This window comes from Citrobacter sp. Cu096, from assembly GCF_030332285.1.
In the GTDB taxonomy this organism is placed as follows: Bacteria; Pseudomonadota; Gammaproteobacteria; order Enterobacterales; family Enterobacteriaceae; genus Citrobacter; species Citrobacter meridianamericanus.
Window position 1 is genome coordinate 1438984 of sequence record NZ_JAOWID010000030.1, and the last position, 115343, is coordinate 1554326.

A 115343-nucleotide genomic window follows, 5' to 3' on the forward strand; every position below is an offset into this window, starting at 1 on the left:
TAGACCATACGGATCTTTTTCGAACCCATTGTGCGACGGACGATAGCCGGACGATTAGCCGCCAGCGTCGGTTTGTGCACGTAGAATTCATCCGGGTTAACGGCGCCCTGCACGACCATCTCGCCCAGGCCCCATGCAGACGTGATAAACACCACCTGATCGAAACCGGATTCGGTATCGATGGAGAACATGACGCCGGAAGACGCGAGGTCTGAGCGCACCATCCGCTGCACACCCGCAGAGAGCGCTACGCCACGATGGTCATAACCCTGGTGGACACGATAAGAGATCGCTCGGTCGTTAAACAGCGAGGCAAATACGTGTTTGATAGCAACCAGTACAGCATCAAATCCCTGGACGTTGAGGAAGGTTTCCTGCTGCCCGGCAAATGACGCATCTGGCATATCTTCTGCGGTGGCGGAAGAACGCACGGCAAAAGATGCATGGGCATCGTCCGCTGACAGCTGCGCGTAGGCATCGCGGACGGCATTTTCCAGCTCCGGCTGGAAAGGAGTGTCGATAATCCACTGGCGGATCTGCGCGCCGGCTTTTGCAAGCTCGGTGACATCGTCAATATCCGTTTTATCCAGCAGCTCATAAATGCGCTGGTTTACACCGCTTTGGTCCAGAAACTGGTTAAACGCATCGGCGGTCGTTGCAAAACCATTCGGTACGGAAACACCCATACCTGAAAGGTTAGTAATCATTTCACCCAGGGAGGCATTTTTGCCCCCAACTCTGTCTACATCATTCATGCCGAGTTGGTTATACCAAAGCACCAGCGGTGACGAGCCATTGTTGGACATCGAACAATCCTTATATTTGAACGAGGTTAGAAAACTCAATTTTGCGTAATTATCTTTGCATATTTACTCCAGCGAAAAAAACGGTGAATCGTTCAAGCAACTTTATTTTTTATTTTTTCAGATTGTTTCCGCATTTGCGCAAACCCGCGAGCCACAGGGGATCTCCACAAAAACTACCGGTATAAACATTTGTTCCGAAAAATGAAATGTACTTTTCATTAAATATAAAAATACCGTTTCATTTTATAAAAAAGATGCAGCAATATTCGCTTCTGGCGAATTTTAATTTATGCTTTCAGAGAATTATGTCTGCCCAGGATGAGCAAAATGGATAATGCTGTTGATCGTCATGTATTTTATATTTCTGATGGTACGGCCATCACCGCCGAGGTATTGGGCCACGCGGTAATGTCGCAATTTCCGGTCACGATCAGCAGCATTACGCTGCCGTTTGTGGAAAATGAGAGCCGTGCGCGGGCGGTAAAAGACCAGATTGACGCGATCTACCAACAAACTGGCGTGCGTCCTCTGGTGTTCTACTCCATCGTCCTGCCAGAAATACGCTCAATCATTTTGCAAAGCGAGGGTTTTTGTCAGGATATCGTGCAGGCGTTGGTTGCTCCGCTGCAGCACGAGATGAAGCTCGATCCCACGCCAATCGCCCATCGCACCCACGGTCTGAATCCCGGTAATCTCAACAAATACGACGCGCGCATTGCCGCTATTGATTACACCCTTGCCCATGATGATGGTATTTCGTTGCGCAACCTCGATCAGGCGCAGGTGATCCTGCTTGGCGTTTCCCGTTGCGGCAAAACACCGACCAGTTTGTACTTGGCGATGCAGTTTGGTATTCGCGCCGCCAACTACCCCTTTATTGCCGATGATATGGATAATCTGGTACTGCCAGCGTCCCTGAAGCCGTTGCAGCATAAATTGTTCGGCCTGACCATCGACCCAGAGCGCCTGGCGGCAATCCGCGAAGAACGCCGGGAGAACAGTCGGTACGCTTCGCTGCGCCAGTGCCGGATGGAAGTTGCTGAGGTAGAAGCGCTATACCGGAAAAATCAAATCCCATGGCTGAACAGTACCAATTATTCGGTAGAAGAGATTGCTACCAAGATCCTCGACATTATGGGGCTGAATCGGCGCATGTACTAGAACGCTAGTTCATTGGTTCGATTTTTTGTTATGATGCTCGCCACCAGGCAGGATGAGTGTGATATTGTGATGTACATCACTTCCCGGTAGTCCTGCCGTTGAAGCAACAAATTTCTGAGACAAATAATGAACAGAACCGATGAACTCCGTACTGCGCGTATTGACAACCTGGTCACTCCAGCAGAGCTTGCGCAACGGTATCCTGTTTCGTCCTCCGTCGCCCGTCATGTCACGGAATCCCGACGCCGGATAGAAAAAATTTTAAATGGTGAAGACCCGCGTTTGCTGGTGATCGTGGGTCCCTGCTCGATTCACGATCTTGATGCCGCCATGGAATACGCGACGCGTTTGCAGGCCCTGCGCGAGAAACATCAGGCGCGTCTGGAAATCGTAATGCGCACCTATTTTGAAAAACCGCGCACCGTCGTGGGTTGGAAAGGTTTAATTTCCGATCCGGATTTAAACGGCAGCTACCGCGTAAATCACGGCATTGAACTGGCGCGTAAACTGCTGTTGCAGGTTAATGAATTAAGCGTACCGACGGCAACAGAATTCCTCGACATGGTGACCGGTCAGTTTATTGCCGATTTAATCAGTTGGGGAGCCATTGGCGCGCGCACCACCGAAAGCCAAATCCACCGCGAGATGGCATCCGCGCTCTCCTGCCCGGTCGGTTTTAAGAACGGTACAGATGGCAATACGCGTATCGCCGTCGATGCAATTCGTGCCTCTCGCGCCAGTCACATGTTCCTCTCACCGGATAAAACCGGCCAGATGACCATTTACCAGACCAGCGGTAATCCTTACGGGCATATCATCATGCGCGGCGGTAAAAAACCGAATTATTATGCGGAAGATATTGCCGCCGCCTGCGATACGCTGCACGAATTTTCGCTGCCTGAGCATCTGGTGGTCGATTTTAGTCACGGCAATTGCCAGAAGCAGCATCGTCGTCAGCTGGAAGTATGCGATGACGTCTGTCTGCAAATTCGTAATGGTTCGACGGCGATTGCCGGGATTATGGCCGAGAGTTTCCTGCGTGAAGGTACGCAAAAAATCGTTAGCGGCCAGCCGCTGGTGTACGGTCAGTCCATTACTGACCCGTGCCTGAACTGGGAGGATACCGAACTGCTGGTTGAAAAACTCGCCTCTGCGGTTGATAGCCGTTTTTAATGCTGTTCGCCGGGTAACACTACGTTGCCCGGTGCTAATCCTGTGTTTTCCCCCTCTTTGCTGTACAAAATCCGTTCTCGTCACAATTATTTCACAAAAATGCTTGCCGCAAATTTGCTGTTTGATGATAATGATTATCATTGTTACATTGATTGTTATTTTTAAACACTATGTCACGTATGGATAACTCAACAACAACGTCTGCAAAAGAAAATGCACCGCCTTCTGCCGCGCCAAATGAGCGTCAAATTGACAGCAAAAGCCTGCTGGGTAAAGAAGGACGCGTGATCATAGAACATGATGGTCAGCACTACTTGCTGCGCCAGACCCAAACCGGAAAACTCATTCTGACCAAATAAACAATACTGTTCGCCAGCCACCCAGGTCATACCCAGGCAGCCAGCGCTTTTCGATTTCCTAATGGAGAGTTGCTATGCCATACCTGCACACCGCATCCCTACGTCCTTCGCTGTTGGCGCTGGCGATTGTCAGTAGCCTGCCCGCCATCGCGTATGCAGCGGTCGAAGATATGACCGTCACCGCCACCGGCAACGCCCGTAGCGTCTTTGAAGCGCCAATGATGGTCAGCGTGATAGATGCCACCGCCCCGGAAAACCAGACCGCCAGTTCGGCTGCTGACCTGCTACGCAAGGTTCCAGGGCTGACCCTCGATGGCACGGGGCGCACCAACGGTCAGGACGTGAATCTGCGCGGCTACGATCGACGCGGCGTTCTGGTGCTGGTTGACGGCGTTCGCCAGGGAACTGATACCGGGCACCTGAACAGTACCTTCCTCGACCCGGCGCTTATCAAACGCATCGAAGTCGTACGCGGTCCCTCTGCACTGCTGTACGGCAGCGGCGCACTTGGCGGCGTGATCGCGTATGACACTGCGGATGCCAAGGATCTGCTGGAAGCCGGAAAAAACAGCGGTTACCGCGTATTTGGTACTGCGGCAACCGGCGATCACAGCCTCGGTATGGGCGCCAGCGCGTTTGGGCGCACCGATACGCTGGACGGACTGCTTGCATGGTCGAGTCGCGATCGCGGTGATTTGCGCCAGAGCGACGGTACTACGGCGCCAAACGACGAAGCGATCAACAATATGCTGGCGAAAGGCAGTTGGAAAATTGACGGCGCCCAGACGCTGGCAGGCTCGTTACGCTACTACAACAATGAGGCCCGTGAACCTAAGAACCCACAAACCAGCGCGACGGATGCCACCAGCAACCCGATGACTGACCGTTCAACCATCCAGCGCGATGCGCAACTGACCTACTCGCTCGCTCCGGCAGACAATGACTGGCTGAACGCGGATGCCCGTATTTACTGGTCCGAAGCGCGCATTAATGCACAAAACATGGATAACACCAGCGAATTTCGCAAACAGACCACCAAAGGCGGTAAAATCGACAATCGCAGCCGCCTGTTTACCGACTCTTTTGCCTCTCACCTGCTGACCTATGGCGGCGAATATTATCGTCAGGAACAACAGCCTGGCGGCACAACCACCGGTTTCCCGGAGGCAAAGATCGATTTCAGCTCCGGCTGGCTACAGGATGAAATCACCCTGCGCGACCTGCCGGTTACGCTGCTCGGTGGGACCCGTTATGACTCGTATCGCGGTAGCAGCGATGGTTACGCGGATGTTGATGCCGACAAATGGTCGTCCCGCGCCGGACTCACCGTTACGCCAGCCGACTGGCTGATGCTGTTCGGTTCATACGCTCAGGCCTTCCGTGCGCCGACCATGGGCGAGATGTATAACGATGCTAAACATTTCTCTATTGGTCGTTTCTACACTAACTACTGGGTACCCAACCCTAACCTGCGTCCGGAAACCAACGAAACGCAGGAATACGGATTTGGCCTGCGCTTTGACGATCTGCTGATGGCGAGCGATGCGCTCGAATTTAAAGCCAGCTATTTCGACACCAAAGCGAAAGATTACATTTCCACCAGCGTCGACTTTGCTGCCGCAACAACGATGTCCTATAACGTCCCCAACGCCAAAATTTGGGGTTGGGACGTCATGGCGAAATATACCGCCGACTTATTCAGCCTCGACATGGCCTATAACCGTACGCGCGGCAAAGATACTGACACGGGTGAATACATTTCCAGCATTAACCCGGACACCGTCACCAGCAAACTGAATGTGCCGGTTGCGCACAGCGGATTCTCCGTGGGCTGGATAGGGACATTTGCCGACCGCTCCACGCATATCAGCAGCAGCTACGCTAAACAGCCCGGCTATGCGGTAAACGATTTCTACGTGAGCTATCAGGGTCAACAAGCGCTGAAAGGCATGACCACCACGCTGGTGCTGGGCAACGCCTTCGACAAAGAGTACTGGTCGCCGCAAGGCATTCCGCAGGATGGTCGCAATGGCAAAATTTTCGTGAGTTATCAGTGGTAATCACTTTTCCCCGGTTCGCCGGGGTAGCAATCTGGAAGGAAGAGACAATGAATCATTACACACGCTGGCTGGAACTGAAGAAAGAAAATCCCGGTAAATACGCACGCGATATTGCAGGGTTGATGAATATTAGTGAAGCCGAGCTGACCTTTGCGCGCGTCGGCCATGACGCCTGGCGCTTACGTGGCAAAGTCCGCGAAATCCTCGGCGCACTGGAAGCCGTAGGCGAAACCAAATGCATTTGCCGCAACGAATATGCGGTGCATGAACAGGTTGGCGCTTTTACCAATCAGCACCTGAACGGTCATGCCGGACTGGTTCTTAATCCGCGCGCCCTCGACCTGCGTCTGTTCCTTAATCAGTGGGCAAGCGCCTTCCATATCAGTGAGACCACGGCCCACGGCGAGCGTCAGAGCATTCAGTTCTTTAACCATCAGGGGGATGCGCTGCTGAAAGTCTATGCCACACAGAATACTCTCGTTGAGGAATGGGCTGCGTTGCTGACCCGTTTCATCTTCGCTGAAAACCCGCCACTGGTACTGCAACCTGCTAACACGTCTGCACCAGCCGCCATCACGGTCGATGCGCATACGGTTGATCAAGAGTGGCGAGCCATGACCGATGTACATCAGTTCTTCAGTCTGCTGAAACGCCACGAGCTCACCCGTCAACAGGCATTTAATCTCGTTGGTGACGATCTGGCCTGCAAAGTTTCTAATCGTGCACTGGCGCAGTTACTTGATGCCGCACGCCAGGATGGCAATGAAATTATGGTCTTCGTAGGTAATCGCGGGTGCGTACAGATTTTTACCGGCGTAATAGAAAAACTGGTGTCGATGAAAGGCTGGCTGAATATATTCAACCCGGCATTTACCTTACATCTGCTGGAAGAGAGCGTGGCAGAAACGTGGGTAACGCGCAAACCGACCGCCGATGGCCACGTCACCAGTCTGGAACTGTTTGCTGCCGATGGCACGCAAATCGCCCAGTTGTATGGTCAACGTACGGAAGGCGAACCTGAGCAGACGCAATGGCGCGCACAGATTGACGCGCTCACGCCGAAAGGACTTGCCGCATGAAAAAACTGCTGGTCCTGATTGCTCTGCTGCCCATCGCAGCGCTGGCTGCGCCCGTGGAACGAGTTGTTGCGCTCGGTGGGGATGTCACGGAGATTGTCTACGCGTTGGGCGCACAGTCATCTCTTGTGGCGCTCGACAGCACCAGCCAGTGGCCGGAAGCGGCAACCGCATTGCCGGATGTGGGCTATTTGCGCCAACTCAACGCCGAAGGGATCCTTGCCACCCGCCCTACGCTGGTCCTTGCCAGCGCACAGGCGCAGCCCTCTCTGGCGCTAAAACAGGTTGAGCAGAGCAATGTCAGGGTTGTCACGATCCCGGCAAGCAACGATCTCAACGTGATTGATGAAAAAATCCGCGTCATCGCCGAAGCAACCCACCGGGAGGATGAGGGCGAAACGCTGCGCACCCGCTTACGTCAGGAACTGGCGGCATTGCCGTCATCCGGACTTAACAAACGCGTACTGTTTATTCTCAATCATGGCGGAATGACCGCGATGGCAGCAGGCCAACAAACCGGAGCCGATGCGGCGATTCGTGCCGCCGGTTTGCGCAACGCCATGCAGGGCGTTACCCGCTATCAGCCGATGTCACAAGAAGGCGTCATTGCCAGCCAGCCCGATCTGGTAGTGATTTCACAAGATGGCGTTAAGGCTATGGGTGGCGAAGCGAACCTGTGGGCGCTGTCGGGTCTTGCGCAGACGCCAGCTGGACGGAATAAACAGGTATTGCAGATTGACGATATGGCGCTGCTCGGCTTTAGCATACGCACGCCACAGGCGATATTGCAGCTTCGCGCCAAAGCAGAGCAATTGCCCTGATGTCCCGACGAATCAGTTGTTCTTTATGGGCACTCGCCTTCATGTTGGTCGTGGCAACCATCCTGGCTACCGGTTTTGGCGCGTTGCGCCTGCCGGTAAGTCTGCTTTGGCGCGATGGCGATGAAGCGCTGCGTCAAATTTGGCTCACAATTCGTCTGCCGCGCGTCCTGCTGGCGTTAATCATTGGTGGCGCTCTCGCGCTCGCAGGCTGCGTGATGCAGGGACTGTTTCGCAACCCGCTTGCCGATCCGGGATTGCTGGGCATAAGCAGCGGTGCCGCCTGCGCCGTCGCTTTATGGGTCGTGCTACCTGTCTCTTTACCCGCATTGTTGATGCTGTACGCCCCAATGCTGGCCGCTTTTATTGGCGCCCTGGCGGCAACGGTAGTGATTTTTATCCTCAGCCAACAGCGCGGCGGTTCACTCTCACGTCTGTTACTGGTCGGTATTGCAATTAACGCGCTCTGCGGAGCGGCGGTTGGCGTTTTGTCATGGGTCAGTAATGATGCGCAATTGCGCCAGTTGTCGTTATGGGGGATGGGAAGTCTGGGGGCCGCGCAGTGGTCAACGCTGCTGGCTGTCACGTCACTAACTATCCCGACGGTACTGACCATCTGGCGTCTGGCACCGGCGCTGAACCTGCTGCAGCTGGGTGAAGAAGACGCGCATTATCTCGGTGTAGATGTGCGTAGCGTTCAACGTATTTTGCTACTGTGTAGCGCATTGCTGGTTGCCTCAGCCGTAGCGGTAACCGGTGTCATTGGCTTCATCGGGTTGGTTATCCCACATTTAATGCGTATGTGGCTCGGTTCAGACCATCGGGCCGTTATCCCCGGCTCCGTGCTGGCGGGCGCGTTTTTATTGCTGGTTGCCGACACGCTGGCCCGTACGGCGGTTGCGCCTGCGGAGATGCCAGTCGGTCTGTTAACCAGTCTCCTTGGCGCTCCGTGGTTTTTATGGCTTATTTTTCGTCAGCGAGGACCGCATGGCTGAACATTTCATCGCTGAAGGGCTTCATTATCGTGTGGCTGGCAGATCGGTGATTAACGACGTATCCCTCTCCCTCGCAAAAGGTGAACTGGTGGCGCTCATTGGCCCAAACGGCGCGGGGAAATCCACCCTGCTGCGCCTGATGACCGGTTTTCTGCAACCGGCGAGCGGATGCTGCATGCTGGCGGACAAACCGCTGGATGAATGGCCTCCCCAGACGCTGTCACGACATCGGGCAGTGATGCGCCAGCAAACACGGCTGGGATTTGACTGGCCGGTAGAGGCCGTTATCGCGATGGGACGCGCGCCCTGGACGCCGCGGCCGGAGCCACGACTCATCGCTCAGGTGATGGAAATGACCGGATGCACACCGTTGGCGGGCCGGCAATACGCCGCGCTTTCCGGCGGCGAACAACAGCGCGTACAGTTGGCCCGTGCGCTGGCGCAACTTTGGTGCGACGGTGCGCCTCGTGGCTGGTTATTCCTTGATGAGCCTACTTCGGCGCTGGATCTTTATCACCAGCAGCATTTGTTGCGCCTGCTGAAGACGCTCACCGCGTCACAAGAGCTACATGTGTGTATTGTGCTTCACGATCTGAACCTCGCCGCATTGTGGGCAGACAAAATAGTGCTGCTGCACAACGGCAGGCTGGTGTCGCAGGGAACGCCGGCGGCTGTGTTACAGGCCGATGATCTGCAGCACTGGTACGGTGCTCAGATACACGTTGGTCAGCATCCGGCCACCGTGTCCCCGCAGGTGTTTCTGGCACCTTAGCTCGAACAGCTCACCTCCAGCCGTTTACCCCAGTCAGGAGGACGGCTGACATAGTCATCATCACGATCGACAAACGGAGTACGCAACGCTGAATGCAACCGATGCAGTTCGGCGTAATCCCCCTGCTCCGCCTGACTAATCGCCCGCTGCGCCAGCCAGTTACGTAACACCATTGCCGGATTTGCCGCTTTCATCTGCGTTTGTCTGACCGCATCGGCGATGCCGTCTTGCTGCAGGCGCGCGCGATACCGAGCGAACCAGTCGTCAAACGTCGCGCGGTCGATAAACTCATCGCGCAGCGGGGATTGCGCACTGTGTTGTTCCGTTTGGCAGAGCATGCGAAACGTTCGCGTATAATCGCTTCTTTCTCGCGCCATCAGACTAAACAGTTCGCTAAGCAGATCGTTATCGTTTTTTTGCTCGCTAAAGAAGCCGAGTTTTTGCCGCATCCGCTGACCGTAGCGAGTCAACAGTGCCAGTTGGTAACTGTCCAGCGCATCATTGAGCGCCTCGACCGGGATAAATGGCGACAGGGTTTGCGCCAGACGTTGCAGATTCCACAGCGCCGCGGCTGGTTGATTATCGAAACTGTATCGCCCCTGATTGTCTGAGTGGTTGCAGATAAAATCGGGCACGTAGTCATCAAGAAAACCGAATGGACCGTAATCCATCGTCAGCCCCAGAATCGACATGTTGTCCGTGTTCATCACACCATGCGCGAATCCTATCGCCTGCCAGTCAGCGACTAGTGTTGCAGTACGCGTGACAACATCATTAAACCACAACAGATACTTATCGGCTTCTTCCTGCCATTGCGGCCAGTAATGCCGAATCGCAAAGTCAGCCAGTTGGCGCACTTTTTCCGGCTCGCGACGATAGTAAAAGTGTTCAAAATGGCCAAAGCGCATATGGCTTTGCGCCACACGAATGAGCATCGCTCCTGCTTCTACCGTTTCGCGATACACCGGCGTGTCGCTGGTCACAATCGACAATGCCCGCGTGGTCGGTATGCCCAGATAATGCATCGCTTCGCTGGCCAGGCTCTCGCGAATTGTCGAGCGCAGCACGGCGCGCCCATCTCCCATGCGGGAATAAGGCGTAAGCCCGGCCCCTTTCAGGTGCCAGTCAAGCGTTGAGCCATCCGCAAGTTGTTGTTCGCCTAGTAGGATCCCGCGGCCATCGCCAAGCTGGCCTGCCCAAACACCGAACTGATGCCCGCTATAAACTTGCGCTACAGGCGACATCCCGGGCAGCAGCGATTCGCCTCCCCAAACACCTACACCGGTTGGAATATCAAATAGCGACTCCGGTATCGCTAATTGCTCCACCAGCGCATCGTTATGCCAGATCAGGCGCGCATTTTTCAGGGGAGTAGGCAAAAGAGCTGTATAGGTTGCTGGTAACTCATCACGCCAGCGGGTGGTAAAAGACAGGGTCATAGGGCCTCCTGCCTCTAGTGTAGACTGTTAATAGTCTGTTAAACACCAGCAAATAATAGGGTCATTTCTTAGCGAGCGAAATTATCTGCGCAGGAGGCACGGCAGGCCATAATCCTCCCTGCATGGCACTGAATCCCAGAGGTAATACACGTGCTAACATCTCTGGTGTATCAATACCGCTAATGATGACGGACTCACTACAGGGAGATATCTGCGCCAGGATAGCCCGCATAAATGGCTCAAATGAAATATGTGCAATCCTTTGTTGAACAAAGTTTTTATCCAACACGACGCGTTTGAACAGCCCATCAAAAATTGCCCGGGTAGATATCCCGCCAGCACCATAGTTTGTCAGTACTAATGGAAATCGCGCCGCCAATGCAGCCAGCGTTGGATTCTCTCTTCCATTATTTAACTCTGGAAAGTTTTCATTAATTGCCATTTCCAGAAACGAAAATCGTTCAACTTGTGAAGCAAATTTATCATCTGATAATAAAGTATTAGCAATTGCCGGCGTTAAATTAATCCAGGCAGAAACTTTTCGTTGAATAAAAAAATGTTGGCACGTTTCGATTAAATCAAGCTTTTCGGTAAATAAGCGACATTGCTCATCGTCCGACATCCGAGGCAGTACCAGCTCGGTGGGTATACGCACGCCCCCCTGCTCACTGGCAAAACTGGTGATGATATCAACGTATTCAAGATCGCCTTTTTCGCTTCTCGCAGGAAGAAAAGAAAACTCTGAATGGTATAGCGTATCCAGTGAAACAATCATCGTGCCAGCCCCTCTGCATAGGTGTTATCCGGCATCCTGTAGCAAAGGATGGAGAAATACGTTATTGCTGATGCAAGTAGAGGCTCTTTCATTTTTCCCTTTTTAGCCAGTAAATCGAATCCTTTTTTTTAGCTTATCCTGATTATAAGCGAATATCCAGCTTTGCACTTTTTAATATCTCGGAATAAATCATATTTTTAGCAAAATACGCTCTTAATGCTCAGGGTTATTGTTCGGCTGGCGGCAGAAATAAAAGTTAACTTTCAAATGGTGATGTCGAGGCTGCGCAGTCGTTGGCAGCCTTGTGTCTTATGAGGATTAAATACGTCGCGCCTGCCAAAAGTTTTTACGCCAGTAAACGTTATCCAGTGACGAGCGCATAACTCCGCGACTGGTTGAGGCATGAATAAATTGATTGTTGGTATCGTAAATTCCGACATGCAGACCGCTTTCCCCTGATCCGGTTTTAAAGAAAACCAGATCGCCTGGCAGCAAATCATCTTTATCAATTTCGGTACCAATCTTTGATTGTGTGCGTGTGTCACGCGGGAGTTGCAGATCGAATTTGTCGCGCATTGTCATCAAAACAAATCCAGAACAGTCTACCCCGCTACGACTCATGCCACCGTAACGATAGGGTGTTCCGTGCCAGGTTTGTAGCTGGTCATTCAGACCGGCGATAACGGCGATAGAATCCGACAAGCGAGCATTTGGCGCAGGAGCACGATGGCTGCTGCAGCCCGCCAAAAACAATGCTGTGATGAAAATAAGCCAAAAGCGCATTCAGGAAGAATCCTCTGAATTATATTTTTATACCAATTTAGCGTGGAAATTATATGATTTTCAAGAACCCATTTAACTTAAGTGGTTGATATGAGCATTCTGTGGCCTTCAATGTCCAAACGACGGAAGTTTACGCCATAAGCCGCAGTCAAATTAGCTGGCGTCAGCACTGCATCCCGTGGGCCGCTGGCAAGCAACTTCCCGCGTTTAAGGAGCCAGGCCTTATGCGCATGGCGTAAGGTGTGATTAAGGTCATGGCTGCTCATAACAATCGCGATGCCCTGCAAACACAGCTGACTCAACAACCGATCCAGTGCATTTTGTTGCGCCACGTCCAGGCTGTTCATCGGCTCATCCAGCAGTAAAAGCTGGCCAAAGGGATTCGCTTGCGGGCAAATCTGCAGGATAACCGCTGCCAGGCGCACGCGCTGCCATTCTCCGCCGGAGAGCTGATTCACACTACGTGGCAGCTTATCTCCAAGCCCAAGCGTATCGGCGACGTCCTGTAGCTGATCGGTACGTGCTTTATCTGGTTGATGCAGCGTCAGAAAATGCCAGACCGGCATCGCAAACGGCGGGTTTTGCTGTTGCGCAAGATAGGCACGATATTGCGCCAGCTTTGCCGCTGGCCATTCGTCCAACAACATATCACCAAAGGTGATACTGCCTTCTCCGGTCGTCAGACCCGCCATCCGCGCCAACAGCGTGCTCTTTCCGGCGCCGTTAGGGCCCACTAAATGCAGGATCTCCCCCGCTTTTATCTCACCGGAAAGCGGGCCGAGCCGGGTTGATTCCGCTACGTCCTGTAGCTGCATCAATCGAGACATTAGTTTACCAGCGCCTTCTTGATAGACTGCACCAGGATGGGATCCTCAGGCGTCATATCGGGTGAGAATCGTTGCAATACCTGACCATCTCGCCCCACTAAAAACTTCTCGAAATTCCACAAAATATCGTCCGGGTAGAGCGGCGCCCGACCTTTACTCGCCATGCGCTCATAGAATCCGCTCTCCACAGGCGTAGTGGCTGTTGGCGCGGCATCAATCAGTTTCTGATACAGTGGATGGCGTCCCTCGCCGTTAACGTCAATCTTGCTGAACATCGGGAAGGTAACCCCCCAGGTAGTACTGCAGTACGTTTTGATTTCCTCTTCGCTGCCCGGCTCCTGGCCCAGAAACTGGTTGCAAGGGAATCCAAGTACGGTGAAACCCTGCTGATGCCAGGTTTTCTGTAGGTTCTCCAGTTGCTCATATTGCGGCGTCAACCCACATTTTGACGCCACGTTGACAATTAACAGCACATTTCCGGAATACGGCTGCAGTGAGGTAACCTCACCGTCGATGGTGATCACTTCTGTATCGAGGATAGTGTTTTGCATAGCATCTCCAGAACAACAAGTGGATTTTCAGTTTTTAATCATAGACCGAACCAACACGTTCTAGCGCGCGGCTTTTAGCAATAGCCAGATAAATACCGGTGCGCCCATGGTGGCCGTCACCACGCCGATAGGCAGCTCAGCCGAGGCCAACACCAGACGCGCGACAACATCAGCTAACAGTAATACGATAGCGCCAGCCAACGCACAGCCCGGCAGTAACACGCGATGATCGGTTAAACCGCACAGCCGCAGAATATGTGGGATCACAAGCCCAATAAAGCCAATCGCCCCCGCCAGCGCCACGCTGACGCCAACCATCCAGCCCGTAGCGACAACCAGCAGATTACGCCAGAACCACAATGGCAGCCCCAGCTGGCGTGCAGAAGTCTCCCCCAGCGCCAGCATATTCATCGGCTGCGACTGACAGCAGATCCACACCAGTACTGGGATCAGCGCCACCATTAGCCAGGCCTGATGCCAGTCGACGCCGCCGAAACCTCCCATCATCCAGTACATCAGCTGTCGCAAATCGAAAGACGTGGAAAAATAGATGGCCCATGTCATTAGCGCGCTACAGATAATTCCCAGCGCCACCCCCGCCAACAGCAGGCGGCTGGTAGACAAATGGCGACGGGCGAAACGGAGCAAAATAAGCGTGATAATCAGCGCCCCGGCGATGGCGCATAAACCCAACGCCCAGCCTGGAAGCTGGCCCTGTCCCAGCAGCACTGCCGCGATGAGTCCTACCCCTGCACCGTTAGACACGCCCAATAACCCAGGCTCCGCCAGCGGGTTTTCAAACAGAGCTTGCATCACTGCGCCAGATAAGGCCAACGCAGCGCCTACCAGCAAAACGGCCAGGGTTCGGGGAAGTCGGATTTGCCAGACGAACAGATCGCCGCGGGCACTGAACCAGTCGCCAGGGGCGATCCACTGTTCTCCTGCGCACAAACTTAGAATCGTTGCCAGCAGCATCAGTACTGACAGTGACAATATCCAGCGCACATTTCGTCGCTGCTGTAGATGGGCGAAAGTCAGCATGTTTTCCATTCTGCTGAAAAGAGATGAAGGTGATTCTACGGTGCTGATTCGGTAGTGAAAAGGAAAAAGGCCGCAGAGCGGCCTTTTTAGTTATATATCATGGTTTGCGCTGCCGCTTTGATGGCAGAGCAAGTGACTTAGCTGATCGTTAAATCACTCTTCTTTGGGCGTTGCGTTTTCGACTCGGCTTTTTAACTTCTGTCCGGGTCTGAAGGTCACCACGCGCCGTGCTGTAATGGGAATATCTTCGCCCGTTTTCGGGTTACGTCCCGGACGTTGATTCTTATCACGCAGATCGAAGTTACCAAAACCAGAGAGTTTTACCTGCTCACCATTTTCCAGAGCACGACGGATCTCTTCGAAAAACAGCTCGACCAGTTCTTTGGCATCCCGCTTGCTAAGCCCAAGCTTATCAAACAGATATTCTGACATTTCAGCTTTTGTAAGCGCCATAGGTTCAATCCCTCAATGATGCCTGGAATCGCTCTTTTAATGCCCCTACACATTTGGCGACGGTAGCGGCAATCTCCTCTTCTTCAAGTGTACGGCTGGTATCCTGAAGGATCAGGCTGATAGCGAGGCTCTTATAACCCTCCGCAACACCCTTACCGCGGTACACGTCAAATAAGTTTACGCCAACTACCTGATTTACGCCAACTTTCTTACACTCGGATAAAATATCCGCAGCGGGAACGTTTTCTGCCACAACAACTGCGATGTCGCGACGGTTCGCCGGGAAGCGAGAAACTTCACGCGCCTGAGGCACCACGCGGTCTGCGAGCTTATTCCACTCCAGTTCAAACACCAGAGTGCGACCGTTCAGATCCAGTTTACGTTCCAGTTCAGGATGAACAACCCCAATGAAACCAATGCGTTCACCTTTCAGATAAATCGCCGCAGATTGACCTGGATGCAGGGCTGGATTTGCTTCAGCTTTGAACTGAATGTCCGCCAGTTTGCCGGTCAGGTCGAGCACCGCCTCCAGATCGCCTTTCAGATCATAGAAATCAACGGTCTCTTTTGCCAGATTCCAGTGTTCATCATGACGGTTACCGCAGATCACACCCGCCAGCATCAGATCCTGACGGATCCCGAGGTTGGCCTGCGTATCCGGTACAAAACGTAAACCCGTTTCGAAAATACGCACGCGGTTCTGCTGACGGTTCTGGTTATACACTACTGTAGACAGCAGGCCTGTCCACAGGGACAAACGCATTGCCGACATATCAATAGAGATTGGACTTGGCAGCAGCAGCGCTTCTTCTCCTGGATGCAGCAGCGCCTGAACTTTCGGGTCGACAAAGCTGTAGGTAATAACTTCCTGATAGCCTTTATCATTCAGCATGGTTTTCACACGTTTCAGCGATAAATCCGCTTCACGATGCGTACCCATGATAAGTCCCGCCTGAATTGGCGTATTCGGGATATTGTCATAACCGTACACGCGGGCGACTTCTTCGACCAGGTCCTCTTCGATCTCCATGTCGAAACGCCAGCTTGGGGCTACCGCTTTCCACTCATCTTGCCCTTCCGTAACGTCACAACCCAGACGACGCAGAATATCGCTCACCTGCTCATCCGCAATATGGTGCCCAATCAGACGATCAAGTTTGCTACGACGAAGCGTAATAGTTGCGCGTTTTGGCAGCGTGGCTTCGTTCGTCACGTCAATAATTGGACCCGCTTCACCACCGCAGATATCAATCAGCAGGCGCGTAGCGCGTTCCATGGCTTTATGTTGCAGCGCAGGATCGACACCGCGCTCATAGCGGTGAGACGCATCGGTGTGCAGGCCGTGACGACGTGCGCGACCGGTAATAGACAGCGGGCTGAAGAATGCGCATTCCAGCAGGACGTTTTGCGTTTCATCATTCACACCGGAGTGTTCGCCGCCAAAGATACCGCCCATCGCCAGCGCTTTGTTATGGTCTGCAATCACCAGCGTATCCGCGTTCAGCTTCGCTTCGCTGCCGTCCAGCAATACCAAGGTTTCCCCCTCTTTTGCCATACGGACAACAATCCCACCTTCAATGCGATCTTTGTCGAAAGCATGCATTGGCTGACCCAGTTCGAGCAGCACATAGTTCGTTACGTCAACCACGGCATCAATAGAGCGGATCCCGCAACGACGCAGTTTTTCTTTCATCCACAGCGGGGTTGGCGCTTTAACGTTGATGCCCTTCACCACACGGCCCAGATAGCGTGGGCAGGCTTCCACAGCTTCGACCTGAATCGGCAGGACGTCGCTAATGGTTGCGGCTACTGGTGCCATTTCCGGCTCAACCAGCGGAGCTTTGTTCAGCACAGCAACATCACGTGCGACACCGATAATCCCTAAGCAGTCGGCACGGTTCGGGGTGACGCTAATTTCGATAGTATTATCGTCAAGCTTCAGATATTCACGGATATCCGTACCAATTGGCGCATCGGCTGGCAGTTCGATAATACCGTTATGATCGTCGGAAATGCCCAGCTCGGAAAACGAACACAGCATACCTTCAGACGGCTCACCGCGCAGTTTCGCGGCTTTGATTTTAAAATCGCCCGGCAGAACGGCACCAACGGTTGCCACGGCCACTTTCAGCCCCTGACGGCAGTTTGGCGCGCCGCAGACGATATCCAGCAGGCGCTCGCCGCCTACATTCACTTTGGTGACGCGCAGTTTATCAGCGTTCGGGTGCTGAGCGCACTCAACCACTTCGCCCACTACAACGCCGTTGAACGCGCCGGAAACAGGATCCACACCGTCAACTTCCAGACCCGCCATCGTGATTTGGTTTGACAGCGCATCGCTATCAATCGCCGGGTTTACCCATTCGCGTAACCACAGTTCACTGAATTTCATTGTTTTATCCTGCCCTTATTTAAACTGTTTGAGGAAACGCAGATCGTTTTCGAAGAAAGAGCGCAGATCGGTCACGCCGTAACGCAGCATGGTCAGACGCTCCATACCCATGCCGAATGCAAAGCCAGAGTATATTTCCGGATCGATGCCGACATTACGCAGCACGTTCGGGTGAACCATTCCGCAACCCAGCACTTCCAGCCATTTACCGTTTTTGCCCATCACGTCCACTTCCGCAGAAGGTTCGGTGAACGGGAAGTAGGAAGGACGGAAACGAACCTGCAGGTCTTCTTCAAAGAAGTTGCGCAGGAAATCGTGCAGCGTACCTTTCAGATTGGTGAAGTTGATGTTGGTATCAACAATCAGCCCTTCCATCTGATGGAACATCGGGGTGTGCGTCTGATCGTAGTCGTTACGATATACGCGACCCGGGGCGATAATACGAATCGGTGGCTGTTTTTCCTTCATGGTGCGGATCTGCACGCCGGAAGTCTGTGTGCGCAGCAGACGCGTCGCATCAAACCAGAAAGTGTCGTGGTCAGCGCGCGCCGGGTGATGGCCAGGAATATTCAGTGCATCGAAGTTGTGATAGTCATCTTCGATTTCCGGACCGGTCGCCACGGTAAAGCCCAGCTCACCGAAGAAACTTTCAATACGGTCGATAGTACGTGTTACCGGATGCAAACCGCCGTTTTCGATGCGACGCCCTGGCAGGGAGATATCGATCGTTTCTTCAGCCAGACGTGCATTCAGCGCAGCACTTTCTAATTCGGCTTTACGCGCGTTGAGCGCTTGCTGAACCTGCTCTTTGGCTTCGTTTATCACCGCACCTGCAGCCGGACGCTCTTCCGCCGGCAGTTCGCGCAGGGTAGTCATCTGAAGGGTCAGATGCCCTTTCTTGCCCAAATATTCGACGCGGACATTGTCTAACGCGGCAACATCTGAAGCCTGGTTAATGGCGGCCGTTGCACTGGCAACCAGCTCTGCGAGATGTGACATGGTTTTCCTCGTTATGTTGCGATATTCACTAGTCGCTCGTAAATACGCAAAATCATTCAAGTTGTGTCACGGCGGCAAAAGAGCAAACCCTCAGGAACGAACATCAGTACGTGACTGGGGTAAGCGAATGCAGCCAACACAGAGACAACTTGAAGGATGACGCGTATAAAAAAAGCCTCCACCAGGGAGGCTTTTAGGCGCTGTTTTCCGTTTCTTCTTTCACGCGCAAGCCTCCTGAGTTCAGGTGCTAAAGTAAAAGAAGAAGCGGAAAATAGCAGCATTCATGCTTGCGTTACCTTGTGTGGTAAAAACCGGACAACCTTTATTGAAAAGGCTTACGAATAAATTGTCAACCAATTGATTGCACTACAAATAAAAGAGAGGGAGCCAGGCTCCCTCTTTTCACCGGCTTATGCCAGAGCTGCTTTCGCTTTTTCGACCAGAGCGGTGAACGCTACTTTGTCGAATACTGCGATGTCAGCCAGGATCTTACGGTCGATTTCAACAGAGGCTTTTTTCAGGCCGTTGATGAATTTGCTGTAAGAAATACCGTTCTGACGTGCTGCTGCGTTGATACGCGCAATCCACAGTTGACGGAACTGACGCTTTTTCTGACGACGGTCACGATAAGCGTACTGACCAGCTTTGATAACAGCCTGGAAGGCAACGCGGTATACGCGAGAACGCGCACCGTAGTAGCCTTTAGCTTGTTTCAAAATTTTCTTGTGACGTGCACGGGCAACTACACCACGTTTTACGCGAGCCATATGTGCTCTCCTGTATCTATATTCTTAGTAAAAAAATTAATTAAACGTTAACGGCTTATGCGTACGGCAGGCACGCGATAACCAGACCCAGATCGCCTTTAGACACGAGGCCTTTTGGACGCAGGTGACGTTTACGCTTAGTAGATTTTTTGGTCAGAATATGACGCAGGTTTGCGTGCTTACGCTTAAATCCACCACCACCGGTTTTTTTGAAGCGCTTAGCAGCACCGCGTACGGTCTTAATTTTTGGCATTTTAATAACTTCCACTTCGCATTGTTAATAAACGAAACGTAGGCGAACAACGGCTGTGGAACCCGCAGGCTCCACAGACATTGCTACTTGAAGGCCTTACTGTTTCTTCTTAGGAGCGAGCACCATGATCATCTGGCGGCCTTCGATCTTCGTTGGGAAGGATTCGACTACTGCCAGTTCACTCAGATCGTCACGGACGCGGTTAAGCACTTCCATACCGATCTGTTGGTGGGCCATTTCACGACCGCGAAAACGCAGCGTGATCTTAGCCTTATCGCCATCTTCCAGAAAGCGTACCAGGCTGCGGAGTTTTACCTGGTAATCGCCATCGTCGGTACCAGGACGGAATTTAATTTCCTTAACCTGGATAACTTTTTGCTTTTTCTTCTGTTCCTTAGAAGACTTACTCTTTTCATAAAGGAACTTGCCGTAGTCCATAATACGACAAACTGGCGGTTCGGCGTTAGGGCTGATTTCAACTAAATCTACTCCAGCTTCTTCAGCTTTTTCGATCGCTTCTCTCAGACTCACAATACCCAAAGCTTCGCCTTCCAGACCTGTTAAGCGAACTTCCAGGGCGCGAATCTCGCCATTGATACGATTCGGACGTGCCGTTTGAACTCGTTTTCCGCCTTTAATACCTTATTCCTCCAGTTGTTGAAGACTGCGGCTGCGAATCTCTTGTTGCAGCTTCTCAATCACTTCATTTACGTCCAGGCTGCCCAAGTCTTTGCCACGACGGGTGCGCACGGCAACTTTGCCTGCTTCTACCTCTTTGTCGCCACAGACCAACATGTAAGGGACACGACGTAAAGTGTGCTCGCGGATTTTAAAGCCAATCTTCTCATTTCTCAAGTCTGCTTTTACACGAATACCCGCATTTTGTAGTTTCTGCGTTAATTCGTTAACGTATTCAGACTGAGAATCGGTGATGTTCATGACCACAACCTGAACTGGCGCAAGCCAGGTCGGGAAGAAGCCAGCGAACTCTTCGGTCAGGATACCGATGAAACGTTCCATCGACCCAAGAATTGCGCGGTGAATCATAACCGGCACCTGACGCTCGTTGTTTTCGCCAACATAAGAGGCGCTTAAACGGGACGGCAGAGAGAAGTCCAGCTGTACAGTACCGCACTGCCATGCACGATCGAGGCAGTCATACAGGGTAAATTCAATTTTCGGACCGTAGAATGCGCCCTCACCCAGTTGGAACTCAAACGGGATGTTGTTTTCTTCCAGCGCAACGGCCAGGTCAGCTTCAGCACGGTCCCACATTTCATCGCTACCGATACGTTTTTCGGGGCGAGTGGACAGTTTGACGACGATCTTCTCGAAGCCAAAGGTGCTGTACATATCGTAGACCATACGAATACAGGCGTTAACTTCATCACGGATCTGCTCTTCTGTACAGAAGATATGCGCATCATCCTGAGTGAAGCCACGAACACGCATCAGGCCATGCAGCGCGCCTGACGGCTCATTACGGTGGCAGCTACCAAACTCGGCCATACGCAGCGGCAGATCGCGATAGGACTTCAGACCCTGATTAAAGATCTGCACGTGACCCGGGCAGTTCATGGGCTTAATGCAGTACTCACGGTTCTCAGAGGAGGTCGTGAACATCGCATCTTTGTAGTTATCCCAGTGACCTGTTTTTTCCCACAGCACACGGTCCATCATGAACGGACCTTTCACTTCCTGATACTGGTATTCTTTCAGTTTTGAACGAACGAAGACTTCCAGTTCACGGAAGATAGTCCAGCCATCATTGTGCCAGAACACCATACCCGGCGCCTCTTCCTGCATATGATACAGGTCAAGTTGCTTACCGATTTTACGGTGGTCGCGTTTGGCCGCTTCTTCCAGACGTTGCAGGTAGGCATTCAGGGCTTTTTTATCTGCCCATGCAGTACCATAAATACGCTGCAGCATCTTGTTATTGCTGTCGCCACGCCAGTATGCCCCTGCGGTCTTCATCAGTTTGAAGTGATGGCAGAAACGCATGTTCGGCACGTGCGGGCCACGGCACATATCGACATATTCTTCATGATGGTACAAGCCAGGCTTGTCATCATGGGCAATGTTTTCATCAAGAATGGAGACTTTATAGGTCTCGCCACGCTTCACGAAGGTTTCACGCGCTTCGTACCAGCTAACTTTCTTCTTAATGACATCGTAGTTTTTCTCAGCGAGCTCGTGCATCCGCTTCTCGAGCGCGTCGACGTCTTCCTGGGTTAACGTACGGTCAAGATCGATATCGTAGTAAAAACCGTTATCAACAACCGGTCCGATCGCCATTTTGGTGTGCGGCCAGAGTTGTTTGATCGCGTGCCCTAACAGGTGCGCACAGGAGTGACGAATGATCTCCAGACCTTCTTCATCCTTCGCGGTGATGATGGAGAGCTTCGCATCATGCTCAATCAGATCGGAAGCATCTACCAGCTCACCGTCAACACGGCCAGCAATAGTGGCTTTCGCCAGACCTGGACCGATGTCCAGCGCAACATCCATGGGGCTTACAGCGTGGTCGTAATGGCGTTGGCTGCCATCAGGAAGAGTAATAACAGGCATGTTATATCCTTATTTGCAGTGGTGACCCACACGTAAGATCACATACAAAGAGAAAATTTATTTGTTTACAGTAAGTTGTGCAACCATCTAACCAACAATCGCTAAATTGGTACACAATCTGGCACACAAATGAAAAACTGACATCCTCAGTCCCTCACTCGGTAAACCGATGGTAACACTAAAAAAGTGGTGATTGCACCACTCTGTTTCACATTGCTTCAAATTGTCTTGCAACGATAACTATGATCGACTAAGAGAAGAGTAAGCAAAGCCTTGCAAGCCGGTGCAAAGCTCTGTGTGTGCAGCATTTGTCTGAAAGATTTGTGGAGACGATGCTCTTCTTGGAGGGGCGCTTGATGTGAATGTAGATTAGGCAATCTTATCAATGATTTTATTATCAAGATAACTCATTAATTATTAGACATATAATTATGGTCCATGATAAAATTCCGAAGTTTATCTTAACGCATTAAGAGTACACGCATGTTATTGTCCTTACAGTATTTGAGAGGAATTGCCTCGCTATTAGTGGTTCTTTACCATGCAAGAGGCGAAATAAGTAATGTATATGCCCAAAGCAATTTAGGTGAATTGCTTTTTGGGAATGGTTATATTGGCGTTGACTTATTTTTCATGATAAGCGGGTTTGTTATTATGTTATCTACTGAAAAGGATAAGTCAGCTTTCTCATTCATAATAAAAAGATTATTTAGAATTTACCCTGTTTATTTAGTCTGCTTGTTCGTTTTAGTTTTTATTCAAGACAGGCCAATAGACATCAACGTAATAAAATCTTTATTTTTTGTAAATCTTGATTTGTTTTCAGAAGCTCCGTGGTTTGGGTATACAATTATATTCACAGCATGGACATTGATGTTTGAGATCATCTTCTACATACTTTTCTATATTTCATTGGCTTTATCATGGAAATATAGAGGATATATTTCCATGTTGTTAATTTCTTCTATCGTATTAGGAACGAATTTCTATTTTAATGGCAGTGTTAATTTTAGTGGATATTCCAGCATAATTATTAGCCCCAATCAAGAGCATAGTGTTATGTTAGGAATAGCTAGAGTTTTTTCATCTCCTATGTTTTTTGAGTTTGTTATTGGGATAATTATTTATAAAATATACAACTCAGCTAAAATAAACATAAGTAATGATTACATACGAATTATTACAATTGTATCTATAGCTTTATTTTCATACTTTTATGTTACAGGGTACAATGGAGGCCATGGACCTTTGAACTGCGGAGTCTATGCAGCACTTCTGTTATTAGCATTAGTTCTCTTTGAGAAGACGTGTAAAGTGAAAAATTCAGCAACACTAAGCTATTTTGGGAATATTTCATATTCATTGTATCTGACTCACGCTCTCGTCATGAACATATTACCAACCGGTATAATTGCTGGTTCGCTGTACTCTCAAGCTCATGGATTCTCAAATTTATACCTGATACTATTATCTTCCATTTTTATTTCAACCATTCTTTACTATACGATAGAATTATATTTTGTGAAGTTTGCCAGATTAATACTTAATACCACTGCGACAAAAAAAATACATCAAATTTAATTTGTGAGGTTATAGGTGCATGGGTTCATAAATATGTTTCCATAAAGATATTAGACACCAATAAGCATACTGGCTTTATGAGAATGGAGATTACCCCATCCTCTCATAAAGCCATGCAACAGATTCAATATTTATGCTCGATATGCAATTATCGCAAGAAGCTTTTCACTCATCCCCGGCATCTGGATGCTTTTTTACAACAAAATCTGTAGAACCAACATTAATAATGTTGTACAGTGGCTGAGTTCACACCCGATGCAACCTGAACAATAATACCTATGTATAAATGGCCCATCTCCACATGACTGCACTACAACTTTTTATTCCAGGAACTGCAACGGACGTTGCGAATGTTCCACAGTTATAAACAATTGTAGTGACAATAGTCGCACTTCCTTAAACCTTGGTGAGAATACCAACTAGTGAATCGCAACGGATTTCACAAACACCTCAGAATCATCAAAAAGGTATGGGCTGATTCCCGCTTCACTCTGCGAAATATGTCACTGGTTTCCTGAATGGCTACACTGGACCTACACCCGCTTTTTGATAACACCGTTTGACAGTGTACACGGCATTAGGATGCGATCAAAGCAACAATCAACGTGCACTCTATGATGTAAATCAATTCACTGACACCCTGACGTCTTTGTTACACTTACAGAAAGTCATTTAACCAGAGCAGGAAAAAACAATGCCAAAAAACCGCTTTGCGAAGAAACACTGGAAGATGGTGGTGATCCTGCTGGTTATTTGTGCAGCAATGCTGATACTGCGTTGGGCAGCGATGATCTGGGGTTAAAATACTGGTCGCTGTTCTGGTTCCATTGTATTTATCAACTAAATCGAATTCGTCTAAAAAATAGCGCGTTATTGATAAGTATTAAAAATAAAACACAGATTAACTATTAAATTAACTTAACGTTAATAGATAAAAGCCGGGCCAATTATTTGACCCGGTTTGTCATTACATACGATAGCCGAGTGAAACAGTAGTACGGCGATCGGTATGTTCCGGCGCTGTTGCCGGTGGTTCAGAGTTCCAGGTGACGTTGTAAGCCACTTTCAACCCAAAGTGTTCGTTGATAGCAACGTTCAACGCCGTTTCAGAGTTGAGTGTTGTATCATCAGCACCAAATACCGACACACCTTGTGTAAACTTAGTATTGTCAGTCATCTGCCACGCATAAGCTCCTGACGCATAACCCAGCGGCTGCGTTTCAGTGGTGCCATCCGTATGCTCGTCATAGCGCACGCCAGGACCGAATTCAAAACGGAAACTGTGTACTGGTCCGTTGAGGAACTGACGACCATAACCTGCGGTCAGCACATCGCGCTCACGATAGCCGTTGTAACGGTCGGTCAACCAGCTTGCCTGCCCAAAGAGATAGTCATAGTCGGTCATGTTGTAGCGACTACGGCCACCTACGGCATATTTCTCCGAGGAACGCTCATCATTCGAAGAGGTATTACTGGCATTTCCCCACAAAGACCACGCCGTGGATTCACCATACCAGGTCATGGTGGTGTCTGCCGTTAAGGAGGAACTTTTTGTGTTGCCTGACTGGGCGAGATATCCCGCGTTCAGGTTACCTTCAAAGGGTTTTTTCGCGCTGGAAGGGTCATCCATGACAGTAAAAACGGAATCATCGGCAACAGCATGCATTGACGCAAGCAGGCCCCCCGTCAGCAGTAATGCTGCGGGCACTGTCTTCAAAAGCTTCATTTATTAAGAGTCCGTACAACAAAAAAAGAGACCATTACGGTCTCGGAAACTTTCATATGGATCAATGACAAGAGACCCTTGAAAGGTAACAAATTATAAAAAGACTCGAATAACATAGCAATAAATTCTTATTTCATTTTTTGAATAAGAGCCTTCCTAAACCGTTTTTTTATTTATATATCTTTAACGCAAATGTTTTAAATAAAGACACGAAAAATCATGTTGTTAATTACTTCACTTTCGAAAGGTTAAGTGCCAGACTGAGGAAAGCCTAACAGGAGGTAAAGATGGTACGTATCTATACGTTAACACTTGCGCCCTCTCTCGATAGCGCAACAATAACCCCACAAATCTACCCGGAAGGTAAGCTTCGCTGTACCTCGCCGGTTTTTGAGCCCGGTGGTGGCGGCATCAATGTCGCTCGCGCAATTGCCCATCTTGGAGGAACCGCCACGGCCATCTTCCCCGCGGGGGGCGCCACTGGAGAGCATCTCGTCGCATTGCTTGCCGACGAAAATGTTCCCGTATCCACCGTCGAGGCCAAAGACTGGACCCGACAAAATCTCCATGTCCATGTTGAGTCCAGCGGCGAACAGTATCGCTTTGTCATGCCCGGCGCTGCGTTGACCGATGCTGAGTTCTGTCAGCTTCAGGATCAGGTGCTGGAAATTGAGTCTGGCGCGCTGCTGGTTATTAGCGGCAGTTTGCCGCCAGGGGTACAGCTTGAGAAGCTGACCCGGCTCATTAGCACGGCGCAAAAACAGGGAATTCGCTGCATCGTCGATAGTTCTGGCGAAGCGCTTGCAGCAGCGTTGGCTATCGGCAATATCGAACTGGTCAAACCCAACCTCAAAGAGCTGAGCGCGCTGGTAAACCGCGAGCTTACCCAGCCCGATGATGTGCGTAAAGCCGCACAGGAAATCGTGCAAAGCGGTAAAGCACATCGCGTTGTGGTCTCGCTTGGCCCACAGGGGGCGCTGGGCGTTGATCGTGAAACCTGCGTCCAGGTGGTTCCGCCGCCGGTGAAAAGCCAAAGTACTGTGGGCGCAGGCGACAGTATGGTCGGGGCCATGACGCTTAAACTGGCTGAAAACGCACCTTTTGAAGATATTGTTCGCTATGGTGTCGCAGCCGGTAGCGCCGCAACCCTGAACCAGGGGACGCGCCTGTGTGCTTTAGACGATACGAAGAAAATATACGCATACCTTGCTCAGCAATGAGACCTTCCCTTGTGTTAGGTTAAAGGAAGATTTTCCCGTAAAACTGTCGGCGCTAGTGTTATACGTCTATGATAAAAAGTCACGTGATTACAAAGCAGTGAATCACGAGCAACCGGACGTCTTCACAGCAATGCGAGGTGAGGAAGAACGACAAACATTAAGTGCCTTTCCAGCGATGACGCGTCCGTGGTGTGCGTCAGTTCGTGTTTTTTAACCGCATTCTTGCGCTAACCTTATGATCTGGCAGACAACATGGGGAGAGACATCATGTGGCAGGCTATCAGTCGTCTTTTAAGCGAGCAATTAGGTGAAGGCGAAATCGAACTGCGTAACGAACTGCCCGGCGGAGAGATCCACGCCGCATGGCATTTACGCTATGCGGGGCGCGATTTTTTCGTCAAATGCGATGAAAGAGAGCTGTTAACCGGCTTTACGGCGGAAGCCGATCAGCTGGAGCTACTTTCACGCAGTCAAACCGTATCTGTGCCGAAAGTTTGGGCGGTAGGTGCAGACAGAGATTACAGCTTTCTGGTGATGGATTTCCTCCCTCCCCGCCCGCTTGATGCGCACAACGCCTTTATCCTCGGTCAACAGCTTGCGCATTTGCATGAATGGAGCGATCAGCCTCAGTTCGGGCTCGACTTCGATAATGCGCTCTCAACCACGCCGCAACCTAATACCTGGCAACGTCGCTGGTCGACCTTTTTTGCCGAGCAGCGTATTGGCTGGCAACTGGAGCTCGCCGCGGAAAAAGGCATTGCGTTTGGCAATATCGACGCCATTGTCGAGCATGTTCAGCAGCGTCTGTCTTCACATCAGCCGCAGCCGTCTCTCCTGCACGGTGATTTGTGGTCAGGAAACTGTGCCCTCGGCCCGAACGGTCCCTATATCTTCGACCCTGCCTGCTACTGGGGAGACCGGGAGTGCGATCTGGCAATGCTACCGTTACACACCGATCAGCCGCCGCAAATTTATGACGGTTATCAGTCTGTGTCGCCGTTACCATTAGATTTTCTCGACAGACAACCTGTCTATCAGCTCTATACGCTGTTGAATCGGGCAATTCTGTTTGGGGGGCAGCATCTGGTTGTGGCGCAGAAGGCACTGGACAGATTACTGGCAGCTTAGCACGCTTATCAGGCCTGGCGGTTCAAAATGCGACAGGCCTGAACGTGCAGCACTTACAGAAAGCCCAACAATGAAAAGAAGAAGTAGCCGATCACGATAACGATCACCGGCAAAATATACAGCGGGAAAATTTGTAAAAAGATCGTATGGTGCGGAACCACAATACGCGACTCAAGCTGCTCTCGCGTTAACCCTTCACTGCCTTTTGCCTGTTCCAGAATCAGTTGATCCTGAACGCCCTCGCGTAAAAAACGCGCCTGACGGCTCATCCTGGCGCCTGAATCCTGCAACGCCAGACCGATAAAAATCAGGATGAAAATCAGCCAAAAGACGAGATTCAGTCCACTTTGAAAATCGGGCGTCGGCGAGTTATACCAAAACACGTTAAGAAAAGGGGTATTAACCCGCATCATATCGATCATTACATGGGCAAAATCGAGCATGACCGCGTTAATTCCCTCCTGCTTTTCGCTGTGCGCATACATAAACTTCAGTACTGAAACCAGTGTTGAAATCAGCGCGGGAATGAAAATTACCCACCCCACCAGCCTTTTCAAGACAGCAATGCGTCCAGCTTGTTGATACGTCATGAGTTCCCCTTGATAAAGACGTGTCATTTTGGCCTAAGTTTACCCGTTGATAACCATTTTCGCCTGATCTTTAAAGGCAGTATACTGTTGAATTAGCCATAATAAACGCCCAAAGCCTGTCCAGACGGGCTCTTAATCCCTTTTATTACCGTAAAGGAGAGGTTGTAATGTCAACCCCGCGTCAAATTCTTGCTGCAATTTTCGATATGGATGGATTACTGGTCGATTCTGAACCGCTCTGGGATCAGGCCGAACTGGATGTGATAGCAAGTTTAGGCGTTGATATCTCCCGCCGCCATGAACTTCCCGATACCCTGGGCTTACGCATCGACATGGTGGTTGATTTGTGGTTTACGCAGCAACCGTGGAACGGACCTTCACGCCAGGAAGTCACCGAGCGCATCATATCCCGCGCAATTGCGCTGGTTGAAGAAACGAAGCCGCTGCTGCCAGGGGTGCGCGAAGCCGTGGCGTTATGCAAATCACAGGGAATCAAAGTAGGTCTGGCATCCGCTTCGCCGCTGCATATGCTGGAAAAAGTGTTGACCATGTTTGATCTGCGCAACAGCTTCGACGCACTGGCTTCTGCGGAAAAACTGCCCTACAGCAAACCACACCCGCAGGTTTATCTCGATTGCGCCACAAAACTGGGCATTGACCCTTTAAACTGCGTCGCGCTGGAAGACTCGGTGAACGGTATGATTGCTTCGAAAGCCGCCCGCATGCGTTCCATCGTAGTACCTGCGCATGAAAATCAGCACGATCCCCGCTTCGTTCTTGCCGACGTTAAGCTGACCTCGCTCACCGAACTGACTGTCGCAGATCTGCGCGGCTAATCCTGCCAGGGGCAATGATCGCATTGCCCACTTTTTTTAAAACACCATTTCATTTTTATTGTATTTCTGTTTAACCTCTCCTATTCTTCCCCTATCGTTAGCGTTGATGACATAAATAGTTGAGGTGGACATAATGCAGAATGCTTTTCGTCTCGAGGGCAAAGTCGCCATCATCACCGGGTGTGATACCGGCCTTGGGCAGGGTATGGCTGTAGCGCTGGCCGAAGCAGGCTGCGATGTGGTCGGCGTGAATCGCAAAATACCGCATGAAACTGCAGAGAAGATTAACGCGATCGGTCGACGTTTTATGGCAATTCAGGCCGACCTCAGTCAACAGGAAACGATCACCAGCATCGTCACGCAAACAGTGTCGGCGTTTGGCCGAGTCGATATTCTGGTCAACAATGCGGGAACCATACGTCGTCAGGATGCGCTGGACTTCAGCGAAAAGGATTGGGATGACGTATTGAACCTGAACCTTAAATCCGTTTTCTTTTTGTCACAGGCCACGGCGCGCCAGTTTCAGGCTCAGGGCAACGGCGGAAAAATCATTAACATTGCCTCAATGCTCTCTTTTCAGGGTGGTATCCGCGTGCCTTCCTATACCGCATCCAAAAGCGGCGTTCTGGGTATCACCCGCCAGCTGGCTAACGAATGGGCGGCTCTGGGAATTAATGTCAACGCCATCGCGCCCGGCTATATGGCGACTAATAACACCCAGCAACTACGCGAAGACAGCGAGCGTAATCAGGAGATTGTCAATCGTATCCCCGCCGAACGCTGGGGCACGCCTGATGACCTGAAAGGCCCGGTCGTTTTCCTCGCTAGCTCTGCCTCTGACTATATTCACGGCCATACGCTGGCCGTAGATGGCGGGTGGTTGGCGCGGTAAAGACACACTTGTGACAAAGGGTTACAACGTCACCTCTTCCGCCTACTGTATAAAACCCCTATACTGTATGAATCGACAGTTTATTGGGTTTTATCATGACGGCGGAAGGTCACCTTCTTTTTTCTATTGCCTGTGCGGTATTTGCCAAGAATGCCGAGCTAACGCCCGTTCTTGCGCAGGGTGACTGGTGGCATATTGTTCCTTCAGCCATTTTAACGTGCCTGCTGCCGGATATTGATCATCCCAAATCCCTGCTGGGACAGCGTCTGAAGTGGATATCTAAACCCATTGCCAGGGCATTTGGTCATCGCGGATTTACGCATAGCCTGCTGGCGGTTTTTGCCCTACTGACCACGTTTTACCTGAAAGTCCCTGATACCTGGATAATCCCGGCAGATGCCTTACAAGGTATGGTTCTCGGTTATCTCAGTCACATTCTGGCTGACATGCTGACTCCAGCTGGCGTTCCCCTGCTTTGGCCCTGCCGCTGGCGTTTTCGTCTGCCCATCCTCGTGCCACAAAAAGGCAACCAACTGGAACGGTTTCTGTGCATGGCGCTGTTCGCGTGGGCAATCTGGATGCCGCAGACCGTACAGGAGAACAGCGCGATACGCTGGTCATCACAGATGATTAATACACTACAAATGCAGTTTAATCGCTTTATAACGCACCAGGTTGACTAATAAACCAGCCAAAATGTCATTTTTGGTATAAACAATTCCATTTGAATATAAGAGGCATGTCACAGTTCTGCTAATCTTGCGCCAACAGAATCACCTTCACACGGTGATACGCATAATAAGATCAGGAGAACGGGGATGAACTTTCCTTTAATCGCGAACATTATCGTGTTCATAGTGCTGCTGTTCGTGCTGGCGCAAGCCCGGCACAAACAGTGGAGTCTGGCCAAAAAAGTACTGGTCGGTCTGGTCATGGGTGTGGTGTTTGGCCTCGCCCTGCATACCATTTATGGCTCCGACAGCCAGGTTCTTAAAGATTCCGTACAGTGGTTCAACATTGTAGGCAACGGTTATGTCCAGTTGCTGCAAATGATTGTTATGCCGCTGGTATTTGCGTCCATTCTCAGCGCCGTTGCACGTCTGCACAACGCCTCTCAGTTAGGTAAAATCAGCTTCCTCACCATCGGCACGCTGCTGTTTACTACGCTGATTGCCGCACTGGTCGGGGTTCTGGTGACCAACCTGTTCGGCCTGACCGCCGAAGGACTGGTACAAGGTGGTGCCGAAACTGCACGTCTGAACGCTATTGAAACCAATTATGTTGGCAAAGTGGCTGATCTCAGCGTTCCGCAGCTGGTGCTGTCGTTTATCCCGAAAAACCCGTTTGCCGATCTGACCGGTGCTAACCCGACGTCGATTATCAGCGTGGTCATCTTCGCAGCATTCCTCGGTGTTGCCGCGCTGAAGCTGTTGAAAGATGATGCGCCAAAAGGCGAGCGCGTCCTGATCGCTATCGATACCCTGCAAAGCTGGGTGATGAAGCTGGTTCGTCTGGTGATGCAGTTGACGCCGTACGGTGTTCTGGCGCTGATGACCAAAGTGGTGGCCGGTTCCAACCTGCAGGACATCATTAAGCTGGGTAGCTTCGTCGTGGCCTCTTATCTCGGTCTGGGAATTATGTTCGTAGTTCACGGGATCCTGCTGGGTATTAACGGCGTTAGTCCGCTGAAATACTTTCGCAAGGTGTGGCCGGTGCTGACATTCGCCTTCACCAGCCGTTCCAGCGCAGCCTCAATTCCGCTGAACGTTGAAGCGCAAACCCGTCGTCTGGGCGTGCCTGAATCTATCGCCAGCTTTGCCGCCTCTTTTGGTGCCACGATTGGTCAGAACGGTTGTGCGGGTCTGTACCCGGCTATGCTGGCAGTAATGGTCGCACCGACCGTCGGGATCAACCCACTGGACCCAATGTGGATTGCCACACTGGTAGGTATTGTGACGGTCAGTTCTGCAGGGGTTGCGGGTGTAGGAGGCGGTGCAACGTTTGCTGCGCTGATCGTCCTGCCTGCAATGGGTCTGCCGGTCACGCTGGTTGCCCTGCTGATCTCTGTTGAGCCACTGATCGATATGGGTCGTACCGCCCTGAACGTAAGCGGTTCCATGACTGCCGGTACGCTGACCAGCCAATGGCTGAAGCAAACCGATAAAACGATTCTGGACAGCGACGATAACGCTGAACTGGCGCATCGCTAAGCCTGATAGCTGAAAACAAAAAACCGCCGGAGTGTCATGCTCCGGCGGTTTTTTTTATATCCATTACTCGCTTAGTTCATTTTCCTGGCGAATTTGATTAGCCCAACGTTGCGCTGATTCCGGGACCGTAAATGCAGGCGAACGTTGAAATGCCTCCCCCATTAAGACAAAAGCGACATATTTTCCGCGCAGTATCCATACGTCACGAAACGCATCCATTTTAACCGCATGCTCTGGCGGCGCGGGCTCCACGCGCGGAACATAGCTGATAACTGGACGATTTTGTTGGCGAAGAGGTTTCATAATCAATTGCTTCACTAAAGACAAATTCTAAAAATCAGAAAACTGCTATCTTAGCCGATTTCGCCCCCTTGCGTCCTGCCTTGCGTGCGCGGTTTGTCTGTTTCATCGCGCTTTACGCCATCGGCCCGCACCTGCGCCATTGAGTGAGTGGTCTATAGTTAAAGCTTTTGACAGCAGCAACGACCCTTTCAGCAATGAAAACAGGAGACGAGTTTAATGTCACAGAATGATAAGCACCCACTCCATCACTCAGCGCCGGTTCATGATGCCAGCGAATCCCAGCCAGGACTTGACTCACTGGCGCCAGCTGACGGTTCACACCGGTCAACACCAGAACCCACTCCACCGGGCGCGCAGCCAACCACGTCCGGCAGTTTAAAAGCGCCAGACATCAGAAGTGACAAACTCAATGCGCTGGAAAGTTTTCGTAAAGGAAGCGAAGATTTTGCTCTGACCACCAATCAGGGGGTGCGTATCGCGGACGATCAAAACTCTCTGCGCGCCGGAAACCGAGGGCCAACCCTGCTTGAGGACTTTATCCTGCGGGAAAAAATCACCCATTTTGATCATGAACGCATCCCGGAGCGGATCGTACATGCCCGCGGTTCTGCCGCGCATGGTTACTTTCAGCCTTATGCCAGCTTGAGCGCGACGACGAAAGCAGACTTCCTCAGCGACGAGAATAAAATTACACCGGTTTTTGTGCGCTTCTCTACGGTTCAGGGCGGCGCAGGCTCGGCGGATACGGTCAGAGATATACGGGGATTTGCGACCAAATTTTATACTGAAGAGGGTATTTTTGATCTGGTGGGAAACAATACGCCCATTTTCTTTATTCAGGATGCCCATAAATTTCCGGACTTTGTCCATGCGGTAAAACCGGAGCCGCATTGGGCTATCCCGCAAGGCCAAAGCGCCCATGACACCTTCTGGGATTATGTCTCATTACAGCCTGAAACGTTGCACAACGTTATATGGGCGATGTCTGACCGGGGTATCCCACGTAGCTATCGCACGATGGAAGGTTTTGGCATTCATACGTTTCGGTTGATTAATGATCAAGGGAAAGCCACCTTTGTCCGTTTCCACTGGAAACCGCTGGCAGGCAAGGCCTCGCTGGTATGGGATGAAGCACAAAAACTTACCGGTCGGGATCCCGACTTTCATCGCCGCGAACTTTGGGAAGCGATTGAAGCGGGCGATTACCCGGAATATGAACTGGGGCTACAACTCCTTCCCGAAGAGGACGAATTCAAGTTCGATTTTGACCTGCTAGACCCGACCAAGCTGATCCCGGAAGAGCTGGTTCCGGTCCAACTCGTCGGTAAAATGGTGCTAAACCGCAATCCGGACAATTTTTTTACCGAAAATGAGCAAGTGGCTTTTCATCCCGGGCACATCGTCCCTGGCATCGATTTTACCAATGACCCCCTATTGCAAGGCCGCCTGTTCTCCTATACCGATACCCAGATCAGCCGCCTGGGTGGTCCCAATTTCCATGAAATCCCAATTAATCGCCCAACCTGTCCGTACCATAATTTCCAGCGTGATGGCATGCATCGCATGGACATCGATACCAATCCAGCCAACTATGAACCGAATTCCATCAATGATAACTGGCCGCGTGAAACACCGCCGGGGCCAAAACGTGGTGGATTTGAGTCGTATCAGGAACGGATTGAAGGAAACAAAATCCGCGAACGCAGCCCCTCTTTTGGCGAATACTATGCGCAGCCTCGCCTGTTCTGGCTAAGTCAGACGCCAATTGAGCAGCAGCATATTATCGGCGGATTCAGTTTCGAACTCAGTAAAGTTACGCGCCCCTATATCAGAGAAAGAGTGGTCGAACAGTTAGCCCATATTGACACTGCTCTCGCTGTGGCGGTTGCCGGGAATCTCGGTTTTGAACTCACTGAGGAACAGACCCAAATTGTGCCGCCGCCCAACGTCAACGGTTTGGAAAATGCGCCGTCACTCAGTTTATATGCGGGGGCGAAAGGTGAGATTAAGGGCCGCGTAGTCGCCATTTTACTTAATGACCAGGTAAAGTCGGGCGACCTGCTCGCCATCATGCAAGCCCTACAGGCCAAAGGTGTTCACGCCAAACTGCTCTATTCCCGAATGGGTAATGTGGTAGCCGACGATGGCTCCGTCCTGACTATCGCCGGTACCTTTGCGGGTTCGCCATCACTGACGGTCGATGCGGTCATTGTTCCATGTGGGAATATTGCGGATATCGCAATGAACGGAGATGCCCGATATTACTTACTCGAAGCGTATAAACACTTAAAACCTATCGCCCTGGCTGGTGATGCTCGTCAGTTTAAAGCAACGTTGAATATCAAAAATGAAGGAGAAGAAGGCGTGGTGGAAGCGGACTGTGCAGACGTACAGTTTATGGATGCTCTGCTGACACTGATGACCGCGCACCGCGTCTGGTCACGCGCGGGAAAAGTTGACACAATCCCTGCCTAAAAAATGCGGCGCATTAAGCGCCGCAAACTCAGGAATTACACGTTCAGAAAACTGCCAAGACGATAACCGCGCTCCGCAATAGCATATTTCAGTGACGAAGACGTCAGCACGTCGAGCTCAGTTAAGCGGGGGTAACAGTAGGCACTTTGACGAATAATCTCATCGATAAAGGCCGGATGACACATCACTTCCAGCGAAGACTCTCCCCGGTCTGCTGACGCATCAAGCATCTGCAAGAACAACGCTTCGGAAATCGCTTCGCCATAAAACTCGCTGCTGAATCCCTGGGAAGTCCGTAACGTTTGCGGAAAGTCAGACGCCTGAAATACCGTCTGACGATCAATCCGTAACGCAATCCCCTTTTGGGCAGCAAACCCGGCCACTATAGGGAAAATCTGCGGGAACATATGCACATGGTGATGGCTATCCAGATGCGTTGGCTCCCGTCCGAACAGGTCAATAAAACGCTGATACTGCGCGGCCAGTTCCTGTGAAATTTCATCCAGTGGCAGAGTGTCTTCCTCTGCCATCTGCCAGATCCATTTCCCGAGTACCCCTTCACGAGTAAGGACTGGCATTGCCGTCAACGGCCTGCCCAGCGTCAGAACAAAGTGCATTCCGACGGCAAGTTCAGGTATGTCGCGACTCAGCTGTACCGCATGGTCAATTGCCGCACCGTTAACCAGCGCCGTTGTCGAGGTGACAACACCATTACGACAGGCTTCAACAATGCCATAGTTTTGTCCTTTACTCAGGCCAAAATCATCCGCATTAACAATCAGTACGCGTTCCATAACCGACCTCAGTTAGTGTTGTTCGCTTTTGAGTTTCTCGATGCACCCGGCGAAGTTTGGCAGCCATTTTTCATGCGCCAGAATCAGCTCACGCGCCAGAATTTCGGCATCGCTGTCAGAGTGAACCAGCGGGCTAAGATTCAACGCAAGCAGCACATCATTCAGCTCACCGCTCAGCGCCGCATTGCTCGCCGCAACTTCAAAGCCTTTAATGGTATAGATAAGGCCGAGTACTTTCTCATCAAAATGGGTAATACGTGGATGTGGCGTAGCACCGTTGCGTCCCAGCGTACAGGTCATCTCCACCGCCCAGTCGGCAGGAATATTATCAACATGCCCATGATGAGGAACGTTGACATAGTGCTCGGTCTGTTTGTCGTTGTAGATGGCATTGATCACTTCACAGGCCGCATCGGAGTAATAGGCCCCGCCGCGCTGCTCCAGCTCTTTTGGCTTCACGTTCAGATCAGGGTTTTTGTAGAGCTCAAACAGTTGCTTCTCAACTTGTTGTACCACCTGAGCGCGCGCGCCGCCCTTATAGTATTCGCCCATTTCAATCGCCAGCATCTCTTTTGGCTTGAAGTAGTACAACAAATACGAGCACGGCAGCAGTTTCAGCGAGCGAATCAACCCTTCACTGAACGGCAGGTCGAAAATATTCTTCACGCCAGAGGCTTTCAACTGACCCGACGCAACGCCGTCCAGCAGTTCATCAAAGCGTGAAACACCGTTGACCAGAACATCCTTAATAAAGACCATATGATTCAGACCGAACAGATCGATGGATAAGTCATCGCTCTCTTTCAGCGCCAGCACGTCGCTGATGAACATTTTCATGCCGATCGGAATATTACATACCCCGATGAATTTCTTGAAATTCGTATGACGATAAACCGCCTCAGTTACCATCCCTGCTGGGTTAGTGAAGTTGATCACCCACGCATTCGGGCACAATTCTTCCACATCTTTCACAATATCAAAGATAACCGGAATGGTTCGCAGCCCCTTGAACAGCCCACCAGCGCCGTTGGTTTCCTGCCCCAGATACCCGTGGCTCAGGGGAATGCGTTCATCCTTTTCACGGGCTTGCAGTTGCCCAACCCGCAACTGGGTGGTAACGAAATCAGCATCTTTCAGCGCTTCCCGGCGATCCAGTGTTTTAAACAACTTCATTGGGATGCCCGCTTTGTCGATCATACGCTGACAAAGGTCAAAAATAATGTCCAGCTTCTCTTTTCCACCGTCGACATCAACCAGCCACAATTCAGAAACCGGTAATTCATGATAGCGCTTAATAAAGCCTTCAAGTAATTCAGGGGTGTAGCTGCTCCCGCCACCAATCGTGACGACTTTTAATTTCTGGCTCATATTTTCTCCCTTCAGTGTCAACACACTGACGTGTATTATGCTCAACCCGTTTGTCAGGTATAGCGTGGCTGTCCCGACGCTATTTTGGGCAAGCTATAAAAAATGGTTTATTGGTAAATAATATTTACTGATTAAATTCAGTTAATTTCTTACGATAGCTATTAGGTGTAAATGACGTCAGCTTTTTAAACGTTTTAATAAACAGACTTGGACTACTGTAACCTGCCTCGTAGGCAATATCCGTTACTGAATAGTTCGTCATTTCAAGCTGCTTTTTAGCAAAATTAATGCGAATTTCATTAATAATCTGCATTGGCGTTTTGCTGTAATAACGCTGGGTTGCACGGGTCAGGTACTCCTGGGATTTCGCGGACAGGTGTACCATATTTTCCAGCGCATTCTCGCTAAACTGTCGTTTGTCGTGCATGGTCTCGACGGTGATTTTAAGCCACTGCGGAATATCATCTAACACCTGCTCTTCACGATGATGGCGTAACCGATTAATAATGTAGAAGGTGACCACTTCGACAAATTCATCCAGTCCGCTCTCACGAAAGTTCAGTGATGCAATAACCGTTTCAATGTAGGTAAGAAACGAATTATTCGCCCGATAGACCTGCGATGCAACAAAACAAAATGGCAGCAGCGGGTGGTAATGCTGTTCAAAAAAACGTTTGCTGATACCGACGTTAAGGATCCTTGTCGCGCCAAAATCATAGAAACTCTGATGGTGCGATCCCAACGGGATAAAAACAAAATCCCCACGCTCAAGCAATACGCGTTTGCCGTTGATTTCCTGATAATAGCGCCCGGTTAAAACCAGGGTGAATTCATAGTAGTCATGCTGATGCAGCCCACTGATACTCTCAGTTTTGTTATAGATGAACACATGGAAATTTTTGCCGTTAAACAGTTGTTGCTCAAAGACGGTTTTGATTTCCGGTGCGTTAATCTGTAGCTGCATTATGCACTCCTCGTTATTTCAGTTTTTCATGAAGCTCAATCAGTTCAGTTACCAGCTCACGCGCCAGCATAGATGTCATTAGGTGGTCCTGCGCGTGGACCAGCACCAGGCTGACTTTCATTTTACCTTCGCCCTGATCGCCTTCAATCAGTTTCGTTTGCACGAGGTGCGCTTCGTTCAGCGCCAGGCGAGACTGGTCCATCATGGCCTTTGCTGACTCGAAATCGCCTTGCTTGGCCATTTTGAGCGCGCCGTACGCCAGGCTACGCGCCTGACCGGAGTTGATGATGAGGCCCATCACCACTTCTTCTAGTTCTTCTGCTTCTGACTGCGTGTCGACGATGTTCTCGATATCCAACATACTTTTTTCCTCTGGTTCAGTCCGGCATGACCGTGAAGCCATGCCGGATTAAATTTAGAATTTCAATGCGTTAGCGATATCTTCTTCGCTTTCTTCATGATCAATAACATTCTGTGCTTTGTTAGCTACCACCACGAACGGCAGGTAAACCAGCGTGGCGATGCCGAGGTTGAACAGCGCGACCAGCAGAGCAGCGACACTACCGTTGGTGTTAAAGAACGCCCCCAAACCGGTTGGCATTGTCCACGGCGCAATATTGGTAATCGGTGGAATAATACCTGAGTAGTAAGCTGCCAGCGTAATCGCCGCCAGAATCGGCTGCACCAGAATGAACGGGATAAACATGACCGGGTTCATGATGATCGGCAGACCGAACAGAATGGGTTCGTTAATCTGGAACAGCCCTGATGGCAGCGCCAGTTTAGCCACCTGACGATAATCCGGACGACGCGATGCCAGGAAGATAGCGATGATCAGACCCAGCGTAGCCCCGCTACCCCCAAGGAAAATATAGGAGTCGAGCATCGGCTTCGCCCAGACGTGGAACGTCTTACCGGCTTCCAGCGCGGCGTCTACGGAACCAAACTGTTGGTAGATAGAGATATTTTCCAGCGCCCATGGCGTCATGATGCCGCTGTCCAGCGCGGTCAGCGCCAGCGAGCCGTGAATACCGAAGAACCACAGCAAGGGAACAAAAATCACATACGCCCAACCCACCACACTGCCCAGCGATGCCAGCGGCGTTGAGATGGAGTCCATGATGATCTGGTGGAAGTTTGTACCCCAGGTGTTCAATGCCCAGGCGATAATCCCCATAATGGAGAGAATAATGAAACCTGGGATCAGCGCAGAGAAGGAGCGCGAAACAGAAGCCGGTACGCTATCAGGTAATTTGATCACCCAATTGCGACGGACCACAAAGGTAAACATTTCCGCGACCACGAGGCCGATAATAATACCGGAAATAATATTGGCACCGCCGAGCCAGTTTGCGCCAACGGCATAGGCTTCACCTACGCTATATGGCGTTACGGTCATAAACGCGGCGACGGATAACAGACCGGCAGCCAGCGCATCGACTTTGCGTTCTTCCGCCAGCGCCATGCCGATAAAGAACGGCGCCATCAATGACATGATACCCAGCGTACCGTTATAGACGTTTCCACCAATGCCTTTCAAACTATTAAGCGTTTCAATAGTTGAAGCATCAAGTCGAATGCCCATTGAATAAAAAAACGACCCCTCCCCAAAGCTCAGGAAAACGTTATTGATTAATACAAACATGGCCCCTGCGAGGGTCAACGGCATCAAACGAATAAAACCGTTTTTGATTGCATTAACGTGTGGCTGCTTTCCAATTTTTACAGCAAAAGGAAGGAGTACCTTTTCAAGTGAAGCAATAGCGTTACTCATAGAAAAATACCCTTAAATACCGCAATTAATAATTGCGGTGAATGTTAATGAAATAACTCTTTGACGGGAAAATTAAAATAAAATAATTAATTTGCTGCGGCTTTTTTAATTGCTGCCACAGCAGCCTTAAGCACGCCTAAACCATCGACTTTGCCATACAGCAGCGAGTCAATCACTTCCACAGGCTTGTTTGGTAACAAGCGCTGAATTTCGGGCAACATATAAGCAATTTGTGGACCTAATAACACGACATCAGCCGCTTGTCCTTTTTCTCCGGCCAGCGTTTCAGGAAACGCTTCAATAATAACCGGCACTTCATATTTTTCGGCCTGAGCACGCATCTTCGAAACCAACAATGAAGTCGACATGCCCGCAGAACAAAACAGATAAATGTGTTTCTTTTCCATTAAAACGATCCTCATATGCGATTATCTGTCAACCAGACACTCCGCAAGCCATAACCTGCATCCATGCTCTGGGTAACTTGCGTCAGCTAAATTACTTTTTTAGGTGGCTGAAATGAGTATACGGGATTGCACCGGTGGATGGTATTTCCTTGACCACCTAAATTATCTCTCCTTGACCTGTGGTTATGACCCCCCTCACATTTCGGGCAAATAATTCGCGGCAATAAATAAGATCGTGGGGCACAAAAAAACCGGCTCGATGGCCGGTTCTTCTGAGTGCTCAGGCAATAAACAGTTGTTACTTCTTCGCCGCCTGCGGGTCGGTATCGTACTCTGCGCAGGTTTGATAACCAGAGTTAATCACGTGCCCGGTATCATCTAAAGCAACAAAATAGGTTTCAGCTTTACCATCTCGTTGACCCAGGATGTAGGTCTGACACGTCCCACGCGCATGGATCATACTGACTTCAGAAGAAGGTTTACCGGCAATCTGCGCCACTTGCGCCCGGCTCATTCCTTTCTTCACATCTTTCACCACGGGCTGAACAAATTGGTCTTTCGTGCGATCGTAGGCCGTACACCCTGCCAGCATAGTCAAAACAGCCGCTGCGCTCAGAATTCCTGTTAGATTCTTGTTCATATTCCGTCCTCTTTTATTTCAGCGTGTTATATAAGCCTGGAGCACAACAACGCATTTTTCAAGCAATCAGATGATACTTAGGCGGTTTCGGAAAATTCTATTAAAACAAAATGCTGCGATATCAGGCTCGCATCCCTTGTCGTTTGGGCCACAACGCGATAGCTTTAACACATCATTTTTTTGATCATTTTATTTTTCACAGGGGGTTAAATGACTCTGCAGCAAGAGATAATCCAGGCGCTTGGCGCTAAACCGCACATTAATGCAGAAGAAGAAATTCGCCGTAGCGTGGATTTTCTGAAATCTTACCTGCAGGCCTACCCCTTTCTGAAATCGCTGGTATTAGGGATTAGCGGCGGACAGGATTCAACGCTCGCGGGCAAACTATGCCAGATGGCGATCTCCGAGCTTCGCAACGAAACGGGCAATGACGCACTGCAGTTTATTGCTGTACGCCTACCGTATGGCATTCAGGCTGATGAACAGGACTGCCAGGACGCCATCGCTTTTATTCAACCGGACCGCGTACTCACCGTCAACATTAAGGGTGCGGTCCTGGCCAGTGAACATGCCCTGCGTGAAGCTGGTATTGAACTGAGCGATTTTGTGCGCGGCAATGAAAAAGCCCGTGAACGTATGAAGGCACAATACAGTATCGCCGGCATGACCAGCGGCGTTGTCGTGGGGACAGATCATGCAGCAGAAGCCATCACCGGATTTTTCACCAAATACGGCGATGGCGGTACAGACATTAACCCACTCTTCCGTCTGAACAAGCGTCAGGGTAAACAGCTGCTTGCCGCGCTGGGTTGCCCGGAGCACTTATATAAGAAAGCGCCAACCGCTGACCTTGAGGATGATCGACCTTCTCTGCCGGATGAAGCCGCATTAGGCGTCACTTACGACAACATTGACGATTATCTGGAGGGAAAAACGCTGGATGCCAGCATCGCGAAGAAAATCGAAGCCTGGTATGTGAAAACCGAGCACAAACGTCGCACGCCGATCACCGTGTTTGATGATTTCTGGAAAAAAGCCTGATTCTTTTCTTTCATAAGGGCAGAGTGCCTCAGGATTGCCGCTCACTGCCCTTAGCCTGCTACTTCATGCCGCTTTTTTAATCGCCGCCAGGCTGCTATACTGGATGAATAACCAGCATCCGGAGTGAACTGTGGTACGGCGTCAATCAGCCCCTCGTCTGACCTTTGAGGCAGCGGCAATCTATGAATATCCTGAGCATCTGCGCCCATTTTTGAGTGCGCTTCCCACTACGCCCGGCGTGTATCTGTTTCACAGTGATAGCGACACCATGCCGCTTTATATTGGCAAAAGCATCAATATTCGCAGCCGTGTGCTGGCGCACCTGCGTACTGCTGATGAAGCAAGTATGCTGCGTCAGGCCAGGCGCATTAGCTGGATTTGCACCGCGGGAGAACTTGGCGCTCTTCTGCTGGAGGCGCGGTTGATCAAAGAGCAGCAGCCACTGTTTAACAAAAGGCTGCGGCGTAATCGTCAGCTTTGCGCCTTGCAGCTTACCGAGCGGACTGTTCAGGTTGTCTACGCACGGGATATTGACTTCTCTCATGCCACCAATCTGTTTGGCCTGTTTGCTAATCGCCGAGCCGCACTACAGACGCTGCAGAGCCTCGCCGATGAACAACAGCTATGCTATGGCCTGTTGGGGCTGGAACCCCTGAGTCGCGGGCGCGCCTGTTTTCGCTCCGCGCTTAAGCGCTGCGCCGGAGCCTGCTGCGGGAAAGAAAGCCCTGAAGCGCATCATTTGCGCCTGCTGGAAGCCCTGGAAAGAGTGCGCGTAATCTGCTGGCCGTGGAACAACGCCATTGCGCTGCAGGAAACCCGTGCGGAAATGACCCAGTACCACATCATCAATAACTGGCTGTGGCTGGGAGCCGTTTCAACACTTGATGAGGCGGTAACACTGGCACGTATGCCGGCCGGTTTTGACCATGATGGCTACAAAATTCTTTGCAGGCCAGTTCTGTCTGGTCAATATGACATTATTGAACTGAGTCCGGAGAATGGCCCGGCATCCAGTTAATTTCGCTGAACAGCAGTTTTCCCTCGCGCTCCAGCAGTCGTACGGTGTGTTTACCGTCGTGCCAGCTTGCCCCCTGATCGGCGGTCAGTAGCTTATCACCCAATTGCCAGGCACCGCTGATAACAAATACCACGCCACCGCGCGAACCAAAGGTCGTAAACGTGCGGTCGGCAACTCTGACTTTCGCCTGGCAGACATCCCGTCGGGTCATGATATTGAAATCCATCGACATCTTTCCTTCTGTCAGCTTCGCTTTTACCACCTTGTCACCGGCAAAGGTAAAAGGCTGATGCTGTTTCAGGGTATGTGTGAAGGTGTTCGACTCTTCCAGGGTCACTTCACCGCCCTCCAGCAGGGTAATCACGCGTTCTACGCCGGGAAAAAGAGAAAACTCTCCGTTGGCTGCAATGGAGGCGATACTCGCCCGCCAGTGAAAATCTCGTGTTGCTGGCGGAAAACAGCAAATCTCACGGGTTTCTCCCGCACCATTTCGCCACAGATTGACCGGCATTTTGCGGATATCGAAGTATTCCATCATCCCTCCAGAAAGGCGCAGTACGGCAGCCCACCGTAAACTGGCAGCCATAAATCATCATTGTTATGTTAACCCTGCAGATTATTGTTATCGGCAGCAGAGTTGATTTGCCTTAGCGATGAACCCGGTGTTTTGCAAAAAAGACTGACGCGTCGTCCCGGTGGAATTTTCGCGGGCTTCAGGAGAATAACGTGTCACAAGCGCGGTGCAAGAGGCGGTAAAGAAAAAACCGCCGATCCTGCCCACCACGTTAAACGTATTGTGGACAAGAGCGGCGGTCTTGAGTTTGGTTTCACACTGTGCGGCAATCAGGACACACAGCATGAATGATTTAGTGTAAACGCTGAACGATTACTCGGCAGCTTGTGGCATTTTACCCTTCTGCGCCGCACGTTCTGTCAGACGCTTCTCAAAATTGGCATTAAACTGCTTTTTCTGTTCCGGGGTTAAAATGTTGTAAATCTTGTTCTGGGTTTCCATATGCGCCAGCATGTTGGCTTTGCGCTGTTCTTCCATCTTCGCAATCTGCGCTTCGGCCTTCGCTTTATCGAAGCTATCGCTGGCAATAATGTCGTGCATCGCGCGACGCTCCTCCAGCGGCGGACGTTTCATCTGGTCACGCTGACCTTTCATGATCTCGCGAATCTGCTGTTTCTGCGCATCGGTCAGGTTCAGGTCTTTGAACATCATGTCGTGATGCGGGGCGAATTTACCGTTGTGGTGCATCATCGGTTTGGCATCAGCTGGCGCAGCTGTTGTCGTGTCAGCGGCGTGGGCCAGGTTGGCAGCGCCCAGGGCCAGAGTAGAGGCAACAAACAGAGCAGTCAGTTTACGCATAATTTCTATCCTTTCTTTCAGTTATTTTTACGACACTCATGCGACTCTTATGCAATGTGATGTCGTGTTGACGAGATTAACTTTACCGGCTTAAGCGTCAATTAATCAGAGTAACGGTAAAACAGTGAAAGTATAAAAAACAAATTTTCATCAATTATGAAGAAAAAAAGAATAAATTGCGCAGAGTTGCAATAAAAAATCACAACAGGATGATTTTGAAAGGATTATGAAGAACTATACCTGAACCCTGATTATTAAGAAAGCAATTCACCAGGAATAATCCGTAATAAATAAAAACAGCACGCAAAAATAAGCCCTTAGGAATAAACCATCAGGGCATATATATTTATCACATTTTTTGGAGCATCAACCCGGCACGTAAACCACAGGCCACACTGGGATTCGGAAAGAGAACGTATTCAACATCATGGGTGACAATAAAACGTTCATCACCGTCCTGCGCCAGCAAAGTTCCCTCTTTAAAAGGGGTAAAGTTGAGCGTCTGGTTATCCATATGAAGAATGAAATCGTCGCTACGTCGCGTGATTTGCGATACCACGCGGTAACGCAGCGGAGATGTTTTTCCTGCAGGCATTCGCTCGCCTTGCAGCAGCCTCGCCAGCGCATCCGCCGTCTGCGCAAACTGGGACAGATCGTTTTGCCCAAACGGCAGCGCTTTACCCAGTTCCAGTGTACAGGCCAGCGCGCCAAAATGTTCAGCGCTAAAATGGGTGAACGTACCGCCAGGCGTCTGATGGAACACCAGCGCCTCAAGTCCTGCATCTCCCAACCACCCCAGAAAATCTTCGTCCCAGGCAATATTTCGTTGTGGCAGCACGCCAAAACGCAGATGCTGTGAGCCGCGAATCGCGGTATGCAGATCCAGATGCCAGCGTACTGACTCTTGCGCGCGCGTATAAAAATCTTCCAGACACAGCTCAAGCTCATGGGCACGTTGCGTTTCATCACTCGCGGCGAGAACCTGCCAACGGCCGCCAAACATTCGGTTCAGGTCGCTATGGCAATACCGTTTTCCCGCCGCCAGCGCCAGTGGGTTGCCCAGAATCACCAGCAGCCGCCATGTCAGCGTCAACTCACCGCGAAACAGACTGGACAGCAATGAATCCAGGATCTCTACCGGGGCCGTTTCATTGCCGTGGATCCCCGCTGACAGCACCAGAGAATGTTCGACCGGTGCGTCCGGCGTCAGCTCCAGAATCCCGTAGCCGAGCCACTGCCATGAAAAACCGCGAGCGGTGCCCTTGGTTTGCTCGGGGGTTATCCCTGCAAGCGTTTGGGTCAGAAAATCATTCATGGTTCGACCTCTCCAGTTGGAAAGGATAAACCGAGCCGAGACTAAGCAATTGTGTCAATGTATCCAGAGCTTCACGTCCCTCGCGCAGCAGTTGCGGGTCAGCAAGGTCGGCGGCGGTAAGACGATCGCGATAGTATCGATCAACCCAGTTATTCAGCGTGTTAAACAGCGTATCGTTCATGAAAACCGCCGGATTCACGGCCTGCTGCTCCTGAGGGGTAAGCACCACTCTCAGGCGCAAACACGCCGGACCGCCGCCGTTGGACATGCTTTCACGCAGATCAAATACCCGCAGCTCATCGATCGGATTGTCTTCCTCAAGCAGACGGTTCAGATACCGCCACACGCCCGCATGCTCCCGACACTCTTGTGGCAGAACCAGCATCATCGAGCCATCATCACGACTCAATAACTGGCTGTTAAACAAATAGGTCGTCACCGCATCCTGCACCGACACTTCAGCAGCCGGGACTTCCAGCGGCGTAAAACCTGCCACTTGGCTGTGCAACTGCGTCAACAATGCCTGCTGTCTGACAAACGCCTGCTGATGACAAAACAGCACCTGGCGATTCGACACCGCAATCACATCGTTATGAAACACGCCAAGATCGATGACATCCGGATTTTGCTGGGCAAAAATACACTGATGCGGGTTGACCTGATTCAGTCGCGCGACTGCCTCACTGGCCTCACGAGATTGCCTCGCCGGATAGCGCGTCGGCTGGGACGCATTCCCTTCTTCACGACCATAAATAAATAGCTGTACGCCGGGGCCGCCGTACTCCCCGCCAAGGCGGTTATGGTTGGCCGCACCTTCATCACCGAAAAGCGCCACCTGGGGTAATGCACCATGGACCGCAAAGCGATGCTCATCACGAAAGATAGCCCTTAACAACGCTTCAGTGGTTGGCGCTTCCAGCGAACGGTGGAACTTGTTATTCAGATTCGCCACCGTCAGATGCAGTTTCCCGTCCAGCGCATCTGTTGAAGGGCAGACCGTTGCCGCATTCGCCACCCACATCGGCGATGCGGAGCTGGCACTGGAAAGCCAGTGCGGTGCCTGACGCGCCACTTTCCCCAGCACCTGTTCGTCGCTGCCGCTAAATCCCAACTGCCGTAGCACCGGAATATAAGGCCGCTCATGGGGCGGGATCACCGCCTGGGGAAATCCCGCATCCGCCAGCGCTTTCATCTTTAGCAGACCCTGTTTCGCCGCCAGACGTGGGTTCGACACCTGAAAACGGTGTTTGGTTGAGGCCTCATTACCAAATGACAATCCAGCATAGTGGTGAGTAAGCCCCACCAAACCATCAAAATTTATCTCACGGGCTTTCATCGCTTATCCTCACGAGAAAAATCCAGGCCAGGGCTTAACGCTGTTGGCAGCGTTAAGGCTGGTGATTCCAGACTTGCCATCGGCCAGGCGCAATAATCTGCGGCATACCACGCGCTGGCACGATGGTTTCCGGAAGCACCTACACCACCAAACGGCGCTGTACTCGCCGCGCCAGTTAACGGTTTGTTCCAGTTGACGATCCCTGCCCGCGCCTCCAGCAGTAGTTGATCAAACTGGCTGCGATCGGGTGAAACTAACCCACAAGACAGTCCAAAACGGGTGTTGTTCGCCATGCGAATCGCGTCATCAAAGCTGTCATAGCGCCAGACGCCAAGCAGAGGGCCAAAAACCTCTTCATCCGGTACGTTCGCCGCTCCGGTCAGTTCGATGATACCGGGAGCCAGCAGTGATGTTCCGCCTTTCACCAGACGTGGGGCTAACAGCGTACGTCCACCCAACGACTCCAGACGCTGCCAGGCATCATAAACGTGCTGCGCGGCCTGTTCGGAAATCAGCCCGCCAATAAATGGCTGCGGTTCTGCGTCCCAGTTACCGGGCATTAAACGCTGGCTGACTTCCACCAGACGTGCGAGGAACGCATCACCCTGCGCGCCTTTTTTAACTAACAGGCGACGAGCGCAGGTACAACGCTGTCCGGCGGTAACAAACGCAGATTGAATGGTCAGATGCACAGCAGCATCAATATCTTCCGGGTTCTCAATAATCAGCGGGTTGTTCCCTCCCATTTCGAGGGCGAGGATTTTTTCCGGCTGACCAGATAACTGTCGATGCAGGTGATAACCAGTATTGGCACTGCCGGTAAACAGCAGACCATCGAGGTCTTCCAGCGCGCTCAGCGCCTGCCCCGTTTCACGCCCGCCCTGTAACAGGTTCAGCACGCCCGGCGGTAATCCCGCTTGCGCCCACAGCTTTGCCACGGCTTCACCGGTCCACGGCGTCAGCTCGCTGGGTTTGAAAATCAATGTATTGCCTGCCAGCAGTGCCGGAACAATATGTCCATTAGGTAAATGACCTGGGAAGTTATATGGGCCAAAAACTGCCAGCACGCCGTGTGGGCGATGGCGCAACGTTGCCGCGCCATCCGGTAATTCGCTGCGCTGCTCTCCGGTGCGGGCATGGTAAGCTTTCACGGAGATAGCAATTTTATTGATCATCGCCGTCAGTTCCGTGGCGGCTTCCCAACGAGGTTTTCCGGTTTCCTGGGCGATAATCTGTGTTAGCCCGGCTTTATTGCTTTCCAGCAGAGCAGCAAATTTCTCCACAATCGCCTGACGCGCGGCAAAAGTCTGCCTTGCCCAGCTAGGAAAAGCCGTACGCGCTGCGTGGCACGCCTGCGCCACCTGAGTTGCATCGGCATCATTACCCTGCCACAGCACATCTCCACTGACAGGATTGGTTTTCACCCGACGCTCGCCGAGCCCTGTTACCCAGTCGCCGTTTATCCATAATGTCATGCTGTTTTCTCCTCTGCACAAAGACGCACAAAACGTACATGGTCGCCCGCGTGGCATTTCAGGGCATCCAGTTGTGCCGCCGTCAGCACCAGACGTTGAGTATTCGGGTCGGCACGAACCAGCATGACGCGAAAGTTTTGATAGTTTTCATTGGCAACCAGACAAGCCGGATAATCCCCCTGTGCAGGCTGCCCTTCAGCCACCTCAACCAGTCTGCTTTTACGAATCGCCCGCACCCGGTCAATATCGCATTCCAGGGTCGGCCCGCCGTCAAAAATATCGACATAGTTGCGATAGCGAAATCCCTCTTTCTCCAGCACCGCCCGCGCGGGTGCCGTTTGCGGATGTACCTGACCAATCACGCTTTGTGCTTCATCAGACAGGAAATCGGTATAAATAGGATGCTTGGGCATTAATTCAGCAATAAACGCTTTTTGCCCTGTTCCGCAGAGAAAATCCGCCCGGCTGAATTCCATTGAGAAAAAACGTTTGCCGAGGCTTTGCCAAAACGGAGAGTAGCCGTGCTCATCAATCACGCCGCGCATCTCGGCAACGACCTTCTCGTTAAACTTGTCACGAAAGGCGGCCATAAACATAAAGCGCGACTTCGACAACAAATAGCCGTTGCCTTCTTTTCGCCAGTCAGGGTCGAGAAACAGCGTACAGAGCTCGCTGCTACCCGTGTGATCGTTACTCAGGAACAACGTCGGTAGCGCGTTATACACGTTCAATTCTTTCGAGGCGTGCACCAGAGTACCGACCCGATAGTTGTACCAGGGATCGTTAAGCCCGACTGCCACCTCGATGGCGCAAATCCCCGCCACGGTTCCGCTGGTGCTGTCTTCCAGCACAAACACATATCCCTGCTCACTTTTGGGCAACTCACCGCGCCAGGTTTGTAGCGAACGTTCGATACGTGCCATTAGCGTCGCTTCATTCGCCGGTAGCGAGGTCAATCCGCCGCCGGTCTTACTGGCAAGCTGCATCAACGCGGTGATATCAGCACGTTCAATGGGACGAATCACCATCATGATGAACCTCCTGCTTTAATGCGTTCGCAGGCCAGCGCAAAGCGATCCAGGCCGGTAGCAACTTCTTCCTGGCTGACGTTTAACGCTGGCGCAAAACGCACCACATTCGCACCAGCAATCAGTACCATCACCCCGGCGACAGCCGCTTCTTGTGAGATAAGTTTCGCTTTCCCTGCATATTCCGCATTCAGCACGCAGCCGATCAGCAGTCCAAGTCCACGAATTTCACTAAACAGTTCAAAACGCTCGTTAATGGCGCTAATACGCTCCACAAACCAGTCATGTCGCTGTTTGACTCCGTTCAACACTTCCGGCGTGTTAACAATTTCCAGCAGTTTACCCGCCACCGCAGTGGCCAGTGGGTTTCCGCCGTACGTTGTACCGTGCGTACCTACCGTCATCACACTGGCGCAATGCTCTGTCGCCAGCAGTGCGCCAATAGGGAAACCGCCGCCCAGCGCCTTTGCGGTAGTCAGCAGGTCCGGCGTAACGCCGTAATGCATATAGGCATACAGCTCGCCAGTACGGCCAACCCCGGTCTGAACTTCATCAAAAATCAGCAGCGCATTATGGCGATCGCATAATTCACGCAGCCCTTGCAGAAACGCGTTTGTTGCCGGCACCACGCCGCCTTCGCCCTGCACAGGCTCGACGATGACCGCACAGGTGCTGTCATCAATCAGTTGGCTGGCAGAATCGAGATCGTTATACACGGCATGGCGGATATCCGGCGGCAGCGGCGCGAAATCCTGTGAATAAGCAGGCTGACCACCAGCACTGACGGTAAATAGCGTGCGGCCGTGAAAAGCATTTTTAAACGCCACAATGCCGCTCTTCTGGCTACCAAAACGATCATGAGCATATTTACGTGCCAGTTTTAACGCCGCTTCGTTGGCTTCTGCCCCTGAGTTACAGAAGAAAATGCGCTCGGCAAAGGTGGCGTCAATCAGCTTTTTCGCCAGACGCAATACCGGCTCGTTGGTGTAACCATTTCCCGTATGCCAGAATTTGCTCGCCTGGTCGTTTAATGCCTCACGCAATGCTGGATGTGCGTGGCCCAGCGCATTAACCGCAATGCCTCCCGCGAAATCGATATACTCTTTACCCTGTTGATCCCACAGACGTGAACCTTCACCCCGTACCGGAATAAAAGGGGCCGGAGCGTATACGGGCATCATCCATTCATCAAAATTTTCACGCGTAATTGACAGAGACATAGCGACCTCAACGGTAAATAAAAGGTTATGTATATGTTAATAAATATAGTGTTTGCGGTGTAAATGTAGATTGCAGGGTTCGTGCCAGCCAGCGAAAAAAGTGCATAAACGGAGGTCCAGGACGGAATATCAACAAGTTACAACGTGACGATATTCACTATATGTGCATATAAAGTGAATATGTTTGCGCATCAGGCGACTAAACAGAGGAAAAAACGCAGTTTTATTCAGTCGCCAAATATAATTCTGGAATTGTGATCGTATACGAAATTTTTCGGAAATTATTGCCCCATTCCGACGCGCTTCGCGCCAAAACGGTGCAGTTTTTGCTCCATCGTTAACACCATTAGCAATCATTGTTGGAATCACGTGACAAGAAGCAGTCAGTCTGCAGAAATTCTGCTACCATCCTTGCACTATTCATCTTGCAAAGTGGCAGTGACTATGAAATTTGTCTCTTTTAATATCAACGGCCTGCGGGCCCGTCCCCATCAACTGGCAGCCATTGTCGAAAAACACCAACCGGATGTGATTGGCTTACAGGAGACAAAAGTCCACGACGATATGTTCCCTCTCGAAGAGGTGGCAAAACTCGGTTATAACGTCTTTTATCATGGCCAGAAAGGTCATTACGGCGTCGCGTTGTTAACAAAAGAAACACCAATTGCGGTGCGTCGTGGCTTCCCAGGCGATGGCGAAGAGGCGCAGCGTCGTATCATCATGGCGGAAATTCCGTCTCCTCTGGGCAGCATCACGGTGATCAACGGTTATTTCCCGCAGGGCGAAAGCCGTGACCATGAAACCAAATTCCCGGCCAAAGCCGCGTTTTATCAGAACCTGCAAAACTATCTTGAGACAGAGCTGAAGCGCGACAATCCGGTATTGATCATGGGCGATATGAATATTAGCCCAACCGATCTCGATATCGGCATTGGCGAAGAGAACCGTAAACGCTGGCTGCGTACCGGAAAATGCTCCTTCCTGCCGGAAGAGCGCGAGTGGATGGAGCGTCTGCTGGGCTGGGGTCTGGTGGATACCTACCGTCACGCCTATCCTGAAAAGAACGACCAGTTCTCGTGGTTTGATTACCGCTCAAAAGGCTTTGACGATAACCGTGGCCTGCGTATTGATCTGCTGCTGGCGAGCAACCCGCTGGCGGAGCGCTGCGAAGAAACCGGCATCGATTATGAAATTCGCAGCATGGAAAAGCCGTCCGATCATGCGCCGGTATGGGCTAAATTCCGCGTCTAATCTTTTGCGTTTTTGCACTCTCCGGGCCAGGCCTGGAGAGTGTGTTTATTTGGTGCAAAATCAATAAAGCAACGGTAATTCATTGTTGTAGTCGGAATTTTACTATATCTTCGCGCGCACTTTTCGCTGATGAAAATGCTGCATTGCACTCAGTTTTACAGGAGAACCCCCATGAAAAAGAAGCTCGCATAAAGCAGAATACCGGCTGCTGATTGTCGGGGCCCTGTTCTGCGTTCTGGCGGGAGTTTTCCATCATTACGGTCTGACCGACCTGATAACTAATTTCCATCATTTACAAGACGTCATCCGCCAGAGCGGCATGTTCGGCTATACGCTTTTTATCCTGCTGTTCATTCTCGCGGCGTTGTGTCTCATCCCAGGCAGCATCCTGGTGATCGTTGGCGGTGTGCTGTTTGGCCCCGTGACCGGGACGGTTATCTCATTAGTGGCGGCAACTGTGGCTTCATCGCTGTCTTTTTTGCTGGCGCGATGGCTGGGCCGGGAACTGCTGCAAAAATACGTTGGGCATACGGCAATGTTTCAGGCTATCGAAAAAGGCATTGCCCATAGCGGAGTTGACTTTCTTATCCTCACCCGCCTCGTGCCGCTGTTCCCTTATAACATTCAAAACTACGCCTATGGGCTGACGGCCATTCCGTTCTGGTCATTTACCGTGATATCTGCTGTAACCACCTTACCAGGCATCTTTATCTATACGCTGATGTCGCACGAACTGGCCAGCGAAGGAATTAGTTGGACATTTATCGGTGAGCTCAGCGTTGCGGGGCTGGCGCTTTTTGTCCTCGTACAGGCTGCCAAAGCCTGGGCTCGTTATAAGCATGTCGATCCATCAGCTCCTCACGAGTGCGCAGATAAATGATAAAAGGACGCATCCATTTCTACCGGGCAGGAGTGATTATCCTGTTGCTGCTCGCGCTGATGGCGTGGGCGTGGATACCTGGTGTGAGCGATTTTCTCCGCGCCAGCCTGGCGGCATTTGCCACGCTCGATCAGCATGCCATTGAGAATTTCATTCGTTCTTACGGAACTCAGGCGGCGGTTGTTTCTTTCTTCCTGATGCTCTTACAGGCCATCGTCGCCCCCCTTCCGGCCTTTGTGATCACCTTTGCCAACGCCTCGCTGTTTGGCGCATTTTGGGGCGGCGTACTGTCCTGGTGCAGCGCGATGACCGGCGCGGCGCTGTGCTTTTTTATTGCTCGCGTTTTAGGCCGTGGCGCGGTGGAGAAACTGACCGGAAAAACGGTGTTGAACAACATGGACGCTTTTTTCGAGCGCTATGGCAAGCACACCATTCTTGTCTGTCGCCTGTTACCTTTTGTACCGTTCGATCCGGTAAGCTACGCAGCAGGCCTGACCTCGATTCGGTTTCGCCATTTTTTCATTGCCACCGGCATCGGCCAGTTACCCGCCACTATCGTCTATTCATGGGCGGGTAGCCTGTTAACCGGCGGTACATTTTGGTTTGTAACCGGCCTGTTCATCCTGTTCGCCCTGAGCGTGATGATTTCAGTGGCGAGAAGCCTGTATCTTGAACATCAACGAAAAAAAACCTGAGAATTCCCCCATTTTTAGCAATGGAGATACTATGCGTTACTGCTTATTGTGCCTGAGTTTATTGCTCTGTCCGCTGGCGACGTTTGCCCAGGATGCCGACTGGCAGCAAATCAAAAATGACGCCCGCGGTCAGACGGTGTGGTTCAATGCCTGGGGTGGCGACAACGCAGTTAACCAGTATCTCGACTGGGTTAGCGGCGAGATGAAAACACACTATGCCATAAACCTGAAAATCGTACGTCTCGCAGATGCCGCCGACGCGGTAAAACGCATTCAGACTGAAGCTGCATCCGGGCGAAAAACCGGGGGGTCTGTCGATTTACTGTGGGTAAACGGCGAAAATTTTCGTACGCTGAAAGAAGCCGGGCTGCTGCAAACCCAGTGGGCGCAAACGTTGCCTAACTGGCGCTATGTTGATACCCAAAAACCGGTGAGCGAAGATTTCTCCGTTCCAACCGAGGGGGCTGAATCCCCCTGGGGTGGCGCACAGCTAACCTTCATCGCGAGGCGCGATCTCACCGCGCAGCCACCGCAATCCCCACAGGCGCTGCTGGAATTTGCCCAGGCGCATCCTGGCACGGTGACCTATCCGCGTCCACCAGACTTTACCGGCACGGCGTTTCTGGAGCAGTTGTTAATTTCGCTCACCACGCAACCACAAGCGCTTAAAATCGTACCAGATACAGCCACATTCGCCGACGTTACCGCGCCATTGTGGCATTATCTTGATACACTGCACCCTGTACTGTGGCGTGAAGGTAAAGACTTTCCGCCCTCGCCTGCACGAATGGATGCGCTACTCAATTCTGGAACCCTGCGTTTATCATTGACCTTTAACCCTGCCCACGCGCAGCAAAAAGTAGCCAGCGGCGAATTGCCTAAAAGCAGCTACAGTTTTGGTTTCTCACAGGGCATGCTCGGCAACGTGCACTTTGTTGCCATTCCGGCGAATGCCCGCGCCAGTGCAGGAGCAAAAGTCGTGGCAAACTTCCTGCTTTCGCCCGAAGCACAACTGCGTAAAGCCGACTCAACTGTCTGGGGAGATCCTTCGGTGCTTGATCCACAAAAATTGCCCGTCGAACAACGTGATGCACTGCTGGCACGGATCCCGCAAGGACTTCCCGCCGTGCTGCCAGAACCGCATGCCGCCTGGGTAAACGCTCTGGAACAAGAATGGCTACGCCGCTACGGTACGCATTAATTTTGCTACTCTGGGCCATCATGGTGGCAGTTTATCTGCCGCTGGCGCCAGCGGTTTTCTCTCTGATAGTGCCAGCCCTTAGTCTGACCCATTGGCTGGCGCTCTTTGCCGACCCTCAACTTGCGCAGGCATTACTGGCGACGCTTGTTTCCACAGGACTCGCTGCCGGCGGCGCACTGATCATTGCACTACTGGCAATCCTCGCCTTATGGCCCGGCGCTGGCTGGGCGCGTCTGTGCTCGCGCCTTCCGTGGCTGCTGGCGATTCCGCACGTTGCCTTCGCCACCAGCGCGCTGTTGATTTTTGCTGAAGGCGGTAAAATCTGGCAATGGCTCCCGTTCCTCAGCCCACAGCCAGACCGTTACGGCATTGGACTTGGCGTGACGCTGGCGGTGAAAGAAAGCGCCTTTTTGTTATGGATCCTCTCAGCCCAACTGAGCGAAAAACACCTTTCGCAGCAGGTTATCGTTCTGGATTCGCTGGGCTACAGCCGACTGCAATGCCTGAACTGGCTAATCCTGCCTTCAATCGCCCCAGCCTCAGGTAAAGCGATGCTGGCGATTGTCGCCTGGTCACTCTCCGTTGTGGATGTGGCAATCGTTCTTGGCCCCGGAAATCCGCCAACGCTTGCCGTTTTGAGCTGGCAATGGCTCAGTCAGGGCGATTCCGGGCAGCAGTCGAAAGGCGCGCTCGCCAGCCTGTTGCTGGTGCTGTTGCTCCTCATCATCGCGCTGGCAGGGTATCTGTTGTGGCGCGCCTGGCGACGCACCATTCCCGCAGTAACCGGTGAACGCCTGCGTTTTCCATCCTGTACAACCGAACGTTCGTTAGTACAACTTTTACCCCTTAGCGGTATGGTATCCGCGCTGGTTCTGGCGCTGCTCGCCAGCTATTCATCGCTAAATAGCGAGGCGCTCAGCAATAGTCTGCAACTGGGACTTGTCTCCAGCCTGCTGGCACTGCTAATACTTTTTGCCTGGCTGGAATGGGGGCCGCAAACCGGACACCGTTGGGTCTGGCTACCGCTGATTTTGCCCGCACTACCGCTGGTAACCGGACAATATCTGCTGGCGTTATATGCCGGACAGGATGGACTGATGATGACCATTATCTGGGGCCACCTGCTGTGGGTGATGCCCTGGATGCTATTTGTGCTTAAACCGGCCTGGCAGCGCATTGACCCGCGATTGATTTTGATTGCGCAAACGCTGGGCTGGACACGGATCCGCATATTCTGGCAGGTAAAATGTCCCCTACTGGCTCGCCCGGCGCTGATTGCCTTCGCGGTAGGATTCTCTGTCAGTATCGCCCAGTATATGCCGACGCAGTGGTTAGGTGCCGGGCGCTTTCCCACGTTAACCACCGAAGCGGTCGCATTAAGCAGCGGCGGTAGCACTGCTATTCTGGCAACCCAGGCGCTATGGCAACTTCTGTTGCCACTCACTATTTTCGCCCTGGTCGCATTTCTCGCTGCATGGATTGGCCGCTTTCGACAAGGACTCCGCTAATGCTCATTGTGCAAAACGTTTCGTTGTACCAGGGTGCGACTGCGCTGCTGAAGAACGTTACCTTTCAGGTTGATAAAAGTGACATTGTCACAATTATGGGTTCTTCCGGTAGCGGAAAGTCTTCGTTATTTTCGTGGATGGTCGGGGCGTTGTCGCCGCAGTTTCAGGCATCAGGCGAGCTGTGGCTCAACGAACGACGCGTTGACGCGCTGCCTACGGCGCAGCGCCAGATTGGCATTCTGTTCCAGGATGCGTTGTTGTTTGACCATTTCAGCGTTGGGCAGAATTTACTGCTGGCTCTGCCCGCCAGTCTGCAAGGACCAGCCAGACGACACGCGGTGGAAAGCGCTCTCGCACGTGCGGACCTGGCCGGTTTTTATTCGCGCGATCCGGCGTCGCTCTCCGGCGGACAACGCTCGCGTGTCGCCCTGCTCCGCGCGCTACTGGCTCAGCCCCAGGCACTGTTACTTGATGAACCCTTTAGTCGGCTGGACGCGTCGCTGCGTGATACCTTTCGTCAGTGGGTCTTTACCGAGGTACGTAAGCAGGGTATTCCAGTGGTGCAGGTTACCCATGACGCGCAGGATGTCCCGCCAGCAGGTCGTGTATTACAGATGGAAAACTGGGCGTGAATGTGGCGATATGCTGCGTTAACGCAAGGTTTTTACTTAACCGGCGGCACAGAATGTCGTCCTCTTTTTTCAACGTCGGGCTATTCGATGAAACGTGTTTCTCAAATGACCGCGCTGGCACTTGCTTTAGGGCTCGCTTGCGCTTCCTCCTGGGCTGCTGAAACAGCACAGACGCTCACCCTCGACCAGTTACACCAAAAGCAAGGCGCGGCGATCGATACCCGTCAGAGCGCTTTTTACAACGGCTGGCCGCAGTCGCTTAATGGCCCTTCAGGACACGAACCTTCCGCTCTGAACCTGTCTGCTGCCTGGCTCGACAAGATGAATGATGAACAACTCAGCGCCTGGGTTAAGTCACATCAACTCAGCACCGATGCGCCGGTGGCGCTGTATGGCAGCGATAACGACATGCAGGCTGTCAAATCCCGCCTGCAAAAAGTTGGCTTTAACCATATCTCTACCCTCAGCGATGCGCTTACGGACCCTGCCCGCCTGCAACGTCTGCCGCACTTCGAACAGTTGGTGTACCCGCAGTGGCTTCACGACCTGCAGCAGGGTAAAAACGTAACCGCTAAACCAGCGGGTGACTGGAAAGTGATTGAGGCCGCCTGGGGCGCACCGAAGTTGTATCTGCTGAGCCATATCCCCGGTGCGGGCTACATTGATACCAACGAAGTCGAAAGCGAACCGCTGTGGAACAAAGTGTCAGACGACCAGCTCAAAGCGATGCTGGCGAAGCACGGCATCCGCCATGACACCACGGTGATTTTATACGGCCGTGATGTCTATGCCGCCGCGCGCGTGGCGCAAATTATGCTGTATGCAGGCGTAAAAGATGTTCGTCTGCTCGACGGCGGCTGGCAAACCTGGTCCGACGCAGGTTTACCGGTTGAACGCGGCACTGCGCCATCGGTGAAACCAGAACCTGATTTCGGCGTGACCATTCCCGCCCAGCCGCAGTTGATGCTGGATATGGAACAGGCTCGCGGCCTGCTGCATCGCCAGGATGCGTCTTTGGTGAGCATTCGTTCATGGCCGGAATTTGTCGGTACCACCAGCGGCTATAGCTACATTAAGCCAAAAGGTGAGATCGCAGGCGCACGTTGGGGCCACGCGGGCAGTGATTCCACCCACATGGAGGATTTCCATAACCCGGATGGCACCATGCGCAGTGCGGATGACATCGCCGCCATGTGGAAGCAATGGAATATCCTGCCACAGCAGCAGGTCTCGTTCTATTGCGGTACCGGCTGGCGTGCTTCGGAAACATTTATGTACGCCCGCGCGATGGGTTGGAAAAACGTCTCAGTCTACGACGGCGGCTGGTATGAGTGGAGCAGCAATCCCAAAAATCCGGTTGCCAGCGGTGAACGGGGTCCTGAAACCAGCAAGTAAGGCTGTCATTATTGCCGGATAAGCGCATCCGGCAACGCAATACGCTACGCCTGACGCTGGACCGCTTTCAGTGTCAGGTATCCGCTCCAGATCCGGGTAAACGTCGTCATCCAGCACAGTGCGCCAAAGACCCACGCCATCATGGCAAAATATTCCGGGAACAGACACCCCAACACAAACAGCATAATCGTCTCGGTACCTTCGGTCAGCCCCCCCAAATAATAAAACGATTTATGCGCGTACCCCGGGTTATCAATTTGATGTTTCGCCGCCAGCGCGGCAAAGGCCAGAAAGCTGCTGCCGGTTCCCATAAAGGCGAACAGTAGCCAGCCACCAGCCAGCGAGTTAGCCGCCGGATCGGCGAGCATAAAACCGAATGGTACCAGGGCGTAAAACAGAAAATCGAGCGAGATATCAAGAAATCCTCCCGCGTCGGTTAGCCCTCTGCGCCGCGCCAGCGCCCCATCCAGCCCATCAAAAAGCCGATTAAGCACAATCGCCGCCAACGCTGCCAGATACCAGCCTAACGCCAGAAATGGCAAGGCCAACACGCCAATAGCAAAACCGACCAGCGTAAGTCCGTCCGGCGTAATCGCAGGCTTATCAATAATGCCCACGCAGCGATGCAAAAGCGGTTTTAATAGCGGATGAAGATGACGATCAAGCATGCGGGCGTCCTTTAAGGCTGTCGCACAGCCCCTGGGAAGGGATATCGAGAGCGGCATTAAAACGCGCCGAGAGATTTTGAAACGCAATCAACGCGGTCATTTCAGTAATGGCGTCCTCGGTAAAATGCTGCTTCATCTGCGCTTTAAGCGCAGCGTCAACCTGTGGAGGCGTAGCGGTGACCGCATCAGCATAGGCCAGCGCTACGCGCTCTTCTGTGTTAAATAGCGTCGATTCTTGCCAGTTGGCAACCTGTAAGACTTTATCCAACGCGCCACAGCGTTCAGCCAACCGTAAACTGTTGGCATCAACGCAGAAAGCGCAGTGGCACACCTGAGAAACGCGGGTCATCAACAGCGCGCGCATCACCGGCGTTAAACGTGCTTTTTTACGCTCCAGAAATCCGACAAACAGCGCCACCAGCCAGAACAGAAACGGCATCCGCCCCCACCAGCGAGTAGGATGCAATACATCGCCATAATGCTTTTTCTGCGTAGCAACGAGCGGTTTTAAACTGGAAGGGATGCGCGTTAACGGTTTTACCCACGACTGAGGATCATTCAACGGTTGCTCCTGAATACTTTAGATAAAACAAAGATAACGATAATATGTCATTTTCTGTCATTAGATCTTGATGAATATAATGAAAACCCTCGACGTGGTCGCCGCTATTATTGAACGTGATGGCAAAATTTTACTGGCTCAACGTCCGCAGCATACGGATCAGTCAGGGATGTGGGAGTTTGCGGGCGGCAAGGTTGAATCGGGCGAAAATCAACCCGAGGCGCTGATCCGTGAATTGCGTGAAGAGTTGGGCATTGAGGCGGTCGTGGGTCGCTACATTGCCAGCCATCAACGCGAAGTTTCGGGCCGACTGATTCACTTACATGCCTGGCATGTACCGTCATATCAGGGGGAACTGAAAGCGTATGAACATCAGGATATCGTCTGGTGTTCACCCGAAGAGGCGCTGCGTTATCCGCTGGCACCTGCTGACATCCCACTACTGGAAGCGTTTATTCTTTTACGCGACGCCAGACCAGCGGATTTGTGCTGATCGTTTTTTCATCGCGTTGGCACTGAAGCAAAACGCCGTCCGCTTTAATCACTGCCCCTTCTGAGTAGTTTTGATCCTGATAAATACAGCACTGACTACAGGGTTGCGCCCGCTGACCGCTGGAGCTAAACACTTCCGGCGGTACATTCACCTGCACGTCCGGGCGATAAAGCTGATTTGCCAGCGTCGCGCTGGACACCAGGGCCAACACGCCTGCCACGATTAAACGGCGCATATTCTTTCCTTTTTAACTGACAATTATGCTCAGTATAACGGTATAAATCGGCAGAAACTTTAGCCTCTTCGATCATCGCTTTTAGTTATGACCCACGACGCAATATTAATTTACTTAGCGGGGTTAATTTTTTCTTGCGTCGCGTCACAGTGCTGATGGTATAGTCAAAAACTGCACAACACTTAACACAAAAATCAAAAATATAACCATATCAATACATAAGAGGTTCTTATATCTATGGATCAGACATGTTCTCTGGAGTCATTCCTTAACCATGTGCAAAAGCGCGACCCGAATCAGACCGAGTTCGCGCAAGCCGTTCGTGAGGTGATGACCACGCTGTGGCCTTTCCTTGAACAAAACCCGCGTTACCGCCAGATGTCATTGCTGGAGCGTCTGGTTGAACCGGAGCGCGTAATCCAGTTCCGTGTAGTCTGGCTGGACGACCGCAATCAGGTGCAGGTCAACCGCGCATGGCGCGTGCAGTTTAGCTCTGCCATTGGCCCATACAAAGGCGGTATGCGTTTCCACCCTTCCGTGAACCTGTCGATCCTGAAATTTCTTGGCTTCGAGCAGACGTTTAAGAATGCCCTCACCACGCTACCAATGGGCGGAGGTAAAGGCGGGAGCGATTTCGATCCAAAAGGGAAAAGTGAAGGCGAAATCATGCGTTTCTGCCAGGCGCTGATGACCGAACTGTTCCGCCATTTAGGTCCCGATACAGATGTTCCGGCGGGCGATATCGGTGTGGGCGGCCGTGAAGTCGGCTTTATGGCCGGGATGATGAAAAAACTCTCCAACAACAGCGCCTGCGTCTTTACCGGTAAAGGTCTCTCTTTCGGCGGCAGTCTGATCCGCCCGGAAGCGACCGGCTACGGTCTGGTGTATTTCACCGAAGCGATGCTCAAACGCCATGGTCTGGGCTTTGAAGGTATGCGCGTAGCGGTTTCTGGCTCCGGTAACGTAGCGCAATTCGCCATTGAGAAAGCCATGGAGTTTGGCGCGCGGGTGGTTACCGCTTCCGATTCCAGCGGTACTGTGGTCGATGAAAGCGGATTTACCAAAGAAAAACTGGCGCGGCTGTGCGCAATCAAAGACAGCCGCGACGGTCGCGTAGCAGATTATGCCCGTGAGTTTGGCCTGACCTACCTGGAAGGCAAACAACCGTGGTCAGTTCCGGTCGACATCGCCCTACCGTGTGCCACGCAGAACGAACTCGATGTGGAAGCCGCGCAAATGCTTATCGCCAACGGCGTCAAGGCCGTGGCTGAAGGCGCGAACATGCCGACCACCATCGAAGCCACCGACCAGTTCCTCGAAGCGGGCGTACTGTTTGCGCCGGGTAAAGCCGCCAATGCCGGTGGCGTCGCCACATCCGGTCTGGAAATGGCGCAGAACGCCGCACGTCTGGGCTGGAAAGCGGAGAAAGTGGATGCGCGCCTGCACCACATCATGCTGGATATTCACCATGCCTGCGTTGAGTACGGCGGCGAAAGCAAGCAAACCAACTACGTACGTGGCGCCAACATCGCGGGCTTCGTGAAAGTTGCCGACGCGATGCTGGGCCAGGGAGTGATCTAATTCATTCCGTACGCCGGATGCGGCACACGTGCCTTATCCGACCTGGAAACTACACGCCCGCCTCTTCAGATGGCGGGCTTTTTTTCGCCGGGCGTTTACGCGGCGCACTCTTTTTCTTATCGCCACCACCACCGTCCGGTGCAGCAATTCCACGAAAGCGTCGTACCGGTGTGCTGCGCGCCTGATCGATAAGCTGATACAGCGTTCCCACCAACGGTTGCATAAAGTCCTGATAACGACACTGCTTTTCACTGATTTGGGTCAGGATAGATTCCCAGTGCGCGGTCATATCCGGACGCGTCGCCATTTCAGGTAGTGAGTGAAATAGCGCTTTTCCGGCATCGGTGGAATGGATATAACGCCCTTTCTTCACCAGAAAACCACGTTTAAACAGCAGCTCGATAATCCCGGCGCGTGTGGCTTCCGTTCCCAGGCCATCCGTTGCACGCAGGATCTTTTTCAGATCTTTGTCTTGCACAAAGCGCGCAATCCCGGTCATTGCTGACAGTAGCGTGGCATCGGTAAAGTGTCGTGGCGGTTGAGTCTGGCGTTCAACCACTTCGCCTTTTTCACACAGCAACTCGTCGTCTTTTGCCACCACCGGCAACGGCGTCCCGTCGTTATCTTCGTCGCGCTCTTTGTTGCCAAGCAGCGTGCGCCATCCGGCTTCCGCCAGAAAACGTGCTTTGGCGACAAACTTGCCTTTGGCGATATCCAGCTCAATAACGCACTTCCTGAATACCGCATCCGCGCAAAATTGCATCAGATACTGACGGGCAATCAGGTTGTAGATTTTCGCTTCGTTGTCATTCAGGTTGATGGACGAAGTGCGTGCGGTAGGAATGATGGCGTGGTGCGCATCCACTTTTTTATCGTCCCAACAGCGGTTTCGCGTATCTGGATTGACCGCCGGTTGTGGGAGCAGATCCGGCGCATGAACGCTAATCGCGTTCAACACCGCGTGACGTCCGGCAAAGTGTTCTTCCGGCAGATAGCGGCTATCCGAACGCGGATAGGTAATCAGCTTATGGGTTTCATACAGCTTCTGACAGATATCCAGAACGTTTTGGGCGCTTAAGCCAAAGCGTTTCGCCGCTTCAATCTGCAATGCCGACAGCGAGAACGGCAGCGGCGCAGATTCTGATTCCCGTTTATCGTTATAGCTGGTGACTATCGCTGGCTGACCGTTAATGCGGTTTACCACGTGTTCAGCCAGCGTGCGATTCAGCAAGCGCCCTTCTTCATCCTGATACGGCTCACACGCTTCGCTCGGCTGCCAGATAGCGGTAAACCGCTCATCAGCAGGCGTCACGATATGCGCCTTTACCTCAAAGAAGTCTTTGGCGACAAAGTTTTCAATCTCTTCATCGCGACGCACCACCAGGCCGAGCACTGGCGTCTGTACGCGTCCGACCGAAAGTACGCCCTGATAACCCGCATTACGCCCAAGAATGGTGTAAGCGCGCGTCATATTGATGCCGTACAGCCAGTCGGCACGCGCACGCGCCAGCGCCGAGACGCACAGCGGAATAAACTCACTGTTGGCGCGCAGACGCTCAATAGCCCGCTCCACAGCCTGCGGGTTAAGGTCGTTAATCAGGCAACGTTGCACCTGCTGGCGCTTTTCAGGCGCCAGTTGCAGGTAATCCAGCACTTCATCCACCAGCAGTTGCCCCTCACGATCGGGGTCACCTGCGTGAATGACTTCACTGGCCTCATGCAATAAACGCTTAATGACGTTAAGTTGCTTGGTCACTGAGGGACGCGGCTGCAGTTGCCACTTTTCCGGGACAATCGGCAGATCGACCAGACTCCAGCGAGCATAGCGACTGTCGTAGGCGTCTGGCTGCGCCTGTTCAAGCAGGTGACCGATGCACCAGGTCACCACTTGTCCGTTTCCGCATTCAATAAAGCCGTCACCTTTGCGATGTGGCTTTGGCAACACATCGGCGATAGCGCGCGCCAGACTCGGTTTTTCGGCAATAAACAACCGCATCGAGTTAACGGATCTCAACCATGGCGCGACCGCCACGAGCTTCCACTAACTCACCAATCGCGGTGAGGTCGATGCCAAACTGCGCCGCTGCCGCTTTAACTTCAGCCTCAGCTTCCGGCGTTACCGCCAATAGCAAACCGCCGGAGGTTTGCGGATCGCAGAGCAGATCGCGTACCGACTGCGGCATTTCACCCATCAGGTGGCCGTAGCTGGCAAAGTTACGCTGGGTGCCACCCGGCACTGCGCCCAGTGCAATGTACTCTTCAACACCGGGAAGCTTAGGAATATCCTGGTAGACGATCTGCGCCTGAATGCCGGCCCCCTGACACATCTCACTCAGATGTCCCAGCAGACCAAAACCAGTAACGTCGGTCATGGCTTTCACGCCGTCAATGTCGGCGAATGCCGCACCAGCAATGTTCATCTGGCACATCACTTCCGTCGCCAGTCCTTTGTGTTCGTCCTTCAGCAGTGATTTTTTTTCTGCGGTAGTCAGGACGCCAATCCCCAGCGGCTTAGTCAGGAACAGTTTGCACCCTGCCTCGGCGGTGCTGTTTTTCTTCACACGTTCGGTCGGGACAATACCGGTTACCGCAAGACCAAAGATAGGCTCAGGGGCATCAATAGAGTGACCGCCCGCCAGCGCGATACCCGCCTGACGGCAGGCAAAGCGCCCACCTTCGGTGACTTCGCGGGCGATTTCCGGCGCCAGCTTATCAAGCGGCCAGCCAAGAATAGCAATTGCCATAATCGGTTTGCCGCCCATGGCGAAAATATCGCTGATGGCGTTAGTGGCGGCAATACGCCCAAAATCAAACGGATTATCGACAATCGGCATAAAAAAATCGGTGGTACTGATTACGCTGGTGCCGTTCCCCAGATCGTATACCGCCGCGTCATCGCGTGTTTCATTACCCACCAGTAAGTTCGGATCAACAAACTTCGCCTGCTCACTGTGCAGGATGGTTTCCAGTACTTTGGGGGAAATTTTACAACCGCAACCGGCTCCGTGGCTGTATTGCGTTAAACGAATAGCTTGCTCGCTCATGGACATCTCCTGTCAGTGCAATCCGGATATGGTAGCGCTCATTCCATGATGTGGTAAGAGTGACTGTCTGAATTCGGGTCTCTTTGCTCATAATCCAGACAGTTTTGCCGTTGTTATCAGAAATAACGGACGAATGCGCTCGGATCGGCCAGGTTAATCGTCGTGGAGGCTTTGAGCTGCGGTGTGCCCAGATAGAGGAAACCGACGATTTTATCCTGTGGACGACAGTCGAATGCTTCGCGAACAACCGCACTTTCGGTTAATGCACCGCTGCGCCAGATACCGCCAAAGCCCTGGGCAACTGCCGCCATCTGCATGGCCATTACTGCACAACCGGCAGACATTTCCTGTTCCCACAGCGGAACCTTGTCGTTTTCTTCACATTTCGCCACCACGGTAATAATCAGCGGCGCGCGAAACGGTGCGCTGCGCGCTTTTTCCTGAGCTTTTTCATCGCTACCTGCGGCAATCGCGCCTTTCTCAAGTACGGCGCTAAAGCGTTCACGCCCTTCTCCCTCAATGACATAGAATTGCCACGGTTGCAGCGTTTTGTGGTCCGGGGCGCGCATTCCCGCCCGCAGAATATTTTGCAGTTGCTCTCCTGTCGGGGCTGGCTCGACGAGACGAGAAGCGCTACGACGGGTGATAAGTAATTCGAGTGCATCCATTTGCTTAACTCCAACAATGAAATTTGTTCACAAAATTAACACGTGAGCGGATTTTGTTACAGCACAGGCGGCGATTCCTGCTGACAAGTGCCTGTCGGGTCATTACGATAGCCTCATCTTAACGCCTTTCTCCGGAATTTCGGGTGGCGTGTTGTTAATCGGTAGGGAGAATACATGCGAACCCTGTGGCGATTTATTGCCGGATTTTTTAAATGGACATGGCGATTACTCAATTTCGTCCGTGAATTTGTGCTTAACCTGTTCTTCATCTTTTTGGTGCTGGTTGGTGTGGGCATCTGGATGCAGGTCAGTAGCAGCAACACCAGCGAACATGCTGAGCGAGGCGCACTGCTGCTGGATATCTCGGGCGTGATTGTTGATAAGCCCTCGAGTACCAGTCGCTTAAGCGTTATTGGCCGTCAGTTGTTTGGCGCCAGTTCCGATCGTCTGCAGGAAAACTCCCTGTTCGATATCGTGAATACCATTCGCCAGGCGAAAGATGACCGCAACATCACCGGTATCGTGATGGACCTGAAAAACTTTGCCGGGGCCGATCAGCCGTCCATGCAGTATATCGGCAAAGCGCTACGGGAATTCCGCGATAGCGGTAAACCGGTCTTTGCCGTGGGCGATAACTTCAGCCAGGGGCAGTATTATCTCGCCAGTTTTGCCAACAAAATTTACCTCTCTCCACAAGGTTCCGTTGATCTGCACGGCTTTGCCACCAACGGCCTGTACTACAAATCCTTGCTCGACAAGCTGAAAGTTTCCACACACGTGTTCCGCGTCGGAACCTATAAGTCTGCCGTCGAGCCATTTATCCGCGATGATATGTCTCCTGCCGCGCGTGAAGCAGACAGCCGCTGGATCGGCGAGCTGTGGCAGAACTATCTCGACACGGTCGCCGCCAACCGCCAAATCCCTGCGCAACAGGTGTTCCCCGGCGCGCAGGCCATGCTGGACGGTTTGACGAAAGTCGATGGTGATACCGCGAAATATGCGCTCGACAACAAACTGGTGGATGCACTCGCCTCCAGCGCTGAAGTCGAAAAAATGCTGACCAAACAGTTTGGCTGGAGCAAAGCGGATAAAAACTACCGCGCCATCAGCTATTACGATTACACGCTGAAAACCCCGGCCGACACTGGCGACAGTATTGGCGTTATCTTCGCCAATGGCGCGATTATGGACGGTGAAGAAACGCCTGGGAATGTGGGCGGTGACACCACTGCCGCACAAATCCGTGAAGCGCGTCTTGATCCGAAAGTGAAAGCCATTGTTCTGCGCGTAAACAGCCCTGGTGGCAGCGTGAGCGCCTCTGAAGTGATCCGTGCTGAGCTGGCTGCGGCAAAAGCGGCGGGTAAACCGGTTGTGGTGTCCATGGGCGGCATGGCAGCCTCCGGTGGGTACTGGATCTCCACGCCAGCCAACTACATTGTGGCGAACCCCAGCACTCTGACCGGTTCAATCGGCATCTTTGGTGTGATCAATACCGTTGAAAATAGCCTGGACTCTATCGGCGTACATACTGACGGCGTAGCGACCTCCCCGCTGGCGGATATCTCCGTCACCAAAGCATTACCGCCGGAAGTGCAGCAGATGATGCAACTGAGCATTGAGAACGGCTACAAGCGCTTTATCACGCTGGTCGCAGATGCGCGTAAGACAACGCCTGAGCAGATTGACAAAATCGCCCAGGGCCACGTCTGGACCGGTCAGGATGCGAAGGCCAACGGTCTGGTAGATAGCCTCGGTGATTTTGACGACGCCATCGCGAAAGCGGCTGAGCTTGGCAAACTGAAACAGTGGCACATTGAGTATTATCAGGACGAACCAACATTCGTTGATATGGTGATGAACAGCATGTCAGGCTCCGTTCGTGCCATGTTACCTGACGCCATACAGGCTATGCTCCCGCCACCGCTGGCCTCTGCGGCCAGTGCAGTAAAAGCCGAAAGCGATAAGCTGGCCGCATTCAACGATCCGCAAAACCGCTATGCGTTTTGCCTGACCTGCGCCAACGTTCGCTAACTATTGACCCCTCTTCGGGATGAAGAGGGGTTTTCTTTGAGACAGAAGAAAAGTCATGCAGAAAAAATCAATTTACGTTGCCTATACCGGCGGTACCATTGGTATGCAGCGCTCAGAACAGGGTTATATTCCCGTTTCCGGTCACCTGCAGCGCCAGCTGGCATTGATGCCTGAATTCCACCGTCCGGAGATGCCAGACTTCACCATCCACGAATACGCCCCGCTGATGGATTCCTCCGATATGACACCGGAAGACTGGCAGCATATTGCGGAAGACATTAAAGCGCACTACGACGATTATGATGGCTTTGTTATTCTGCACGGCACCGACACCATGGCGTTTACGGCTTCGGCGCTCTCTTTTATGCTGGAAAATCTGGGTAAGCCCGTAATTGTGACAGGGTCACAAATACCGTTAGCCGAGCTACGCTCAGACGGGCAAATCAACCTGCTCAATGCGCTGTACGTTGCGGCAAATTATCCGATTAATGAAGTGACTCTGTTTTTCAACAATCGACTATTTCGTGGCAACCGTACCACTAAAGCGCACGCCGATGGTTTTGACGCCTTTGCCTCACCCAACCTTGCACCGCTGCTGGAGGCAGGGATCCACATTCGTCGCCTGGGGACACCGCCTGCACCACATGGCACCGGCGAACTGATTGTGCACCCTATTACGCCACAACCGATTGGCGTGGTCACCATTTACCCCGGTATCTCCGCTGATGTGGTGCGAAACTTCCTGCGCCAGCCGGTAAAAGCGTTAATTCTGCGTTCTTACGGCGTGGGCAATGCGCCGCAAAATAAAGAGTTTCTGCAAGAACTTGAAGATGCGAGCTCACGTGGCATTGTGGTGGTTAACCTGACCCAGTGCATGTCCGGCAAGGTAAATATGGGGGGCTATGCGACGGGGAATGCCCTGGCACATGCGGGTGTGATTGGCGGCGCGGATATGACGGTCGAAGCCACGCTCACCAAATTGCACTATTTACTGAGTCAGGGACTGGATACGCAGACCATTCGTGAAGCAATGACGCAAAATCTGCGCGGTGAGCTTACCCCGGACGAATAAAGGAGTTTATGCCCATGACCCGAGCCTTACTGTTGGTCGATTTACAAAATGACTTTTGTGCCGGTGGTGCGCTCGCCGTTCCGCAAGGCGACAGCACAATTGATATTGCCAACCGTCTGATTGACTGGTGTGCCATACGCGGTGACACCGTCGTTGCCAGCCTGGACTGGCACCCGGCTCATCACGGCAGCTTTGCCAGTCAGCATCAGGTTGCCCCCTACAGTCAGGGACAACTCGATGGCCTCGCGCAAACCTTCTGGCCTGACCATTGCGTACAGCACAGCGAAGGTGCAACCCTGCATCCACTGCTGAACCAGCGGGCAATAACTCAAACCTTTACCAAGGGCGAGAACCCGCTGGTCGACAGTTACAGTGCGTTTTTTGATAACGGTCGTCGCCAGGCTACAGCACTGAATGCGTGGCTACAGCAACATCATATTACCGACCTCATCATCATGGGGCTGGCAACTGATTATTGCGTCAAATTTACCGTTCTCGATGCGCTCGACTTGGGTTATACCGTCAGCGTTATTACCGACGGTTGCCGTGGCGTTAATATTCAACCCCAGGACAGTGCAAACGCCTTTATAGATATGGCGGCGGCGGGCGCAACGCTGTATACACTTGATGACTGGCTGGAAACCCAGCACAAATAATTTTAAACGCCTCCTCCAGCCTACAGATTTGCGCATTTCTGCAAATCTGTAGGCCAAAAAAGAGACTCGCAGCCCCATTTGGTGGCGTAATTTCCAACCAATAACACCTGCCCAAACAGCTTGTCGCTTCACCAACATGCAGTGGGTGCGAATGCGGAAAGTCCGAAAAGCTGGGTAGATGTGAAAGCCATTGCGCCATCGCTCGATTACATCAACCTGATGACCTATGACATGGCTTACGGCACCCAGTATTTTAACTCGAACCTGTATAATTCGACGCAATGGCCGACGGTCGCGGCGGCGGATAAGTACAGCGCCGATTTTGTGGTCAGTAACTATCTCGCAGCCGGTCTGAAACCGAGCCAAATGAATCTGGGCATTGGCTTTTATGGACGCGTACCAAAACGCGCCATTGAGCCAGGTATTGACTGGAGCAAACCTGACGCGCAGAAAAACCCGGCTACCCAGCCCTATTTCGGGCCAGCGCAAATTGAGTTGTTCAAATCACTGGGCGTCGATCTGAGCAAAGATACCTATGTGAAGTACAACGATATTGTGGCGAAGTTGATCAACGATCCGCAAAAACGCTTTAGCCAACATTGGGATGATGAAGCGAAAGTGCCGTGGCTGTCGGTGCAGTCTGCGGATGGAAAAACACTCTTTGCCCTCTCCTATGAAAATCCGCGTTCGGTGGCGATAAAAGCCGACTACATCAAAAGCAAAGGGTTGGGAGGCGCCATGTTCTGGGAGTACGGCGCAGATGCAATAATCAATTGGCGAGGCAGTTAGCCGATTCGCTAGGCATCAAACACTGATCCCAACGCCTGACACAATAGGTTATGATTAGCCCATTCTGCTGCGCCAGCTTTTGGCGCAGCTCTTCATTATCTACTGGAGGCATGCGCTTTTATGGCTTTTATCCCTAAAAATTACGCCCGTCTGGAAGTCGGATACCGGGAAAAGGCGCTAAAACTCTTCCCCTGGGTTTGCGGACGTTGTTCACGTGAGTTCGTGTATTCCAATCTGCGCGAGCTGACGGTACATCACATCGATCACGATCACTCCAATAACCCGGAAGATGGTAGCAACTGGGAGATGCTATGCCTGTATTGCCACGATCATGAGCATTCGAAATATACTGAGGTGGATCAGTATGGTTCTACTGTAGTGGCGGGGGAAGATGCGCAGAAAGACGTCGGCGAGGCGAAATATAATCCGTTTGCCGATCTGAAGGCGATGATGAATAAGAAATAACATCAACTGCGGGCCCGACACCGATGTTTGTCGGGCCTGGATAATCAGGATTTAAACGTCGCAATCGGTTCGGGCATAATACCAAATTCCACTTTCAGCTGTTGCTTACTCTTCATCACCATCTCACCATTGGTATCAATCGTCATATGCTGCGCGTCAATATTGTTTCGCGCCTGCCATAACATCACCAGCTGTAAACTGTTCTCTTTTTGTTCTGCCGTTAGCGCGACGCCATCCGGCCATTTTCCGAGTTCAACGGCTGTAGATAAGCGCTGATAAACTTCCGGCGTCATGCTGTTGATCATCTCATCAAGATTCATGTTAAATCCACTCTTCGTAGAATAATTTGCTGAATCGTTTCCTCAACCCTTGGTTTGCTCACCGTTTTCACCATCGGTGAAGTTCAAAGACGCTGAGTTAACGCAGTAACGTTCACCGGTAGGTTTAGGGCCATCCGGAAAGACGTGTCCGAGGTGCGCATCACAGTTACCACAGCGAATTTCAATGCGCTGCATGCCATGTGACGTATCTTTTATGTAACGGATAGCTTCTTCACTGACGGGCTCGTAAAAGCTGGGCCAGCCGCAACCAGAGTCATATTTTGTCTCGGAACGAAATAGCGGTTTATCGCAGATCAGACAATGGTAGATGCCGTCACGCTTGTTATGCAGCAAACGCCCGGTAAATGGCGGTTCTGTCCCGTGATTCTGCGTCACGTAGAACTGCATTTCGGTTAAATTTTTTTTCAGTTCTTCTGGAGAAGGTTGATTAGCCATTTGCTCACATCTCACTTTATCTAAACTCACATTGCGAGACAGATTCTAACAAAACATTAACACCGGAGTGCGAACTTTTGTTCTAAACTTGATCCTTGCGAAATGGCAGCCTGTAATTCGTGATCAGACTCACGTTTTTATCTTAATTGCCCTTTAAAATTCGGGCCGCCGACCCCATGTGGTTCCAAGCCCAAAGGAAGAGTGAGGCGAGTCAGTTGCGCAAAGCTTAGGCAGCAGATTGATTTGTCGCAATGATTGACACGATTCCGCTTGACGCTGCGTAAGGTTTTTGTAATTTTACAGGCAACCTTTTATTCACTAACAAATAGCTGGTGGAATATATGACTATCAAAGTAGGTATCAACGGTTTTGGCCGTATCGGTCGCATTGTTTTCCGTGCTGCTCAAGAACGCTCTGACATCGAGATCGTTGCAATCAACGACCTGTTAGACGCTGACTACATGGCTTACATGCTGAAATATGACTCCACTCACGGCCGTTTCAACGGTACCGTTGAAGTGAAAGACGGTCATCTGATCGTAAACGGTAAAAAAATCCGTGTTACCGCTGAACGTGATCCGGCTAACCTGAAATGGGACGAAGTTGGTGTTGACGTAGTTGCTGAAGCTACTGGCCTGTTCCTGACAGACGAAACCGCTCGTAAGCACATCACTGCTGGCGCGAAAAAAGTGGTTCTGACTGGTCCGTCCAAAGATAACACTCCGATGTTTGTTAAAGGCGCTAACTTTGACAAATACGAAGGTCAGGATATCGTTTCTAACGCTTCCTGCACCACTAACTGCCTGGCTCCGCTGGCTAAAGTTATCAACGACAACTTCGGCATCATCGAAGGTCTGATGACAACTGTTCACGCGACCACCGCTACTCAGAAAACCGTTGATGGCCCGTCTCACAAAGACTGGCGCGGCGGCCGTGGCGCATCCCAGAATATCATCCCGTCCTCTACCGGTGCTGCTAAAGCTGTAGGTAAAGTTCTGCCAGAACTGAACGGCAAACTGACTGGTATGGCGTTCCGCGTTCCTACCCCGAACGTATCCGTTGTTGACCTGACCGTTCGTCTGGAAAAAGCTGCTTCTTACGAAGAAATTAAGAAAGCAATCAAAGCTGCTTCCGAAGGCCCGATGAAAGGCGTTCTGGGTTACACCGAAGACGACGTAGTATCTACCGATTTCAACGGTGAAGTTTGCACTTCCGTGTTCGATGCTAAAGCAGGTATCGCACTGAACGACAACTTCGTGAAACTGGTATCCTGGTACGACAACGAAACCGGCTACTCTAACAAAGTTCTGGATCTGATTGCTCACATCTCCAAATAAGTTGAGATGAAACAGTAATCTGTAAGAGCGACTCTGGTCGCTCTTTTTTTTGCCTGAAGATACCCGTCATACTTCAAGTTGCAGGTGTGTTGGCTACGCTCTCTCACTCGAATCGCTTACTACAGTAAGCTCATCGAGGTGAATCAGGGACATCCATGTCCCTGACCGAAGGCAACCTTCGGTTGTTCAAATTCGTTCCTGACGAATTTGTCGTTCACTTGCCGCCGTCCTGCAACCCGAATTATTCAAGGTTAAAAAGGATTGCGTAATGATTAATAAAATTTTTGCACTTCCGGTAATCGAACAAATTACCCCTGTCCTATCCCGCCGTCAGCTTGATGAGCTTGAGGTTCTTGTTGTCGATCACCCACAGGTTAAAGCTTCTTTCGCGCTGCAGGGCGCACATCTTCTATCCTGGAAACCAAACGGCGAAGAGGAAGTCCTGTGGCTAAGTAACAATACCCCGTTCAAAACCGGCGTAGCGCTGCGTGGCGGCGTCCCCATTTGCTGGCCGTGGTTTGGCCCGGCGACTCAACAAGGTTTGCCTTCTCATGGTTTTGCTCGTAACTTGCCATGGACGCTGAAAGCGCACAATGAAGACGACAATGGCGTGGTCCTGACATTTGAGCTGCAAAGTAGCGCTGAAACGCGTCAGCTGTGGCCACACGAATTCTGCTTGCTAGCCCGCTTCAAAGTAGGCGCCACCTGCGAGATGGAACTGGAAGCTCACGGTGAGTTTGAAACCACCTCCGCGCTGCATACCTATTTCAACGTCGGTGATATTGCGGCAGTGAAAGTCAGTGGTCTTGGCGATCGCCTGATCGATAAAGTGAATGATGCTAAAGAAGATGTACTGGCTGACGGCATTCAGACTTTCCCAGACCGCACCGATCGTGTTTATCTGAATCCGCAAGCGTGCAGCGTCATTCATGATGATGCGCTGAATCGCAATATTAACGTGATCCATCACCACCATCTGAACGTTGTCGGCTGGAACCCGGGCCCGGCGCTATCCATTAGCATGGGTGACATGCCGGATGATGGCTACAAAACGTTTGTTTGCGTCGAAACGGCTTACGCGACCGAACCGCAGAAAACTACCGCCGAGAAACCGTCTCGCCTGGCGCAAACCATTCAGGTTGCTAAACGCTAAGATTGTATCCATTGCCTGAAACAGCTCAGAGCACCATGCCGGATGCGGCTAACGCCTTATCCGGCCTACAAACAACACGTAGCCGGAGACCTGAGCATCGTCATTTGACAAATCAGACCATATCCAGCGCCGTTTTACCTTTTGGGGCCGGATATGCCTCATCCAACAGCTTTAGTTCATCAACCGAGAGCATGATTTCCAACGCGGCAGCATTTTGTTCGACATGCGCTACGCTTGCCGCTTTTGGGATCGCCATCACGCCCGAAAGACGAATCACCCACGCCAGTAAAATCTGCGCGACGCTAACATGGTGTGTGTGTGCGATGTCGTTGACCACAGGGTTAGAAAGCAAGCCACTGCGCAATCGCCCCGCCTGAGCCAGCGGACTGTAAGCCATGACCGGCATCTGCTGCTGCTGGCACCACGGCAGTAAATCATATTCAATACCGCGCGATGCCAGATGATAGAGCACCTGGTTAGTTGCACATTCCCGCCCACCAGCGACCTGCCATAACGCCTGCATATCATCGTAATCGAGATTAGACACCCCCCAACGGCGAATTTTGCCCTGTGCGATAAGCACTTCCATGACGTCAACGGTCTCCGCAAATGAAAAATCTCCCGTCCAGTGCAACAAGTAGAGATCCAGATAATCGGTTTTCAGTCGGCGAAGACTCGCTTCACAAGCAGCAATGGCCTTCTGCCCACCCGCATTCCATGGGTAAACTTTCGAGACTAAAAAAGCGCTATCACGGCACCCCGTCAATGCTTCACCAACCACCTCTTCCGCTGCACCATCAGCATACATTTCGGCGGTATCGATCAGCCGCAGGCCGAGATCCAAACCAGCCCGCAGCGCAGATACTTCATCCCGGCGTCGGCCAGCATCCTCGCCCATATACCATGTACCCTGCCCAATAGCAGGAAGTGATACCTGTTTTGTAAACATCACCTGTTTCACGGTCATCGCACCCTCCTGTGTTGATGCACCACAGTAAAGCAAAACTACTGGCATATGTCCTGTTAAGGTGCACAAATTGCACCATCATGATCTGGGAGTTATCTTAATTTTAATGACGTAAAAAAGCCCGCATCTCAGCGGGCTAGTATTTGACACGCAGTGATATCAGAACTTGTAGGTCACACCCACCGAGAAGATGCCAGACCAGGATTTATCAACCATCGGGCTATCCTTCACTTCATCACTCAAACGCACATAACGGCCTGTGCCGTATACGTCCCAGTTGCCAAGGAAGTTATAGCTCGCAGTCAGCTCCAGGAACGGATCCCATCCATCGTCAGCGTTGTAGCTTTTCAGGCCACTGCGGCGAGACTCTTTATTGGAAACGCCATAATAATAGTCGTTGTAGTTTTCGCTGCTGTACTGCACACCGATACCCGGCGTCAGAGTCAGCGCACCATTGGTGTAACGGTAGAGCCAGGCCAGATCCCAGATAAAGCCGTTGCTGTTATCCAGGGTATCACCCGCCAGTGCGGTGCGCAGGAAACCATACTGGGTGTTATGTACATACGAGAGGCCAGCCATCAAGCTGCCTTTGCGCTTGTCGAGTTGGCGCAGAGCATGGCTATCGCTATCACCCGGCTTGAAGTGCGTCGGATCATAGTACGCCATGATGGAGAGCTTATCTGCCGTGTCATTCCACAGATAGTAGCCACCACCCAGACCGCGGAACCAGACGTTATCGCCTTCATAGGTAACAACCGGAACGGGATAAACATCGCGGTCATACTGTTTGTACGGGCTGTTAATCACGCCGACACCAGCACCAACAGTCCACTGACTTTCCGCCTGTGCGGTGCTAACTGCGGTTGCGGCAAGGACGCCCAATGCCAGAAGTTTGAGTTTGGTCACAGTCCATAATTCCTTATTCAAATGTGTAGCGGTCAAAGTGTAACCGCCAATACGCTTCAACCCAACTATTTTACGTATTCCCCCCAGAATGTAACCCCCTAATTTCTCAGCGAGTGATGACAATTTGCTTGCAGGAAGGTGAACACCGCATGAATCCTGCCCCATATCTTTACATTAGATGTGCTTTTTTTGCCGATGAGTTATTGATATGCCATTGAAATTCATTTGCGCGCACAGGCAAGTTTTGCAAATGCCATCTACGCTTAATTTTAGAAGGTGTATCACCGAATACGTTGATCTCCTGACCACCACAATGGCATGAGAGTTGCTTATTTCTTCGGCAACGACGTCGTTCAGTTTACCTCTTCAGGGGCCTCTACTATTCATATGAACGGCTCTTAACATGTGCTAAAAAACGAAAGGACGGCATACCATGAATATATTCGATCACTATCGCCAGCGTTATGAAGCTGCCAAGGACGAAGAGTTCACACTGCAGGAGTTTCTTACCACTTGTCGGCAAGATCGCAGTGCTTATGCCAATGCGGCTGAGCGGCTATTAATGGCTATTGGTGAGCCTCTCATGGTCGACACTGCCCACGAACCTCGACTTTCTCGACTCTTTTCGAATCGGGTGATTGCACGGTATCCCGCATTTGAAGAGTTTTACGGCATGGAAGATGCCATTGAGCAGATTGTTTCTTATTTGAAGCATGCGGCTCAAGGTCTGGAAGAGAAGAAGCAGATTTTGTATCTGCTGGGGCCTGTGGGAGGGGGGAAATCATCTCTTGCTGAACGGCTGAAGTCGCTGATGCAGCGAGTACCGATTTATGTCCTGAGTGCCAACGGCGAACGTAGCCCGGTAAACGATCATCCATTATGCCTGTTTAATCCGCAGGAAGACGCGCAAATTCTGGAAAAAGAGTATGGGATCCCGCGTCGCTATCTCGGGACGATCATGTCGCCCTGGGCTGCGAAACGTCTGCATGATTTTGGCGGGGACATTACAAAATTCCGCGTTGTCAAAGTCTGGCCGTCTATTCTGGAGCAGATCGCTATCGCTAAAACAGAGCCTGGTGATGAAAACAACCAGGATATCTCTGCGCTGGTCGGGAAAGTGGATATTCGTAAGCTCGAACACCACGCCCAAAACGATCCTGATGCCTACGGTTATTCGGGCGCACTGTGCCGTTCAAACCAGGGGATTATGGAGTTCGTTGAGATGTTTAAAGCACCGATTAAAGTGCTGCATCCTCTGCTGACCGCAACCCAGGAAGGAAACTACAACGGGACAGAAGGTATCTCTGCCCTGCCGTTTAACGGGATTATTCTTGCCCACTCGAACGAGTCCGAATGGGTGACGTTCCGTAATAACAAAAACAATGAGGCGTTCCTTGACCGTGTTTACATTGTCAAAGTGCCTTATTGCCTGCGGATCTCCGAAGAGATCAAAATTTACGAAAAACTGCTTAATCATAGCGAGCTGACCCATGCACCTTGCGCTCCGGGGACGCTGGAAACGCTCTCTCGCTTTACCATTCTTTCTCGCCTGAAAGAGCCGGAGAACTCGAGCATTTACTCGAAGATGCGCGTTTATGATGGTGAAAGCCTGAAAGATACCGATCCTAAAGCGAAATCCTATCAGGAGTATCGGGATTACGCCGGGGTCGATGAGGGAATGAATGGTCTGTCAACGCGTTTCGCGTTTAAGATCCTCTCACGCGTCTTTAACTTTGACCATGCCGAAGTGGCAGCTAACCCTGTGCATCTGTTTTACGTACTGGAGCAACAAATCGAGCGTGAACAATTCCCGCAGGAGTTAGCTGAACGTTATCTTGAATTCCTGAAAGGCTACCTGATCCCGAAATATGCTGAATTCATCGGTAAAGAGATCCAGACGGCTTATCTCGAATCTTATTCCGAATACGGACAGAACATTTTCGACCGTTATGTCACCTATGCGGATTTCTGGATTCAGGATCAAGAGTATCGCGACCCGGATACCGGTCAACTGTTTGACCGTGAGTCGCTGAACTCAGAACTGGAGAAAATTGAGAAACCGGCTGGTATCAGTAACCCGAAAGATTTCCGTAACGAGATAGTCAATTTTGTTCTGCGTGCCAGAGCGAATAACAGCGGTCGTAATCCAAACTGGACCAGTTACGAAAAACTGCGCACGGTTATTGAGAAGAAAATGTTCTCCAATACCGAAGAACTGCTGCCGGTCATTTCGTTCAATGCGAAAACCTCGACTGACGAGCAGAAAAAGCACGACGATTTTGTCGACCGTATGATGGAAAAAGGCTACACACGTAAACAGGTGCGTTTACTGTGCGAATGGTATTTGCGCGTACGTAAATCATCTTAACAACATAAACGGCCCGGAAAATTTTATCCATTTACCGGGCCAACAGTTCTTCTGTACGCGAAATCATTCAAGAGGTATCAGGGCGGCAAATGAGTGAATCCCCAGGAGCGTACATAAGTACGTGACTGGAGTGAGCCAACGCAGAGACAACTTGAAGGATGAAGCGTAAGTTGGCAAATGCAGTACGGGGGGCTTATGACCTGGTTTATTGACCGGCGTCTTAACGGCAAGAACAAGAGCACGGTAAACCGCCAGCGCTTTTTACGCCGTTATAAATCGCAAATTAAACAGTCGATCTCCGAGGCCATTAACAAGCGTTCGGTGACTGATGTGGATAGCGGCGAATCTGTCTCTATTCCTACCGATGATATTAGCGAACCGATGTTTCATCAGGGGCGTGGTGGACTGCGCCATCGTGTGCATCCGGGTAACGACCATTTTGTACAGAACGACCGTATTGAACGCCCGCAGGGCGGAGGCGGCGGTTCAGGCAGCGGGCAAGGCCAGGCCAGCCAGGACGGCGAAGGACAGGATGAGTTCGTCTTCCAGATCTCTAAAGATGAATATCTCGATCTGTTGTTCGAAGATTTAGCACTGCCTAACCTGAAGCAGAATCAGCAGCGCCAGTTAACGGAGTATAAAACGCACCGGGCAGGTTTTACCTCTAACGGTGTGCCGGCCAACATCAGCGTGGTGCGCTCACTGCAAAACTCACTGGCACGCCGTACGGCCATGACCGCAGGTAAGCGTCGCGAGCTGCACGCGCTTGAAGCGGATTTGGAAACCATTGCCAAAAGTGAACCCGCGCAGTTGCTGGAAGAGGAACGGTTACGCAAAGAGATTGCCGAATTACGGGCAAAAATCGAACGCGTACCGTTTATCGACACCTTTGATTTACGCTACAAAAATTATGAAAAACGGCCCGATCCTTCCAGCCAGGCGGTGATGTTCTGTCTGATGGACGTTTCCGGCTCAATGGATCAATCGACCAAAGATATGGCTAAGCGTTTTTATATCCTGCTGTACCTGTTCCTGAGCCGGACCTACAAAAACGTGGAAGTGGTTTATATTCGCCACCATACCCAGGCGAAAGAGGTGGATGAGCATGAGTTCTTCTACTCTCAGGAAACCGGGGGAACCATTGTTTCCAGCGCGTTGAAGCTAATGGATGAAGTGGTAAAAGAGCGCTACAACCCGGCGCAGTGGAACATCTATGCCGCACAGGCTTCGGACGGTGATAACTGGGCGGATGATTCACCGTTGTGTCATGAAATTCTGGCGAAAAAACTGCTGCCGGTAGTGCGGTATTACAGCTATATCGAAATCACTCGCCGCGCTCACCAGACCCTGTGGCGTGAATACGAACATCTGCAATCAACCTTTGATAACTTTGCGATGCAGCATATTCGCGATCAGGATGATATTTACCCAGTATTTCGCGAACTGTTCCATAAGCAAAGTACAACCAGTAATAATTGACCGACAACAATCAGCCGTAGCTCTGGCTCCGGCTGATTGTATTCCTCTTTCCAGAATAGTGACATTTTGCAATGGTTTATCCCGCCGCTCCGTTAGAGCGTTACTGGTGCATGTGCTAAAATCGCATCTCTACTCCAGGGCTGTAAATCATTATGAAATTGCATCATAAAGCGCTCAGGCTCTTTATCTCCGTAAGCGTAATTGTTTTGACGTCTTCTTTTTTGGTTTATGAGCTCATTGCCAGCGATAAAGCAATGAATGCGTATATGCGCTATATCAATGAGAAAGCCGATTCATCGTTTCTTTATGATAGGTATACTAATCAAAGCATTGCAGCCCATCTGATGCGCACATTTTCATCCCCCAAGGAACCCGCTTCTGTCGAACAACAAAAAACACTTTGCAACGCTTTCGACAGCGTGAACGGCACTCATGGGCTCAATCTCATAGAGCATAACTACCCGCTTTTGCACGGAACGCTGCAAACCACCTCAACGAAATGTAGCGAAAAACTTGAAGACATATTCCTGCTGCCCTCTTTTGATAAGGCGGTCAACGCTAATCGAGAACAGAAAGATTACGGTCAGGGTTTAGGTACGCTGGAGTATAAATTCAGATATTACGTCGACCTCAAAAATAATTACGTCTATTTTTATGACCGGATCGACTCGCGCCAATTTGCGATACATAACTGGACATTTTTGCAAAAAGGCAGCCTGGGCATCGACCAGAATGATATTGACGGTATTTTCACTGGGCGCACGGTGATCTCCAGTATTTATCAGGATAACCTGACCGGGAAAAAGGTGATGAGCTTTTTAACGCCGGTCTACTATACCGGTAAGTTAAAAGGTGTAGTAATGGTGGATATCAACAAAGAGAATTTAAAGAATATTTTTTATACCAGCGACCGGCCTCTGGTCTGGCGCTATCTTAACGTTACGCTCTCGGATATCAGCTCCGGTAGAGAAATCCTCGTTAACCAAAGTGAGACTGACCTGTTTCACTATGTTCACTACGAGAAAGACATTCCAGGTGGAATACGAGTCACCTTATCACTTGATTTAATGTATTTTATTGTCTCGTCCTGGAAAATCTTCGCTTTCTATCTGCTGGCAACAATTCTGCTGTTGAATTTGGTCAGAACGCATTTTCGCTTGTATCACAACGTCACGCGCGAAAATATCAGTGACGCAATGACCGGACTCTACAATCGGAAAATTTTAACCCCTACGCTCGAACAACGTTTGCAGCAGTTGGTCAATGCGGGCACTCTCGTTACTTTTATCGCCATCGACTGCGATAAGCTGAAAGTCATCAATGATACATTAGGGCATAAAGAAGGCGATCGGATTATCACCCATCTGGCCAAAGCCATTCAAAGCTCTATTCGCAAAAGCGATTATGCCATCCGCCTCGGTGGCGATGAGTTTTGTATTATCCTCATTGACCACCCCAGTGATTTAACGCCCCGCCTGCTGGAAAGGATTCGCTATAACTTAAAAATTATTGCGCATGATATATCCATCAGCTTCTCCACCGGGGTTTATAATATGCAGCCGAACGACACTATTGATGATGCTTACAAAGCATCTGATGCACAACTTTATCTGAACAAACAGAAAAAACGCGCCGGTGTGTGATTATTTTTCTGCAGGATTTTCATTGTTGTACCAGGAGTCAGTCATGACGGAAGTGAACAAAGGTAACGCAACGCATGAGCGTTTAATTTCGCTGTTATCAGAGCAAGGCGCAACGTACCGCGTGGTAAGCCATGAAGCCGTCGGCAAATGTGAGGCGGTTTCTGAAATTCGCGGCACCGCACTTGGCCAGGGAGCAAAAGCCCTGGTCTGTAAGGTCAAAGGCAATGGCGTTAATCAGCATGTGCTGGCAATTCTTCCCGCGGACCAGCAGGCCGACCTCAGTTTGTTAGCGGGTCATATTGGTGGGTTAAGAGCATCGCTTGCCAGCCCGGCGGAAGTCGATGCACTGACAGGCTGCGTTTTTGGCGCGATCCCACCGTTTAGCTTCCATCCTAATCTCAAACTGGTTGCCGATCCGCTATTGTTTGAGCGTTTCAATGAAATTGCGTTTAATGCCGGGTTGCTGGAAAAATCTGTGATCATGGATACCACAGATTATCTGCGTATCGCGCAACCTGAATTAATCCCTTTCCGCCGCGAGCAATAACGGTTGGCGTTAGCAGTAAAAAACGTCGCCTCGTGCGTTAGCCAAAAAAAAATCATAATCATAAAAAAAGCCTGTTCCGTCACGCGTTTACGCGTACAGTAAACAGGCTTATTATTTCTTCTGGTAAGGAAACTACGATGTTTGATGTCACTCTGCTGATCCTCCTCGGACTGGCAGCTCTGGGCTTTGTCAGCCACAACACCACTGTCGCTGTTTCAATCCTGGTGCTGATCATTGTTCGAGTTACCCCTCTCAATACTTTCTTCCCATGGATAGAAAAACAGGGTCTGACCGTCGGGATTATCATTCTGACCATTGGCGTCATGGCGCCAATAGCCAGTGGAACGCTACCGCCCTCCACGCTCATCCACTCCTTTGTGAACTGGAAATCACTGGTCGCTATTGCCGTTGGGGTATTTGTCTCATGGCTCGGCGGGCGCGGCGTCACGCTTATGGGCAGTCAGCCCCAGCTTGTTGCAGGTTTACTGGTCGGCACGGTATTGGGCGTGGCGCTCTTTCGCGGTGTGCCGGTGGGACCGCTCATTGCGGCAGGTCTGGTCTCATTGATTGTTGGGAAGCAGTAGCCAGCCCCGCCAGATAACGGCCTGGTGTTTGCCCCAGGCCTTTTTTGAACATGGTGATAAATGCTGTGGTCGAATCGTAACCGAGCATTTGCGCAACCTGTTGCACGTTATGACCATCTATCAGCGCCTGCAGCGCAAGAATCAGTTGAAGCTGGTGACGCCAGCGACGAAAGCTTAATCCTGTTTCCCTGACAACCAGACGGGCAAGGTTTCGCTCACTCATCGCAAATTCGCTGGCCCATTGCCCTAGCGTTTGCCACTGCGCAGGCTCCCGCGCCATCGTCTCCACCATTCTGCGGATTTTCGGGTGATCGGATACCGGCAATTGCATTTGCTCCTGCGGCTGCTGCGGGAGTTCATCAAATAACACCTGCGTCAACCGCTGGGTTACCGGTTCCAGTCGTTGAGCATCCGTTTTGGACGCCAGCGCCAGAATGAGTTCCCGACATAATGGGGCGATTTTAAGCGTGCAACAGCGTTCAGGCATCACGACCGCCTGCGGTTCAATAAACAGAAAACATAATTGCGCGCCCACTGTAACATGGTTGCTGTGTGGAATTTCGCCGGGGATCCACACCGCATATTGCGGAGGCACCATCCACATGGCGTTTTCAACCTCACAAGTGATCGCGCCATGCAGCGCCAGGATCAATTGCCCCTTACGATGCTGATGCAGAGGGCTGAAAAGTTCATCTTCCCGAGCCTGAATACAAAATGCGACCGCTGCATCATGATGCAAATCGGGTTCATAACCATCCAGTCTCAGCCCCAACATAATAATGTCCTATTTTAGCGATAAACTGTCATTTTAGCTTGATTCATCCATAGTGTAAAAACGCTAAAGTATCGCCTCGCCTGACGATATGAGAAAAAAATGATTACTACACCCTCCTCCCGCGGCAAAAACACAGTGCTGCTGATCGCGGGGATCCTGATGATTGCCACCACACTGCGTGTCACCTTTACCGGAGCGGCCCCATTGCTGGATGCCATTCGCGCCGACTACGGCCTGAGTACCGCCCAGACGGGACTTCTGACCACTCTGCCGCTGCTGGCCTTCGCGCTGGTATCCCCCCTGGCTGCCGCCGTTGCGCGCCGTTGGGGCATCGAACGCAGCCTGTTTGCCGCTATGCTGTTGATTTGCGCAGGTATTGCGATACGTTCGCTACCTTCGTCAGGATTCCTGTTTAGCGGTACTGCCACCATTGGGTGCGGTATCGCTCTGGGAAATGTGCTACTACCCGGGTTGATTAAGCGCGATTTTTCCCAACATGTGGCAAAACTCACTGGCGCATACTCGCTGACCATGGGCGCGGCGGCCGCACTGGGTTCGGCCATTGTAGTACCGCTGGCATTAAGTGGATTTGGCTGGCGCGGGGCGCTGATGGTTCTGATAGCCTTTCCACTTCTGGCGCTGATTATCTGGTTGCCTCAATGCCGCCAGACCGCTCATGCCAGTCTGAGTAACTCGCGCGCCTTGCATTCCCGCGCAATCTGGCGCTCTGGCCTCGCCTGGCAAGTGACGCTGTTTCTGGGGATCAACTCCCTTGTCTATTACGTCATCATCGGCTGGCTACCCGCCATTTTAATTAGCCATGGCTACAGTGAATCTCAGGCCGGTTCGTTGCATGGTTTACTGCAGTTGGCAACTGCCGCGCCGGGGTTATTGATTCCCCTCATTCTGAACAGATTTAAGGATCAGCGCGCCATCGCCGCTCTGGTTTCGTTAATGTGCGCTATCGGCGCGGCGGGATTCGCCCTCATACCCGACCAGGCTTTGCTGTGGACCATACTGTTTGGTTTTGGCTCAGGCGCGACTATGATCCTCGGCTTGACCTTTATTGGCCTGCGCGCAAGCTCGGCGCATCAGGCTGCGGCCTTGTCCGGCATGGCACAGTCTGTCGGGTATTTATTGGCCGCCTGCGGGCCACCGCTGATGGGGAAAATTCACGACCTCAACGGGAGCTGGCTGATGCCGTTAGCCGGGGTCGCCGTGTTGGCAATGCTGATGGCGGTATTTGGTCTGTGTGCGGGACGCAATCGGGAGATAGCGAGCGCATAATGCAGCGGGCAGGTGGTGATCGACCAGCCCGTTTTTTATCCTCGCGCAGCGCGCAGCATCGCCTGAACTAACGGCACGGGTTTTCCCACCAGTGCCCCACGTTCATGCTGAAAGAGTGTGCCGACATAAAAAGGATGCGTCACCAACTCAATGGCGCGAATATCACCTGCTTCATCCCAACCGGTAACACGAAGATCGCCGCTCTCCAGCAAAGCGGCAAAATCTTCCGATACGCCATAGTTGCAGTGGTATCCCTCCGAGATAACATCCCGTCCGTAGGCTTTGGCAATCAGCGTATTGGCACGCAGTTCAATATCATCCGTTTTTTCTACCAGCGAACAGCTCAACGGTGCGATCACTATCCGACCCGTGGTATCTGTTTCCGCATGGGCGGCATCGCTCCAGCCCAGCACATTGCGGGCATACTCCAGAATCGCATGCTGAAAACCGCCACAGGTTCCCAGGAATGGGATGCTGTTTTCACGCGCATAGCGTATCGCGATCAGCGCCCCTTCCAGGTGGCGATAAGGACTGCCTGGCACGACCCAGATGGCATCATAGCCAACCAGATCCTCACTGCTGCTGATATCAGATGTGGTTAGCCAGTCATAATCAGCCACTAATTCCAGGACGGCAGCAGCATCATCGATGGCAAGAGGAATCGCCTGATGCGCCACAATATCGGGGTTGTAATCGCCCACCAGCGCAATGCGAAGCGTATCTTTAATCGGGGAAATTTCCATTAAACTTTCCTTATGTCCAGACAATGAGGGACACTATAAGGAGCCTCAGCCTACCGATTTTTTGTTGGTATCACAATCCCTTAAATTGGGAGGCAGGGCTGGTCGAATGCTATAATGGTCACGTTTTACGATCTTATTTTACCGTATTAGCAATGGCGTAATGGAGCGGATGAAGAGATGAATATTCAGTGCAAACGCGTGTATGATCCGGCAGAAAAAAGTGATGGGTATCGTGTACTGGTCGACCGGTTGTGGCCTCGTGGGGTGAAAAAGAGCGATCTTATTTTCAACGAATGGAATAAAGTACTTACCCCGTCATCTGATTTACGCAAGGCATTCCACGCGGAGCTGCTCGATTTCTCGCATTTTTCTGAGCAATATCGCGCTGAACTGGCTCAACAGCAGCAGGAAGGAAAGCGTCTTGCAGAGATTGCCCGAAAGCAAACCTTAACGCTACTGTATGCGGCGAAAAATACCCAGCAAAACCACGCGCAGGTGCTGGCAGACTGGCTACGTCAATGCTGACCGTGTATCACTTGACCGTGGTGGGATGATCTCTGCGCCAGAGCGCCCATTCATCAATCACTTCCCCACCAGGTAGTTTGCAGTCTGACCTTACGCCTTGTGGAGTCTGCACCGCAATCAGCGAACCTCCCTTTTGTTCGCAATACACCGATGCCGGATTCGCCATGCCTATTTTTGGCGGTTTGGGGGCGTCAGGCTGCGTGGTACATCCTGCCAGCACCAGCAAGCCGGGCAAAACAATAGTCGTAAGTTTCATCTCTACTCCTGTTTAAAAGCATTATTCCGGCAGATTACCCCGACTTCCCTTCTATCTCCATGTTTAACGTTACGATTTCAATTTTGTGATTACATTTCAGCCAGGAACGCGTGTTTCATCTTGCTCCCGGATGTTCTATCATGCGCCCACATCAGCCCTGTCATCACTCAAGAGTATTTACACCTCATGTCGGACATGATCCTCGCCAGAGTCTCACAATCCTTAGCCATGGAGCAGTCAGTTGAGAGTCTGGTTCGCCAACTTCTGGAGATGCTGGAAGTGGTGACAGAGATGGAATCCACCTATTTAACCAAGGTTGATTTAGATGCCCGCCTGCAGCATATTTTGTACGCGCGTAATAGCCGACAAATGCAAATCCCCGAAGGGCTGTCCGTACCGTGGGATGAGACGTTGTGCAAACTCGCCATAGATGAAAACTGTCTGTACAGCGACAACGTACCCACACGCTGGCCGGAATGCAGTGCTGCCCGCGCGCTGGAAATCACCACCTTCCTGAGTACTCCGGTTCATCTTCCCGACGGCACTTTCTACGGAACACTCTGTGCTACCAGCCGCCGCCAGCATGCGTTGAGCGAACGTGGTGAACAGGTGTTGCATCTGTTTGCCGGACTTATCGCCCAGTCGATTCAAAAAGAGTCGCTGGTGGCACAGCTACGCGAAGCGAACGCCGCGCTGGTTGCTCACTCCTACACTGATGCCCTGACCGGATTACCGAATCGGCGCGCAATTTTTGAAAACGTCGAGACACTTTTCTCGCTCGCCCAACATCTTAGACAGAAAATAATCTTTGCCTATATTGATTTGGATGATTTCAAATTGATTAACGATCGATTTGGTCATGAGATCGGCGACCAGTTTCTAATCCAGATTGGGCAGCGCCTACTCCGTGAATGCGGTGACAATGATATTCTTGGTCGACTGGGCGGTGATGAATTTTTAGTCGTTAGCTTGTCACCGGAAGATGACAAGGAGCAGCGCGATCGCCTGCAGCAGGTGAAAAATCAGTTGCAGCAGCAAATTTGCGGCGACTATCACCTGGGCGACATTCATTTGTTTTATCCTGGTGCCAGTCTGGGCGTGGTGGAAATCGATCCGCTGGAGACGGATATAAACTGTGCGCTTCATCTCGCAGACAGTGCAATGTACAAGGATAAAAAGCGTCAGGATAAAACCACTTTTGTCGTACATTAACCCCTGCTATGCTGACCCGTCTTTAAATAACCCTGGCAGATAATCGTATGCGACTCGGTATTATTTTCCCCGTCATCATTTTCATTTCCGCTGTCGTTTTCTTATCCTGGTTTTTTATTGGCGGCTACGCTGCGCCGGGAGCATAACGATGAAAAAAACAACGCTCATTATGATTGGCGTGGCTATCATCGTCGTTCTGGGAACAGAACTGGGCTGGTGGTAATCTGAAAAAGGCCACTTATCAGTGGCCTTTTTTGTCAGTATGTTTGCTTAGCTTTTGATTTTTCTGTAGATAAGCAGCACCACAATTGCGCCGATAACGGCTACGACGAAACTGCCGAAGTTGAAACCATCGACTTTACCAAAACCAAAGAAGGTACTGATCCACCCCCCTACTACCGCACCAACAACCCCTAAGATAATGGTCATAAAGAATCCGCCGCCATCTTTACCCGGCATAATCCATTTTGCCAAAATCCCAGCGATAAGACCGAAAATCACCCATGAAATGATGCCCATAATATCCCTCACTTATGTTTTTAAGTTAACGATTCGCTCGTTGTATAAAAGCATAGCATAGCGCTGAAAAATTAAAATTTGTGATGAGCATCACCTGACATTTTCATCTTTTTCTGATCTTTCATAAGGTTAAACCATTCAATGGCGGAACTTGCCCTGACGTAGCTCGTCATTAATGTCGAATCGTCAGTCATTCAGGTTTGTCTCATTCCCCCTCAGCACCTGCAATTGCTGGGTTTTCACTTCTGGCACACTTTATGCTTTAACAGTCCGTCACTATGACAAATCGTAGTCCGCGATGCGTATCGCGTGGCTCCGTTTACAATTCGCGCTATTTCAGCATTTAACAGGTCTGTTATTGATGAAAAAAATCACCAGTGTATGCCCATACTGTGGGGCCGGGTGCAAGCTCAAGCTTGTTGTGGAAAATAACAAAATCATCCGCGCCGAGGCCGCAGAGGGGGTAACGAACCAAAATCAGTTATGCCTGAAAGGCTACTATGGTTGGGACTTTCTTAACGACACTCGCCTTCTGACTCCCCGTCTGACTCGCCCGATGATCCGGTATGAAAAAGGTGGAAAATTCACTCCCGTTAGCTGGGATGAAGCTATTCGTTACACCGCAAAACGCTTATCTGAAATCAAAAATACCTATGGTCCCCGTGCCATCATGACTACCGGGTCTTCACGTGGAACAGGGAATGAGACCAACTACGTGATGCAAAAGTTCGCGCGTGGCGTTCTCCATACCAACAATGTCGATTGCTGTGCCCGTGTATGCCACGGCCCTTCCGTTGCCGGGTTACAGGAAACGTTAGGCAATGGTGCCATGAGCAATTCCATCAGCGACATTGAAAACTCAAAATGTCTGCTGATCTTTGGTTATAACTGTGCCGACTCGCACCCCATAGTGGCCCGCCGGGTAATTAAAGCTCGCCAAAACGGCGCAAAAATCATTGTCTGCGACCCACGTCGTATTGAAACTGCTCGTATCGCAGACCAACATTTGCAATTGAAAAACGGTTGCAATATGGCCCTGGTCAACGCCTTTGGCCATGTTCTCATCGATGAGCAACTCTACGATCGCGAGTATGTACAAAAGCATGCGGAAGGACTGGAAACATACTGGGAAACCGTGAAGGACTATGCGCCTGAAGCCGTTGAACATTTGACGGGCGTTCCCGCACAGCAGGTTCGTCAGGCGATGCGTACTTTTGCCGCTGCGCCATCGGCAACCGTGATGTGGGGAATGGGTGTCACCCAGTTTGGTCAGGCCGTTGACGTGGTTCGAGGCTTGTCGAGTCTGGCGTTGCTGACCGGTAATCTGGGACGCCCTAACGTCGGCGTTGGTCCGGTGCGTGGGCAAAATAACGTCCAGGGCGCGTGCGATATGGGAGTGCTACCTAACCAGTTCCCAGGGTATCAGGACGTGACCGACTTCACCGTCAGGGAGAAATTCGCCAACGCCTGGGGGATTGATGTTAATCAGATGGATGACAAGGTTGGGACCCGCATCACCGAAGTTCCGCATCTGGCTATCGAAGGCAAAATTAAAGCCTACTACATCATGGGGGAAGATCCGTTGCAAACCGAGGCTGATTTGGGTCTGGTTCGCGAAGGCTTTAACGCGCTCGATTTTGTCGTCGTGCAAGATATCTTCATGACCAAAACAGCGGAAATGGCTGACGTCCTCCTGCCAGCCACCTCCTGGGGCGAACACGGTGGCGTCTTTACCTGCGCCGATCGCGGCTTCCAGCGTTTTGAAAAAGCGATTGAACCCTCAGGTGACGTAAAGCGTGACTGGGAGATCATCAGCCTGCTGGCCAGCGAAATGGGCTATCCCATGCAGTATCAAAGTAACCAGCAAATCTGGGATGAGATGCGCGAACTATGCCCTCTGTTCTACGGCGTAACCTATGAGAAAATGGGTGAGATGGGCCATGTGCAGTGGCCATGCCCGGAACTCGATCACCCCGGTACCCCTTACCTCTATGCGAACAGCCAATTTGATACCGCTAATGGCAAAGGCAAACTGTTTGCCGCACAGTGGCGAGCGCCCGCAGAAGTTCCTGATGAAAAATATCCACTGGTACTGTGTACGGTGCGTGAAGTTGGGCACTACTCCTGTCGCTCAATGACCGGCAACTGTGCAGCGCTGCAAGCCCTGGCAGATGAACCAGGGTATGTGCAAATCAATACCCATGATGCAGAAAAATTAGGTATTCGTCATCGTGACCTGGTATGGGTCAGTTCGCGTCGAGGTAAGGTCATCAGCCGCGCGGATGTCTCCGATCGCATTAACGTCGGAACGGTGTATATGACCTATCAATGGTGGATTGGCGCATGTAACGAGTTAACCCAGGATAACCTCGATCCTATTTCAAAAACGCCGGAAACCAAGTATTGCGCCGTAAATATTGAGCACATTAGCGATCAGGGATGGGCAGAAAAGTATGCCGCACAAACGTATAGCGACATGAAATCACGCTTGTGTGAGGCCATTGGGTAAGTCACCACCAGGCCGCCTGAGTCTGGATCCCCAGACTCAGGCATTTTCTCGTTACTTCGCCAGTTGTGGTTCACTAAAACGAATGGTAGCTGATTCCACCTGCTTATCCCGCTGCATAAAACCGAGGTTCATCAGGAACAATCCTGCCATAAACGGGAGTTCATACAGCTCTTCAATGAGATCGCCGTACTGCGCATTGTGCAAAAAGATAGGGGCCAGCAGACGATGATGCTCTACCGTATCGGATATCAAAAATGCACAGATGGTGATCGCTAATAGCCACAGCGGTAGCGGTTCATTGCGTAAGCGACAGGCAATATCCTGGCGTAAGTGTTTTGATATCAGGACAGGCAGAATAATCATCGCAATCAATACCACTGAGATAGCTCTGAACAGAAGTTTAGGTTGATCAGGGAAATAATCACGGCCCCAACTGGTACTGCGACCCAGCAACACCAACCACCATACAGCCGCCCAAAGCCAAAATTGCTTCTCGCCTTCGGGACGTGATAAGGGCCGGATGTAGCTGAGAGTAAAAAGCGCACCAAACAGCAGCCATAACGCCTGGCCATTCTCAATCCATCTGACGACAGTACCGTTGAGCAAAGGTAGATTCCAGTTCGCAGTGAACGGGATCGTTACGATGACCAGCCCAAGAATGAAAGTAGGTAATGTTAGTCGGGTATTCAGTTTCATAAGCGAGGTTCTGTATTGTGACTGTTTCACGATCATAACCCCTGTGAATGATCCAACATTAGCAATCAATGCGGATTTCTTAAGGTATTCTTAATAAATCTTTTTACGAATATTTCCCGGATAGCACGGATAAAAAAAACCGCGCTGCGCCGTCAAAACGCAGTGCGGTTTATAAATCAAAAACGATGATATTCAATCAGAAGCAGAGGCTAACATCTACCAACCGCAGACATCGTGCTCATTCTCGGTATCGTATGAACGTACCGTATTGACCAGGTCCTTAACCACTTCAGCGGCCACATCCGGAATCAACAGCGTCATCGGCGCTTCAGTTTCATAATCGACTGACACACCATTGCTGTTATTGGTCACTGTTACGGTATAGGTTGCTTTGCCCATGATTTACTCCTTGCCGGTACGCACGACTTTTCGTTGATTTGCAGTCTCCATCAGAATTTCCGGGGCAACAAAAAAGTCGATATTAAAGTAAGTATCGTCGGTCATCACTTCAATGTTATGCCATTTTTCCGGCGGAAAAACGCCAAACTGACCGGCTTCAATCACCATCACCTGTACTGGCTCCGGGCTGTGTTCATCTGCGTATCCGAGATATTTGACCGCCCCCTGCATAACCGAAAGTCGAGGATAAACCCCGGCACGGGTTCCTTTATCAAGGTGGCGTTCGAAAATTCCGGCAGGCGCCGTTTCTTTGTTCCAGAATGGAGTAGAGCGTGTATGGATATGGTTCTGTGGAATTTGAAGCATTTTTCTTCCCTTTTCCAGTCGACAACCAGCGAGTTCTTTCTGAACCGCTGCTGTACACAGGGTACGCCTCTAAATATACATTTAAAATACCATTTATTGGTTATAACAATACAAATGTAAATGAATTGCAGTACGTAATATTGAAGGCCCGCCGTAATCAACGGGCCAATGGCATCACGACTGAAGCGTGGCCAGACGAGCAGCAAAACCAACGAAAATCAGACCGATAAGAGAATTGCCCACTTTGGCCAGTTTCTTTTTCGTACGGATATACTGCGTCACGAACGCGCCAGAGAAAATAAGAAAGCTCAGATAGAAAAAGCTCACTATCTCAAGCGTAATAGCCAGAATAAAGAATGACAGCCCTGAGTGCGGCGCATTGACATCAATAAACTGCACGAAGAACGAGACATAAAAAAGAATAGCTTTGGGATTGGTCAGGCTCAGAATTAATGCTCGTTTAAAAATAGCACCAAACGGGACTTCCTCAGGCGTCGCATCGCCAGCCCTCGATTTGAGTGTTGCATACAGGATTTTCGCGCCAAGATACAGCAGATAAAACGCGCCGAGATAGCGAACAATGTTGAACAAAACAGGCGTTGTTTTAATCAATGCGGCAACACCGGCATAAGCCAAAAACATCAGTACGGCATCACCGATAAACACACCGCTGGCGGCGAGATATCCGCCCTTTACTCCCCGCCCGACGCTATTTTTCAGCACAAATATTGTATTTGGCCCCGGTACCAGCACGATAAAAATAGCCCCTACCAGGTACGTCCAGTAATTCAGAACTCCATACTCTGCGAACACATTAACCTCTTCCTGAAAAAACACATGCACTTGCTGCGAGACAATATGCTAACGAATGCATCGGGTGATGGAAAGAGAAGGTTATTAATTAAAAAACCCGCCACTGGCGGCGGGTGTGTACAGATAAGTTTAGTCCGGCTTAATGGTGCAGCATCTCATCCACGACCTCTTCGCCCTTTAACTGATAAGGATAGTAGGTAGGCCAATTTTCCATCTCTTCCAGCAAGGCGGCTTGTGAGGTATTTCCCATAAAAATATGGAAATGGCTGGACTTACGCGGCGCGATAATATGATCGCTGAATTGTACGTATTTTGGTGCTTTGCTGTCAGCGTCTTTACACTCAAACAGATAACGTACACCTTTCTTGCCTGATTTATAGTGCAGTATTTTATACCCGGCGTAGTCGTATTTACACGATACAACCTGACTACCGGTGTGAAATTCCATCACGTCATTTTCGATGCCAATGGTGTCTACGTTAGTTGCATAACCTTTACGGTAGTACTCTTTAATTTGTTCTGCCGTTTTGCTTTTGTCTTTCTCCGCTTTCTTTTTGAATACCGGATCAAGCTCACCGCTGCTCAGATACGGATAGACTGATTGCCACATGCCATCCCAGTCGGTCAGTGCCCTGTTTTGTACCTGGTTGTCATCAAACACCCCTTCCGATGCCTTTTGTTCCGCTTCACTCATCGGCGCACCATGGGAATGATGACCGTGCGCCATAACCGAACCACTGACTAAAAGCATCCCCAGAGCGATTGTCAGTTTTTTAATACGAATAGCCAAAATTTCACCCTCAAATCATTTGCGAGTGAAATGTTATAATATAACATATCAATTTAATCAATAGACCAACTGAAAGCCCTTGCCTTACTCTTCAATAAGTTTCCTGGAGCAGACCTGATCAAGCAACGCCTGCTGATGGCTGATAATCAGCATAGCCAATGGCCGACGCTGACATTCTTCAAGCAGCAGCGCCCAGATATCTCTTTGAATGGAAGGGTCGAGCTGGGCGGTAATTTCATCGGCAATAAGAAAACGCGTCCGCGGATCCAGTGCGCGAAGTATGGCGATGCGCGCCAGTTCACCGCCAGAAAGCTGTCCTGGACGGCGAGTTAACCACTCAGGGTTAATATGAAGACGGGTAAGCATTTCCGCATCAGGTAGCCAGGCATCATGAACCGCATCGCCAGTACTGCGTCGGGGATTAAAGGTTAATTCCGGATGTTGCGGCACCAGCTGCACCGGGCAATATTGGTGCATCGGCAGCGGTTGGTCATCGATCAGGATCTCGCCTGAAGTCGGTTTTTGCCAACCCGCCAGCACGCGCCCCAGCGTCGTTTTGCCTGTTCCGCTAGGGGCACAAACTCCTATGCGTTCTCCAGGGCGCAGAGAGAAGGTCAGATTTTGCCACAAAACCCGTTCTCCCTGGCGAATGGTCACATCACGACAGCACAGCATCCCGCTCTCCAAAAAGTTGACTTATTTCAGGTAGCGCCCGCCATTGACGTTGCAGATGCTCGCTGATCTCTCCGCGTAACAACTGCTCTCTGCTGACGTTATCCGACACCCTTCCTTGATGCAGCGCGACAATGCGGTCCGCATGGCGGGCTGCCAGTGTGAGATCGTGCGTTACCCATAACACGCCAGCCCCTTTCTCACAAAGCTCGCGCAGTTGTTCAAGCAGTTGATTAGCCAACGGTGCATCAAGCCAGGCGGTAATTTCGTCCGCCAGAATATAACGAGCCTGACTCAGTGACGCGTGACAGGCCAGAACACGTTTCGCCATACCACCAGAAAGCTGCCGCGGGAAAGCATCTAATACACGGCTTTCCAGTTGGCTACGTTTGAGCAATTGGTCAATCTTCCCGGCATTCCACTCCTTGCCGGAGAGATGACTTGCCCTGCGCAGATGCTTTTCAATCGAGAGTAGCGGATTAAGCGCCTGAACGCCTTGCGGGACATAGCTGAAAGTATTGCCACGACATTTGCGAATATCCTCGCTGTCCAGCGTTTTACCCTCCAACGTGATAGCGCCGTGGAAGCGCAAATTGTCCGGTAAGAGATCGAGAAGGCATTGCAGCAGCAGGCTCTTACCCTCCCCGCTTCCTCCAACTAACGCCACCATCTGGCCGGGAGCCACGTCGAAAGAGATATCCTGCAACAGCGAAGACCAGTTTCGCGCGCCGTACCAGCGATAACGCGCCACCTCCAGCGAGACCTGCCTTAAACTTAACATGCGCCACCTCGTAACCATAAACGATGCACCGCCCTTGCGAGCTGATCGAATAACATCACCAGACTGAACAGCATCAGCCCCGGAAACAGCACTAACCACCAGTCGCCATGACTGATAAATCTCAGCGCATCCGCCAGCAGCAGTCCCAGTGACGGTTCATGAGGCGCCAGTCCAAAACCGAGGAAGCTTAACGCCGCGCTATGCAACACCGCGTGGGGAAACATCAGCAGTGTTCCCGTTAGCCATTGGGGTAACAAAGCGGGTAGATAGTGATGTCGCCAGCAGTAAAAATGTCCGTGTCCCAGACGCCAGGTCAACGTCAGATAGTCACTGTGCGCCACGCGCTGCGCTTCGGCACGCAGGATCAGAGCCAGACGCGGCCAGTGGGTCAGCGCAACTGCCATAATCACGCCGTTTTTCCCACCACCTAGCGTAAAACAGATCAAAATGAGCAACAGCAGATGCGGCATCGACAGCATGGCATCGGTAATCAGGCGCATAAACACATCCAGACGCGGATGCATACGCGAAACAGCCGCCATCATTAATGCAATGAAACCGCTGCACAGGGCCGCGCCAATACCAATTTGCAGACTGGTTAACGCGCCCTGAAAGCAACGGATCCAAAGATCACGACCGAGATTATCGGTGCCAAACCAGTACAACGCATCAGGCGGTAAATGCCGGGCAAGCAGATTAACGCTTAATGGGTTATCCAGCGTCGTCGCGCCATACACCGCAATGCCCAGCAGGCAGCTAAAAGAGAACAAAAGACGAATCAGCGTCGGCGTCGGGTTATAGAGCATCAGGTCGCTCCAGAGCACGGTTCAACGCATGAACAAGCCAGGTAGACACCGAGTTGCCAATGAAAACCAATACGGTACTGAACAACACAATTCCCATCAGTAACGGCAGATCGCCACGTAATCCGGCATCAATAGTGGCCTGCCCCAGTCCTGGATAAGCAAACACTTTTTCTGCCAGTAGTGCGCCGCCCAGCAGTTCACCCAGTGAGGCAAACTGCAGGCACAGCGCTGGCGTGATGGCGTGGCGCAAAACCTGATGGCGCAACAGCGACCAACCTTTGTCTCCCTGAGAACGCGCAAAACGAACAAATTCGCTTTTCATCACGCTGGCGATACTTTCCCGCGTATGGAGCGTAATTTGTCCCAGGCCCAACAAACTGAGCGCGCAAACGGGAAGCACCAGGTGGCGTAGACGTTCACTCAATGTTGCCATATCACCGCTATTGCCAGGCTCCCATGCACAGCAGACCGGAAAGACCGGCCAGCGCACGGCAAATAACGCCAGCAACAGCATGCCAATCCAGAAGGTCGGCAACGAAGAAAGCAGATAGCTCAGGCGACAGATTGCTTTATCCGGCCAGCGATTCAGATAGCGTCCCGCAACAAATCCCAGCATCGTTCCAAGTATTCCTGACAGCAGCCACGCGCCGCTTAGCAGTGCAAACGAGGTCGCAAAGCGCTCCTTGATCACGCTGGCAACCGGCGCGTTAAACAACATTGAGTAGCCGAGATCGCCCTGTAATACCCGGACAAACCAGTGCCCAAAACGCTCCCATAGCGGTTGGTCCAATCCCCAGCGAGCCGCAATACGCGCGTATTGTTCCGGCGGCACGTGCAGGAGATCGTTACCGATATAAGCCCGAATCGGATCAACAGGAGAAAAGCTGAGCAGCATAAAAGTGCCAGCCGCAACCAGCACTAATAACACCATCAGCCGTAGAAAATGGCCTACAACAGACTTCATCAACGGCAGGTCCAGGTCCATTCATCCAGATTATTGAGCAGTGACCAGCTACCGTGAATTTCCGGTGCGCCTTTGCCAAGATCAATGCACGGATTTGCCAGGTAAGTGTGCTGAATATTCAGCAGCCATGCCCAGGCCGCATCCCCTTGTACACCTGCTCCTTGCTTGCCATCCCATTCCACTTGTTGCCAGAACGGCAACGCTTTTTGCCAGTCTGGAGCGTCAATTGCCTGTTTAAGATGCTGCTCCACGGCGGGATTGCTGTAATACCCTGGATTGTAGTATTCCACGCCCGCAGCCTGATTGCTGTAGTGATGGAAAAGCTCCATCGGATCCAGGCTTCCCCAGCCAAACAGCGTCGGGTTGGCATGCATATGCCGCTCAACGGTTTCCCAGCTTCCGGATTGCAGAGAAATCTGAATACCCACTGGCTCCAGCATCGCACGTACGGCTTCGGCTAAATCCCGACGCGTGCTGTCACCGCTGGCGTACCACAACGTCAAGCGAGCTTCTTTACCGTCTTTCACTCGTACACCGTCTTTACCCACCTTCCAGCCGGCTTCTTCCAGAATCGTTCGCGCTTTTTCGCTATCGCCATCTTTGAACGCAACTGATTGTCCCTGCCATGGCAGACCCTGAACCGCGCTATACGCCGGAATCGCATGACCTTCCATAACCTGATCGGCAAGCTGCTTGCGGTCGATGGCGTAGTTGATGGCACGTCTGATGGCAACATCGGCCGTGATATCGTTACCGACCGGATAACCGTTAGCATCTTTTTTACCCGCAGGAACCATCGGGAACACAATGCCGCGATTTTCCACGCTGTCGCGAACCCAAAGCTTCAAATTCTGCTGCTGAGGGGCAACCGCCATCGAAGGTGCAATGCGCACCAGTCCCAGTTGACCACTGCGCGCTGCGGCATAAGCGTTATCTTCATCAAGGAAAACAAACACCAGCTTACTGAAATCATTTTTCTTGCCGGCATACCAAGGGTTAGCCTCCACGATCAATTGCTGACCCGGCTGAAAGCTCACCAGTCGATACGGACCCGCACCAATCGGATTTTTCGCAAATGTTTTTTCGTCATACCGTTTTTCCGGAACAATGCCTAATGAACCGAGCACATTCACAAAAGTACTTTGCGGGCTACGCAACGTAATTTCTACCGTACGGTTATCTTTCAGGCTGGCATGGGCGAAGTTACCCATATCGATTTTGCCGCCGCTTTTTGCGGCTTTGTTATAAGTGAAGACCACATCTTCAGCAGTTAACGGGGAACCATCAGAGAATTTAAGGTCGGGTTTTAACGTCAACGTCCAGGTTTTGCCATCAGCGCTGGTTTCTACTTTTTCCGTCAGCAGGTTTCCCCAACTCATATCAGCATTTTGTTTTAATAATGGTGCATGCAAAAGCAAATAGCTGCCATGACTCCATCCCAGCATCGGGTCAAACCCCTCCGTTGGCTCTGGTCCAATTGCCAGCTTTAACGTCTGTCCTTCGCTGGCATTTTGTGCAGCAAAGAGTGGTGAGGTTAATGCGAGAGTCAATGCGCACGTCAGCAGTGCCAGCTTGCCTTTGATCATTATTTTTTCCAGATTTGCGTTATTTTTATACCGCCGAACGACTGATAGCCGTTTAACGGCCTCCTGGGGATAGGATTATGGCGGACAGAAATGACGAAAAAAATGATGCGGCGCAGAAAAGTATGACGATTTTCTAAAATTATCATACTTTTTTCTGATACTCCGTTATGAGTACGACCTGAATCTCAGAAAATTGAGTAAACCTTAGCCATGTATTCAATGCCATATTAATCACAGACTAATAGTTATCAATAAGGATTATTGGCCACCCCGATTTTCCTTTATCTAAAACTCATGACAATTTATGTATATTTATTCAAGAAAATCACCAGAAATGACAAGTTATGTAAATTTGTAATGATAATTATTTGTATTATCATTTCGATCACTTATCTTACTGCCTTTGATTTTTAACAAAGGAAGTTTGACTATGCGTTTAAAACCTGTTGCCTCTGTCGTTCTGTCCTGTTTAGGATTTTCCAGCCCCTTTGTTTTCGCCGAAGATGTCATGGTGGTAACCGCGTCCGGTTACGAAAAGAAAATCACCAATGCCGCCGCCAGCGTCTCTGTAATTTCACAGCAAGAATTACAAACCAATAAATATAATGATTTAGGTGAAGCCCTGCGTTCTGTTGAAGGGGTCGATGTTGAAAGTAGCACCGGTAAAACCGGTGGTCTGGAGATCAGCATTCGTGGCATGCCCGCCAGCTATACCCTGCTTCTGATTGACGGTATTCGTCAGAATGGCAGTAGCGACGTGACGCCAAACGGCTTCTCTGCCATGAATACCAGTTTTATGCCTCCACTGGCGGCGATCGACCATATTGAGGTAATTCGCGGCCCGATGTCGACACTTTATGGCTCTGACGCAATCGGTGGCGTAGTCAATATCATCACCAAAAAAAGCACCGACAAATGGAGCACTTCCATCAATACCGGCGTTAATCTGCAGGAGAGTAATAAGTGGGGTAACAGCACGGTCGCCAACTTCTGGTCAAGCGGCCCATTAATCGCAGGCGTACTGGATATGCAGGTGCGAGGAAGCACCACCCAACGTCAGGGTTCGAGTATCACTTCGTTGAGCGATACCTCTTCCACCCGCATACCTTATCCAACCGAGTCGGAAAACTACAATATCGGCACGCGACTCGACTGGAAAGCCAATGAAAGCAATACGCTGTGGCTGGATCTCGACGCCGCCAGACAGCGTTATGACAACGATGATGGTCAGTTGGGTAACCTGACGGGAGGTTATGATAAAACGCTGCGCTATGAGCGTAACAAAGTGACCCTCGGTCACGATACCGCCTTAACATTTGGTACCTGGAAATCCTCCCTTGGCTGGAACGAAACCGAGAACAAGGGCCGACAACTGGTCTCCTCCGCACTCACGCCAGAAAACGCCGGCCGGGCCGGTGATGCGCGTGAGCTTAAAAACACCAACGTCATTCTGGACTCCGTACTGCTGACGCCACTAGGTGATTCGCATCTGTTAACCCTCGGCGGAGAATACTGGGATGCGCGGATGAAAGATGGTGTGGTGCTGGCTAATACCGGCGAGACGTTCCATCAAAAAACATGGGCAGCCTATGCCGAAGATGAATGGCATATTCTCGACTCGCTGGCCTTAACCGCAGGGACGCGCTATGAACATAACGATGTCTTCGGTGGTCATCTCAGCCCGCGTGCGTATATGGTCTGGGACGTATCTGAGGAATGGACGCTCAAAGGCGGCGTAACGACCGGTTATAAAGCGCCATCACTGAGCCAGTTACATAACGGGATCAGCGGCGTAACCGCACAAGGAACGGTGAATACGGTCGGTAACCCGGACCTCAAACCGGAGGAAAGTATCAGCTACGAAACCGGGCTGTATTATGAGAACGACGCCGGGCTGAACGCCAACATAACCGGTTTCTATACCGAATATAAAAATAAAATTGTCTCGTATTCTATCGATGACAATACCAATAGCTATACCAACAGCGGTAAGGCGAGAACCGATGGCATTGAATTTGCCAGCACCTTCCCTCTTTGGTCGGATGTACTGACCCTATCCCTCAATTACACCTACACCCAGAGTAAGCAAAAAGACGGTGACAATAAAGGCGCGCCGTTAAGCTACACGCCAAAGCATATGGCTAACGCCCGTCTGAACTGGCAGGCAACGGAAGATATGAACGCCTGGCTGAGCGCACGGTATCGCGGTAAAGCCCCACGCTTCACGGAAAATTACGACAATCTCAGCGCAGTACAAAAAGCCGTCTATGACGATAAAGGTGCTAATTTAAAAGCCTGGACCGTCCTGGACATGGGAATGTCTTACAAACTGACCAAAGATCTGACGCTGAATACGGCAATCAATAACGTGCTGGATAAAGACTTTAGCGAGGTTAAACTTTACCAGGTGGGCCGTAGTAGCACCTACGCGGGGGATTACTATCAGACGGCGCAATCAACCACCGGATACGTAAACCCAGGTCGCAACTATTGGGTATCCTTAAACTATCAGTTCTAATGTTATTTCCTCTTCCTGACGGGCTGTCAATGATAGCCCGTCAGGGATATGTTACATAATAATCACTGTCAAACAACGATGTTACAACAGCCTATTCTTTATAAGAGTATCATTAAAATAACGCCTGCTTTTTGTAACTAAAAGTAACGAGTCCGACTGCAATATTCTCACGAAGTAAGAAATCCGGAATCAAATTCATTCGCTCTATGAATATTTAGATTTTAAAAACCGAAAAATAAAACCCAATATCATCATATCTTCCTGATCTACATGCCCTCACCCTCAAAAAAAACATTTATCATTACAATAATAAATATACATTCATAAAACCAATCATCTAGATTTAAAAAACAAAACGTAACATCTCTTTTATTTTATCCAGATACGCAATGTTATTATTTCGAAAATAACATCAACGGTAACCATCATGCTCATCACGCACGAAGTACTTTATAGAATAATCGGTGAAAGGATTTCCGATGATTGTATTATTTACTTGTCTGGACCGTCATCATTAGATACGCCCCTTGATATAATGCGTAGTAAAAACTGCATTTGCGTAAATGGTAGCGCAGGTTATTTGGTTAACAACAATATCCCTGTATTTATCTATGTTGTTTGTGACGGTTCATTTTATGAAAATAATAAAGAATTATTTTATAAATATTGTACCTATGCCCAACATACTTTTATTAGTGAGGATGTTGTTAAAAGAGCTGACATGACCGAGAAAGAGAACTTACTCAGCACATGCTTTCTTTTAAAGGACATTTGCAAATCCAGAGGAGGCATTGGCCGAAAAATTCGTTATAAAATAAAATCCTTTGCTAATAAAAACCTTAAAATTAAGTGTTCAGCCTTCAGAAAAGTGAAAACGATCGCATTTTCAACTGATGTCACCTATGGCCATTTTGGTAGTGCAACGGTCGCATTTAGCGCATTACAAATAGCCATTAGCTTAAAGTTTGAAAGAATAATATTTTCTGGTTTAGATTTAAATGGGAGCTGTAAACGATTTTATAACGAAATAAATACGCAACCTACAACACTTCCAGCTGACTTTGAATTCATATTAAAGTCATTTTCTTTTGTAAGCAGCAATTATGACGGTAAAATCTTCAATCTTTCGTCCCAAACTGCTATTCCGTACGATGTAATTCCATTTATAAGTACGGAAGAAGCAGCTTGTTTCAGCATCCACTCGTGACTCAGTAATCACATTAAAATAGCTAAACAATTAATACAAAAACACCCCTTCCTGCACCATTAGATACAATACCAAAGCAATAACTCCAGCGATACCGCCTAAAAATAGGACTGCTGCAATCGCAAGTTGGTTGCGGTTTGTGTATTTCACATTGCTTTGCACATCCAACTTTTCTTTATTTCCTGAGACCGCCTCGTGACGTGAATCACACTCCATAGCGAATGTTATATCTGCCATACCGTTATCCAATTACTGTACAGGAAAACCCAAATAACCATCACACTGCTAAGGATATAGGCTTTAAAGAACAGGAACTGAGATTTATCTCACGATAATCGCTGGATTGTTCACAGCTCAACCAGACATCTGACGCTTTTGGGGGGATGAATCTCATCCATTTCTCACCAAAAAACTTGACTTTTGATTTTGTTAACAGAACGCAGCGCTATCAAAACCTGAACTGTAGGTCCAGGAGGCCCATGAGGCCCAGGTAACACGTCAATACATTACACCTGGTATCAGGTTGAAAATAACTAAATCCTAATCTCCTATTGATAATAAGGATTTGTTAAGCTTTCTGCGATACGGTAGCAGCGACATATCGTTTGAGGAAAAAATAATGTCCAGGTTCTCAAAGCTTCAGATCCACTTACACTGGCTAACATTGATGTTAATAGCAATAACCTATGCAGCTATGGAGCTCCGTGGCTGGTTTCCCAAAGGCGGCAATGCTTACCTGTTGATGAAAGAGACCCATTACAATGCCGGCGTATTTGTTTGGTTTTTAATGATAGTGCGTTTAATTATTAAGCATAAATATAGTGACCCGGCCATCATACCTCCCCCACCAGCATGGCAACTGGCGTCTGCCAAATTGATGCATATCCTGCTCTATGTTTCTTTTCTGGCACTACCATTGTTAGGGATCTTAACGATGGCTTTCGGTGGTAAGAGTTGGACTTTTTTGGGATTAAATATTCCTCCTTTCGTTGACAGTAACGGAGAGATAAAGTCAGTTGTTAAGGACATTCACGAAACACTTGCCAATATCGGCTACTTCCTGATTGCAGCCCATGCTGGGGCAGCATTATTCCATCACTATATACAGAAGGATAATACGCTTGTGAGAATGATGCCGGAGTCTAAGCACTTAAAATAACGGGAAATTACTTCATTCCGCATTGCAGACATGAAAGCATACAAGCTGTCATTATAACGGTTATTTATTAAATTTTGGCAAATAGTCAGACTGACAAACGCCAGTCTGACTGTATGTACCATTCGTTCAGCGTTCCCTGGCTTCCGGCAAATTCCCCCATTTTCCAGGCTTATCCCATTTCCAGCAAGGCGCCGTAATGCGATTCATCATTGGCATACACGCCGGTGCTGTAAGCATTGACTGAACCTTTGCAACGGTCATCCGTCCGGTTTTCGCTTAAGCGGCTTATGAAAACCCTGCACCTACAAAGAATCATGCTGTAGTGAGATAGAGGGGATATTCAGGCATGGATTGCCTAAGAGGCCCATTCAGTTCTTGCCGTTTCGAATCGTGCCTGGCGATTTCAACATCGTTATGTTGTGGCATCGATTACGCCTTCTATTGAAATCCGCATAAAAACGCAGTATAAATACTGTATATTCATCCAGTAAAGAGAGAATGAGCAATGTTTGTGGAACTCGTTTATGACAAAAGGAATTTTGATGGACTGCCCCGTGCAAAAGATATCATTCTGGACGAATTAACAAAGAGAGTTCACCGAATCTTCCCCGATGCTGAGGTCCGGGTTAAACCGATGATGACCCTGCCAGCCATCAACACTGACGCGAGCAAACATGAGAAAGAACAGATAAGTCGTACTGTTCAGGAAATGTTTGAAGAGGCTGATATGTGGCTGGTTTCAGATTAAGTGCGTTCGATTCATCTTCCTTTACCCTATCCCGCTCGACTGTATTCTGCTGCTATGTGCAAATAGCTGTCACCACCGGGATTTCATGCAACAGTCAGTAATTCATCTGTGTTGAGGCCTGATTGAGTCGTATCAGGGTTAAATTGTAAAGTGACCTTAACTGGAGAATTACTGATGGAGTGGGTAAACGCGTTGATGAACCATTTCGCGCTTCATCCTTTCAGCCTGTGGGGCCTTCTTTTTGGAATAGCATTCGCAAAATCTACGTTCCTCATTTCTGCTGTATTGCCGCCAGCATCTGTTATGTTGGTTGCTGTAATTTCTGTCGGCAAGGCGACGCTTTCACCATGGGAAGCGGGAATTGCTGTAATGATTGGAGCATGGTGCGGGACAATTGTTAATTATCATCTTGGAATGATGATGGGACACCTGGCCTGGCTTGCACGCATAATGTCCCATCATGCCGATACAGTAGTACGGGTTCGACGCCGGTTGCAAAACAGTTCAGTACCGATACTTTTTACTTCACGCTTTATTGCCGTACTCCGTTATATTGTGCCACTAGTGGCTGGAATGTTGCGGCTTCATCCAGTGAAAGTATATGTAGTCAGTCTGATATCTGCGGCGAGCTGGTCAGCACTTTATGTTGGAGGCTTTACTCTCGTTTTGCCTTTTATTAGCTAAATCGCTCATAACGAGCCCACAACAAGCCTTGATGACTCCCTGCTAACGAGTGGATAATAAGACAGGGAAACAATTTCATTGCAGGCACGTTCAACACGCTACCGTTAATTGCAAACCTCGATGGTAAAGATCTTACAGTCGCAATGTTAAATCTTGCGGGTAAGGATCAAAGTAATTTTGCGTCAGCAGGTAGCCGTCCGGGTATTCCGCCAGATAATGTTTCAACAGCGTCATCGGGGCCAATATGGGCAGTAGCCCGGCGCGATAATTAAGGATAACCTCGCGTAACTCACCGCGTTGGCGCATCGTTAACTGATTACGGAAGTACCCTTGAATGTGCATCAGCACGTTAGTGTGGTTTTTACGCGAGGCCGGTTTCTTCAGGATTGCCATTAATTTGTCGCGGTAGACCGCAAAAAACGCGTCCAGATCGTCCCACTCATGCAGTGATGCGACAAATGGACCAATTTCCCGGTATCCGGCCTGATGGTGGGCCAACAATTGCAGTTTATAACGGCTATGAAATTCCAGTAGCGTCCGCCGCGTCAGACCATTTTGGCGCAGCGTATTGAGCTCATGTAACGCGAAAACACGTTCGACGAAGTTTTCACGCAGAACCGGATCGTGCAGCCGTCCATCCTCCTCAACCGGCAGCCACGGATATTTCTCCATCAGCGCAGCAGTAAAGAGCCCTACCCCGTCTTTACGCCCACGATTCCCTTTTTCATCATATAAACGCACGCGTTCCATGCCACAGCTGGGGGATTTGGCACAGACAATAAAACCAGACAATGTTTCCAGCCCAGCCAGATACATCTCGCAAAAGTCGTCCATTTTGTCGGTTACGTCTTCGTGAGGGGCATGGCTAAAACGCATACGGATATCCCCGGTCGTCGTCTGTACCAGCCGCAGCGCCGGTCGGGGGACAGGCAAGCCCATCGCCATCTCCGGGCAAATTGGCCGGAAAGTCACCCAGTGGGCCAGCCTCTCCATCACAAATTCTGCCCGCTTATGCCCGCCGTCAAAGCGAACGGCAGCCCCCGTTAAACAGCCGCTGATCCCAACGGTGGGTTGCATTTTCATGGCGTCTTCCTCGCTATTGCGTTTTACGGGAGAAGAAGAGCGTCACCGTGCCGACGGTGAGACCAAATTTCTTCATCTCCGTTTTATTAAACAAATGGTTAGCATCCTGCAGGTACATCCAGTCATCAAAATTCAGCAACCAGGTTCTGCCGCTGGCTTTCACATTCATACTGTAATGCCAGTTGAACGCGTTGCCCGCTGCTTGCCCCTTCGCCACGCCTTCAATATCGCCAGCGGTACCTTCGTAACGATCGGCGCTGACTTTACGGATATGCCATACACGCTGCTGCTTCTCTCCATCGTCGTACACAAAGCGTTCATTGAGGGTCAATGTGTCCCCCACCACATCGCCGTTAATATCGACATGGAAACGACGAAGCTGTTTACCGCTGCGATCCTGAACCATCCCCCATGCTTGCGTTTCTCCCTGAAAATACTGAAAGATATCCAGCGTCGGCTGCTGCTGGCGATACTCGGTAATTTCGGCGCTACAACCAGAAAGTTGCATCATCAGCGGTAAGCTTAGGGCTAATAAACGTTTCATTTATTACCTCCAGTGAGCTGCTGCCGCAGCTCAGGATATTGCGTACGGGAACCCAGCCAGACAGCGAGAAAGTTTTCGCTGAACGCCGCCGACTGTGGTGGGCCAAGCGGGATGAAATGCCTTTGTGCCACTGACAAGCGATACCAAAATTGCCCCTGCTTATCCTGGAAGACAAAAACCAGTTGTGTACCCGGCGCAACGTCTGGCCATAGCTCACCCAACATGCGAAGCCAGGACTCACTCTGCGCTTCCCGTGCCAAAATACCCTGCGCTCGCCACTGATCACGGGTGGCATCCACCAGTTCTTGCCGTTCAATATTGCGCTGATAGGTGATAATCAGTGCCTGATCCTCTTTCAACCCACGATAGCGCCCATCCGGAGTGCGTAATTGTGAGTTATAGATCGTGAATGGCCCCCAGGTGAGCGTCGCATCACCGACTTTCCGCCAGCTTAACCAGTCTGTGGCACCTGCAAACGGCGCAATCGCCATTACTCCCAGCAGTATCAGTAAGGCAAGTTTCATTGGTGTCTCCCCATAAAAATATGAAAAAACAGCATCAACACCAGCCAGCCCGTCGCCATTAAACCGACCACAATAAATGTCGGCTCCAGAAAAGTAATGGCTCCCAAACGCTCTCCTATCAGATAAGCGATCGGTCCACCACCGGTGGCCATGATTACCAGCATCCATCCTGGCAAGGAGGTCGAACAGGTGAGGTGCGTCCACATGACGGCGAACATGAGCCAGAGCGCAAGCATCCATAACGGCAACAATGCTTCGCCGTGAAAATCAATCAACCCGGTCAGCGCCCACAACGCATCCAAACCACCGCCCGCAGCTGTCAGCATTAACGCGCACAGTCGTTGCGCCGCAGGCAACATGAAGCAGGCCAGAATAGCCAGACCAAGCCATAACACCAGACCGCGCTCACGAAATAACACCACCATGAACCAGTACAGATCGAACCCGACAGCCAAGAGAAAGACCTGTAAATGGCGCTTCATGGACGCTCCGCCGTCAGTTGCACCACACTGATTGTGCGGGCGTTAAATCCGGCTTCGCAGTAACCGAAGTAGTACAACCACATACGGCGAAAACGCTCATCAAAGCCCAGCTTTTCAATTTCATGCCAGCCGTGAACAAATCCTTGCCGCCAGTGCGCAAGAGTCCGGGCGTAGTCGGGCCCCATATCGAACAGGTTGCGAACCACAAAGTCAGTATGTTTTGTCATCAGGCCGCTCATCGCGGTGATGCTGGGTAAAAAACCTCCCGGAAAGATATAGCGCTGAATAAAATCGACACTTTTACTGTAATCGCGATAGCGCTGATCCTGAATGGTAATCGCCTGAAGCGCCATTTTGCCCCCAGGGCGCAGGCGTGCCTGACACGTACGGAAAAACGTCGGCAGATAGCGCTGCCCCACCGCTTCGATCATTTCAACTGATACCAGTTTGTCGAATTCCCCGGTCAGGTCGCGGTAGTCGCAGAGCAATACGGTGACTCTCTCCTGTAAACCAGCGCGGGCAATGCGCGCTTTCGCCCAGGCAAACTGCTCCTGCGACAGGGTCGTGGTGGTCACCCGGCATCCGTAATGACGCGCGGCGTATTCCGCCATCGCTCCCCAGCCGGTCCCAATTTCCAACAGATGATCATTCGCGGTCAGCGCCAGCTGATCGCAAAGTCGCGCCATTTTGGCCTGCTGAGCCTGCGCTAACGACTGCTCGGGGCAGGTGAACAAGGCGCTGGAATAGAGTAAATCCTCATCCAGAAAGTGCGCGTAAAAGGCATTGCCGAGATCGTAATGCGCGGCAATGTTTTCTTTTGCCTGTTGCCGATGGTTGCGGCGCGTCCAATGACGTAAACGCTCAACGGGTCGGCCAAGCAGGCGGAATCCACTTTCCAGTCGCCCCAGCAGGGTGCTGTTGAGCGCAAATATTTGCAATAACGGCGTGAGCTGCTGCGTTTCCCACTCTCCATCCATCCAGGACTCTGCCGCTGCAAGACTTCCCCCCGTCAACACCCGCCAATACACTGTGGGCGAAACAATATGTACGTCGGCGCGTAATTCAGCCGAAACATCACCAAAATGAAAGACCTGGGCCCCTTCCCGCACCGTGACTGAACCCTGACGAAGGCCGCTCAGCATACTAAAAAGGAACCAACGCGCAACACGCAGGTTGCGCGGAATATCGGGTTCAATCGCAAAGGTGGGATCGGTCATGATCGTTCACTCCTGCTCACGGGATGATTGTAGAGAGGGACTCGCTTGAGCCACAGTCGTAGCGCCTGCCAGTAAATCGCTGACACCGTTTTCAGCGTCATCATCGGCAGTCGTCGCAGCAACGTGCGTAAACTTGCCGGCGTCAACGGCTCGCGTTTGAGCATCAGGGTGGCATCAAAAATTTTCTCTGCCTGATGGTTTTCGATATGCATATGCAGCGTTTTACCCGGCGAGTTAAATCGCCAGTGATAGACCATATCCATCGGATTAAACGGCGATACATGGAACGCTTTTTCCAGTGGCCGCTTTTCCTGCGCATCTACGGCATAGTAATGACGCTCATTCCACGGCGTATTGCGGACCTCCGCCAGCACCCAGCGCAGGATCTGCGCGCGGTCATAGCAGTAGTAAAAATTGACCGGATTAAAATGAAAACCGAAATAGCGCAACTGCGTCAGGAGCATCACGCGACCTTCAGGACGATCGCCCGTCAGGCTGGCAAGCTGATTCATCACGTTCTCTTTTAACGGGGTTCCCAGCGGGTAATCCACATCATGAAAAGCAGTTGCAGCGAAGCGATTACGTTTCACGCCCACGCCCGGAAGCTGAGCGAGCTCGTCCAGATCGAGCCAAGCCATAAACACCTGATAAGTAAACTGGTGCGTGGCCGGCTGAAGGCGTCGGTGGCGTAATACGCCGTGGTACAGGCAGCTGTTCATCTTAGCGCCCCTCTCCTGCGGCAATGCCGTGTACCACATCCAGCGCACTGCGTACGCCATCTTCGTGAAAACCGTTGTACCAGTAAGCACCGCAGAACCAGCTCCGATGCTGACCGTTGATCTCAGCGCGACGCGCCTGCGCCCGCCAGCTTTCAGGGTTAAACAACGGATGCTCGTAAACAAAGCGTCGCCAGACGAAGCGGTCGTCGATGGGGATGTCCGGATTGAGGGTCACGCAAAATAGCGGGCTTCCTTCAGGTAATCCCTGGAGAATATTCATGTTATAGGTGACGCAAGCGCTGGCCCTCTCTTGCTCACTCAGGCGGTAATTCCAGCTTGCCCACGCGCGTTCGCGTACCGGTAACCAGCGGCGATCGCTGTGCAACACAACCTCGTTACGTTGCCAGCCAATTGCGCCCAGCACGTCGCGTTCTGCTGGGGTCGCATCCTCAAGTAAAGCCAGAGCCTGCGAGGAATGGCAGGCGAAGATCACCTGATCAAATGTCTGTATTGATCCTGCCAATTGTATTTTGACGCCGCTGTCGTAGCGAATAACATGCTGAACAGGTGAATTGAGGTGCAATTTCAGACGATCACCCAGCTTCGCCAGCATGACACGAATGTATTCGCGCGATCCGCCCGGCACCACATACCATTGCGGTCGATGCCAGATATCCAACAAGCCATGGTGCTCAAAGAACCGTAAGAACAGCGCCAGTGGAAAACGGCGCATCTCCTGAAGTGAAGATGACCATATGGCCGCGCCCATCGGCAAAATATAATGCCGCGCAAAGAACACGCTGAAGTGGTGTTGGTCGAGGAAGGTCTGAAGAGTCGCGTTCACATCGGTCTCATTAAATGCCTGTTTCGCCAGACGATTAAAACGGACAATCTCTTTCAGCATTCCCCAATATGCGGGGTTGACCAGGTTTCGACGTTGGGCAAACAATGAAGTCAGCGTATGACCGCTATACTCCATACCGCTTTGCGGATTATGCACCGAGAAGCTCATCTGCGTTTTTTGCCCCTGAATGCCGAGTTCGCTCAGCAAGCCCATAAAACGCGGATAGGTTCGGTCGTTATAGACGATAAAGCCGCTATCAATCGCGAAACTCCCGTGCGGAGTCGCCACATCCACTGTCGCAGTATGGCCGCCAGGGGTCGACGCCGCTTCAAAAAGCGATACCTGATGGTGTCCGGCCAGACGCCAGGCGCAGGTTAGTCCGGCAATACCACTGCCAATGATAGCAATTTTCATGAACGTACCATCCTGCGCAGCAACATGCGCTGGAAACACTCAGGCAGCCCGGCCAACAGACGCAGCAGCACGCCAAAGCCTGTCGGGAAGGCAATATGATTTTTTCCTTTCACCAGGCCACGGCGAATCGCCTTCACCGCCTGCTCTACACTTACCTGACCGGGCATAGGAAAATCGTTTTTACGGGTAAGCGGGGTATCGACAAATCCTGGCGAAACGACAGTCACGGCGACACCTTTCGGTTCCCAGTCCAGACGCAAACTGTTAGCAAACCAGGTTAGCGCCGCTTTAGACGCGCCATAGGCTTCAGCCCGAGGAAACGGCATCCAGTGCGCCATCGAACTGACCAGCACCACGCGGCTACCGGAGGTTAACTGCGTCTGAAGCGCTTCCAGGCAGTTGATGGGTCCCAGATAATTCGTCGCCATCACCCGTTCAACCTTCTCGGCATCTATCCAGCCGTGATCGAGATATTCGCAGGTACCGGCGCAGAGAATAACCAGTTCGGGTTTGCAGTCCGCCAGCGCCTGGCGACAGGCGTCCCTGTCTGTCATATCGAACAGGCGTACTGTAATGTTGGCATGGGATTGGCGCAATTGTTCCAGCCGTTCAGGGTTGCGACCACAGGCAATCACGTGACAGCCGTCATCGGCCCATGACTTTGCCAGCCCGGCCCCAATCCCGGAGCTTGCGCCAGTAATGAGGACAGTCATCATGCGCGCACCCTCCTTTTCACACCGCGAACGGCCCAGCCCAACAGTGGCAGATGCTCATAGAGCATCTCACCGGCATCGTAATAATCACGCTGGCGAAAAATCTTCTCACCATGCGTCTCTACCATTGAACATCCCGGCAAAGATCGTATTTCTCCACCAGAAATCCGCGGATGCGACCAGTACATGGTCCAGGTCACGGCAAACCGCCCGCTCTCACAAAGCGGCGGATCTATAGCAAAACGGCAGGCGTTTACATTCGCCAGGAGGTGCGAGAAATAGCGCTGGATGGCAAACAGCCCGTTATGTTCCCCGAACGGATCGACAAGTACCGCATGCACGTCGTACAACCCGGCAAGCGCGGGGACAGGCTGGCGATCCAAACTGGCGTAGTAATCCACAAACCTGTCGATAACGGATGGCTGTGCGCGCATAGCTCTTACCCTTAAGTGAACCACATGACGTAGTGGCATAATTAAAACTTACACAAACACTTAAATTTGTCCAAGTTTTTGCTAAAAAATATTTATAAATCTATTTAATTCAACAAATTAGAAATAATTATTTTTAGAGAAATCATTCAGAAGCTACTAAAGCAGTGGCTGATCGACACACAGGAAAGGTCGTGACAGAGGATTAAAGCGGGATCACTTCGAGGGAGTTGACCTGTTGCTGCCAGAGCTCTATCTGTTTTTTACGCGCCGCAGTGAGCTTACCAGACGTCACCAGCAGCCATTTTCGCTCGGGAAAAATCTCAGGCGCAAGCGTCGCGGGCGGCACGGGAAGCACATCAATGCGCAGTCCCTGTCCGGTACGACAAAGCGCTTCAAGCCAGATTTCGCAGGGGTCGGTAAGATGCCAGCCGGTAATCAGGTAGTTATCGCCCGGCGCACGCTTATCCCCTTCCAGACAAAATGAGGTGTAAGAAATGATAATACCATCAAGGATTTCACGCAGTGTCATGATAGCCGGCACGTTGGCCGAGACCTGACTTCGCAGAGGTCGCAACACCTCACTCACCAATTCAGGACGAGGATACTCGCGGCCCGCATCATAAATAAGCTGGCGCAGGGATTCAATTTTCCCTTCATTCAGGCGCTGCAGCATACTCTCTTGCAGGGTGAGCCAGTTATTCGTTCGCCGGGCGCCAGGGCGGGCCAGCAACGGTTTTACCTGACTAATTGGTACGCCTTTTTTCACCCAATCGAGAATTTTAAGCGCCTGCCGGATATCGTCATCGCTATACAACCGGTGCCCACCATCCGTACGCTGTGGTTTGAGAAGTCCATAACGACGTTGCCAGGCACGCAGCGTTGTGGCGGTTATTCCACAAAGCCGCGCAAATTCACCGATGGAATAGGACATACAGAACACCTGATAACAAAGAATACGCTCAATATACTACGAACTACGTTGGATTAGATAAGCGAAAACTACTTGCCTTACAATTGCTAAATACCATACAACCGCCTTCAGGAAGACGTAAACAAAATAACCTGAGAGTAGCGCGCAATTTTTCAATTCTAACTAATTGATATATTAGGCTATTAACTTTACGGCTTCCTGGTAGCTGTTGTTCCTAAAATATTCTTACTTTTTGAAGATTTTCCCCTGCGTTCCGGCATCCGTATCCCGCCAGACATCCTCACCTTTCACGCGACGGTCTCCCTGGAGGGTATAAATCACCATCCCCTGCTTGAACTGCAGCCCACCATCTGTTTTTGTGGCATGTACGCTCTTTCCATTGACGATGACTTTATCATTTTTATCAATACTGATGTTCGCAACCGTATCACCGCTATCACTCAAAGCTAACCACTTACCTGCATAAGGACTGGTTGCTGATGCTGTGGTATCGCTGCTCTCATTAACAAAACCAGCTTTTGCATTTTCAGCTTTAGATTTGTTGATATCACAACCTTGCGCCTCAGAGACCTGAGTACAACCAGACTGCTCAAGTTTATGCCGATAATCTTTATTGATAGCCCAGGTAGTGGATGTGAACAGCATAGAAACTAATGACAGGCAAATAACTACCCTTTTTGTACACATAGTGCGACCTCACGATGATAAGCCCAGATGAGAAGCAGCGAATAGCTACCCTTCTAAAATCTTAGTCAAGATCGTAGATACCTGTTATAAAAAGAGTATCACCATTCGATTTTTTGATAAATTTTTAAGCAGCAAGGGGCAATGAGCAAGATAGTTATTCGAATACCGACTGCTGTTGCTACGGTACAATGTGACAAACTAATCAAGGCCGAATAGCAACCATCTTGATGCGTAAAAAGACGAAAAGATAATGCGATGTTAAAAATGAAAGAAAACAACATTAATATCAACCGAATTCACTTTCTTTATGAGGCGTTGGCCAGGAGACATGCTTCCCCTGAAGATAAATACCTGGCCATTCTGAATGAAGGATTGAAAGCCTTTGACCTGTCTCTTGGTATTATTAGTCAGATAGAGGGTGAGCGTTACTCTCTACTTGCGGTTTCTCCAACAAGAGGAGACATTTCAGCTGGTATGGTTTTTGATCTGAAAAACACTTATTGTCAGCAAGTGGTCAGAGAAAAAAGAATAATAAGCGTTGAACATGCAGGAACACATCCTGACTTTAATTCCCATCCAGTCTACATTGGTATGAGGCTGGAAAGTTATATCTCAGCGCCAATATGGGTGAGAGAAAAATTATGGGGCACAATCAATTTCTCCTCCACTCAGATAAGAACCATAGAATTCTCTGAGGATGACTATGAATTTATTAGTTTAATGGCCGAGGGTATTGGTTCGTTAATCGAGATAAATTTATTAATCAGTGAAAATGAAATTGTTATTTCAGCACTACAAAAAAACAATGACATACTTGAAGCTATTTTTAAGAACTCAACTATCGGGATGGCTCTTGTCGCTTCTTCTGGTCAATGGAAAAAAGTTAACAATTCACTGACCCGTATGCTGGGATATACTGAAGAACATCTGCTTTCCATTAACTTTCAAAATATAACCCACCCCGATGATTTAAGCTCTGATTTAAAACAATTAGATGCACTTTCTCGAGGAGAAATTCCATTCTACCAACTAGAAAAGAGATATCTGACAGCGACCGGGAATTATATCTGGATACTTCTGAGTGTTTCTTTGGTACGCGAAGATAATGGTGAAGTCAAATATTATATTGCTCAGATACAAAGTATTAATGAGCGTAAAAAGATGGAAATTGAGCTCAAAAAGCAAAAGGAGGAGTTACACAAAATCAATACTATGCTGGAGCGAATGGCCACTGAGGACAGTCTGACGGAGATTGCAAATCGCCGAAAGTTTATGCTCTGGTTTGAGAATGAAATGACCAGAATGGCGCGACATCCCGTACCGGTGTCACTTGCCATTGCCGATATCGATTTTTTTAAATCATATAATGATTCCTATGGCCACCAGGAAGGTGACTATGCACTTAAGAATATCGCCAAAGAACTTAGCCATACCCTGCGAAGCCAAGATAAAGTCGCACGATTTGGTGGTGAGGAATTTATCATGCTTTTCCCTGAAACGGATGAAAAAGGCTGTTTTTTGGCTTGCGAAAGATTAAGGAAAAGCATTGAGAAACTGAGCTCGCTCAGAAGACCGGTCACAATCAGTATTGGTGCAGTAACCTACCATCCCAGAGAAGGGAAGCTTGTTACCTTTGATGATTTATTGAAAGTGGCAGACTCCAAACTCTATGATGCTAAAAGGTCTGGGCGAAATAAGGTAAAAGTAGTCAATTTAGCAGACCATCAGGGCTAATCGAGTCTCTATCTCGACGCGAACCCGCTCAATTGGTTCTTAATCAGAACGACACCGTTGCAGCTGCGGGCAGTGGTATGGATGTGGGTCTTTCTACCATGACCGATGGGTAAAGCAGTTGTGCAATAAACGGCAGTTCGCAACGGAATCAGTGGGTTATCCCAAAAACTGATACTGGAAAAAACCTAAAGCTGTAGCCAGTTTAAGTTGACCACTTCAGAGGCAAATCCGGCATTGAATGGGAAGCAGGAACCGCCCCAACCTTTCATGAGCAACGAGCGCTTTCAGTAAGAATTAATGGGAACAAAGAATTGATACACAGAAATTATTGGGACATAAATCAAGAAAAATGACAGACAAATATAACGACGACAGAGGTAAGGATTGGATAGTTGTCGAAGTAAAAAAAGAGGTGAGCATGCCTGGTTTTTGGGAAAACGTTTTGGAGAGAGTTTTGGGGAAACAATGTTGCAGGCATAAAAAACGGGAACCACCTGGCTCCCGTTATCATACAACCCAGAATGCGGATTACATGTTTTCGATGATCGCGTCACCAAACTCTGAACATTTCAGCAGTTTAGCGCCGTCCATCAGACGTTCGAAATCATAGGTTACGGTTTTCGCGTTGATTG

The 115343-nt window shown here is 50.9% G+C and carries 119 protein-coding genes, 3 pseudogenes and 1 other annotated feature (2 of these 123 only partly in view); of the genes and pseudogenes, 53 read left to right on the plus strand and 69 right to left on the minus strand.

The features are described 5' to 3' along the window. A protein-coding gene (gene ppsA, locus OGX99_RS21270) for a phosphoenolpyruvate synthase (protein ID WP_187252536.1) crosses the window boundary here: on the minus strand, positions 1-806 show its beginning. It extends 1573 nt beyond the left edge of the window; the window shows 806 of its 2379 coding nt (coding positions 1-806); the start codon lies at positions 804-806; its stop codon lies beyond the left edge, outside the window. Between the two features lie 327 nt (positions 807-1133). On the opposite strand from ppsA, the gene ppsR reads away from it, so the two are divergent. The 8 genes from ppsR to OGX99_RS21310 all read left to right on the plus strand — a co-directional run bounded on the left by ppsR (position 1134) and on the right by OGX99_RS21310 (position 9220). After that, positions 1134-1967 (plus strand): posphoenolpyruvate synthetase regulatory kinase/phosphorylase PpsR, encoded by an 834-nt coding sequence (gene ppsR / locus OGX99_RS21275; protein ID WP_003030553.1) that lies wholly within the window; start codon positions 1134-1136, stop codon positions 1965-1967. A gap of 126 nt (positions 1968-2093) precedes the next feature. Beyond that, positions 2094-3140 (plus strand): 3-deoxy-7-phosphoheptulonate synthase AroH, encoded by a 1047-nt coding sequence (gene aroH / locus OGX99_RS21280; RefSeq protein WP_151219027.1) that lies wholly within the window; start codon positions 2094-2096, stop codon positions 3138-3140. 170 nt (positions 3141-3310) lie between these two features. Beyond that, positions 3311-3499: a hemin uptake protein HemP gene (gene hemP / locus OGX99_RS21285; protein ID WP_151219026.1), complete on the plus strand. Its 189-nt coding sequence runs from the start codon at positions 3311-3313 to the stop codon at positions 3497-3499. A 74-nt stretch (positions 3500-3573) separates the two neighbouring features. Beyond that, on the plus strand, positions 3574-5559 hold the full coding sequence (locus tag OGX99_RS21290) for a TonB-dependent hemoglobin/transferrin/lactoferrin family receptor (protein WP_151225378.1): 1986 nt from the start codon (positions 3574-3576) through the stop codon (positions 5557-5559). 47 nt (positions 5560-5606) lie between these two features. Beyond that, a complete protein-coding gene (locus OGX99_RS21295) occupies positions 5607-6638 on the plus strand; it encodes a hemin-degrading factor (protein WP_252838328.1) in 1032 nt (343 codons plus the stop codon). After that, positions 6635-7456, plus strand: coding sequence for a heme/hemin ABC transporter substrate-binding protein (locus OGX99_RS21300; protein ID WP_187252539.1), 822 nt, complete (start codon positions 6635-6637; stop codon positions 7454-7456). The genes OGX99_RS21295 and OGX99_RS21300 overlap by 4 nt, the downstream gene beginning before the upstream one ends. After that, a complete protein-coding gene (locus OGX99_RS21305; RefSeq protein WP_286545020.1) occupies positions 7456-8448 on the plus strand; it encodes a FecCD family ABC transporter permease in 993 nt (330 codons plus the stop codon). The genes OGX99_RS21300 and OGX99_RS21305 overlap by 1 nt, the downstream gene beginning before the upstream one ends. Next, positions 8441-9220 (plus strand): heme ABC transporter ATP-binding protein, encoded by a 780-nt coding sequence (locus OGX99_RS21310; RefSeq protein ID WP_151219023.1) that lies wholly within the window; start codon positions 8441-8443, stop codon positions 9218-9220. Before OGX99_RS21305 ends, OGX99_RS21310 begins: the two co-directional genes overlap by 8 nt. Here OGX99_RS21310 and selO read toward each other — a convergent pair. The 14 genes from selO to thrS form a co-directional block, all read right to left on the minus strand. Further along, positions 9217-10659: a protein adenylyltransferase SelO gene (gene selO / locus OGX99_RS21315; RefSeq protein WP_151219022.1), complete on the minus strand. Its 1443-nt coding sequence runs from the start codon at positions 10657-10659 to the stop codon at positions 9217-9219. The genes OGX99_RS21310 and selO overlap by 4 nt on opposite strands. A 61-nt stretch (positions 10660-10720) precedes the next feature. Further along, positions 10721-11434: an EAL domain-containing protein gene (locus OGX99_RS21320; protein WP_187259540.1), complete on the minus strand. Its 714-nt coding sequence runs from the start codon at positions 11432-11434 to the stop codon at positions 10721-10723. Between the two features lie 318 nt (positions 11435-11752). Further along, entirely contained in the window at positions 11753-12217 is a 465-nt protein-coding gene (locus tag OGX99_RS21325) for a C40 family peptidase (protein ID WP_151219021.1), read from the minus strand. Between the two features lie 77 nt (positions 12218-12294). Further along, positions 12295-13044: a vitamin B12 ABC transporter ATP-binding protein BtuD gene (btuD, locus tag OGX99_RS21330; protein ID WP_151219020.1), complete on the minus strand. Its 750-nt coding sequence runs from the start codon at positions 13042-13044 to the stop codon at positions 12295-12297. Then, positions 13044-13595 carry a glutathione peroxidase gene (locus tag OGX99_RS21335; protein ID WP_151225374.1) on the minus strand — a complete coding sequence of 184 codons (552 nt, stop codon included), beginning with the start codon at positions 13593-13595 and terminating at the stop codon, positions 13044-13046. Before OGX99_RS21335 ends, btuD begins: the two co-directional genes overlap by 1 nt. Before the next feature lie 60 nt (positions 13596-13655). Further along, the gene (gene btuC, locus OGX99_RS21340; protein ID WP_151225373.1) at positions 13656-14636 is read right to left on the minus strand and encodes a vitamin B12 ABC transporter permease BtuC; all 981 of its coding nucleotides are present in this window, start codon (positions 14634-14636) and stop codon (positions 13656-13658) included. Between the two features lie 153 nt (positions 14637-14789). Then, positions 14790-15089: an integration host factor subunit alpha gene (gene ihfA, locus OGX99_RS21345; protein ID WP_003030571.1), complete on the minus strand. Its 300-nt coding sequence runs from the start codon at positions 15087-15089 to the stop codon at positions 14790-14792. A gap of 4 nt (positions 15090-15093) precedes the next feature. After that, positions 15094-17481 (minus strand): phenylalanine--tRNA ligase subunit beta, encoded by a 2388-nt coding sequence (gene pheT, locus OGX99_RS21350; RefSeq protein WP_187259542.1) that lies wholly within the window; start codon positions 17479-17481, stop codon positions 15094-15096. A 15-nt stretch (positions 17482-17496) separates the two neighbouring features. Further along, positions 17497-18480, minus strand: coding sequence for a phenylalanine--tRNA ligase subunit alpha (pheS, locus tag OGX99_RS21355; protein ID WP_103770153.1), 984 nt, complete (start codon positions 18478-18480; stop codon positions 17497-17499). 165 nt (positions 18481-18645) lie between these two features. Continuing rightward, positions 18646-18770: a sequence feature (Phe leader region), on the minus strand. Further along, the gene (pheM, locus tag OGX99_RS21360; RefSeq protein WP_001386830.1) at positions 18721-18765 is read right to left on the minus strand and encodes a pheST operon leader peptide PheM; all 45 of its coding nucleotides are present in this window, start codon (positions 18763-18765) and stop codon (positions 18721-18723) included. (Overlaps the previous feature by 45 nt.) 120 nt (positions 18771-18890) lie before the next feature. Further along, entirely contained in the window at positions 18891-19247 is a 357-nt protein-coding gene (gene rplT / locus OGX99_RS21365; protein ID WP_003030578.1) for a 50S ribosomal protein L20, read from the minus strand. A 55-nt stretch (positions 19248-19302) separates the two neighbouring features. Beyond that, positions 19303-19500 carry a 50S ribosomal protein L35 gene (rpmI, locus tag OGX99_RS21370; RefSeq protein ID WP_003030583.1) on the minus strand — a complete coding sequence of 66 codons (198 nt, stop codon included), beginning with the start codon at positions 19498-19500 and terminating at the stop codon, positions 19303-19305. 96 nt (positions 19501-19596) lie between these two features. Beyond that, positions 19597-20139: a translation initiation factor IF-3 gene (gene infC, locus OGX99_RS21375; RefSeq protein ID WP_048997935.1), complete on the minus strand. Its 543-nt coding sequence runs from the start codon at positions 20137-20139 to the stop codon at positions 19597-19599. A gap of 3 nt (positions 20140-20142) precedes the next feature. After that, positions 20143-22071 (minus strand): threonine--tRNA ligase, encoded by a 1929-nt coding sequence (gene thrS / locus OGX99_RS21380; protein ID WP_003832572.1) that lies wholly within the window; start codon positions 22069-22071, stop codon positions 20143-20145. A gap of 483 nt (positions 22072-22554) precedes the next feature. Here thrS and OGX99_RS21385 point away from each other — a divergent pair, with 483 nt between their 5' ends. Beyond that, positions 22555-23652, plus strand: a complete 1098-nt coding sequence (locus OGX99_RS21385; protein WP_151219017.1) for an acyltransferase family protein — start codon at positions 22555-22557, stop codon at positions 23650-23652. Between the two features lie 694 nt (positions 23653-24346). Next, positions 24347-24454, plus strand: a complete 108-nt coding sequence (yniD, locus tag OGX99_RS21390) for a small membrane protein YniD (protein WP_151219016.1) — start codon at positions 24347-24349, stop codon at positions 24452-24454. A 165-nt stretch (positions 24455-24619) separates the two neighbouring features. Here the strand turns inward: yniD and OGX99_RS21395 are convergent, their stop codons facing one another. Further along, positions 24620-25378, minus strand: a complete 759-nt coding sequence (locus OGX99_RS21395; protein ID WP_151225371.1) for a DUF481 domain-containing protein — start codon at positions 25376-25378, stop codon at positions 24620-24622. Between the two features lie 287 nt (positions 25379-25665). Between OGX99_RS21395 and pfkB the strand changes: the two genes are divergently transcribed. Together pfkB and OGX99_RS21405 are read left to right on the plus strand one after the other, a co-directional pair. Then, positions 25666-26598, plus strand: coding sequence for a 6-phosphofructokinase II (gene pfkB / locus OGX99_RS21400; RefSeq protein ID WP_151219015.1), 933 nt, complete (start codon positions 25666-25668; stop codon positions 26596-26598). Positions 26599-26865: 267 nt separating this feature from the next. Beyond that, positions 26866-27726, plus strand: coding sequence for a fructosamine kinase family protein (locus tag OGX99_RS21405; RefSeq protein WP_043016598.1), 861 nt, complete (start codon positions 26866-26868; stop codon positions 27724-27726). A gap of 53 nt (positions 27727-27779) precedes the next feature. On the opposite strand, the gene OGX99_RS21410 is transcribed toward OGX99_RS21405, so the two are convergent. Further along, a complete protein-coding gene (locus tag OGX99_RS21410) occupies positions 27780-28316 on the minus strand; it encodes a YniB family protein (protein ID WP_187252547.1) in 537 nt (178 codons plus the stop codon). Between the two features lie 167 nt (positions 28317-28483). Here OGX99_RS21410 and hxpB point away from each other — a divergent pair, with 167 nt between their 5' ends. From hxpB to tcyP, 4 genes are all read left to right on the plus strand, one after another. Then, complete coding sequence (gene hxpB / locus OGX99_RS21415; protein ID WP_286545031.1) at positions 28484-29152, plus strand: hexitol phosphatase HxpB; 669 nt, start codon at positions 28484-28486, stop codon at positions 29150-29152. 130 nt (positions 29153-29282) lie between these two features. Then, positions 29283-30044 carry a 2-dehydro-3-deoxy-D-gluconate 5-dehydrogenase KduD gene (kduD, locus tag OGX99_RS21420; protein ID WP_286545339.1) on the plus strand — a complete coding sequence of 254 codons (762 nt, stop codon included), beginning with the start codon at positions 29283-29285 and terminating at the stop codon, positions 30042-30044. A gap of 83 nt (positions 30045-30127) precedes the next feature. Next, entirely contained in the window at positions 30128-30727 is a 600-nt protein-coding gene (locus OGX99_RS21425; RefSeq protein ID WP_151219013.1) for a metal-dependent hydrolase, read from the plus strand. Between the two features lie 135 nt (positions 30728-30862). Then, positions 30863-32254, plus strand: coding sequence for a cystine/sulfocysteine:cation symporter (gene tcyP / locus OGX99_RS21430; protein WP_151219012.1), 1392 nt, complete (start codon positions 30863-30865; stop codon positions 32252-32254). 63 nt (positions 32255-32317) lie between these two features. On the opposite strand, the gene cedA is transcribed toward tcyP, so the two are convergent. Then, on the minus strand, positions 32318-32581 hold the full coding sequence (cedA, locus tag OGX99_RS21435) for a cell division activator CedA (RefSeq protein ID WP_151225369.1): 264 nt from the start codon (positions 32579-32581) through the stop codon (positions 32318-32320). A gap of 192 nt (positions 32582-32773) precedes the next feature. Here cedA and katE point away from each other — a divergent pair, with 192 nt between their 5' ends. Further along, on the plus strand, positions 32774-35032 hold the full coding sequence (katE, locus tag OGX99_RS21440) for a catalase HPII (protein WP_286545033.1): 2259 nt from the start codon (positions 32774-32776) through the stop codon (positions 35030-35032). A 35-nt stretch (positions 35033-35067) separates the two neighbouring features. Here katE and chbG read toward each other — a convergent pair whose 3' ends face one another. From chbG to osmE, 7 genes are all read right to left on the minus strand, one after another. Beyond that, the gene (gene chbG / locus OGX99_RS21445; RefSeq protein ID WP_286545036.1) at positions 35068-35826 is read right to left on the minus strand and encodes a chitin disaccharide deacetylase; all 759 of its coding nucleotides are present in this window, start codon (positions 35824-35826) and stop codon (positions 35068-35070) included. Between the two features lie 12 nt (positions 35827-35838). Further along, a complete protein-coding gene (locus OGX99_RS21450; RefSeq protein ID WP_151219009.1) occupies positions 35839-37194 on the minus strand; it encodes a 6-phospho-beta-glucosidase in 1356 nt (451 codons plus the stop codon). Between the two features lie 124 nt (positions 37195-37318). Further along, a complete protein-coding gene (gene chbR, locus OGX99_RS21455) occupies positions 37319-38161 on the minus strand; it encodes a transcriptional regulator ChbR (protein WP_286545341.1) in 843 nt (280 codons plus the stop codon). A 10-nt stretch (positions 38162-38171) separates the two neighbouring features. Further along, the gene (gene chbA / locus OGX99_RS21460) at positions 38172-38519 is read right to left on the minus strand and encodes a PTS N,N'-diacetylchitobiose transporter subunit IIA (RefSeq protein ID WP_003030618.1); all 348 of its coding nucleotides are present in this window, start codon (positions 38517-38519) and stop codon (positions 38172-38174) included. Between the two features lie 54 nt (positions 38520-38573). Continuing rightward, positions 38574-39932: a PTS N,N'-diacetylchitobiose transporter subunit IIC gene (chbC, locus tag OGX99_RS21465; protein ID WP_286545038.1), complete on the minus strand. Its 1359-nt coding sequence runs from the start codon at positions 39930-39932 to the stop codon at positions 38574-38576. Between the two features lie 86 nt (positions 39933-40018). Then, complete coding sequence (chbB, locus tag OGX99_RS21470; RefSeq protein WP_187252550.1) at positions 40019-40339, minus strand: PTS N,N'-diacetylchitobiose transporter subunit IIB; 321 nt, start codon at positions 40337-40339, stop codon at positions 40019-40021. A 298-nt stretch (positions 40340-40637) separates the two neighbouring features. Further along, positions 40638-40979, minus strand: coding sequence for an osmotically-inducible lipoprotein OsmE (osmE, locus tag OGX99_RS21475; RefSeq protein WP_003030621.1), 342 nt, complete (start codon positions 40977-40979; stop codon positions 40638-40640). Positions 40980-41189: 210 nt separating this feature from the next. On the opposite strand from osmE, the gene nadE reads away from it, so the two are divergent. Both nadE and cho read left to right on the plus strand, forming a co-directional pair. Continuing rightward, positions 41190-42020, plus strand: coding sequence for an NAD(+) synthase (gene nadE / locus OGX99_RS21480; RefSeq protein ID WP_151219005.1), 831 nt, complete (start codon positions 41190-41192; stop codon positions 42018-42020). 130 nt (positions 42021-42150) lie between these two features. After that, complete coding sequence (gene cho / locus OGX99_RS21485) at positions 42151-43038, plus strand: excinuclease Cho (protein WP_151225367.1); 888 nt, start codon at positions 42151-42153, stop codon at positions 43036-43038. Here the strand turns inward: cho and ves are convergent. The 7 genes from ves to astC all read right to left on the minus strand — a co-directional run bounded on the left by ves (position 42998) and on the right by astC (position 50784). Next, positions 42998-43573 (minus strand): environmental stress-induced protein Ves, encoded by a 576-nt coding sequence (gene ves, locus OGX99_RS21490; RefSeq protein ID WP_151219105.1) that lies wholly within the window; start codon positions 43571-43573, stop codon positions 42998-43000. The two genes, cho and ves, sit on opposite strands and share 41 nt — an antisense overlap. A 351-nt stretch (positions 43574-43924) precedes the next feature. Continuing rightward, positions 43925-44410, minus strand: coding sequence for an ATP-independent periplasmic protein-refolding chaperone Spy (spy, locus tag OGX99_RS21495; RefSeq protein WP_003030629.1), 486 nt, complete (start codon positions 44408-44410; stop codon positions 43925-43927). Between the two features lie 349 nt (positions 44411-44759). Beyond that, positions 44760-45725 carry a succinylglutamate desuccinylase gene (gene astE / locus OGX99_RS21500; protein WP_151219003.1) on the minus strand — a complete coding sequence of 322 codons (966 nt, stop codon included), beginning with the start codon at positions 45723-45725 and terminating at the stop codon, positions 44760-44762. Further along, positions 45718-47061, minus strand: a complete 1344-nt coding sequence (astB, locus tag OGX99_RS21505; RefSeq protein WP_286545040.1) for an N-succinylarginine dihydrolase — start codon at positions 47059-47061, stop codon at positions 45718-45720. The genes astE and astB overlap by 8 nt, the downstream gene beginning before the upstream one ends. Beyond that, positions 47058-48536, minus strand: coding sequence for a succinylglutamate-semialdehyde dehydrogenase (gene astD / locus OGX99_RS21510; protein WP_286545041.1), 1479 nt, complete (start codon positions 48534-48536; stop codon positions 47058-47060). Before astD ends, astB begins: the two co-directional genes overlap by 4 nt. Beyond that, a complete protein-coding gene (astA, locus tag OGX99_RS21515; RefSeq protein WP_187252554.1) occupies positions 48533-49567 on the minus strand; it encodes an arginine N-succinyltransferase in 1035 nt (344 codons plus the stop codon). Before astA ends, astD begins: the two co-directional genes overlap by 4 nt. Further along, positions 49564-50784 carry a succinylornithine/acetylornithine transaminase gene (gene astC / locus OGX99_RS21520; protein ID WP_151219000.1) on the minus strand — a complete coding sequence of 407 codons (1221 nt, stop codon included), beginning with the start codon at positions 50782-50784 and terminating at the stop codon, positions 49564-49566. The genes astA and astC overlap by 4 nt, the downstream gene beginning before the upstream one ends. A gap of 444 nt (positions 50785-51228) precedes the next feature. Here astC and xthA point away from each other — a divergent pair, with 444 nt between their 5' ends. The 7 genes from xthA (at position 51229) to OGX99_RS21555 (ending at position 58346) form a co-directional block, all read left to right on the plus strand. Further along, complete coding sequence (gene xthA / locus OGX99_RS21525) at positions 51229-52035, plus strand: exodeoxyribonuclease III (protein ID WP_043016615.1); 807 nt, start codon at positions 51229-51231, stop codon at positions 52033-52035. Positions 52036-52258: 223 nt separating this feature from the next. Then, the gene (locus OGX99_RS21530) at positions 52259-52915 is read left to right on the plus strand and encodes a TVP38/TMEM64 family protein (protein ID WP_187253018.1); all 657 of its coding nucleotides are present in this window, start codon (positions 52259-52261) and stop codon (positions 52913-52915) included. Beyond that, entirely contained in the window at positions 52912-53610 is a 699-nt protein-coding gene (locus tag OGX99_RS21535) for a TVP38/TMEM64 family protein (protein ID WP_187252555.1), read from the plus strand. The genes OGX99_RS21530 and OGX99_RS21535 overlap by 4 nt, the downstream gene beginning before the upstream one ends. Before the next feature lie 31 nt (positions 53611-53641). After that, positions 53642-54811, plus strand: a complete 1170-nt coding sequence (locus OGX99_RS21540; RefSeq protein ID WP_286539018.1) for an ABC transporter substrate-binding protein — start codon at positions 53642-53644, stop codon at positions 54809-54811. Next, the gene (locus OGX99_RS21545) at positions 54784-56319 is read left to right on the plus strand and encodes an ABC transporter permease family protein (RefSeq protein ID WP_286545044.1); all 1536 of its coding nucleotides are present in this window, start codon (positions 54784-54786) and stop codon (positions 56317-56319) included. Before OGX99_RS21540 ends, OGX99_RS21545 begins: the two co-directional genes overlap by 28 nt. Beyond that, positions 56319-56951 carry an ATP-binding cassette domain-containing protein gene (locus OGX99_RS21550; RefSeq protein ID WP_151218997.1) on the plus strand — a complete coding sequence of 211 codons (633 nt, stop codon included), beginning with the start codon at positions 56319-56321 and terminating at the stop codon, positions 56949-56951. The genes OGX99_RS21545 and OGX99_RS21550 overlap by 1 nt, the downstream gene beginning before the upstream one ends. Positions 56952-57038: 87 nt before the next feature. Continuing rightward, the gene (locus OGX99_RS21555; RefSeq protein WP_151218996.1) at positions 57039-58346 is read left to right on the plus strand and encodes a sulfurtransferase; all 1308 of its coding nucleotides are present in this window, start codon (positions 57039-57041) and stop codon (positions 58344-58346) included. A gap of 44 nt (positions 58347-58390) precedes the next feature. On the opposite strand, the gene OGX99_RS21560 is transcribed toward OGX99_RS21555, so the two are convergent. Together OGX99_RS21560 and OGX99_RS21565 are read right to left on the minus strand one after the other, a co-directional pair. Next, a complete protein-coding gene (locus tag OGX99_RS21560) occupies positions 58391-59014 on the minus strand; it encodes a CDP-alcohol phosphatidyltransferase family protein (RefSeq protein ID WP_286545046.1) in 624 nt (207 codons plus the stop codon). Beyond that, a complete protein-coding gene (locus OGX99_RS21565; RefSeq protein ID WP_286545048.1) occupies positions 59007-59576 on the minus strand; it encodes a carboxymuconolactone decarboxylase family protein in 570 nt (189 codons plus the stop codon). The genes OGX99_RS21560 and OGX99_RS21565 overlap by 8 nt, the downstream gene beginning before the upstream one ends. A gap of 79 nt (positions 59577-59655) precedes the next feature. On the opposite strand from OGX99_RS21565, the gene OGX99_RS21570 reads away from it, so the two are divergent. Continuing rightward, complete coding sequence (locus tag OGX99_RS21570; RefSeq protein ID WP_151225358.1) at positions 59656-60069, plus strand: pyrimidine (deoxy)nucleoside triphosphate diphosphatase; 414 nt, start codon at positions 59656-59658, stop codon at positions 60067-60069. Here OGX99_RS21570 and OGX99_RS21575 read toward each other — a convergent pair. Next, entirely contained in the window at positions 60029-60304 is a 276-nt protein-coding gene (locus OGX99_RS21575) for a YnjH family protein (protein ID WP_151218992.1), read from the minus strand. The two genes, OGX99_RS21570 and OGX99_RS21575, sit on opposite strands and share 41 nt — an antisense overlap. Positions 60305-60541: 237 nt before the next feature. Between OGX99_RS21575 and gdhA the strand changes: the two genes are divergently transcribed. After that, positions 60542-61885, plus strand: a complete 1344-nt coding sequence (gdhA, locus tag OGX99_RS21580; protein WP_151218991.1) for an NADP-specific glutamate dehydrogenase — start codon at positions 60542-60544, stop codon at positions 61883-61885. A gap of 49 nt (positions 61886-61934) precedes the next feature. Here the strand turns inward: gdhA and OGX99_RS21585 are convergent, their stop codons facing one another. The 3 genes from OGX99_RS21585 to OGX99_RS21595 form a co-directional block, all read right to left on the minus strand. Continuing rightward, a complete protein-coding gene (locus OGX99_RS21585; RefSeq protein WP_286545343.1) occupies positions 61935-63881 on the minus strand; it encodes a DNA topoisomerase III in 1947 nt (648 codons plus the stop codon). A 4-nt stretch (positions 63882-63885) separates the two neighbouring features. Next, on the minus strand, positions 63886-64929 hold the full coding sequence (gene selD / locus OGX99_RS21590) for a selenide, water dikinase SelD (protein WP_187252559.1): 1044 nt from the start codon (positions 64927-64929) through the stop codon (positions 63886-63888). A 116-nt stretch (positions 64930-65045) separates the two neighbouring features. Then, positions 65046-65597, minus strand: coding sequence for an NAD(P)H nitroreductase (locus tag OGX99_RS21595; RefSeq protein WP_151218990.1), 552 nt, complete (start codon positions 65595-65597; stop codon positions 65046-65048). Between the two features lie 174 nt (positions 65598-65771). On the opposite strand from OGX99_RS21595, the gene sppA reads away from it, so the two are divergent. From sppA to yajD, 5 genes and pseudogenes are all read left to right on the plus strand, one after another. After that, positions 65772-67628 carry a signal peptide peptidase SppA gene (sppA, locus tag OGX99_RS21600; RefSeq protein ID WP_187252561.1) on the plus strand — a complete coding sequence of 619 codons (1857 nt, stop codon included), beginning with the start codon at positions 65772-65774 and terminating at the stop codon, positions 67626-67628. 55 nt (positions 67629-67683) lie between these two features. Then, positions 67684-68700, plus strand: coding sequence for an asparaginase (ansA, locus tag OGX99_RS21605; protein ID WP_151218988.1), 1017 nt, complete (start codon positions 67684-67686; stop codon positions 68698-68700). Between the two features lie 14 nt (positions 68701-68714). Beyond that, entirely contained in the window at positions 68715-69356 is a 642-nt protein-coding gene (pncA, locus tag OGX99_RS21610) for a bifunctional nicotinamidase/pyrazinamidase (RefSeq protein WP_151218987.1), read from the plus strand. A 138-nt stretch (positions 69357-69494) separates the two neighbouring features. After that, positions 69495-70171, plus strand: a pseudogene (locus tag OGX99_RS21615) (glycosyl hydrolase family 18 protein); the annotation flags it as partial. A gap of 94 nt (positions 70172-70265) precedes the next feature. After that, positions 70266-70610: an HNH nuclease YajD gene (yajD, locus tag OGX99_RS21620; RefSeq protein ID WP_003030690.1), complete on the plus strand. Its 345-nt coding sequence runs from the start codon at positions 70266-70268 to the stop codon at positions 70608-70610. A 44-nt stretch (positions 70611-70654) separates the two neighbouring features. Here yajD and OGX99_RS21625 read toward each other — a convergent pair whose 3' ends face one another. Together OGX99_RS21625 and msrB are read right to left on the minus strand one after the other, a co-directional pair. Further along, positions 70655-70930 carry a YeaC family protein gene (locus tag OGX99_RS21625; RefSeq protein ID WP_151218986.1) on the minus strand — a complete coding sequence of 92 codons (276 nt, stop codon included), beginning with the start codon at positions 70928-70930 and terminating at the stop codon, positions 70655-70657. 42 nt (positions 70931-70972) lie between these two features. Then, a complete protein-coding gene (msrB, locus tag OGX99_RS21630; protein WP_061067757.1) occupies positions 70973-71386 on the minus strand; it encodes a peptide-methionine (R)-S-oxide reductase MsrB in 414 nt (137 codons plus the stop codon). Positions 71387-71727: 341 nt separating this feature from the next. Between msrB and gapA the strand changes: the two genes are divergently transcribed. Together gapA and OGX99_RS21640 are read left to right on the plus strand one after the other, a co-directional pair. Further along, positions 71728-72723, plus strand: a complete 996-nt coding sequence (gapA, locus tag OGX99_RS21635) for a glyceraldehyde-3-phosphate dehydrogenase (RefSeq protein ID WP_003030697.1) — start codon at positions 71728-71730, stop codon at positions 72721-72723. Positions 72724-72991: 268 nt separating this feature from the next. After that, positions 72992-73876 carry a D-hexose-6-phosphate mutarotase gene (locus OGX99_RS21640; RefSeq protein WP_151218984.1) on the plus strand — a complete coding sequence of 295 codons (885 nt, stop codon included), beginning with the start codon at positions 72992-72994 and terminating at the stop codon, positions 73874-73876. A gap of 112 nt (positions 73877-73988) precedes the next feature. On the opposite strand, the gene OGX99_RS21645 is transcribed toward OGX99_RS21640, so the two are convergent. Further along, complete coding sequence (locus tag OGX99_RS21645; protein WP_286545052.1) at positions 73989-74843, minus strand: aldo/keto reductase; 855 nt, start codon at positions 74841-74843, stop codon at positions 73989-73991. A 159-nt stretch (positions 74844-75002) separates the two neighbouring features. Next, positions 75003-75749: a MipA/OmpV family protein gene (locus OGX99_RS21650; RefSeq protein ID WP_151218982.1), complete on the minus strand. Its 747-nt coding sequence runs from the start codon at positions 75747-75749 to the stop codon at positions 75003-75005. 433 nt (positions 75750-76182) lie between these two features. Between OGX99_RS21650 and yeaG the strand changes: the two genes are divergently transcribed. The 5 genes from yeaG (at position 76183) to OGX99_RS21675 (ending at position 82370) form a co-directional block, all read left to right on the plus strand. After that, positions 76183-78117: a protein kinase YeaG gene (gene yeaG / locus OGX99_RS21655; RefSeq protein ID WP_286545054.1), complete on the plus strand. Its 1935-nt coding sequence runs from the start codon at positions 76183-76185 to the stop codon at positions 78115-78117. Positions 78118-78312: 195 nt separating this feature from the next. After that, the gene (locus tag OGX99_RS21660) at positions 78313-79596 is read left to right on the plus strand and encodes a YeaH/YhbH family protein (protein WP_048214373.1); all 1284 of its coding nucleotides are present in this window, start codon (positions 78313-78315) and stop codon (positions 79594-79596) included. A 152-nt stretch (positions 79597-79748) separates the two neighbouring features. Next, positions 79749-81239, plus strand: coding sequence for a diguanylate cyclase DgcJ (dgcJ, locus tag OGX99_RS21665; protein ID WP_187252564.1), 1491 nt, complete (start codon positions 79749-79751; stop codon positions 81237-81239). Between the two features lie 43 nt (positions 81240-81282). Beyond that, positions 81283-81786 carry a YbaK/prolyl-tRNA synthetase associated domain-containing protein gene (locus OGX99_RS21670; protein WP_151218980.1) on the plus strand — a complete coding sequence of 168 codons (504 nt, stop codon included), beginning with the start codon at positions 81283-81285 and terminating at the stop codon, positions 81784-81786. 137 nt (positions 81787-81923) lie between these two features. Then, the gene (locus OGX99_RS21675) at positions 81924-82370 is read left to right on the plus strand and encodes a DUF441 domain-containing protein (RefSeq protein WP_003832453.1); all 447 of its coding nucleotides are present in this window, start codon (positions 81924-81926) and stop codon (positions 82368-82370) included. Here OGX99_RS21675 and OGX99_RS21680 read toward each other — a convergent pair. Further along, a pseudogene (locus tag OGX99_RS21680) lies at positions 82347-83145 on the minus strand (AraC family transcriptional regulator). The gene OGX99_RS21675 and the pseudogene OGX99_RS21680 sit on opposite strands and share 24 nt — an antisense overlap. Before the next feature lie 99 nt (positions 83146-83244). Here OGX99_RS21680 and OGX99_RS21685 point away from each other — a divergent pair. Next, positions 83245-84432 (plus strand): CynX/NimT family MFS transporter, encoded by a 1188-nt coding sequence (locus OGX99_RS21685; RefSeq protein ID WP_151218978.1) that lies wholly within the window; start codon positions 83245-83247, stop codon positions 84430-84432. Between the two features lie 35 nt (positions 84433-84467). On the opposite strand, the gene OGX99_RS21690 is transcribed toward OGX99_RS21685, so the two are convergent. Continuing rightward, positions 84468-85175, minus strand: coding sequence for a CTP synthase C-terminal region-related (seleno)protein (locus OGX99_RS21690; protein ID WP_151225351.1), 708 nt, complete (start codon positions 85173-85175; stop codon positions 84468-84470). 177 nt (positions 85176-85352) lie between these two features. Here OGX99_RS21690 and OGX99_RS21695 point away from each other — a divergent pair, with 177 nt between their 5' ends. Further along, positions 85353-85700, plus strand: coding sequence for a DUF488 domain-containing protein (locus OGX99_RS21695; protein WP_187252565.1), 348 nt, complete (start codon positions 85353-85355; stop codon positions 85698-85700). 7 nt (positions 85701-85707) lie between these two features. On the opposite strand, the gene OGX99_RS21700 is transcribed toward OGX99_RS21695, so the two are convergent. After that, a complete protein-coding gene (locus OGX99_RS21700) occupies positions 85708-85956 on the minus strand; it encodes a putative hemolysin (protein ID WP_187252566.1) in 249 nt (82 codons plus the stop codon). Between the two features lie 186 nt (positions 85957-86142). On the opposite strand from OGX99_RS21700, the gene OGX99_RS21705 reads away from it, so the two are divergent. From OGX99_RS21705 to yoaJ, 3 genes are read left to right on the plus strand one after another with little or no spacing between them, the layout of a single operon-like run. Continuing rightward, positions 86143-87168, plus strand: coding sequence for a GGDEF domain-containing protein (locus OGX99_RS21705; RefSeq protein WP_151225350.1), 1026 nt, complete (start codon positions 86143-86145; stop codon positions 87166-87168). A gap of 47 nt (positions 87169-87215) precedes the next feature. Next, positions 87216-87314, plus strand: a complete 99-nt coding sequence (locus tag OGX99_RS21710) for a YoaK family small membrane protein (RefSeq protein WP_032941789.1) — start codon at positions 87216-87218, stop codon at positions 87312-87314. A 2-nt stretch (positions 87315-87316) separates the two neighbouring features. Further along, a complete protein-coding gene (gene yoaJ, locus OGX99_RS21715) occupies positions 87317-87391 on the plus strand; it encodes a protein YoaJ (protein WP_099530266.1) in 75 nt (24 codons plus the stop codon). 47 nt (positions 87392-87438) lie between these two features. On the opposite strand, the gene OGX99_RS21720 is transcribed toward yoaJ, so the two are convergent. Continuing rightward, a complete protein-coding gene (locus tag OGX99_RS21720; protein WP_151218974.1) occupies positions 87439-87687 on the minus strand; it encodes a GlsB/YeaQ/YmgE family stress response membrane protein in 249 nt (82 codons plus the stop codon). Between the two features lie 361 nt (positions 87688-88048). Between OGX99_RS21720 and fdhF the strand changes: the two genes are divergently transcribed. Next, entirely contained in the window at positions 88049-90196 is a 2148-nt protein-coding gene (gene fdhF, locus OGX99_RS21725) for a formate dehydrogenase subunit alpha (RefSeq protein ID WP_151218973.1), read from the plus strand. A 51-nt stretch (positions 90197-90247) separates the two neighbouring features. Here fdhF and OGX99_RS21730 read toward each other — a convergent pair whose 3' ends face one another. The 10 genes from OGX99_RS21730 to OGX99_RS21775 all read right to left on the minus strand — a co-directional run bounded on the left by OGX99_RS21730 (position 90248) and on the right by OGX99_RS21775 (position 98069). After that, entirely contained in the window at positions 90248-90892 is a 645-nt protein-coding gene (locus OGX99_RS21730) for a hypothetical protein (protein ID WP_151218972.1), read from the minus strand. Between the two features lie 216 nt (positions 90893-91108). Next, a complete protein-coding gene (locus OGX99_RS21735) occupies positions 91109-91291 on the minus strand; it encodes a DUF1869 domain-containing protein (protein ID WP_003840863.1) in 183 nt (60 codons plus the stop codon). A gap of 3 nt (positions 91292-91294) precedes the next feature. Beyond that, positions 91295-91657 carry a DUF1971 domain-containing protein YeaR gene (yeaR, locus tag OGX99_RS21740; RefSeq protein WP_151218971.1) on the minus strand — a complete coding sequence of 121 codons (363 nt, stop codon included), beginning with the start codon at positions 91655-91657 and terminating at the stop codon, positions 91295-91297. Positions 91658-91831: 174 nt separating this feature from the next. Continuing rightward, the gene (gene leuE / locus OGX99_RS21745; RefSeq protein WP_151218970.1) at positions 91832-92470 is read right to left on the minus strand and encodes a leucine efflux protein LeuE; all 639 of its coding nucleotides are present in this window, start codon (positions 92468-92470) and stop codon (positions 91832-91834) included. Between the two features lie 139 nt (positions 92471-92609). After that, the gene (gene zinT, locus OGX99_RS21750) at positions 92610-93260 is read right to left on the minus strand and encodes a metal-binding protein ZinT (RefSeq protein WP_286545060.1); all 651 of its coding nucleotides are present in this window, start codon (positions 93258-93260) and stop codon (positions 92610-92612) included. An 84-nt stretch (positions 93261-93344) separates the two neighbouring features. Next, positions 93345-93935 (minus strand): ATP-binding cassette domain-containing protein, encoded by a 591-nt coding sequence (locus tag OGX99_RS21755; RefSeq protein WP_151218968.1) that lies wholly within the window; start codon positions 93933-93935, stop codon positions 93345-93347. After that, positions 93919-94713, minus strand: a complete 795-nt coding sequence (locus OGX99_RS21760; RefSeq protein WP_151218967.1) for an ATP-binding cassette domain-containing protein — start codon at positions 94711-94713, stop codon at positions 93919-93921. The genes OGX99_RS21755 and OGX99_RS21760 overlap by 17 nt, the downstream gene beginning before the upstream one ends. Further along, positions 94707-95519 carry an ABC transporter permease gene (locus OGX99_RS21765; protein WP_286545063.1) on the minus strand — a complete coding sequence of 271 codons (813 nt, stop codon included), beginning with the start codon at positions 95517-95519 and terminating at the stop codon, positions 94707-94709. Before OGX99_RS21765 ends, OGX99_RS21760 begins: the two co-directional genes overlap by 7 nt. Beyond that, complete coding sequence (locus OGX99_RS21770) at positions 95509-96483, minus strand: ABC transporter permease (protein WP_151219102.1); 975 nt, start codon at positions 96481-96483, stop codon at positions 95509-95511. Before OGX99_RS21770 ends, OGX99_RS21765 begins: the two co-directional genes overlap by 11 nt. After that, complete coding sequence (locus tag OGX99_RS21775) at positions 96483-98069, minus strand: ABC transporter substrate-binding protein (RefSeq protein ID WP_151225347.1); 1587 nt, start codon at positions 98067-98069, stop codon at positions 96483-96485. The genes OGX99_RS21770 and OGX99_RS21775 overlap by 1 nt, the downstream gene beginning before the upstream one ends. Before the next feature lie 430 nt (positions 98070-98499). Here OGX99_RS21775 and OGX99_RS21780 point away from each other — a divergent pair, with 430 nt between their 5' ends. Together OGX99_RS21780 and waaZ are read left to right on the plus strand one after the other, a co-directional pair. Continuing rightward, positions 98500-100587 carry a TonB-dependent receptor gene (locus tag OGX99_RS21780; protein WP_151218964.1) on the plus strand — a complete coding sequence of 696 codons (2088 nt, stop codon included), beginning with the start codon at positions 98500-98502 and terminating at the stop codon, positions 100585-100587. A 427-nt stretch (positions 100588-101014) separates the two neighbouring features. Then, positions 101015-101794: a 3-deoxy-D-manno-oct-2-ulosonate III transferase WaaZ gene (gene waaZ, locus OGX99_RS21785; RefSeq protein WP_151225346.1), complete on the plus strand. Its 780-nt coding sequence runs from the start codon at positions 101015-101017 to the stop codon at positions 101792-101794. Between the two features lie 30 nt (positions 101795-101824). Here waaZ and OGX99_RS21790 read toward each other — a convergent pair whose 3' ends face one another. Beyond that, positions 101825-102031 carry a hypothetical protein gene (locus tag OGX99_RS21790; RefSeq protein ID WP_151218962.1) on the minus strand — a complete coding sequence of 69 codons (207 nt, stop codon included), beginning with the start codon at positions 102029-102031 and terminating at the stop codon, positions 101825-101827. 382 nt (positions 102032-102413) lie between these two features. Here OGX99_RS21790 and cybB point away from each other — a divergent pair, with 382 nt between their 5' ends. From cybB to OGX99_RS21805, 3 genes are all read left to right on the plus strand, one after another. Beyond that, positions 102414-102953, plus strand: a complete 540-nt coding sequence (gene cybB / locus OGX99_RS21795) for a cytochrome b561 (RefSeq protein WP_151218961.1) — start codon at positions 102414-102416, stop codon at positions 102951-102953. Positions 102954-103458: 505 nt separating this feature from the next. After that, positions 103459-103701, plus strand: a complete 243-nt coding sequence (locus OGX99_RS21800; RefSeq protein WP_151218960.1) for a DinI family protein — start codon at positions 103459-103461, stop codon at positions 103699-103701. 174 nt (positions 103702-103875) lie between these two features. Then, entirely contained in the window at positions 103876-104385 is a 510-nt protein-coding gene (locus OGX99_RS21805) for a DedA family protein (protein WP_151218959.1), read from the plus strand. A 132-nt stretch (positions 104386-104517) separates the two neighbouring features. Here the strand turns inward: OGX99_RS21805 and OGX99_RS21810 are convergent, their stop codons facing one another. From OGX99_RS21810 to OGX99_RS21860, 11 genes are all read right to left on the minus strand, one after another. Beyond that, entirely contained in the window at positions 104518-105468 is a 951-nt protein-coding gene (locus OGX99_RS21810) for a YbgA family protein (RefSeq protein ID WP_286545066.1), read from the minus strand. Positions 105469-105481: 13 nt separating this feature from the next. Further along, positions 105482-106012 (minus strand): DUF3833 domain-containing protein, encoded by a 531-nt coding sequence (locus OGX99_RS21815; protein WP_151218957.1) that lies wholly within the window; start codon positions 106010-106012, stop codon positions 105482-105484. Next, on the minus strand, positions 106009-106536 hold the full coding sequence (locus OGX99_RS21820; protein ID WP_151218956.1) for a hypothetical protein: 528 nt from the start codon (positions 106534-106536) through the stop codon (positions 106009-106011). Before OGX99_RS21820 ends, OGX99_RS21815 begins: the two co-directional genes overlap by 4 nt. Further along, positions 106533-107018, minus strand: coding sequence for a DUF2878 domain-containing protein (locus OGX99_RS21825; protein ID WP_187252571.1), 486 nt, complete (start codon positions 107016-107018; stop codon positions 106533-106535). Before OGX99_RS21825 ends, OGX99_RS21820 begins: the two co-directional genes overlap by 4 nt. Next, on the minus strand, positions 107015-108235 hold the full coding sequence (locus OGX99_RS21830) for an SAM-dependent methyltransferase (RefSeq protein ID WP_286545068.1): 1221 nt from the start codon (positions 108233-108235) through the stop codon (positions 107015-107017). The genes OGX99_RS21825 and OGX99_RS21830 overlap by 4 nt, the downstream gene beginning before the upstream one ends. Continuing rightward, on the minus strand, positions 108232-108954 hold the full coding sequence (locus OGX99_RS21835; protein ID WP_286545070.1) for a DUF1365 domain-containing protein: 723 nt from the start codon (positions 108952-108954) through the stop codon (positions 108232-108234). Before OGX99_RS21835 ends, OGX99_RS21830 begins: the two co-directional genes overlap by 4 nt. Position 108955: 1 nt before the next feature. Next, positions 108956-110212: an NAD(P)/FAD-dependent oxidoreductase gene (locus OGX99_RS21840; protein WP_151225342.1), complete on the minus strand. Its 1257-nt coding sequence runs from the start codon at positions 110210-110212 to the stop codon at positions 108956-108958. Continuing rightward, a complete protein-coding gene (locus OGX99_RS21845) occupies positions 110209-110928 on the minus strand; it encodes an SDR family NAD(P)-dependent oxidoreductase (protein ID WP_151218951.1) in 720 nt (239 codons plus the stop codon). Before OGX99_RS21845 ends, OGX99_RS21840 begins: the two co-directional genes overlap by 4 nt. Beyond that, positions 110925-111359 (minus strand): nuclear transport factor 2 family protein, encoded by a 435-nt coding sequence (locus OGX99_RS21850; RefSeq protein WP_151218950.1) that lies wholly within the window; start codon positions 111357-111359, stop codon positions 110925-110927. Before OGX99_RS21850 ends, OGX99_RS21845 begins: the two co-directional genes overlap by 4 nt. Positions 111360-111561: 202 nt before the next feature. After that, positions 111562-112290 carry a MerR family transcriptional regulator gene (locus tag OGX99_RS21855; protein WP_187259567.1) on the minus strand — a complete coding sequence of 243 codons (729 nt, stop codon included), beginning with the start codon at positions 112288-112290 and terminating at the stop codon, positions 111562-111564. Positions 112291-112515: 225 nt separating this feature from the next. Next, on the minus strand, positions 112516-112935 hold the full coding sequence (locus OGX99_RS21860) for a hypothetical protein (protein WP_151218948.1): 420 nt from the start codon (positions 112933-112935) through the stop codon (positions 112516-112518). Positions 112936-113232: 297 nt separating this feature from the next. Here OGX99_RS21860 and OGX99_RS21865 point away from each other — a divergent pair, with 297 nt between their 5' ends. Together OGX99_RS21865 and OGX99_RS23935 are read left to right on the plus strand one after the other, a co-directional pair. Next, positions 113233-114711: a sensor domain-containing diguanylate cyclase gene (locus OGX99_RS21865; RefSeq protein WP_286545074.1), complete on the plus strand. Its 1479-nt coding sequence runs from the start codon at positions 113233-113235 to the stop codon at positions 114709-114711. A gap of 218 nt (positions 114712-114929) precedes the next feature. After that, positions 114930-115117 (plus strand): annotated as a pseudogene (locus OGX99_RS23935) (site-specific integrase); the annotation flags it as partial. Between the two features lie 122 nt (positions 115118-115239). Here OGX99_RS23935 and icd read toward each other — a convergent pair. Next, positions 115240-115343, minus strand: partial view of an NADP-dependent isocitrate dehydrogenase gene (icd, locus tag OGX99_RS21875; protein ID WP_003030769.1) — the end only. Its footprint extends 1147 nt past the window's final position; only the last 104 of its 1251 coding nucleotides appear in the window; the start codon falls outside the window, past its right edge — the gene reads right to left on this strand; the stop codon is at positions 115240-115242.

Coding starts and splice junctions, on each gene's coding strand:
- ppsR (WP_003030553.1), top strand. CDS start 1,134: ATGGATAATGCTGTTGATCGTCATGTATTTTATATTTCTGATGGTACG.
- aroH (WP_151219027.1), top strand. CDS start 2,094: ATGAACAGAACCGATGAACTCCGTACTGCGCGTATTGACAACCTGGTC.
- hemP (WP_151219026.1), top strand. CDS start 3,311: ATGTCACGTATGGATAACTCAACAACAACGTCTGCAAAAGAAAATGCA.
- OGX99_RS21290 (WP_151225378.1), top strand. CDS start 3,574: ATGCCATACCTGCACACCGCATCCCTACGTCCTTCGCTGTTGGCGCTG.
- OGX99_RS21295 (WP_252838328.1), top strand. CDS start 5,607: ATGAATCATTACACACGCTGGCTGGAACTGAAGAAAGAAAATCCCGGT.
- OGX99_RS21300 (WP_187252539.1), top strand. CDS start 6,635: ATGAAAAAACTGCTGGTCCTGATTGCTCTGCTGCCCATCGCAGCGCTG.
- OGX99_RS21305 (WP_286545020.1), top strand. CDS start 7,456: ATGTCCCGACGAATCAGTTGTTCTTTATGGGCACTCGCCTTCATGTTG.
- OGX99_RS21310 (WP_151219023.1), top strand. CDS start 8,441: ATGGCTGAACATTTCATCGCTGAAGGGCTTCATTATCGTGTGGCTGGC.
- selO (WP_151219022.1), bottom strand. CDS start 10,659: ATGACCCTGTCTTTTACCACCCGCTGGCGTGATGAGTTACCAGCAACC.
- OGX99_RS21320 (WP_187259540.1), bottom strand. CDS start 11,434: ATGATTGTTTCACTGGATACGCTATACCATTCAGAGTTTTCTTTTCTT.
- OGX99_RS21325 (WP_151219021.1), bottom strand. CDS start 12,217: ATGCGCTTTTGGCTTATTTTCATCACAGCATTGTTTTTGGCGGGCTGC.
- btuD (WP_151219020.1), bottom strand. CDS start 13,044: ATGTCTCGATTGATGCAGCTACAGGACGTAGCGGAATCAACCCGGCTC.
- OGX99_RS21335 (WP_151225374.1), bottom strand. CDS start 13,595: ATGCAAAACACTATCCTCGATACAGAAGTGATCACCATCGACGGTGAG.
- btuC (WP_151225373.1), bottom strand. CDS start 14,636: ATGCTGACTTTCGCCCATCTACAGCAGCGACGAAATGTGCGCTGGATA.
- ihfA (WP_003030571.1), bottom strand. CDS start 15,089: ATGGCGCTTACAAAAGCTGAAATGTCAGAATATCTGTTTGATAAGCTT.
- pheT (WP_187259542.1), bottom strand. CDS start 17,481: ATGAAATTCAGTGAACTGTGGTTACGCGAATGGGTAAACCCGGCGATT.
- pheS (WP_103770153.1), bottom strand. CDS start 18,480: ATGTCACATCTCGCAGAGCTGGTTGCCAGTGCAACGGCCGCCATTAAC.
- rplT (WP_003030578.1), bottom strand. CDS start 19,247: ATGGCTCGCGTAAAACGTGGTGTAGTTGCCCGTGCACGTCACAAGAAA.
- rpmI (WP_003030583.1), bottom strand. CDS start 19,500: ATGCCAAAAATTAAGACCGTACGCGGTGCTGCTAAGCGCTTCAAAAAA.
- thrS (WP_003832572.1), bottom strand. CDS start 22,071: ATGCCTGTTATTACTCTTCCTGATGGCAGCCAACGCCATTACGACCAC.
- OGX99_RS21385 (WP_151219017.1), top strand. CDS start 22,555: ATGTTATTGTCCTTACAGTATTTGAGAGGAATTGCCTCGCTATTAGTG.
- yniD (WP_151219016.1), top strand. CDS start 24,347: ATGCCAAAAAACCGCTTTGCGAAGAAACACTGGAAGATGGTGGTGATC.
- OGX99_RS21395 (WP_151225371.1), bottom strand. CDS start 25,378: ATGAAGCTTTTGAAGACAGTGCCCGCAGCATTACTGCTGACGGGGGGC.
- pfkB (WP_151219015.1), top strand. CDS start 25,666: ATGGTACGTATCTATACGTTAACACTTGCGCCCTCTCTCGATAGCGCA.
- OGX99_RS21405 (WP_043016598.1), top strand. CDS start 26,866: ATGTGGCAGGCTATCAGTCGTCTTTTAAGCGAGCAATTAGGTGAAGGC.
- OGX99_RS21410 (WP_187252547.1), bottom strand. CDS start 28,316: ATGACGTATCAACAAGCTGGACGCATTGCTGTCTTGAAAAGGCTGGTG.
- hxpB (WP_286545031.1), top strand. CDS start 28,484: ATGTCAACCCCGCGTCAAATTCTTGCTGCAATTTTCGATATGGATGGA.
- tcyP (WP_151219012.1), top strand. CDS start 30,863: ATGAACTTTCCTTTAATCGCGAACATTATCGTGTTCATAGTGCTGCTG.
- katE (WP_286545033.1), top strand. CDS start 32,774: ATGTCACAGAATGATAAGCACCCACTCCATCACTCAGCGCCGGTTCAT.
- chbG (WP_286545036.1), bottom strand. CDS start 35,826: ATGGAACGCGTACTGATTGTTAATGCGGATGATTTTGGCCTGAGTAAA.
- OGX99_RS21450 (WP_151219009.1), bottom strand. CDS start 37,194: ATGAGCCAGAAATTAAAAGTCGTCACGATTGGTGGCGGGAGCAGCTAC.
- chbA (WP_003030618.1), bottom strand. CDS start 38,519: ATGTTGGATATCGAGAACATCGTCGACACGCAGTCAGAAGCAGAAGAA.
- chbC (WP_286545038.1), bottom strand. CDS start 39,932: ATGAGTAACGCTATTGCTTCACTTGAAAAGGTACTCCTTCCTTTTGCT.
- chbB (WP_187252550.1), bottom strand. CDS start 40,339: ATGGAAAAGAAACACATTTATCTGTTTTGTTCTGCGGGCATGTCGACT.
- osmE (WP_003030621.1), bottom strand. CDS start 40,979: ATGAACAAGAATCTAACAGGAATTCTGAGCGCAGCGGCTGTTTTGACT.
- nadE (WP_151219005.1), top strand. CDS start 41,190: ATGACTCTGCAGCAAGAGATAATCCAGGCGCTTGGCGCTAAACCGCAC.
- ves (WP_151219105.1), bottom strand. CDS start 43,573: ATGGAATACTTCGATATCCGCAAAATGCCGGTCAATCTGTGGCGAAAT.
- spy (WP_003030629.1), bottom strand. CDS start 44,410: ATGCGTAAACTGACTGCTCTGTTTGTTGCCTCTACTCTGGCCCTGGGC.
- astE (WP_151219003.1), bottom strand. CDS start 45,725: ATGAATGATTTTCTGACCCAAACGCTTGCAGGGATAACCCCCGAGCAA.
- astB (WP_286545040.1), bottom strand. CDS start 47,061: ATGAAAGCCCGTGAGATAAATTTTGATGGTTTGGTGGGGCTTACTCAC.
- astD (WP_286545041.1), bottom strand. CDS start 48,536: ATGACATTATGGATAAACGGCGACTGGGTAACAGGGCTCGGCGAGCGT.
- astA (WP_187252554.1), bottom strand. CDS start 49,567: ATGATGGTGATTCGTCCCATTGAACGTGCTGATATCACCGCGTTGATG.
- astC (WP_151219000.1), bottom strand. CDS start 50,784: ATGTCTCTGTCAATTACGCGTGAAAATTTTGATGAATGGATGATGCCC.
- xthA (WP_043016615.1), top strand. CDS start 51,229: ATGAAATTTGTCTCTTTTAATATCAACGGCCTGCGGGCCCGTCCCCAT.
- OGX99_RS21535 (WP_187252555.1), top strand. CDS start 52,912: ATGATAAAAGGACGCATCCATTTCTACCGGGCAGGAGTGATTATCCTG.
- OGX99_RS21540 (WP_286539018.1), top strand. CDS start 53,642: ATGCGTTACTGCTTATTGTGCCTGAGTTTATTGCTCTGTCCGCTGGCG.
- OGX99_RS21545 (WP_286545044.1), top strand. CDS start 54,784: ATGGCTACGCCGCTACGGTACGCATTAATTTTGCTACTCTGGGCCATC.
- OGX99_RS21550 (WP_151218997.1), top strand. CDS start 56,319: ATGCTCATTGTGCAAAACGTTTCGTTGTACCAGGGTGCGACTGCGCTG.
- OGX99_RS21555 (WP_151218996.1), top strand. CDS start 57,039: ATGAAACGTGTTTCTCAAATGACCGCGCTGGCACTTGCTTTAGGGCTC.
- OGX99_RS21560 (WP_286545046.1), bottom strand. CDS start 59,014: ATGCTTGATCGTCATCTTCATCCGCTATTAAAACCGCTTTTGCATCGC.
- OGX99_RS21570 (WP_151225358.1), top strand. CDS start 59,656: ATGAAAACCCTCGACGTGGTCGCCGCTATTATTGAACGTGATGGCAAA.
- OGX99_RS21575 (WP_151218992.1), bottom strand. CDS start 60,304: ATGCGCCGTTTAATCGTGGCAGGCGTGTTGGCCCTGGTGTCCAGCGCG.
- gdhA (WP_151218991.1), top strand. CDS start 60,542: ATGGATCAGACATGTTCTCTGGAGTCATTCCTTAACCATGTGCAAAAG.
- OGX99_RS21585 (WP_286545343.1), bottom strand. CDS start 63,881: ATGCGGTTGTTTATTGCCGAAAAACCGAGTCTGGCGCGCGCTATCGCC.
- selD (WP_187252559.1), bottom strand. CDS start 64,929: ATGAGCGAGCAAGCTATTCGTTTAACGCAATACAGCCACGGAGCCGGT.
- OGX99_RS21595 (WP_151218990.1), bottom strand. CDS start 65,597: ATGGATGCACTCGAATTACTTATCACCCGTCGTAGCGCTTCTCGTCTC.
- sppA (WP_187252561.1), top strand. CDS start 65,772: ATGCGAACCCTGTGGCGATTTATTGCCGGATTTTTTAAATGGACATGG.
- ansA (WP_151218988.1), top strand. CDS start 67,684: ATGCAGAAAAAATCAATTTACGTTGCCTATACCGGCGGTACCATTGGT.
- pncA (WP_151218987.1), top strand. CDS start 68,715: ATGACCCGAGCCTTACTGTTGGTCGATTTACAAAATGACTTTTGTGCC.
- yajD (WP_003030690.1), top strand. CDS start 70,266: ATGGCTTTTATCCCTAAAAATTACGCCCGTCTGGAAGTCGGATACCGG.
- OGX99_RS21625 (WP_151218986.1), bottom strand. CDS start 70,930: ATGAATCTTGATGAGATGATCAACAGCATGACGCCGGAAGTTTATCAG.
- msrB (WP_061067757.1), bottom strand. CDS start 71,386: ATGGCTAATCAACCTTCTCCAGAAGAACTGAAAAAAAATTTAACCGAA.
- gapA (WP_003030697.1), top strand. CDS start 71,728: ATGACTATCAAAGTAGGTATCAACGGTTTTGGCCGTATCGGTCGCATT.
- OGX99_RS21640 (WP_151218984.1), top strand. CDS start 72,992: ATGATTAATAAAATTTTTGCACTTCCGGTAATCGAACAAATTACCCCT.
- OGX99_RS21645 (WP_286545052.1), bottom strand. CDS start 74,843: ATGACCGTGAAACAGGTGATGTTTACAAAACAGGTATCACTTCCTGCT.
- yeaG (WP_286545054.1), top strand. CDS start 76,183: ATGAATATATTCGATCACTATCGCCAGCGTTATGAAGCTGCCAAGGAC.
- OGX99_RS21660 (WP_048214373.1), top strand. CDS start 78,313: ATGACCTGGTTTATTGACCGGCGTCTTAACGGCAAGAACAAGAGCACG.
- dgcJ (WP_187252564.1), top strand. CDS start 79,749: ATGAAATTGCATCATAAAGCGCTCAGGCTCTTTATCTCCGTAAGCGTA.
- OGX99_RS21670 (WP_151218980.1), top strand. CDS start 81,283: ATGACGGAAGTGAACAAAGGTAACGCAACGCATGAGCGTTTAATTTCG.
- OGX99_RS21675 (WP_003832453.1), top strand. CDS start 81,924: ATGTTTGATGTCACTCTGCTGATCCTCCTCGGACTGGCAGCTCTGGGC.
- OGX99_RS21685 (WP_151218978.1), top strand. CDS start 83,245: ATGATTACTACACCCTCCTCCCGCGGCAAAAACACAGTGCTGCTGATC.
- OGX99_RS21690 (WP_151225351.1), bottom strand. CDS start 85,175: ATGGAAATTTCCCCGATTAAAGATACGCTTCGCATTGCGCTGGTGGGC.
- OGX99_RS21695 (WP_187252565.1), top strand. CDS start 85,353: ATGAATATTCAGTGCAAACGCGTGTATGATCCGGCAGAAAAAAGTGAT.
- OGX99_RS21700 (WP_187252566.1), bottom strand. CDS start 85,956: ATGAAACTTACGACTATTGTTTTGCCCGGCTTGCTGGTGCTGGCAGGA.
- OGX99_RS21705 (WP_151225350.1), top strand. CDS start 86,143: ATGTCGGACATGATCCTCGCCAGAGTCTCACAATCCTTAGCCATGGAG.
- OGX99_RS21710 (WP_032941789.1), top strand. CDS start 87,216: ATGCGACTCGGTATTATTTTCCCCGTCATCATTTTCATTTCCGCTGTC.
- OGX99_RS21720 (WP_151218974.1), bottom strand. CDS start 87,687: ATGGGCATCATTTCATGGGTGATTTTCGGTCTTATCGCTGGGATTTTG.
- fdhF (WP_151218973.1), top strand. CDS start 88,049: ATGAAAAAAATCACCAGTGTATGCCCATACTGTGGGGCCGGGTGCAAG.
- OGX99_RS21730 (WP_151218972.1), bottom strand. CDS start 90,892: ATGAAACTGAATACCCGACTAACATTACCTACTTTCATTCTTGGGCTG.
- OGX99_RS21735 (WP_003840863.1), bottom strand. CDS start 91,291: ATGGGCAAAGCAACCTATACCGTAACAGTGACCAATAACAGCAATGGT.
- yeaR (WP_151218971.1), bottom strand. CDS start 91,657: ATGCTTCAAATTCCACAGAACCATATCCATACACGCTCTACTCCATTC.
- OGX99_RS21755 (WP_151218968.1), bottom strand. CDS start 93,935: ATGCTGTGCTGTCGTGATGTGACCATTCGCCAGGGAGAACGGGTTTTG.
- OGX99_RS21760 (WP_151218967.1), bottom strand. CDS start 94,713: ATGTTAAGTTTAAGGCAGGTCTCGCTGGAGGTGGCGCGTTATCGCTGG.
- OGX99_RS21765 (WP_286545063.1), bottom strand. CDS start 95,519: ATGCTCTATAACCCGACGCCGACGCTGATTCGTCTTTTGTTCTCTTTT.
- OGX99_RS21770 (WP_151219102.1), bottom strand. CDS start 96,483: ATGAAGTCTGTTGTAGGCCATTTTCTACGGCTGATGGTGTTATTAGTG.
- OGX99_RS21775 (WP_151225347.1), bottom strand. CDS start 98,069: ATGATCAAAGGCAAGCTGGCACTGCTGACGTGCGCATTGACTCTCGCA.
- OGX99_RS21780 (WP_151218964.1), top strand. CDS start 98,500: ATGCGTTTAAAACCTGTTGCCTCTGTCGTTCTGTCCTGTTTAGGATTT.
- waaZ (WP_151225346.1), top strand. CDS start 101,015: ATGCTCATCACGCACGAAGTACTTTATAGAATAATCGGTGAAAGGATT.
- OGX99_RS21790 (WP_151218962.1), bottom strand. CDS start 102,031: ATGGCAGATATAACATTCGCTATGGAGTGTGATTCACGTCACGAGGCG.
- cybB (WP_151218961.1), top strand. CDS start 102,414: ATGTCCAGGTTCTCAAAGCTTCAGATCCACTTACACTGGCTAACATTG.
- OGX99_RS21800 (WP_151218960.1), top strand. CDS start 103,459: ATGTTTGTGGAACTCGTTTATGACAAAAGGAATTTTGATGGACTGCCC.
- OGX99_RS21805 (WP_151218959.1), top strand. CDS start 103,876: ATGGAGTGGGTAAACGCGTTGATGAACCATTTCGCGCTTCATCCTTTC.
- OGX99_RS21810 (WP_286545066.1), bottom strand. CDS start 105,468: ATGAAAATGCAACCCACCGTTGGGATCAGCGGCTGTTTAACGGGGGCT.
- OGX99_RS21815 (WP_151218957.1), bottom strand. CDS start 106,012: ATGAAACGTTTATTAGCCCTAAGCTTACCGCTGATGATGCAACTTTCT.
- OGX99_RS21820 (WP_151218956.1), bottom strand. CDS start 106,536: ATGAAACTTGCCTTACTGATACTGCTGGGAGTAATGGCGATTGCGCCG.
- OGX99_RS21825 (WP_187252571.1), bottom strand. CDS start 107,018: ATGAAGCGCCATTTACAGGTCTTTCTCTTGGCTGTCGGGTTCGATCTG.
- OGX99_RS21830 (WP_286545068.1), bottom strand. CDS start 108,235: ATGACCGATCCCACCTTTGCGATTGAACCCGATATTCCGCGCAACCTG.
- OGX99_RS21835 (WP_286545070.1), bottom strand. CDS start 108,954: ATGAACAGCTGCCTGTACCACGGCGTATTACGCCACCGACGCCTTCAG.
- OGX99_RS21840 (WP_151225342.1), bottom strand. CDS start 110,212: ATGAAAATTGCTATCATTGGCAGTGGTATTGCCGGACTAACCTGCGCC.
- OGX99_RS21845 (WP_151218951.1), bottom strand. CDS start 110,928: ATGATGACTGTCCTCATTACTGGCGCAAGCTCCGGGATTGGGGCCGGG.
- OGX99_RS21850 (WP_151218950.1), bottom strand. CDS start 111,359: ATGCGCGCACAGCCATCCGTTATCGACAGGTTTGTGGATTACTACGCC.
- OGX99_RS21855 (WP_187259567.1), bottom strand. CDS start 112,290: ATGTCCTATTCCATCGGTGAATTTGCGCGGCTTTGTGGAATAACCGCC.
- OGX99_RS21860 (WP_151218948.1), bottom strand. CDS start 112,935: ATGCTGTTCACATCCACTACCTGGGCTATCAATAAAGATTATCGGCAT.
- OGX99_RS21865 (WP_286545074.1), top strand. CDS start 113,233: ATGTTAAAAATGAAAGAAAACAACATTAATATCAACCGAATTCACTTT.